The organism is Legionella bozemanae, from assembly GCF_900450575.1.
GTDB classification, from domain to species: Bacteria; Pseudomonadota; Gammaproteobacteria; order Legionellales; family Legionellaceae; genus Legionella; species Legionella bozemanae.
On record NZ_UGGY01000001.1, the window covers coordinates 3,242,501 to 3,357,843 of the forward strand.

Below are 115,343 nucleotides of genomic sequence, written 5' to 3' on the forward strand. Positions count from 1 at the left end.
GCTGCCTGGTTTAAAAGTTCAATAACATATACGGCATTTTGGGGATTAAGACAACCGCTCTGGACTGGATGAGGACAAGTTACTGAAAGTACGGTTAAATGATCATGTTTCGGTTTGATATCTTGTCCGCTTTGGTATGGAATAAAATTAATCGCGCAGTTTAATTCTTTTGCTCTAGCTTCTAGTACCGCCTGATCCCCTAATATCACCAAGGGGAAATCATATTTTGCGAGAGCCAGACATAAATCAGGACCAACTCCTGCTGGCTCTCCGCTGCTAACAAGAAGTGGCTTCACGCCAGTTCCTTATCAACAATATTAACATATGCATCTGAACGTATATGTTGCTGCCAATTTTGTACTGCTTCAGCAAACTTCCGTTGTTGTAAAAATTGTCGTACCTGCTGCTTTTTAAAAGCTTCTGAATCATCTTCTTTCTTACGGCCGAGCACTTGAATAATATGCCAACCAAATTGTGATTTTACAGGAGGACTAATTTCATTTACAGCCAGTTTATCCATAACTTTCTCGAAATCAGGAACTAACACTCCAGGTGAGACCCAACCCAAATCACCACCTTTAACAGCGCTGGCAGAATCCAAGGAATATTGTTTTGCCATGAGTGCAAAATCCTTACCCGCCTTTAATTGCAGATAAATATTGTTCACCTGTCTCTTTGAATCTTCAGGAAGCATGCTTGGATCAGGTTTTAAAAGAATATGACGAACATGAGTTTTAGTAATGACATGGTGTTGATTGTCACCGCCAATAGATACCAATTTAATTAACTGAAATCCATTGCCTGCACGTAGGGGGGCAGAGACTTGTCCCACTTTCATATTCACTACTTCCTTCGCAAATAATTCGGGTAACTCTGCTAAATGGCGGTCACCTAAATCACCGCCTTCTAATGCAAATTCACCACTGGAATTTTCTATAGCCAAACGACTAAAGTCCTCACCTTTTTTTATCTTTACTAATAAAGACTCTGCTTTGCTTTTCGCTTTTTTTACTTCTTCAGATGTAGGTTCTTCGCTTAGTGGAATAACTATATTTTGCAGATGATAGGTGAGCGCAGAACGATCGACTATCGCTCCTTCGGTTTTGAGGTATTGCTCAACTTGCTCATTCGTAACAGCCGCATCTCTTCCAACTGCTTTTTGTTGTAGGTTAGAAAGGAGCATCTCTTTACGAATATTTTCTCTGTATTCTTCCCAAGTCATTCCTTGTCTGACAATTTCTTCACGTAATTGAGTCAGAGTGGCATGGTTTACTGCTGCTATTTTTTCAATTGCCTGATTTAATTCGGTATCATCTACAGTAAGACCATGTTGTTTTGCCATTTGCAATTGCACATTCACATCAATTAAATGCTGCAGTACTTGCTTGCGTAATACCGAATCCGCTGGAACTTGCATTTTTTGTGCGATAATTTGTTTTTTTGTTAATTCGACCTGCTTGTTAAGTTCACTTGCGGTGATCACTCCATTATTAACGACCGCTACTACCTTATCCAATAATTGTTTTGCTTCTGCTCCCCCAATGGCAGCAAACAATATGCATACAAGGGTTATTTTTTTATACATGCCTTAATCCTTATTACTTTTTTCGAGCAATTTAGGTTATTTTTATCCAAAACACAAGCGACTTCGCTTCACTTTATACCATTATTTGGTTTAACGACGAAATGGATCTTCATATCCTGGAATATAAGTATTCAATACACTTCCAGGATCACTATTTGCTACTGATCCTAAGCCTTTTAATAAAATTTGCAAATAGATATTGTTATTATATTGAGGCGAGAATTCAGCATTTAAACTCTTAAAAGTTCTTCCTCCTAAAATTCGTGCTGCCCAACAACAACTATCATATTGTATCCCTAATAAAGACATCATACTGTAATCTTTACTAATGTTATGGCTGTATGCACCAATGGTGCTCCATCGATCACTTATTGGCCAAGAAACAGAAATTAATCCTTGGTGCAACGAATTATCTACTCCTGCATCATTCCTAACTTTTGTCACATCTCCATTAACTAAGTAGCTGTAACCCACATTAATAATTGCATTGGGTTTCGGTTGATAATGTAAATTCAAACCACCATTGTTTGTCCCAGAGGTGGCAGGATCCCATACATAATCACCCAGAATTTTCAAGGCAGGGTTGAAATGATAAACCGCTCGCGAAGCTATAGGTGAAACACCATAAAATGGAGACAATTGTCCGATTTCCAAAGGATTTGCAATACAAGAACCAGTTAAGCTACGACACAGCTGTACGTTTCTATTCGTAAAATATTTGATTTGACCAATAGAAAAACTGGCACGCTCAGCACCCGTTTCATTAGACAACCAACGAGAAGTCAATGCATAAGTTAATTGATTGGCATCACCAATTCGATCAAACCCTGAAAAACGATTGGTTCTAAAAAGTTGATCAAAATTAAAAATCATATTAGCAGTATCATAGATAGGCAACCGGCTTTGATCATAAAAAGGTACATACAAATAAAATAAGCTGGGCTCTAAAGTTTGTGTATACGAGCCTCCCTTCCAATTAAAATTACGATCGAAGAATAAACCAGCATGAGTGCTGAAACGCGGAATAAAGCGATTATATTCAGTGTGCGTATCATGCCAATCGTTTCGAACCTGATAATAGTTTTCTACAAATTCTGCTGATGGGGTAATAAATCCCCAATTAGTTCGCTGGGGTAAAGAAAGTACCGGATTAAAATGGAATCGGGGGCCTTGGGGCATTTCCACTCCCGGGATCACCCCTGGGAGCATTGCTATTATCGGATCCTGCAACGTTGATGTTGGCCAAAAAAACTGATCGTATTGCCCTGTTATATTTAAATTAGCCTCTGCGGGCAATTCATAATAGTAGCCATGAGCATACAATTGCGGCAAACGCTCATATTGATCAGCAATAGGTGTCTCATTAATTGGGTGTAAGGTTTGAAAACTTTGAGCCATGCCTCTAAAAGTCCAATGCTCTGTGGAATAGGTTAAATCTGCTTGACGCAATAATTGTCTTTGAGTAATCAGTGCCAAATTGGAACTAAAATCCTGGAAATAATAATCATCAGAAACTTGTTGAACATTCACATTTAATCGTAAATTGGGAGTAAATTGTGTCGTATTAAGAGCGCCATAAAGCCATCGATTTGTTGATTTATCTTTAAAGGAAGGAAATTGCTCCGCATGGCTGTTCAAAAAATTTCGATAAGCAGCATCATCCGGCAAAAAGTTTCCAACAATTATTCCGGCACTGTTCGCAGTTAAATACCGAAACTCACCACCTAACATCACATTACGCTTTGTATAAAGATGGGGAGTTAAAGTCAAATCATAGTTTGGTGCAATATTCCAATAATAAGGAAGTCCTAAATCAAAACCACCTACATTAGAGTATCCAGCTAAAGGCATTAAAAAGCCGGATTTACGTTCTTTGGTTGTAGGAAAACTCAAATAGGGCACATAAAGAACGGGGCGTTCGCGAATGCGCAACGTAACATTTCTGGCAACCCCCATTTTTTTCTTATTATCAATAACAATTGATTTAGCCTCAAGATCCCAGGCTTTATCTTGTGGAGCACAGGTGGTGTAAGTCGCCTGGCGCAACAAGTAATCCGAATTAGGAAAGCGCTGCATTAAACCAGCCCTTCCCCATGCAGGCAATACTGCAGTTCGTTTATTGGTATTAAACCGATAGATTACATCTTCAGTTTGACCCGATTTATTCTGAGGGTTAATCGTAGCCTTACGAGCAATCAATAACTTATCAGGTTCCAGATAACGCACATTACCTAGGAACTCAATTTTTGTAATTTGCTTGCTTTTGGGATCTCGATACACATATGCAGTTTGTGCATTGACTATTCTCTGGTTTTGCTGGATTTCTACATGTCCCTTCAACGATGACGGTTTGTCTTGATAAAAAGAAACACGATCAGCCATAATCCTTATTTCATCAGGGGAAGCCAGAGGCGCCACCGTGAGCGGTTGGTATGATCCAAGGCAAATAGGAGAAGTTTGATCTGCTTGCCATCCCAAACATTGGGCAAACTTTGCTCTTACATCATCCGTTAAATCAACATCACGTGCGATAACACACGCTTGAACTGGTTCATCAATCAAAGAGGCAGAGTAAGCCAACGCATGATAAATTACCATGAGCAAAATAAGTAGGGGGGTAACGATGCTCATCAAGAACCATTTGAATGAAATCTTGTTCACGGATAATAAAATGCCTTATTATGCACAAAAAAATATGTAACGAATTACTTTTGATCGCCATGCCCGCATGAGTTTGTTGCGATAAGGCTCATCCGCAACACTTCTTTATTCTCTCGGGGGAAGTGATCTTAGCTATTAAGTTACAACCAAAATAATGATGGGGAAGTATACCATGCATGCACGAGAAAACGCACTGAAAGAATGGTTAATTGATACACTAAAACTGCAAGATTTTCAGTTGGCTCCTTTGGCTGGAGATGCCAGTTTTAGGAAATATTTTCGTCTTCAATACAACGGACTCACTCGAGTTATCATGGATGCACCTCCTGGAAAAGAAGATCTCAATTCTTTTATACATATTGCGCAAATGCTGGAGAAAGCGGAGGTTCATACTCCCAAAATTCTCGCGATGAATTTAGAAAATGGATTCTTATTATTAAGTGATTTAGGGGATCAACTTCTTTTGAATGCGCTTCATTCTGAAACAGTGGATAATCATTATCATGATGCCATAAGAACTTTATTTAAAATTCAGACGTGCGCAATTAATGATCCGTTGCTCGCATCATTTGATAAAACCCATATGCTTAAAGAAATGAATTTATGTCTTGAATGGTTTTTTAATGCATATCTTGCCTTGAAACTCAATCAGAATGAATGCGATTTAGTCCAACACACTATGGAATGGATTGCCACAGAAGTAGCACAGCAGCCATTAACCTTTATTCACCGTGATTATCACTCTCGCAATCTGATGCTTGCACAAAACCAAACAGAATCCACTTTGGGAGTTATTGATTTTCAAGACGCAATGCGCGGCCCTCTCGCTTATGATTTGGTTTCTTTACTTAAAGATTGTTATATTTCCTGGCCACGGCATAAGATTTTGGAATGGGTTGAATTTTTTTATACTCAAAGTCCTTTAACTAAAGATTATTCTTTGGCTGAATTTATCCGTGCATTTGATCTGTGCGGCTTACAAAGACATTTAAAGGTTTTAGGAATTTTTTGTCGTTTGCATTTACGGGATAATAAACCGGCATATCTTAAAGATTTACCTTTGACCTTAAAATATGTACTTGAATGTACAGAAATTTATGAAGAATTACGCCCATTTTTCCAATTTCTGCAATTGAGAGTTTATCTGCCATGAAAACTGCAATGATATTAGCCGCCGGGCGCGGTGACCGCTTGAAGCCGCTTACCGAAGTCACACCAAAAGCTCTGTGTATGGTTAAAGAAAAGCCTTTAATAGAACATCATGTAATGAATTTGGCAAAAGCTGGCTTTGAACGATTAGTGGTTAATCATGCTTATCTTGGAGGCCAAATCCGCCAGCATTTAGGCAATGGGACACGTTGGGGAATTGAAATTTGTTACTCACCGGAACCTCCTGGAGGACTAGAAACAGGCGGCGGCATCGTAAACGCACTACCGCTGTTAGGGGGTAAACCCTTTATTACCGTCAATGCTGATATCTATACGGATTTTGATTTTTCGCAAATACACCTTGAACATGTTGATTCGATTCATGTGATTTTAGTAAATAAAAATCCTGCTCTTAATCATCATGGCGACTTTGGGCTAATCAATCACACACAATTAAGTAATACGAATCCAGAATATACTCTTGCAGGAATTTGCTGCTATCATCCAGAGGTATTTACCCACTGCATGCAAGGCCGCTATTCAGTCGCGCCTTTAATTCGCCAATATGCCGCACAAAATAAAGTAACCGCCAGTGTTTATGACGGCCTCTGGTTTGATATAGGAACTCTAGAGAGACTGCACGCCGTGAATAAAATTTAAATTGAGCAATGTATACATAGTGCAAGCGAAACCTTTAATGCCCAAGGCTAATTTTGCTTTCGCTGCACCAGGATAATGTATGCATCATTACATGTACTAAAAGCCGCTCGTGAAAAAATGCCGATTAACCAGGCCCAACATTTTGAGGTTGTTCTGGTTCTGGTCTTTCTTCTTCCCTTTCAGCTTCTTCAATTACCCTTTCTACAGCTTTCTGAGCAGCAGCTTTCTTGGTTTCTTCCAATCGATGTTCCCCTGGGTATTCGCGTTGTCGAGATACGAGTTCGGATTCAACCCCACTCTTCTTCAAATATTCCTTAAATTCTTTAGCGGAATCTGCCATTAACGCTTCTACTTCATCTCCAGTCAGTTTTCTTTCTACTCCCTTTTCATTCTTAAAGAAAAAACCGTCTCTAGTGATTACTTGATGATTATTAGCTAACCATGCGTTAAACAAGCGGTCTAAAGAATCAATTGTTTCATCTTCTAATGGAGGAGCCCCTTTCTCAGTCGGACCATATCCACGAACAAAATGCCCCTCTTTGCTGATCCCATAATCGAATCGGATACTTGGAACATTCTTTTCAGATAGCGTAGCACTGGCTTTTTCTGCAATTTTAGTCTGCATTTGATCGAAGGAAGATTTAGGCGGTTTACCAGACCAAGTTTGTGATTCTTGAGAAAATTTATATTCCACAAATTGAGTAAACTCATCTACTGCTTTTAGTACTTGTTGTGCAAGCGCTTGTGACTCTGGATTTTTATTCAAGAGTATTGAGTTTTCAACGATTTGATGAACTTGTTGCCTTAAATATCGTGCCGATTTCGCTGACTTTTCCGCAGTTTGCATTGCTTTTAAAAGATCTTCTCTCGGTGGCAACGCTTTTTTCTTATATTTTTCGGGAGATGCTACTCCAGTTTCATCGTATACTTCAGGTGAATGTTCTTCAGACATAAATTAATCTCTCTCACGAATTCGTCTTAATGTATTGACTTTATTATAGCAAACTGACGTTGTGTACGGGAAAACAGCTTTTTAGCTTACCCGTTAAAAGTTTGTAAAATACAAGAAAATAAACAAATTGTATCCTTTTGCTATCGCCCCTGAAAGACACCACACACTTCCAAGACTAAAAAACCTCCGCCATTATGGGAGTGCTTCTAAGAAGAAGCATCTCCATGCATAAATGGTGATTTAATCTCATCAATCACTGAGTTAAACGATTGCTTTTTCATGGACTCAAAAGTGAACTCATCAACTAAAATGGCATCCCATCGTGCAGCTTCCGTTGCAAGTAACGCATCCATTTCCTGTTGGGTTAATTCATTTTTTTCAACCTTCTCTTTTAATTTATCCTTTAATTTACCAAATTTAACGCGTCTTAAGTCACCTGTCTTTTTGATAAGATCGTCTGTTTGAATGATTTGCTGTAAGGCATGCTCCACTCTATCTATTGGTTGCTTGGGATCACCGCTTAGGTACACGATATCCTTCAACCGATTACGATATTGATTATTTGTGGTCATCAAACGCGCTAATTTTTGCTCTAACTTATCGGTGGGATAGCGCATAGTCTGCCCCAAAGGAAATGCCAATATACGGGCGAGCCCACCCAAAAATCTGGAGGGGAAGTTATAACACAATGCGATCATTGCTTTTTGTGCGTGATAAAAACAATAGGACACTGCCCATCGAGCATGTAATAAATCATCAGGATTTTCATTATTCAATTGCACATTACGTAAAACGGCCATTGCCATGTAAAGATAAGACATTCCATCAGCAAGACGTGCTGAGAGGCGTTCTTTGCGTTTTAAATCGCCTCCCAACACAATCAAAGATAAATCTGCAAGCCAGGCATAAGCGTGACTCAGGCGTGCCAGCCGTTTGTACTCACGTTTCATTTTTTGCTTGGGTGCACTAATAAATAGTCCACCAGTCCATCCAGAACAAATTGCTTTGGCAAAATTTTGCATGAAATATTGGATATGTTTCCAGATAACTTCTCTAAAAGCTGTTTTATCCTGGTTGGAAATAGCGTAAAACTCATGACGTATGTATGGGTGGCATGCCATCGAGCCTTGGCCAAAAATTAACAAGTTTCGTGACATTACATTTGCCCCTTCCACCGTAATGGAAATAGGAACCCCGTTATAAAAATTAGTTAAATAATTCCGTGGTCCCACTACTACAGCACGTCCTGCATGCACATCCATAGATGCATTAACCACTGATCGTGCCAGTTCAGTATTAAAATATTTAGCAATTGCAGAAGCTACGGAAGGCTTTTTATGCTCATTTACAGCAGCAACCGTCAGTAATCGATTTGCATTAATTAAATAATTTAAACCCGCGATCTCTGCAAGTTTTTCTTCAATTCCTTCAAATTGACCAATTTCTACATTAAATTGGCAGCGTGCACGCGCAAAAGCACTGGTTGCGAGATAGCAAGAAGAGGAAGAACCAGCGCCAAGTGCAGGTAAAGAAATCGAACGGCCAATGGAGAGGCATTCAACCAACATTTGCCATCCACTACCTATTCGTTTCTGACCACCAATCACTGTTGTTATGGGCACAAAAATATCTTTCCCACGAATAGTTCCATTCATAAACGGTTGATCAGAAGGTAAATGGCGGTTGCCAATTTCCAGATTTTTGGTATCGCGTGGAATCAACACACAAGTAATCCCTTCTTCGCCTTCCCCCTGCAATAAGCCATCGGGATCTTTCACATTGACTGCAAGACCAATCAACGTTGCTACTGGCGCTAAAGTAATCCAACGTTTGTCTAAAGTAATGTTCAATCCGAGTACCATTTTCCCATCAACTTTCTTCTTCATGACGATCGCAGTTGATTGAATGGAGGTTGCATCACTGCCTGCACCAGGTTCAGTTAAGGCAAAACAGGGAATATCAATGCCTTTTGCAAGACGGGGCAGATAATGATTTTTTTGTTCCTCTGTACCATAATAATTGATTAATTCACCAGGACCCAATGAATTAGGTACCATAACAGTTACTGCAGCAACACCTGAACGACTGGATATTTTCATGACTACATCAGAGTGTGCGCGCGCTGAAAATCCCTTACCCCCATATTCTTTAGGGATCACCAAACCAAAAAATCCATTTTCCTTCATGTACGTCCAAACCTGTTCAGGTAAATCACGTGTTTGGCTAATTTCCCACTCATCAATCATGCTGCATAAGGTATGGGTTTCATTCTTAAGAAATAATTGTTCTTCGCCAGTAAGCTCCGTATAGACGTTCGCTAATCGCTCCCAATCTGGTTTCCCGGTAAAAATATCTTGTTCTAACCAGGTATCACCTGCATTAAGCGCCTCTTCTTCGGTTTTTGACAACTTAGGGATCGACTTACCGGCTTTCTTATAAAGATAATCCGCAATCACTGTACGTAAGGGTTCGAGATACACTACGAGCAAGGCCGCAATAATCACAAGCCAGAGTAAAAAGCCAATAACCCAAGGTAAGCCAATAGCAAATGTAGCTACAATTAAATAAAAGACACTTCCCAATTCCCAAACTAATGGGTTCATTGCCCTATAAAGAACAATTAGGGTAAATATCAAATATACTAAAAAGAACAGAATAGCCATAATATCAATACCTTCCCTTGCTTTGCATAATAAAGCTGTAGTATATACTCTTTATTTTGTGAGTAGCAATTGAGTACGAACCAACGCCTAGCCTGGAATTTCGAATTTACCCCAAAAGCAAGCTTACCCTTAGCTGATTTGGTGGATAAAAAAGACGAACAATTAAAATGGGAGATTCGTTATTTTTGGTCGGATAATGAACCGATTATTTTAAATACAATTGATAATTCATTACTCGAATTAGCGAATTATAAACAGAAACATCGGGAAGACGATTATTATTTGCTGCTTAATCAAAACTACAACATCAAGAAACGCCGAGATCAGTTGCTTTATAAGCCATTACTCAAACAAACAAACCATGCTGTTGGTTATGGGCCCAAAATAATCCTTGAACGAACTCAAGACCAACCCACTCCTCCAGAGTTACAGGAGATAATGCAACAGGTTGAACAAGAAGGTATCGAAGTTTCCGTTAAAAAAGACGCACTTATCTATAAATGTCCAACAAAGCCCAAAGTGAAAATTGAGCTTGCCCGTCTTGAAGTACGCCAAAAAATTTATTTTAGCGTATGTATTGAAGGAAGGTCCCTGCGTCTCGTAGAGATGATTTCCAAGCACTTGCTGGATGAGCCCATTTCCTGCGAATATGTAACTTTCCTGAAAAATTTACTGCAATTATGATAAATACCCTGTTCGCGATTATTCTAAGCTTTGGAAAAATTGGTCTTATTTCCCTGGGAGGAGGTAATTCCATGTTAAAACTATTGGAATATGAGGCGGTTGAATATCGACAGTGGATTGGACAAGAAGAATTTATTGCCATGGTTGGTTCAACTTTTATTTTTCCAGGATTAACCGGAGTCAAATTATCTGCCCTTATAGGATATAAAGCCGCCGGAATGACTGGTTTGGTTCTTGCTGTTCTTAGTCTTAATTTACCAGGATTATTAATGGCCATAGCAGGTTATCAATGGCTGACCAGTCATAATGGACCTGGAATGCGAAAAATAATGATTGGCGTACAATATGGTGCATTGGCGTTACTTGCTGCAGCCAGTTATTCAGTTGCTCAAGGTGTCGTTGGTATGTATTTTTCTATTCCAATTGCATTGTGTTGTTTTGTATTTTTTCTCGCTTTAACTTTTTGGAATTTATCACCCTTTTATGGTTTTATAGGTTTTATAGCCGTGTGTTTTTTTCTGGTTCGTTAAGGTCTAAAATAGTAACATGCCCCCTACTATATAAAAAATAAATGGAGTTACTCCCTTGGAAACTGTGTTGGATAATCCAGAATATTATATCAATCGAGAATTTTCTATTATTGCATTTAACCAGAGAGTTCTTATGTTGGCTAATGATGAACGTGTGCCTTTACTAGAGAGAATGCGTTTTCTTAGTATCTGCAGCAGTAACCTTGATGAATTTTTTGAAATACGCGTTGCAGGGCTTAAAGAAAAAATTGCTCTCTCTTCAGGAAAATTAACGATTGATGGTTTACGTCCTGATGAAGCATTTAGTCAGATCAGCCAAAAAACACATAAGCTCATAGATCAACTGTACTCCATATTTAATAAACAACTTCTCCCGGCATTGGGTAAGGAAAATATTCACTTTCTTGATACCGACAAATGGACCGACGACATCCACTTATGGGCAAAGCACTATTTTAAACATGAGATTCAACCCGTCATTAGCCCAATTGCTCTTGATTTGGCGCATCCGTTACCGCAACTGATTAATAAAAGCTTAAACTTTATTATTTCTTTAAGTGGTAAAGATGCTTTTGATCGAAACATTAATTATGCAGTAGTACATGCGCCAAGATCGATTCCCAGGGTTATTCATTTGCCTTCAGAATTATGTGGCGATGCTCATTATTTTGTTCATCTCTCCTCAATTATTACTACCCATGTCAATAGTTTATTCCCGGGAATGGAGATTAGCGGCTGTTATTCTTTTCGTCTTACTCGAAATAGCGATCTGTTTTTGCGGGAAGAAGAAATTGATGATTTGGCCAAAGCCGTACAACGCGAGATTTTTTCCCGTCATTATGGTCATGTAGTTCGACTCGAAATTGAAAAGAATTGCCCAGAAAAAATTGTTGATTTTTTATTGCAAAAATACCATTTACGTCATGAAGATACTTATTATTGTGATGGACCAGTTAACATTCAACGCCATTTAACGGCGATTAACAGCATTGATCGACCGGATTTGAATTACCCACCTTTTATAGCGCAGTATCCCCACTTTCCCAAGTCAGAACGTAATTTATTTAATGTCATTGACGAACAAGATATTCTACTCCATCACCCTTATCAAAGCTTTGAAGTAGTTATTGATTTTGTAAGACAGGCTGCGAGTGATCCCAATGTCCTGGCGATTAGTCAAACTTTATATCGTACTCGCTCGCAATCAGTAATGGTTGACGCTTTAGTGGATGCTGCTCATTCAGGGAAAGAGGTTACTGCCGTTATTGAATTAAGGGCTCGTTTTGATGAAGAATCCAATCTGAAATTGGCAAATCGTTTGCATGCCGCAGGAATTCTAGTGCTGTATGGTGTTGTAGGGTATAAAACTCATGCCAAAATGACCCTGGTGGTCAGACGCGCTCACGGGAAACTAAAACGTTACGTACATTTAAGTACGGGAAACTATCATGAATACACCGCAAAACGTTACACTGATTTAGGTTTATTAACTTGTGAGCCTACTATCACCTCCGATATTCAAATCATTTTTCAACAGTTAACCGGCCTTGGCAAAGTAGTTAAACTCAAAGCGTTAAGCCACTCACCTTTTACGTTACAAAAAACGCTGTTGCAATATATTGAACAATGCACTGCTGCCGCATTAAAAAAAGGAGACACAGAAATTCTCCTCAAAGTAAATGGATTAGCTGATAAAACTATAATTCAAGCTTTATATAAAGCGTCACAAGCAGGAGTTAAAATAAATTTGCTTGTGCGTGGCGTATGTTGCCTCAAACCTGGAATACCTGGTATTTCAGAAAATATACGCGTGCTTTCCTATATTGGACGATTTCTAGAACATCATCGGGTATTCTACTTCCGCCTTCATGAAGAAGAATATTATTTTTGTTCTAGTGCTGATCTCATGGAAAGAAATTTGTACCATCGTATTGAAATTATGTTTCCAATTCTTGATGAAAATTGCAAAAAACGAATCAAACAAGAAATCATTAAAAACTATCTCAAAGACAACAGTAACACATGGGAAATGCAAAGTGATGGCAGCTATAAGCCTGTAACTCAAGGAAATAATTGTGCCCAGGAAAAACTTATTAAGCTCTATCAAGATGAGGAGCAGGTTATTTAGCGATTATCATCTTTTCAATTCATTTTGCCTCTTCATCCCCTAGCGAATATCACGAATTACTATGGGGACACACAGGAGCTGCTGCTATTTGACTCTATATACTGACACCGCAGACTCAGGTTTTCGAATGCTATTTAAACAGTCCAAGTGCCTCGTTATAGGTGCTATGTAAAAAGTGCCTCCTCGTTGAGTAATCTGTGTACCCATTAAAGCGACTAGCTGCGTTGTTCTTTCAGATAGATATCGACCAATATCCAATGAAGGGGGTTCTAATACGCTCTTAACTTCATTAATTGTATCAATAACCTGCTTATCAAATTCATTTAGAAAATTTTTATTCACGAATTGGCCATTTTTGTATGTATCGTAGAATTCTTGTAACAAGATTAAATTATTTTTTATCTGCTCACAGCATTTTGCCTGCTGATGTAATACTTGAGGTGAAAAGGAAATTCCAGAAATTCTCCTGGCCCATACATTAAACCACTCACCCATGCAATAAATAAATGATTGTCCTTTCGCTTGACTGAATTTCGTGTGGGCCAATAATTGTAGTCCACTGTTTAGAATGTAATCTCTATCTAAAAATTCAGCTAATCTTGCTTTTATCTGTTTTGAAGCTTCGGATATTTTTCCGAGTTTAACGTCTAATTTTTCTTCTGAAAGGAATGAGTTATCGGCATAAGAGCTTTTAATTAAAGTAAGTAGCTCACCTTTGATTGTTATTAGTTCTGATGGATTAAAATTAAATCGATCACAATCACTAATACATTGCCAAAAGTTTTTCTCAGCAATTAAAATTTCATTAAGTAATTTCAACCTAGGTATTTTTTTCTCAATTTCCAGAGAGTCGATCTCTTCAAGATTATGCAAAAATACTAATTGTTTTAGTTGACTCTTTAAAAAATTTAATACAGTGTTGTAAAATCCTGGACTATAGGAAATTAACTGGGTTTCTGTATAGATAAATAAATTTTGCACTACGCTTAAATAGTCTAGCAAAGAGGGAGTTCTCTCCCTAAGCACTTCTATTTTTATAGCAATATCGAGCAACAAAGCGAGCATACCAACATCAATTTCAGGAGTCGGCTCCACATAAGGCTTATCCCGAGTCGCCGCATAAAGAAAACACAAAAGTTGTCGCTCCACATCTGGCTCTTTCCACCATTCTTGCAGTTGTTTGGCAATTATTCCTAACCTTATTTTTGCCTCATATTGTTGAAGAGTTTGGGAAACAACAAAATAGGGATTATATTTTTTCAAATCTGCAAAAAGCGCGCGCTCGTCTGTATGGTTGCTTTTCGCAAGAACCAGAGCCTGCTGCTTGGACAAAGTGACACAGACGGCGTAGTCTTGCCAATTTCCTCCCAACAATACTTCACAATTATCGCGTGCATCTCCGGGTTTCAATGCTATGGACATTCCTTCAGTATTAAAAGTTTGTGGAATATATTGATGACGCATAGGGATATCCCAAGAAGTACCTATTACTTGGCGTGGATAAGCAATTTCGTCAATTTTCTCAAAACCGAAAGTCCCTCCTGTCAAATGAATTTCATCACAAAGAACCTCGGGTATAAAAATAAAATGAACTTTAGAAAAATTTAAATAAGAATTGGTAGCCTTAAGCCCTGTATTGCCATTAAATTCAAACGTACTTAAATAACCGGAATTAATAAAAGCATTTTTGGGAGGGTCAGAAACTATCAAATTCATATGAGAAGCAGGACTTGCATTATATCGCTCATAATGGCTTTGATATACAGATTCATTATTATCTGTTCTGACAAATACTCTCCATTTCATCCTTCCCATTACCTGAATAAACTTATCTGCACATTCTTCTGAGTTGGCTTGCATAGAATGAAGTACTTTCCCTCATAAATGAAAGTAATTTTAACATAGAGGCAAATTTATGATCAACAGAATATCAATGCCAGTCTGAGACTCAATCTACCATGAAAAATTCAGGATAAAAGTATCAGCGATGTATAAATAATTTTTAAAAAATCCTAAAATTTAAAAGTAATCTGAAAGAAGTAACCCAGTATAAGTCCATCGAACTCATACCGAACTACCTTCCTAGCGAAAGCAAGTTAATTGGGCATTCTCACCTAATTGTAAATGCACCTCCGTTCCAAAAGGAATAGGAAAATTAATGGATCCATGTCCTATTCCTGCGATTCTTAGTACTGGAATCGGGCTGTTTTCAGCAAAACGTTGTAAGACTGGCTCGATTAAAGAGGAACCATTAGGTTCATTTCCCTCGAGAAAATCCCCCAATATGATTGCAGCAGCATGTGAAAAGAGACCTGCTTGCTTTAGATGTTCCAGCATGCGATCAACACGGTATCCTCGCTCACCAATTTCTTCGAGCAAAATAATTTTGTCTCGACCATCCATTTGCCAACAGGTTCCCACTCCTGACTGAATTATTGCTAAGTTGCCACCAGTTACCTGGGATTTAATAAAGCCTTCTTTTTGCGCAGGCTTGTTCAATGGAATTAATCCGCTAAATTGAACCGGCGCATCCCCAAATAAAATTGACTTCATCGCAGCAATCGTCTCTTTAGAAAATTTATCAGGGGCAGCAGCACCATGAATTGTTGGCCAACCCCAATGTTGTTGTAAATAAAGATGAAGGCAAGTGACATCGCTTATGCCAATAAATATTTTGGCCTCATCCGGGGGATGAATTTCTGCTAATTTGGGGATTAAGCGCGTGGAGCCATAACCACCACGCACACAAATTACGGCTTTTGTTTTAGGATTCTGTAGAGCATTTTTAAGGTGGGCGAAACGCATTTCATCCGTATTCGCACATAATAAATCGGGAGCAAAAATATCCTTCTGAACAACGCAGTTTAATTCCCAAGACTCTAATAATTCTTTTAATCCAATCAATTGACTGTCTGAACTGCGTGACGCAGGTGCAATAATTTCAACTGAATCGCCCATGCTTAAGATAGGTAATTTTTTCATTCTTTACTCTTAAATTTTTTCCATGTTGGATAAACGCTATTTTACAGTAATTTTTTTACGAAAAAGAAAGTAAATGCAGTTCAAAGTATATCTAAATTAATAGGGTTTTACCTAATTGGCTCTTCACAAACTAAAAATGTTGTACCCGTAGTTAAAACATCATCAAAAATAGCAATTTTTCTAGTTTTAAGCTTATTAATAAGACTTTCATTAATCCCTAAATTTTTAAGTTTTTTGTATATTCCTTTCATTTGTTTTATGACTTTCTTCTACCGATTCTTTAACATATAGCGCATCAAAGTAAATAAATTCAGGAATTGCTGCTTTGACATGTATCAATACTAACCTATTATCGTAATTTTGATCCTCACAAGATTTAGATGGCGGAGCAGGAATCCATAAATACTGGGTTAATTCAGGATACCGTTTATTTATCTGGATCTTTACTCCCCCTCTTCCCTATTTTCGGCGATGCCAGCAATGCTAATATTTTTATGAAAAGTTATTTGTATCAAAAAAACATTCTTATTTTATCAATTGTGCAATTTTGCGTAGATCATTTAATACCAACCTAATCTTAATTGTTCAAAATTACACCAATATATTTGTAAATAGTTAAGGTGTAATTATGGCTTCTATTATCGAATTGATGGCTGAGTTAAATTTCCCAACCAATCAAGGGGGAGTTTGTGTGGGACTTGCCTTAATGGCAGAGAGAGCACGTCGATGTGGTCAGTATGAGAAATTTAAAGAAAGGATGGATTACCTTGAGAACCTGGGCTCAAATCAGCTCGCTTCTTTGCTAGATGCTGCAAAAAAACACGCTGCCTTATTAAGTTCAAAGCCTTTAAATAAGCCATCGTCCAGAGAAGAAGAGATTCTCTCAAAGACGCTATTGACTAAAGACGAAGAAATTCTCTTAACCATAGAGGCGTTCTTTTTCCAAGTATGGATGCACTATAAGCCTGATGAAATTCAGAATTTTTTAGAACTATATGGAGAAAAATTTCATCAAAAAGATACGCAAAAATTAGAATCTTTTATGTACGATATTGCTTCCAGCGATAAAGAAATTTCTCCACTCAATGAGCCTAAAAAATTCTTTCTTTCTGATACAACACTAAATAATGCGCCATCGCTGCAACAATTTTTAGAAAAAATACAATCAGCGAGTCAAAAAGAGCAGTTATCATTTGGTATAGTAATGGATTCCGGAACGCATGCCATTCATGTTTTTTATAATAATCAGACCAATACCTGGACATTAACTAATCATTCTGATCTAAGAACTTGCGATTCTATCCAGACTGCCGCAAGAAGGATAGCCAAAGCATTTACTGAAAATGAGATATTTCATTTGTCTCTGAGCGTTTTTACCGATGAGCCCGCCGAAAAACTTTCAGGTTTTTGGAAAGAATTAGAGGCTGTATCGACCGCCTCCTTCCTATCAATTATTGAAAATAAAAACGTCAATGCAACTGATTCTTTTAATAATACCCCTTTACTTGTTGCTGCAATGCGCGGCCATAAAGAAGTAGTACAAGAATTATTAAAGCAACCTGAAACTAATGTAAATAAAGCAAATAATCTATTGGACACCCCCTTATTATATGCAGCATGTCTTGGTTACCCCGAGATTGTGGCTGCATTCATGAATCATCCGCAAATAGCCCCAGAAAAAAGTTATCTTTGTTCACCCCTATTTGCTGCGGTAGCAAATGGCCATCTTGAGGTGGTGCAAGAATTATTAAAACATCCATCTAAAATCAATGTAAATCAAAATGGTACCTTAGCGCTTGCTGTAAAAATTGGGCGTAAAGACATTTTTCATGAACTACTTAAGTCGCCATTTATAGATATCAATACGTATAAATCCAATGCTCTTTTTGGTGGTAATGAACGCAAAACGGCATTGATTTTCGCTATAGAGAGAGGCGACTTTGATATCGTAGATGAGTTATTAAATCATAATAAAATTGATATCTCTAGACCAGGTAATTTTGATGATACGCCTTTAAAATCTGCAATTTGCTCTGGCCATCTAAATATCGTGAAAGAGTTATGTAAAAATGAAAATTTAGATGTAAATTTTAGTCATTCACCAGGCCTCATCCGTCGTAACACTGCGTTGATTCTCGCCATAAATTATAATCGTATCGACATGATACAGGAATTACTAAAACACCCTAAAATTGATGTGAATGAGAAGGGTGAATTGGAGCTACCACTTCATCAAGCTATAAAAGACGGCAAAATCGATGTGGTTAAAGAATTATTGAAACATCCAAAAATTGATTTGCTGAAAGTTGATAAATCTGGTCGTAACTCCCTGGTAATTGCGTTTGAACGTGGTGATGCTGCTATAATTTCAGCTTTGAGAGAAAAATTTTCAGAAATAGGGAATCAAGCTAAGACGAAGGATAGTTCGACTTTTTCTCAGATTGAATCATCAATGGAGCCTTCCGTTTCCGCAGCGTCCAGTAATTCAACGATTCCTCAGATTAATCCATCGTTGAGTTTTTTTACTGCCGCAGCGCCTAGTCATGCAACGGCTCCTCAGGATACCCCATCGCTGCGTTTTTTTGCTCCTGCAGTGCCCAATAATTCAACGGTTCCTCAGATTGCACCTCCGAACTCCTCCGATCCAGCAGTGAAAAATAGTTATACAATGGAGCCAATAATCAATTTTATAAAAATAACAATCGAACGATTAAATACTTGTGAAACTAGACTTGGAAAAACTGTTTATGTGGGAGCTACTTACTTAACATGGGAGTTCGAGCAATATCTTCAATCTGTAGAAAGGGAAGTTAATGGAGATATCTTAGATCCGGAAACGCTAGGAAGCTTAAAGCCGCTGGTAAATAAGGTGAGAAATTGTAAAGATCTGACTCCTATTTTTGTACAAGAAAGATGGCGATTTTTTCCTGAGTTCACTCTTGCAATGAAAGAAATGGAACGACGCTATAAAGCGATTACCGTAGATTCGCCTACTTGTGCAAACCCTATAGGATAGGCTAGCTGGATGCCGATACCTCGGCTATTGTCCTTATTGAGACATAGGTAACAAAATATTCCCGAAACATAGGATACACTCAAAGGTATTTCTGGAGCCAAAGGATTGTAGCAAGGCCGTGGATTGCTTATTTTCCCATGCTATTTTACAGTAATTTTTTTACGAAAAAGAAAGTAAATGCAGTTAAAAGTATATCTAAATTAATAGGGTTTTACTTAATTTTCCTGGCTCTTCACAAACTAAGCGTGGCAATAAGTATCCTGGTAAAAGATGTTGTAATTGCTGATAAATACTTTGTACTCTAGTGAAAGGCAAATCAAAATGCGCCGCTCCTTCTACTTTATCTAATCGATGTAAATAATAAGGTAGAACACCGTATGCAAATAAAGCTTGGCTTAAATCAGCCAGAATATGAGCATCATCATTTATTCCTGCTAATAAAACAGTTTGATTTAGCAAATGGCATCCTATTTGCCGTAAATCATTAAGTACCTGGCGCACCGAATCATCCAGCTCCTGTGCGTGATTGCAATGCAGCACAATCACCTTGTTCAATCGAGTTGTTTTTAATAATGAAAGTAAGCCCTGCTCAATCCTTTCGGGAAAAACCACAGGAATTCGTGTATGAATACGCAAAGTATGCAGATGAGAAATATCTTCCAATTGCTTGATGAGATCAGTGAGTACCAAATCAGATGCCAACAAGGGATCTCCACCGCTTAAAATCACCTCTGTGATACTGGTATCTTGCGCAAGATAATCACAAATTGCTTTAAAGCCATTACGGCCAGGATTATTATCTTGATAGGGAAAATGTCTACGAAAACAAAAACGACAGTTCACCGCACAAACACCGGTCAGGGTTAACAAAACACGACCGTAATACTTATGAATTAATCCTCGAATTGGATTAGTACTGCGCTCATCTAAGGGGTCAACACTGAATCCTTCCTTGACGTGTAATTCAGATTCAGTAGCTAAAACTTGCAGCAATAAAGGATCACGAGGATTTCCTTTTTGCATGCGCTTGGCAAATCCTAGAGGAATACGACTCGGAAATTGCTTTTCAGCATCTAAACTTCCAATAGAGGAAGGCAGTTCCAGAAAAGTTAACAGTTCAGTAACTGAAGCAAAACCTTGCGCCAAATTTTTTTGCCAACTTAAAGAGGTATCTCGCATTAATTACACAGACTTGATAAACTGTGCGAACTTTAACTAAAACAGAGCAAAATCTCAACTGTGGAGCACTAATGGCAACTTATGGCAGTAATGAATTAAAGAATGGCTTGAAAGTAATGGTTGATGACGCCCCATGTACTATTCTCGATTGTGAATTTGTAAAGCCCGGAAAAGGGCAAGCCTTTACTCGCATTAAAATTCGCAACTTAAAAACAGGTCGAGTGGTAGAGCGCACACTCAAATCAAATGAGACCATATCTTCTGCTGATGTGGTTGATATGGAAATGCAATATCTTTATAACGACGGCGAACACTGGCATTTTATGGTTCCCGATAATTTTGAACAATATGCGTTGACTAAAGAAGTACTTGCCGATGCAGCACAATGGCTAAAAGAGCAAGATATTTGTATCGTCACCCTTTGGAATAATGAGCCAATACAAGTTACACCACCGAATTTTGTGATTTTGGAAATTACCGAAACCGATCCTGGATTAAAAGGTGATACTTCTGGAGGCGGTGGAAAACCAGCCACTTTAGAAACCGGAGCTGTAGTGCGTGTGCCCTTATTCGTACAAACTGGCGAGCTAATTAAAGTAGATACTCGTAAAGGGGAATATGTCTCTCGCGCGAAAGAATAACACGATGAGTAATTCCTCAAGTTTAAGGAATTTTAATTTAGATTATTTTCAGATAACTCTGTAACTCAAAATTAAAAAATTATGTTCCTAGGGCAAATAATCGCCCAACCGTCTTAATGTTTACTCGAACGGTTGGGTTTGAGCGCAGGTTGTGCCAAATACAGCCGCTCCCTGATAGAAGCTGAGTACCTGCGGTTTATTGGATCCTCGCAGCCTCCCCACGAGGATCTTTCTATGAACCTGTTGAAAGCAGGTTTTTCAATTAATAAACCTGATACGTATTATACATACCCCAATAACCCACATTACCTAAATCGTCATAGCCATAATAATAAGCATCGCTATCATTGTAATAATCTATATCCCAATAAGGGCTGGTTTGATAGCCACTAACACTATAAACGTAAGCAGGAGTACTATAGGCTGGAGTATAATAAGTCTTAGAATACCCCGGGGTATAATAGGTCTTCACCGCAGGGTAATAGGTCTTCTTGGTCTTAGCAGGAGTGGTATAGTAAGTCTTGGTATAGGTTTTGGTAGTATAAACTGGAGTAGTATAGGTTGGAGTATAGTAAACTCGATCCCTAGCACATCCTGTTACTAATGATATGGTGCCTAACACCGTTACAGCAAGCATTAATCTGTTCATGATCTCTTCCTATTCATTGATACTTAATAGACTGAATCTTAAAAATTAGTAATAATGCCAGTGATGCCATCTGTGCCAGTGCGATCTGTTCCAATGATGCCACCTGTGCCCATGATGCCAATAAGCATAATTTGCTACTTTGGATAAATTATTGTTAGCGGACGAGACATCTGTCCTTAGAGCTGGATTCTCAAGAGCCAAAGGGAACGCCGCAAAAGCGGGCCAGGCAGTTAAGAAAAACGGAATACTTAATACTACGGAAATAATTAGTTTTTTCATAATAGCCTCCTGGCTCTTATTACAAATCTAATTGGGTAGATTAAGTATACAATATGATTATATTTTAATCAAAATGATTGTTTTTTATTAATTTCCTTGCTGAAATACAGGCAACGACTTCCCGTCCTCTGAGCCTGTTATATCATTCACTGTGGAGGTTTATGCAGAGCTTAAGGCTTCCCATCAACTGCACAGGCTTGCACACCACTCTCCAAAACAACCTCCCGATCTGAAGTTATTAAATGGTTCAGTCAGGAAGAGTCATTACCTATATATGTAAATAATAGACCATTGAGACCATGGGTGTGTATTTTTTGCGCAAACTTTACTTATTTCTTATTTCTAAATAAATGATTTGCAGAAGCTTGCACCGTAGGCATAATCGTCATTTCTTCGATATCCATATGTTGTGGACGAGTAATACAATATACAATGGCATCTGCTATATCCTCTGCCAATAAGGGTTGAAAATCCTGGTAAAACTCTTTTGCTTTTTGTTTATCATTCCAGCGTACTTCACTAAACTCAGTTTCTACTGCCCCTGGAGCGATTTCAGTAACACGAACCGGACTGCCCAACATATCCAGCCTCATCGATTTTGAAATAGCGTGTACTGCATGTTTTGTTGCACAATAAACGTTACCGTTTGGATAACATTCATGTCCCGCCACAGAACTGATATTCACTATATGACCACGGCCTCGTTCTAACATACCTGGAATCAAAGTACGACTTACATAAAGCAGCCCTTTAATATTGGTATCAATCATGACATCCCAATGTGCTTCAATTCCCTGTTGCAAAGGCAAAGTATCCAATGCCAATCCTGCATTATTAATTAAGATCTCTACAGAGCGCCATTGATTGGGTAACGAGCTTAATTGTTTCTTAACTTGTTCATGGTCGCATACGTCTAAAGGTAAAACGTAATGTTCTTCTCCATATTGTTGTCTCAACTCTTTTGCCAAAACCTCGAGGCGTTCACCACGTCGAGCACTGAGTATCAATCGAGCGCCATGCTTTGCACACAATCGTGCACAAGCCTGGCCAATTCCGCTGGAAGCCCCTGTAATTAAAATAATTTTATTGGTTAAATCATTCATCTCTTAGCCCCTTTTTTGCTACCTACGTTCTGCGACGTGTTCGCGAAATCCATGATCGATCTGGATTAATAATCAGACATTGCCGCCTTATTCTCCATGTCCTGGATCCCGCGAACACGTCGCGAAACGTAGACTATGGATGAATTGTTAATATACCCTACTTAAATTGAGAAGAAATACAATGAAATTAATGAAAAATATTTATCTCTGATTGAGGTGCAAACACGCTCCACCTTGCGGCATAAAATGTAGTTGCGCGTAAGATTATTCGTGTTGTTGTAATAATTGCATCACTTCTTCGTCTGTCGTTTGTGAAAAATCATTGTACCATAATCCTACAGCATAAAAATTTACCGGACGCATTGGGCAAATGATCTCATCAACTAATGGAGCAATTTCGTCGCAGGTCGAGCGTGCAGCAACTGGAATTGCGACAATAAGTTTTGCTGGTTTTTTTTGTTTCAACGCGGCAATTGCTGCTCGCATGGTATAACCGGTTGCAATGCCATCATCCACAAGAATTATGGTTTTCCCCGATAACTCAGGAAAGGGTTTCTTGCCACGATAAACCTGTTCACGCCGCAATAATTCTTCCTGTTCAGATTTTTGAATTGTATCAATCGATTCTGTAGATATATGCAATAAGTTAACTATTTCTTCATTTAAAACAGTTATCCCTCCAGAGGCAATAGCACCCATAGCTAACTCTTCATGGCCAGGAACACCGAGCTTGCGTACAATAAAAATATCAAGCGGGAGTGATAGTTTCTGCGCAATTTCATAGCCTACAGGGACACCTCCTCGAGGTAGTGCCAATACAATGACATCCGTGCGCTTTGCATAATTCTTTAGCAAATCCACTAGAACACGGCCTGCTTGATAGCGATCATCATAGTTCATTGCCATATTCCTCCAAAACGATCCTTCACATTGAAGTCTAGTCCATACTTCGTGATGTAACAAAGTATCCAGGGCTATCCTTAATCGTTATTCTGTGAATGAATTTATCCCACTATGCTATATTTTAACAATCAGGCTGTTCTCATGGAGGAAATAGCGATGAATGTTACTGAAAAGATTATCAAAGCACATCTTCTTGAAGGCGAAATGGAACCAGGAAAAGAGATTGCCTTAAAAATAGACCAAACTCTTTGTCAAGACGCGACAGGCACCCTGGTCATGCTTGAATTGGAAGCAATAGGTCTTGAACGAACTCAAGCTGAAATTTCCGTTCAATATGTAGACCACAACCTAATTCAAGAAGACAATAAAAATCCTGATGATCATCTCTTTCTTGCAAGTGCAGCAAGACGTTTTGGTCTTTATTTTAGCCGGCCTGGTAATGGCATCAGCCATGCGGTACATATGCAAAATTTTGGAAAACCAGGTAAAACACTAACCGGATCAGACAGTCATACCTGTGCTGCGGGTTCTCTGGGAATGATTGCTATTGGTTCTGGAGGGTTGGAAGTCGCAATGGCAATAGCAGGTTATCCATTGTATATAAAAATGCCCAAAGTTATGGGCATTCATCTAACCGGCTCGCTGCCCAAATGGGTAAGTGCAAAAGATGTTATTTTGGAAATGTTACGTCGTTATGATGTAAAAGGTGGTGTGGGCTACATTTTTGAATATTACGGGGAAGGTTTAAAACACTTAAGCGCTATGGATCGCCATGTGATTGCCAATATGGGCGCTGAGCTAGGAGCAACTACTACAGTATTTCCTTCAGATGAAATCACCAAGGAGTTCTTGCAAAGTCAAGGCCGCGAAAAAGACTGGATTGAATTAAAAGCAGACAAAAAAACAGCCTATGATGAACATGCAGAAATCAACTTATCCAATCTCATACCACTGATTGCGAAGCCTACGAGCCCAGGAAATGTGGTTCCAGTTGCCGAAATAGCAGGCCAAGAGGTTTATCAAACCTATATCGGCTCCTCAGCCAATCCTGGTTATCGAGACTTTGCGATTGCAGCCGAAATAGTAAAAGGACGAACGGTTCACCCCAACGTGTCATTTGATATTAATCCAACTTCCCGGACTATTTTAGAAGAATTAGTACGAGATGGTCATTTAGGAAGTTTGATTCACGCAGGTGCTCGCATTCATCAGGCAGGATGCAATGGATGCATTGGAATGGGGCAGGCCCCTGCAACAGAAAAAAACAGCTTACGCACCGTACCCAGAAATTTCCCCGGACGTTCAGGCACTGACGAAGACAAGGTTTTTCTTTGTAGCCCTGAAACTGCAGCAGCATCTGCATTAACAGGATTAATTACCGATCCTACAACTTTAGATATGCCTTATCCTAAAATAAAAATACCCAAAAAAAGGATCTTAAATCATGCCTGCTTTGAAGGCCCCCTGCCTTTAGATGAAGCAAAAAAAATAAAATTAGTGAAAGGACCAAATATCGTAACTTTACCTGAATTTGAACCATTGCCTTCTTCACTGAAAATACCCGTGTTACTCAAAGTAGAGGATAATATTTCAACGGATGAAATTTCCCCCGCTGGGGCTAAAGTTCTACCTTATCGGAGTAATATTCCTAAAATTAGTGAATTTACTTTTACTCATATCGATTCAGACTACGCTGAGCGTGCAAAAAAAAATAAAAAAGGCCATGTAATCATAGGTGGAGAAAATTATGGGCAAGGTTCTAGCCGAGAGCATGCAGCTTTAGCGCCCCGTTATTTGGGTCTACGAATAGTCATTGCTAAAAGTTTTGCCCGCATTCATTGGCAAAATCTGATCAATTTCGGCATTTTACCTTTAGTTTTTAAAAATCCTAAAGATTATGATGCAATTGACTTAAATGATATTGTCGAAATCAAGAAATTGCCTGACATTCTGGACAAAGAGACATTTAAAATAAAAATCAATGACAAAGAAGTGGAAGTACAACAAACCTTATCGAAACGTCAGATTGAATTGCTTCTTGAAGGTGGATTAATTAATTGGGTGAAAAAAGATCTTAAAAAGAAACATAAAAATAAATAAAACCCAACCAATGTAACCTGGTTGCCTGCACCCAGGTTTTTTAAATTCACTCATACAGATTCCTGACGATAAACAACTGTCTCTTGAGCACCTCTGCCTATACCTCGCGGACACCCCCGCGAACAAGTAATGAAGGCGGGGCGCCAGTATAAAATTGGCTGGCTTTTCTGAGATGTGTATAAGATTCAGCTGCCAGCAGCTTAGCTTACACTATGAGCTCTTAGATGGACTTTGATCAAAGTTCAGTTTTGGTCCTAAAGGTACGATTTGTGTTGGGTTTATGGTCTTATGACTAAAATAATAATGTTGTTTGATGTGTAAAAAGTTTACAGTTTCACTTATCCCTGGATGGTGATACAACCGTACTAAATAAGGTTGTAGCCCCTTATAATCACTTATTCGCTGCTGGTTTGTTTTGAAATGACTGTAATATACGGCATCAAAACGAATTAACGTCGTAAATAAGCGCCAGTCAGCCTCAGTTAATTGTTCCCCGAATAAATATTTTTGGTGGCGTAAGCGCACATCCAGTTCATAAAGCAAAAGAAATAATTGGATATACGCCTCTTCATAGGCTTGCTGAGTTGTCGCAAAGCCACAGCGATAAACCCCATTATTAATAGCATTATAAATTCGCTCATTCAACGCATCAATTTCTGCACGCAGCGGTTCTGGATAAAAATCTTGGTTATCTCCTGTTAAATGGTTAAATGCCTGATTAAACTGTTGAATAATTTCTGCTGATTCATTATTAACAATCGTTTTTTCTTTTTTATCCCACAGAACAGGTACAGTGACTCTACCACTGTATTTATTGTCTGCTTTAATATAAAGCTCATATAAATAGTGCAATTCATAAAGGGAATCTCCAGTAGCTCCCATCCCTTTTTTAAATTCCCAACCATACTCAAGCATATGAGGGTGCACAATAGAGACATCGATATAATCATCTAATTTTTTGAGTTTTCTGAAGATTAAAGTACGATGCGCCCACGGACAAGCAAGTGATACATACAAATGGTAACGGCCCTTTTCAGCAGGAAAACGCGTGTTGGGCTCATTACTAATTGCCGAGTGAAATTGTGTAGGTTCTCGTTTGAATGCCCCTCCTGTTTTAGAAGTATCATACCAAACATCATACCATTGACCATCAACTAATTGTCCCATGATTTATCCTTAGTTATATTTGATAAACTGCTTTTCTCACAAGCAATAGATTATGCTATATATTAAAAACGACTTCAGAAAAGAATAGCACATGAATAATTCCAATAATCCTTATTTATCAGGAAACTATGCTCCAGTTCACGATGAATTGAACGTGAATCAATTAGAAGTAATAGGTGAAATCCCTAAGGATTTAATGGGAATCTATATGCGTAATGGCCCAAATCCGGAATTCCCGCCTATTTCCTATACTTATCCATACGATGGCGACGGCATGATTCATGCTGTTTATATTGCAAATGGTAAAGCAGCGTACAGGAATCGATTTGTTGAAACCAAAGGGTTACTTAAAGAGCGAAAAGCGGGAAAAGCACTCTATGGCGGCGTTTTGCACCCGGCACCAATGGATCCTAAGTGGGCAGGCCCTGAAGATGAGCCCATTGCCATAAAAAATGGCGCATTTATTCATATTATTCGTTACCACGATATTTATCTGGCGCTCAGTGAATCGGCACCAGCATATCGCATGACATCACAGTTGGATACCCTTGGTGAATGGAAGCCTTATCAAGACCAACACGCCATAGAAGTTTGTGCTCATACTCGATTAGATCCACTAAATGGCGAGTTGTGGTTTGTCAATTACGCTTTAATTCCACCCTATTTAACGTTTTATCGATTGGATAAACATGGAAGAACTATGCAAAAATGGGATATTGAAAAACCCTATTGTTCTATGATTCATGATTTTATTTTAACAAAGAATTACGTTCTTGTTTTTGACTGTCCTGTGCTCTTTGATATACAACAGATAATGTCTGGCGGAGCTGTTTTGAGTTGGCGACCTGAGCTCGGTGTACGTATCGGTGTTATGCCGCGTTCAGGGGGACAAATAAAATGGTTTCACACCGAAGCGTTTTTTGTATTTCATTTTGCTAATGCTTATGAGCAAAACCATGAAATTGTTATTGACTACGTTAGGCATGAAAAAATTGTTCTTTTAACACAGGAAGAGAAGCAATCTGTCCCTCCTAGACTAAATCGAACTGTTCTTAATCTGGAAACAGGAATGATGAAACATGCTGTATTAGATGAGCGGCTGGTAGAATTTCCTCGTATTAGGGAAGAGCAAAACAGTCTATCCCATCAATTTATTTATACACCGACAAAAACGGCTGATCTTAATGCCAAGCAAGCCTTTAATGCGCTAATAAAATATGATGTAATGAATCAGCGCTCATGGATTTATGATTTTGGCCCTCATGCAGAAATAGGAGAGGCGGTTTTTGCACCAGCCGCAACCCATAAATCAGAAGATGACGGTTATTTACTGTTATTTGTATACGATAAGCGTTCAAACCAAAGCGAGCTCGTTTTATTAGATGCCCAAAATTTCGAGAATGATCCTATTGCTCGCATTAAGATGCCTCGCCGAATTCCCCACGGCTTGCATGGTTCATGGATGTCTGGAGTTTGGTAATTATGGGAATACAACAATAACCTTATAATATAAGCTATTTTTGATTTATTTTAATTTTTAGATCCATGCTATGATGCATTACTTAAATTATTTATTAATCTATTAATGAATAGAAAAGTAATTTGCATCGGTGGGATAACCGTTGATCGAAAACTAACATCGATTCATCAATTGCAATTGGGAACTTCCAATCCCGTGTCCTCCACGTATACCTTTGGCGGCGTTGCTCATAATGTAGCGCTTAATCTTGCCTTGCTGACGAATAATGTGCATTTCTACAGTGTGGTTGGGCAGGACAATTATGGATTACAGGCAATAGCCAATTTGAAAAGCATGGATGTCCAAATCCAAAATATTCTTACACTTCATGACAAATCTACTGCTCATTATGATGTTATTCTTGATAATGAAGGGGAGTTATTTCTTGCTTTAGCAGACATGGAAATTTTTGATCATGTTCCTTTCGCGCAGTTCACTCAATCTTGGAGTGAATGGAGTAATGAAGAAATTGTTTTTCTGGACACTAATTTGTCCCAAGAAATAATCGAATATGCGATTCAAATAGCACGCAGTCAAAATATTAAGCTATGTATTGATCCTGTTTCTGTAGTCAAAGCAAAAAAACTTCCAGCGAGTTTGGAACATATTTTTCTACTGAAACCCGATCGTTTTGAAGCAGAGGCATTGACTCATATTCGGATTCATTCAGTATCCGATTGCATCAAGGCAGGTCACGTGTTATTGGATAAAGGAGTTAGAAATTGCATTATCAGTTTGGGCAAATTCGGCTATGTGATTGTTAATGAAACCATTCAAAAACATTTCCCTGCACTGCTTAGCGAGCCAATTATTGATGTTAGCGGGGCAGGGGATGCTTTTATTGCTGGAATTCTTTATGAATTAAAACAAGAAAAACCAATCATTGATGCATGTCAAACCGGCGCTGCAATGGCTGCTTTAACCCTGCAATCGTGTCATACGGTCAATAAACAAATTCATTATGAAGCACTAAAAAATATTCAGCTTATTAAAATAAGAGAAACAGATGATGAAGCAATTTTTTGATTATTCTCCAGAAGTACAATCAGCTCTTGAAAATAAAAAACCTGTGTTGGCGTTAGAGTCCACGATTATTTCCCATGGCATGCCTTATCCTGATAATTATGAAACAGCCCAGGCAGTGGAACATATTGTTCGAGAATACGATGTCACTCCAGCTACAATTGCCGTGATTGATGGAAAAATAAAGATCGGTATAACAGAAAATGAATTACATCAATTTGCATGCAATAAAGAGGTTTTAAAAGCAAGCCGACGCGATTTGCCTTTTATAGTAGCCAACAAGTATTCTGCTGGAACCACGGTTGCTGCAACCTTATTTTGTGCTGCTAAAGCAGGTATTAAATTATTCGCTACAGGAGGAATTGGCGGTGTCCATCGAGGGGATGCTCAGGATATTTCTGCTGATTTAATTGAAATCTCAAGAACACCGATTGCAGTTATTTGTGCTGGTGCAAAAGCCATCCTTGACCTCCCCCGTACCTTAGAGTTTTTAGAAACAATGAGCGTCCCTGTTATTGGTTATCGCACGCAAGTATTACCTGCATTTTATACTGACTCGACTCAGTATTCGTTATCAACTTGGGTAGAAGACGTACCCACCCTTGCTAAAATAGTAACAGCTCATTGGGATATCGGCATGTCTTCAGGAGCCTTAATTACCAATCCAATTCCTGCGGAATTTAACATTCCGCTTGAAGTGATTGAACCAGTAATCATGAATGCCATACAAAAAGCGGAGCAAAATAATATTTCAGGAAAAGCATTAACGCCTTTTCTCTTGGCCGAAGTAGCCCAACTGACCCAAGGCAAAAGTTTGCTTGCCAATATCGCTTTAATTAAAAATAATGCACGTCTGGGGGCAGAGCTCGCACGTGCTGTTCTCGCTTTATGATGAGGTTTTTGTGCTCGCTCATGGTCGTCAAGCTAAGAATATTTAGTGTTTCATTTTACTTGTCATCCCCCGAGCAGGCGGATCCATTTTTATACTGGCATTATGCTCAATCATGAATGGATTTCTATCTTCGCAGGAGTGACAACATCCATTTTTTGCTAAAAGCCTCTAGCCATATAAGCGCCAATGGTATCGCTCATTCGCTCTTTAGCCACTAAAAAACCTGATTCAGCAGAACAGTGCACATCAAGAGGATTACAAATCATAGCTCGAATCAATCGAGGCCCCATTCCTGGCATCCCCGCATGCATTACTTTTTTATTATCAATGAGCAATATATCCCCTTTTTTCCACAAACAGGATGAATAATAGTGTCGCATGAGCTGAGCAAGCTCTTTAACTTCTTTATCATTAAAACAACTGCCTACTTTCACCATATGTGCGGAAGAGGAGGTACTTTTTCTGCTCGCTTTAAAATTGGAAAATTTTGTGCGTAAAATTTTATATGAGTTCTTTGGTGAATTAAAAAAAGAAATAAAAATAATTGCGAGTGATTCTATTGAATTAAAAATGGAAGTTGGCAATTTCCAAAAAAAAACGATGCCAAAACCAACTCGTTCCTTTATAGTCTTTCATAAAGCACTTTCTTAGCTCATAGTTAAGCGTAGGTAGCTCAAGCATATTGATTTGCAATGCTTTTTCTTTAGTAAAAGGGTGTTCCCAAACACTGGGCTTATACATATAAACAAACTGTTCCTCTTCCTCGCCTGCAAGCAGCAAATTGAATTTCTTACATATTTTTTTTACTGCATCCTGAGGAATTTGATATCGTTCTGCGATCTCGGCTACAGACCATTTACAAACAAAAAAAGCATTCTTTTCTAATTTTTGCTTCAGTTCATCTTGCAAATGAGCGTAGATTTTTTGCGTATTAATTAGACCTGTTTCACCACCTAATTCTGAGGGCTGAAAACAACAAAAACAAAGATAACTCGGGACATCAGCAGAATAATAATTTTCGGTATGAAATCCACCAAGATAAAGTGTTCCCCCAGTTTTATAAACGGAATTAGTATGTAAAACAAACTGGAGATTATCCACGTGAACTCGACCATTTTCAGACATAAAGGCTTCACTGATCCCGCGAAACTCTGGAATGCTCAAGATAATTTTTTCGAATTGCTCATCCGTACTGATATTAAAACCTCTTAAAAGGACCGCTCCATAATGGGCCATATCCTCAATAATCTGCTTGGAATTAGATGCAAGAAATTGTTGTAAAAACGCAACATCTGTGGAGCCTTCCGCCTCAATAACTCGTGGCATTTCCTTTTCTTCAGATAAAATGAGTCGTTCCTCTTGCCTAAGAAATCGTGTAACAACCCCTTGGTATTCCTTGTGCATTCAGCAAAACTTCCTTATAAAATTACCTTAAAAAACTATAGCATAAAAAAACAATTCTAATATAAATGCAGTATGTTTGAGAAAATTCTTTATTCGAAAATCAGTACCTTTCGAATGAAAAAATGATGTTCTAGGATCGAGTAACAATGTCCACACTAAAGCCCTAATTAAAAATATCAGGGCTTGCAATGGGTATCTGTATTATTTAATAGTAGCTTTGTGTTCCTGTTCATGGGATTCTGCTTCCGAGTCTTGCGCATGCGTTTTTCCCTGCCACCAATGTTTCAGTTGATGACAACCATGTACTGCTGCTCGATATAAATCAGGAAGGATGGATACAATGGCATCAAGAAAATCCATAACTCCACCCTTATTGAAACCATAAATGCAGCGGCTGAATTCGGCACCCTTTTTACTTAGTGCAATCGTATCGTCTTTTTTAGAGAAAAATCCATCTGGCTTGAAACCTACTTGAAATCTTTTTTCGTATTCGTGTAACTCTTGAGTAAATACCTCTTCGATATCATTTGCAATCAAGTGCCTTACTTGAGTTTCTGTAAGAACAGGATAAAGTACCGCCATCATCTCACGTATTGCCTTGTTCTCTGTTAAATTACGGATAACCTTGTCCCGACGTTCATCAGGACCTTCACCAAGGCTCCAATTACATGCACCTACTAAAAGCGTTAATGCTTCATGATACTCAGCATATGCAGTAGCACGTTGATTGATAAAGTATGCTGCGGCTGCCCAACCTAGCCAACCTATATAACCGATTACCGGAAGAAAAGACAAAGCAGTTGCTGTGACTCCAAAAACCACACTTCCTATAATTTTTTGATCAATGCTTTTTAGTTGCATTGATTTTTTTTTAACCAGCTCAGTACATTGTTTTAAAAATTCAGTGTGATCTGCATTGGTTGTTAGGAAATGCTGTTTCGCTGTAATGGCAAGTGTATTATCATCTGCCCGAGCAGCGCCACCAATAGTAAAATACGTTTGCGATTCCAATTGCAATTTATTTAATTCACTGTTGATACCCAATTGAGGAATAGGTGTATAAGTGGATTGTTTTTTTATTCCGATAGTCTCTAATACAGTCTCTAATACTGATGCCATTTTGATCACTCATAATAAAAATGAAAAGGCATTCTAAATTCTATTTTACATAATAACAATAAAGAAATATGCAACATGGTGCTTAGTTGAATAACTTAATTATACCTTTTATGAGGTCATGAGTACTCTTTTTAAAAAAGTAAGGAATAGAAGCCGCTTGGCAGGTTAAAGTGTGCAGGAGCGTTGATGCTTAATTTTTTTTCGCGATTAACTCTTTAATATCAATTGCAATTTCACGGATTGTTCTTTCCTTACCTATATCATTACGAATATCAAGATCAAATTCATCTTCCAAATCGAAGAAAAAATTAACTAAATCCAGAGAACTAGGAACAACTTGATCAATGGATTGATCCAAATCAATCTCTTCAGGCGCAATTTCCTGCGTTCTTGCAATTAAATGAATAACACGATGTTCTATTGTTTGCTCCATAAAAAATCCTTCTTCTCGATTCAAACAAAATAATTAATTCCTTTTTTAATTGAGTATACAGTCAGCGCGCATGCAACTCCATTAATATTTATCCATTAATCAATTTGATACCGAGAGCGAGAATTTTGTGCCCAATTTAATAGCCAAATCGTTTAAAGCATTGGGCTCCTAAAGATTTCATGGCGCTGCATTGAATTATTGTTGTTGTGCCTTCCGCATCATTTGCTATTTGAATCACGTAGGACTGGCCATTTGCGCATAAGATATTCCAATATGCTGCATCATTGCGATCGACTCCTTGATAAAAAGATTCAATAGGGGCACAGGCTCCACCTGCAGCATTGATAATACCGCTTAGTATTTGTGTTTTCTGCGCTGATGTTCTGCTCAATAAAATATCATTGGCAATATTGGCATAATTACAGGCAGTAAATACCAACAGGAAAAACATCATTATAGACTTACTCATAATGCATCCTTAAAATTGAGTCGCATTGCTGTAGCAAGATTTTGGTCTATATGATGTTATTGTAGAATATGGAATGGATTTCTCCATTTCAATTCATAAAATAGAATTTGTAAGGAATACGCTTTGCTATCCTACATACCGTGCATGAAGCCTGAGAGATAGACAAAAAAATTTGGTTTAAGGCATTGAAATATAGGAATAATGGTATTGAAAGTGCATGACGGATTATGATCCAATAGAGTTCCACAACAATAAGAGATCGACGTCATGCACCTGATGCAATTATTACACAAAACATTAGCAAAAGAATTACCTTTTATTCATAAATCACGCTTACACAATTTAATCATGGCTTCATCGACGTTAATTAAGGTAAATAAATTAACGCTGACATCGCTTGGCCGTCATTTGCCTCATACTAAAGTTAAGACTCGCAGCAATATAAAAAGGATAGACCGCTTATTAGGGAATACGCGATTACAAAAAGAAGCGATTGAATTTTATAGGACAATGAGTCATTATCTACTAGCAGCACAAAGACGCCCCTGGATTCATGTTGATTGGAGCTGTATATGTTCGCAGACTAAACTCTATTTATTGAGAGCCTCCTTGTCGATGCAAGGACGCTCGATTGTGATTTACGAAGAATGTCATCCACAGAAAAAACAAAATAACCATCAAACTCATAAAGAATTTTTAAATAATCTAAAAGCTATTTTACCGAGCTCTGTACAACCTATTATTGTTACCGATGCGGGATTTAGAGCGCCTTGGTTTTCCTATGTTCGAGCGCTTGATTGGGATTTTTTAGGCCGATTACGCCATAAGAATGCGATATATTTAGAGGCTACAGCAACTTGGCAATTAAGTCATATCTATTATGAACAAGCCACAGCCAAACCTAACTACTTGGGGCAGGGCCTTCTTACAGAGAAAGAACAAATCCCTGCTCACTTTATACTCTATAAAGGCCTCTCTAAAGGTCGTCATAGAGTGAATCAATACAAGAAAGGTAGGCGTGATGCAATGAGTAAACGATATACTAGAGCTCATCATGAGCCTTGGTTATTGGTCACTTCATTGACCTCAACAAACACCGCTGAATACGCTGTGAATATTTATCGGCAACGCATGCAAATAGAAGAAAATTTTCGTGATACAAAATGTACTCGTTATGGGTTTGGATTGAAAGAAAGTCTTTCTCGTTCTCCTCAAAGAATGAGCATATTACTGCTTATTGCTGCTATCTCTACTTTTGCTTGTTGGCTTGCTGGCATTTTTACCAAGCGTAAAGGATATGCATCTTCCTTTCAGGCTCACTCTTCAAAATTCACCAACATTTTATCCCTGGTCTATTTAGGGCGCGAAGCTCTCAAAAAAGGAATCTCTCTCAAAGTAAAACAGTTTCAAAATTTATTACCTCTACTCTCTGAGCTAAATGCCACAACACAGACCCCCACTACAGTCTTTCTTTGAATTTTGTGGGGATCGTACAGGCATGAAGCGCGATACATAGAAAAAGACTGGAGATTTCTTTCAGCGTTTCATCCTATGGATTCAGGTGCGAGCCTAGCGTTCATCACAGACAGTATAATATCCATGGCGAAAAGGATTACTGCGCGATCTAAACTTATAATCTCGACAACGTTGTCCATGATCATCAGTATATCGTCTGTCTAAACGGAATGAAAAATCACCAAAATTCATATCCTGCTGCCACTCTCGTTCCTGACGTGCTCTATCTTCTTCATCCATTTGTTTCAAAAATTTACTGAGTTTACTGGCATGCCCTACTGAGAAGAGGGAAGTAATAAGTAGAAGCAAGATTATTTTTTTCATAACTAGACAACAAAAAATACAAAAAGAGCGTTATTAAACCATAATTTTCCTAAATAGACAAAAATTTAAAGGAAAATAATAAAGAAAGTGTATACTCGGAATTATTAAGATCGTTGAATAATCAGGAAATTCTAATGCCAGGACAGCCATTCAAAATAACCATGCCATTCGTTTTGCTCAGCATGATACTTTATCTTTTGTTACTTTCCTTTATTCAGTATCCTTTGACCACGTTACTCAAACCTATTCCCATTGCTTTGCTAATGCTCTTTGTCTTGCAAGTCAATCCAGGAAAGCACATAAAACCCCTATTATTGCTTGCCTTAGGATTTTCACTTATTGGCGATGTTTTTTTGACTCTTCCCATAAAAATGGCAGTGCACGTAGGGATCTTGGCGTTTATGGCGACACATTGCAGCTATATCAGTTTATTTTTAAAGAGCCTGCAATTGCAAAGAAAGAATTTGTTTGCCTTTTTACCCATCTTATTATTTGTGCTCATAAGCTTTTACTTTTTATCCCCCTATCTGGGAGAAATGAAAATACCGGTAGCAGTTTATTTATGCCTGCTGACCTTAATGGTATTTTGTTCCTTTCAAGTCAAACAGCAATCGCTATTGCTGCGAACCGGAGCCTGCCTTTTTTTACTTTCTGACTTTGTTTTGTCATTAGACTTATTTATTCTATCGCACAATAAACCCATCACTGTTTTAATTATGTTGCTCTATTACATTGCCCAAACTCTATTAGTAATAGGAGTCACTCAAACCAAAGAAAAGGTCGTTCTCGAGTTACAGAGTATATTTCGCAGTGTCAAGCTGGCGTAGTTTTTTACTTTTTATTTATCGCTACGTAACAAGAGTAAATAATTTCAAGAGATACAATAAGTAGGAAGTCACGATAACAATTGTGATATTGACTACAAAACCAAGATGTTTTTTTCTTAAAATGAGGGCAGAAAGATATCTTCCCAATTCAGTAACAAAAAATAAAATCAAATAGGTGGCGCATATTGTGAAAAAAGCCCAATAGAAACATTCTGAATTAAAGTAAAAAGGAACAAACTCTGTAGTAATACCCGCGCCTTTTTTGTAACATAAACTAAAAAAATAATGCCTCTCGTAGATAACTAAAAAAATTATCGCGTACAATCGAAGAAAATTTATATTATATAACATGAACTCATTCTCCGATTTTCGTCCTCTATTTTTCTGCAAAGTCATCAATGTATTTTCATATACTATTTCATTGACATACTAAGTTTATTTGTTTTGATAAATTATAGGTGGTTCGTCCTGATTCGCAAATGAATATGCTTGTGATGTAACATGCTCAAAAGCATATGGAAACTTCTTCGCCAAACAGAAGAGAAAGTTTAGAAGCTGTCATAACCTATTTTAAAGCGAAGAAGAATGTCTTGATTAAATTTTCATGCAAAGCCTGAACAAATGCATACTATGGCCCAGGCTATTCTATGATTTATCCCATTTTTTTATAGGAATCATGACCAATAAAACGAGCTCCTGGTCCTTCATGAGCAATGTCGCTTGCCTGCTTATTGAGTATGGAAATGGTATCAATCGCTTGTTGATTTTTATCAAAATGCCCACTAATACTCAATACAGACTCACACATTGGATAAACTACGCTAAAAGATAGTGCATTTCCTACCATATAACCGGTAATCGGTCTTTTTTGATTTATGGCTTGTGGACACGTTTTGGAGGCAACAGCAGTGGTGAAATAGCCCTCAACTTTATTATCTGGCAAAATATCGAGTTCTAAAATTGATCCTCTTTCATTTTTATAAGTAACTGTTTTTTGCTCAGCAAAAACAGATTGAGCCAATAAAGAGGATGCTGCAATTGTGACACAAAAGAACGACTTAAAATTCATTAGATACTCCTTTGTTTTTAAAACAGGGGTTGATATCGGATTGTTGTTTAACATCTTACTCGAATAAGATCAAATAGTATCTTTAAAATTGTATAGGAAAAATACTCTTCTCATTAAGAATGCATCATTGAATAGAAGTCTAATAACTCTTTTGACACACAGGGTTCTTGAGCTTAATATACATAGCTTAATTGCTTCAATTGCATATCTGCTGTTCTTCCACAGTAAAATAATAAAGCTCAGGATGGGTTTGAAATGTATAAGTTGGTGATCGTTTGGTTGACTATTTTACTGCTCGCAGCCTGCGAAAAAGAAAATAGGTCTTTTAGTGGATATGTTGATGCCGATCTCGTCTATTTGTCTTCGGATTTTGGTGGACGCCTGGCTGATCTCGCCGTATTACGGGGACAGTCAGTCAAAAGCGAGCAATTCTTATTTAAACTCGAACAAACCAGTGAACTTTATAATGTACGAATGAGTGAGCTAAGCAAACAAAATCTGCTTGCTCAGCGCCAACAAATTTTGACCCAACTCAACTACAATGAAATCAATTATCGTCGTGTCCAGGGAATGCGACAACAAAATGCAGCAAGCCAAAGTGATCTGGATGCGGCACAAAGAGATTTAAAGATTTCCAAAGATCAACTTACTGACGTCGATGTTAAAATCCACAACAATCAGATTGAAACAAGCGATAAAAAATGGCAGGTAACCCGCAAAGAAAATTTTGCACCAGACCGGGGAATTATATTTGATACGTATCATAAACCAGGTGAGTTTGTCCAAGCAGGCTCCCCTGTTCTTTCATTGATTACCAGAAATAATATTAAAGCGGTATTTTTTGTTCCCGAGGTAGAACTTTCTAAACTGCGCCTTAATGAACACGTTAAGATTAAGACAGATAAAAATGAGAATTTTGCTACGGGGCATATTTTCTATATTTCAAATATTGCTGAATTTACTCCTCCTATCATTTATTCCCGTGAGGAACGTCAACGTCTTGTATTCCGAGTCGAAGCAAAAATTGATTCTCCTGATTTAGAAAAAACTCATCTTGGACTACCTGTCACATTGGAATTAGCTGATGAGTGATTTTGCAATTGATGTTAAAAAACTAACAAAAAAATTTGATGAAAAAGTCGCTGTGGATCATATTAGCCTACAAGTAGAAAAAGGCTCCATATTTGGCTTTCTTGGTTCGAACGGAAGCGGTAAAACGACTACCATTCGCATGATTTGCGGCCTTTTAACTCCCACCGATGGTGAGGGAAATTGCCTTGGATACGACATTAAAACTCAAAGTGATGAAATCAAAAAACATATAGGCTATATGCCCCAGAAATTCAGTTTTTATACGGGATTAACTGCTTATGAAAATCTGCGCTTTACTGCTGATATTTTTCAGGTAAAAAATCCAGCTCAAGCAATAAAAAACATCATCAAAGATCTTGGCTTAGAGGACTATCAAAAAATACAAGCAGGCAATTTATCAGGAGGATGGAAACAGCGCTTGGCCCTGGCATGTAGTTTACTTCATAAACCGCAATTATTATTCTTGGATGAACCAACTGCAGGTGTTGATCCCAAGGCACGTAAAGAATTTTGGGATTATTTACATAAAATATCCTCTCGCGATGGCACCACAATTTTAGTGACGACCCATTATATGGATGAAGCTGAGAAGTGCACTGATTTAGCATATATTAATCTAGGGAAATTATTGTATACAGGCAGCACAAAAGATTTAATTCCTCAATCAAAAGTCAAAGCGTATCTATTGGAAGTCGATAGAAAAGAGCAAAATTCATTAATGGAAAAAATACATGATGCACATCCCAAATTATTGGCTTCAATTGTAAATAATGAATTGCGCATTTCATCACGCGATGAGCAATTACTAAAAAAAGTGATTCAAGAAAACAGTGATCGTTCAAGTAAAGAAGTCACTCCTTCTTTTGAAGAGGTTTTTATCGGATTAATGCGATGAACTATAAAAATCTATCACAGGGAATATCTTTAGCTCGTCTTGGTGGTTTAATACGTAAAGAATTTATTCTTGTCAGCCGTGATCGCGGCACAATCGCGATGCTCGTTATCTTACCAATCATGTTACTGATCCTTTTTGGCTTTGCCATTGAATTCGATCCGAAACATCTGCCCACTACCATTATTAGTTATGATAATTCGCCATTAACCCGAAGCTATGTCAGCTCACTTGAAGCTTCAGGATATTTTAAAGTCATTCATGAAGGATTTGATGAAAATAAGAAGAATGAAGATTTCGCAAATGGAAAAATCAGCTTTGCTTTCACCATCCCTCCAAATTTTACCCGTAAATATATTCGTAATGAGAACCCCCAATTACTGGTTGAAATCGATGGCTCAGATCCGGGAAGCAGTGCGAGTGCGCTCAGCAATGCTCTGCCCATCCTGAATCAAACTCTGGATAGGTTTAATAAACAAGGTTTAGGTTTCTCATCCACAACGCATTCAAAAAGAAGCGTCGACCTCACCACCCACAGACTTTATAATGAATCGAATATAAGTTCTTATAATATCGTTCCTGGTTTAATTGGAGTATTACTTACTCTCACTTTAGTGATGCTGACCTCGACTGCCATCACTTCTGAAAAAGAAACCGGCACAATGGAAATGCTGTTAAGTACTCCATTAAAACCTTTAGAAATCATTCTTGGTAAAGTAATCCCCTACATTGTTTTAGGTTATTTGCAACTTACAAGTATTTTAATTTTTGGTAAGGTTTTAATTCATATTCCTACTGAAGGAAGTATTTTGTTGCTTTATATCGCCGTAGCCCCGTTTCTTATTGCTAATTTAATGGTAGGCATGATTTTTTCTACAATCGCACGTTTACCTATGCAAGCAATGCAACTTAGTGTCTTTTTTCAATTACCTTCAATGTTTTTATCAGGTTATATTTTTTCTTTCTATGGGATGCCTACTTGGGCGCAGTTCTTGGGATATTGCCTGCCAATGACCTATTTTACCCGGATTGCACGTGGAATATTACTGAAGGGCAATACATTTAGCCAAATTGTTCCTAATATTTTACCTATTTTATTGATTGCCTTTATTTTGATTATTTTGACAGGAAAAATATTTAGAACAAAGCTCGACTAGGATCTACTGATAATTCGTCAATAAGACCTAATAACTTTATTTTAAATGGCCAAATCATGAAACTGAAAATTATCTTGCTTAACCTATTTGCCATATTGCTTGGAGGATGTTGCAAAAACTGTATTATTCATGAAAAAGTAAATTATCCTAAAAGTACGCGCAGTGGAGTTAAATACATCAACAATAAAGCCGATTTAAGTCGCGTCGCATGGTGGAAAAAACTGAAGGATCCGCAGCTTAACGGGCTTATTTCTCAGGCTCTAGCATGTAATGATTCGATTAGGAGCTCCTATGCAACAATTGAGCAAGCACAAGCACAACTTAAAGCGGCTCAATATGCCTGGATCCCAACTCTTGATGCAACTGCTACCGGCTTTACAGGCGGCACTTGGAATACTCATATTTCTCCAAGAGGACAATTGGCGAATAATCCTTTCTTTTCAAACTTTTCCAATCCGAAGTTTAGAGGATATTATGCTGGATTTGTTCCGGGATACACATTGAACGTCTTAAATAATATTAACAATGTTAAAGCAGCCAAAGCTTCTTTAGCCATAGAGGAGGCACAAACTCAGTCAATAAAATTAGGGATTATTAGTCAAATGAGCGGGGCCTACTTTATGCTTTTAAGCCAACGAGAACAATTGGCAGTAGAAAAATCCCTAGCGAGCGACTTGCGGAAACTACGTCAACTCGAACGTGTTCGATTCCAAAAAGGTGCCAATGATATTGCTATAATCACCAATGTAGATCAACAAATTGCTGAAGAAGAAGCAAGGATTCCCCAAATTGAAAGTGTCATTGCGCAAAGTGAAAATACCATTCACCTCTTATTGAATCAAAATCCTGGACCCATTGCTACGCATCGTACCTTACTTTCATTAAACTTAAATCATCTCATTCCTAAATCGTTACCTTCATCGGTTTTAAAAAATCGTCCTGACATCATGGTTGCCTTAAATAATCTGAAAATGGCTCAAGCACAAATTGGCGTAGCTTATTCAGCTTTTTTCCCCACGATTGACTTGACTGGGTTGGTTGGAGGAGCTTCTGTTGATTTAACTAATCTTTTAAAATTAAGTACTAATATTTGGGTTGCGCAAGCCGCAGGTTCGACAAAAATTTTCAATGCCAGCTCCTATCAAAATATCAAATCTGCTAAAGCCGGATTCAAAGCAATCTATTATGACTATCTGGAAACCCTTCATTCTGTATTCGCAGATGTAGATGACTCGCTTACAAATGAGCAGAAAAATAACTTAGCGTATGTACAAACTCAAAAAGCGTATTTGGCAGCACAAAAAGCATATGATATTGCATTAGCTCAATATAAAGCTGGAGCAAAAGATTATCGCAATGTCATCAATGCCAAAATAAATCGGGATCGAAGCAAGTTGAGTTTAATCCAGGAAAAAGCGCAATTACTCGATAGTATTGTGCAAGTATATAACGCTGTTGCCGGGGGGTATGATACTGCCTAGCTGTCAATATGTAGCCTGGGTGCAGCGTAGCGGAACCCAGGAATATAATCGCATTTTAATCCCGGGTTCCGCTACGCTGCACCCAGGCTACATTTCTTATCCTTTTCTTTTAACTACGCTTTTTCGTCAAGTGCTTGTTCAACCACTTTAACTAGCCTCCCTGCTTCAGGGGATGTCGTTGAGTAGAAATAGTCAATAAGCTCGCCTTTTCGATTGATAAGGTACTTATGAAAATTCCATTTTGGTGCTGTGCCAAATCCTAATTCCTTTCTAGCCCATAAATAAAATGGATGGGCATTTTTTCCTGAAACTACTTCTTTAGCAGCCATGGGAAAAGTAACTCCGTAATTGACCTGGCAAAAATTTGCAATTTCTTGTTCAGTTCCTGGCTCCTGGCTCCCGAAATCATTTGAGGGGACGCCAAGTATGACTAAACCGCGATCTTTATATTTTTCATAAAGTTTTTCCAAACGAGCATACTGCGGAGTAAAACCACATTTTGAAGCCGTATTGACTACCATTAAAACTTTTCCCTGAAAGGAAGACAGAGGCAACGGCTCATGTCCACGTAAGGTGTGGAACGAATAATCATATGCATTGTCATGATGCTGAGTATCTGCTGCTGATAAATTAGAAGTCATGATAAGCCATCCTAGTATTATTATTGAGAGAAAATGCATGGTTATCCCTAATCTTATGAAAGCACAGAACCGAAAACAGTTTTGGGATTGATATCAATAATATACTATTGATCTTGTAAAGCAAGAATGGATTTATTTATCCAACTGGTGTCTGATTTTTTCTTGCACTTCACGCATGTGTTCTTCATCTTTATAATGAGTACGCGGCCAAAAAAAACCTTTGAGCCCATCTTGTTTATTCCTAGGAACAATATGGATATGAAGATGAGGAATGCTTTGACTAATTGTATTATTCATTGCAACAAAACTTCCTGCAGCTTCCATTGCTTTTTCAACAGCTTTCCCTATCCTTTGCGTGAGTAAAAAAAGAGGCAATACCATTGAATCAGGCACATCATAAAGTGTTTTAATATGCACTTTAGGAGCCAATAAGGTATGACCTGGAAAAAGAGGACGAGAATCCAAAAAAGAAATGAAATTCTCGTCTTCAAAAACAATAAACGATTTTTCTTTTTTTGCTGCAATTAAATCGATAATACATTCACTTGTCATTTTATATCCCTATCATTATTTTCAGATTTAAACTGCGAATCCGTTTTCTGTTGTATTATAGGTTTGACCTTTATGTTCCAACAAACTCTCTTTTTCCCCTTTGTTTTTTATCTTGAGAATGCGACTAAAAAAACCATCAGGAGAATGTGCAGAAGAGGTAAGCATCTGAGGAGGTTCTTCCGTTATTTCCTTAATTTTTTCCGCACGAATGCGATTGTGCCACCGGTAGACTAATCCTGGAATTGCAATAATCACTCCTCCCGTATAGCCTGCTGCCACACCATAAATTCCTAACTTGGTTTTAAGCCCAAGAAGCGCTGATCCTGTTATTCCCAAAGATAACGCTGAAACTGAAATAATAGTCGAACCTTTGAGATCCTTCAAAACTCTCAATTGTTGTAATAGATTATAACGTGCGGAATCCAGTATGACTCCAGTTGACATAATAGGGGCCAAATATTTAAGAATTTCTTTTACTTGGCTTGGTGCCTTTCCAATAATCAATACCCCCGGCATAACTGCAAAAAATAAAGGGACAGGAGTAGTGTAAATCAGTGTAGTTAATAATCCATATTTCCCCATTCGACTTGCATTTTCATATTTTTTAGCTCCAATCAAGCGATTAAGTTCTTGTGAATTACTTTGGCCAAATCCGGCTAACATTAAAAAATTAAAGAATATATATTGATTTAAATAAGTGATTGCGGCTTGCTCCTTTGTGCCAAGCATACCCGATAAAATACTTACTGACAGAGACATTGCCATTTCGCTTGCCACTGAAAGTGTAATTGAACTGCCTATTTGCAAAAGCTCGATAAATTGCTTGAACTGACCGGAAAACCTCTTAAAAATATTGAAGAATTCGTACTGACTAAAATCTTTATGCTTTGCTAAGTAAAGCGCATAGGATAAAGAGGTTAGATACGCTTCAATTACATAACCTATGGCAATTCCCGTGCCTCCTAATTTGGGTACTCCTAAACCACCAAATCCCAACCATGCACCAATTCCTGTTCCTACTGCAAGACTTGCCAATCCCAGAAGCATTGCCGGTTTCGCATGCCCGAAGCTAAACATCATTTGCTCTGAAGAGATTCGTGTCATCACTGCTGCTACTGCAGGCGAATAAATACGCAAAAAACTCTGAGTAATTTCTGCAACATGCTCACTTTGACCAAAAAGAGTGGTTAATAAAGGTTTGGAAAAGATCAATCCCATCATGACAGGAGGGGTAACTAATGCAGATAAAAAAAGGCCATTGCGATTTATGCCGGCAATGTATTCACGTTTCTCTTGTAAAACTATTTCATTTGTTTCACCGTTTGTTTCATCCTCGGTTAATTCACCAATTTTATTGCTTGCAATCACACTCATAGAAAATAAAGGAGCCATTCCAATGACTAAAAATGTATTTATCATTGTGGAAATTAATGTTGCTGAAGCAACTTCGTCTTCATTTTCACTAAGTGAATTAAGCAATACAACAATTAAAAAAATCTCGAAACTGAAAGTAAACGAAAGGGCCATAGGAAGGGATAGGGAACTTAACTCTTTAAAAGTCCTCCAAAATCCAAAATAATCGTCACCTTCAACTTCTTCATCATCTACAAAAGGGACTACCTCGCTATTTTCTAATGAAGCCCCCTCTAAATTGCTCTGCTTTTCAAGAGAAGCCGGAATCTTAATTATTACTTCATCGTCTTTTAAATCTTGAAGTGTGGTGTTAATACTTACATCATCTCTGGGATTGTATTCAAATTGATCATTTTTTTGTTGCATTTATAATTTCCCTTAAAAGACAGCCACTGCAAAACATGGGATTCCTACGAATTTAAACCGATATGCCAAATAATTAGTTTTGATGACAAAATTAGAGGCACAACTTAGGGGCGGGAATTATATAGCAACATTAAAAATTTTCATCTGAATTTTTATTTATAAAGAATGGAAATGCATCATTGCGGATAAAAAAATACTAAAATATTATTTGTTTTCTTATCTGGATGATTTCAACCATACTTTGATTATCCAATTTTTAAAATGAGACGAGCTGAGGTAAAAATAATGAAAAAATGTCCTCTATTTTTGTTCTTGATGATTTCTTTGTTTCACTACAATGCTTTTGCGAATAAGCTCACTATAGAAAGTCCAGCTTTTAAAATGAATTCCATGATTCCGGACGAATTTACATGTAACGGAGTAGATCAATCCCCCCCTTTAGCTTGGTACAATATCCCACCCAATACTCAGTCACTTGCGCTGGTTGTCGATGATCCAGATTCGCCGAATGGGGTCTGGACGCATTGGATTGTATTTAATATACCGCCAAAAGTAACCGAATTAGGGGCGGGAGCTCCAATCCCACCAGGAGCTGCAAATGCACAAAACAGTTGGGGCGGCTTAGGATATCGAGGACCTTGTCCCCCCGTTGGAATTGCTCATAGTTATCATTTTAAACTGTATGCCCTGGATACCGTATTAAACCTTGGGGATGGCACGATTCGAGATATCGTTTTGAATGCAATGACGGGACATGTTATCGGTGAAGCAGAGCTGGTTGGGATTTATCAAAATTTAAAAAGAAACGCTCCTGCTCAATGATATATTATAGTTCTTGCAACGCAGCGATATTGGGGTCTCAAATGAGATCGGGTTTCTCCGCTGCAGTCAAGATGCCGGATTCTGCACATAAAGCCTGAATGTTCCCCATATCCTGTCATCCCTGCGCAAGCAGGGGGATGACAGAGTGTGCCCACTTGACTGAAATTTTATAATTTATGAGGAGCACTCGGTCATAAAACGCAGAAGATAGGCCTTTTGATTTTTATCATGCTGTTCGAAGTATTTACCCTGTCACGCATTTTTTGTCTATTTGCTGTGCTTTATGCAGCAAATAGATTCTTTATACAAAAATTTCCTCGCAACTTCAGTCATTTATTTTGACAAAAAATAAACCAGAATAAATAATTAATTATCAATGATAAAAACCGTACACTTTTAAACCGGAAATAACATGCACGCTGAACTTTTTTATACGGTAGATAGCCCACATCCTGTCCCGCTTTACCTAATCTCCCAAAAACAATGGGAGAAGCAAAGTTCTATGTTAACTCCTATTGAACGTAATTATTTCATGCATGCTCAATTTAATGGAAAAATTGGCGAGCATTGCTTGCTTTATAATACGGACGGTTTATTAGAGAAAGCTTACGTAGGCACTGGCGATGAAAATCAGGCATTAGCAATGGCCCATGCAGCTTTATTATTACCAGCAAACAGCTACAAGCTGCAAGATCCCTGTTCCCAAGAGGCTGTCTTATTTTGGGCATTGGCACAATACCGTTTTGAAAAATACAAAAAAGATCGCATACCCCCCCGACTCTTAGTAATCGAGCAACACATGTTCGCTGATTTAATTCATTTAACCCAAGCTCATTTTTTAGTGCGTGATCTTATCAATCAACCAGCCAGTGAGATGGGACCTAAAGAAATGGCAGATACAGTGGCCAAATTAGCTGAAGAACATCATGCACAATTTAAGCAATGGGTTGGTGATGAGTTGTTACATGCTAATTTTCCTGCCATTCATGCCGTTGGTCGTGCAGCCAAATCAGAGCCACGTTTGCTCTCTTTAACCTGGGGTGATGAAACAAATCCTCGTGTCACTCTGGTAGGAAAAGGGGTTTGTTTTGATACAGGAGGTCTGAATATTAAATCACCTTATGGCATGCGAATAATGAAAAAAGACATGGGGGGTGCAGCCCATGTAATAGGCATTGCCCAATGGATTATGAGGCGAAACTTACCTATTCGTTTACATTTACTTATTCCTGCTGTAGAAAATGCGATTGGTCCCAATGCCTTTAAACCTGGTGATATTTTAATTATGCGTAATGGTTTTACTGTAGAAATCGATAATACTGATGCCGAAGGACGTTTGATTTTGGCTGATGCTTTAGTAAAAGCATGTGAGGAAGAACCTGATCTCCTGATTGATTTTGCCACCTTGTCCTCCGCGGCGCGCGTCTCTGTAGGGACTGAAATGTCGGCATTTTTTGCAAATGATGAATCTTTAGCAGCGGAAATAATCGACTCATCTTATAAAACCGTTGATCCAGTTTGGCGTTTGCCGTTATTTGCACCTTATGAAAAGTTTCTGCGCTCAACTATTGCTGATATGACAAATTGCAGTGATTATCCCTATGGCGGAGCTATTATTGCGGCATTATTTCTCCAGCGATACATTAACAAGTCAACTCCGTGGGTACATTTTGACATTATGGCATGGAGTGAACAAAGTAAACCCGGAAAACCTGAAGGCGGTGAAGCCATGGGTTTACGTGCTGTCATAGACTATTTATTACGTGTTTATGGCTAGGTATCAGAATCTTCGCATCACCCAATTATATCTTTGCTAATTTGAATTCTGCTAATGGATAGTAATTTTGGCCATCTTTTTCAGATCTACTTTCTATGAGATGGATCTTATTAACCATGATTGGAGGAATAACCTGCACCTTTATTGTTTCCAATAATTCATGGGGTATCCTGTGGCGAACTAATCGCCCCATAGTCAAGTGTCCTCGAAAGATGCGAGTTTCAACAGGAATATTTAAATCAACCGCAGTATGCCCTATTACTTTGGACAGCATCGCCAAATCCGCTTGCGGTAGAACGGACAGTGAAAGGATTTTAGGATGGCGCAAGGTTGGAAACCATTCCAAATGACCGAATTGAAGTTGAAATGACAGTATATTTTTTATGGCGACTTGTACATTTTCAATCAAAAGAATTAACTGTTCCTGCGGTAAATTTCCTAAAAATTGCAAGGTAATATGCATTTTTTCTACATGAACCCAGCGAATGTAATCTGACAGTATGGTGTTTTGTAGCGTTTTTAAACTTCTGGCTAGACAAACCTGGGTTGCCTTGGGAAAGATAATTGCGAAAAAAACGCGTAACGTATGCATCATTTCCTCATAAAATTAGGATATAAGAATTCTAATCTATGAAACATTTTTAAACCCCTTTATCAAAAGAACTTGGATTATATACTATAATAGTATCAAAATTGTCCAAATAAAATTGGGATTTTGACAATGCATAGAGAAGACACATGGATAGTGGAGGATTATGATGATCCTTAAAACCCTACGGGAAAAAACTGAATTCTTGGAAGAATGTCTTTTTCATATTGATCATATTCTCAAACATATTACAAATAACAAAAATTCACCAAACGTCACCTTGCATCAAAAAAGCAAAAGCGATAACCAAGAAAAATGTATTTCAACCAACGCAAAACTTCCAAATTCCATAATAATCAAAGGAGACTTACCGGATAAAAATTTTGATGCAGGCAAATTAATAGTGCTTACGTCGCTGTACAATCATATTGCAGTACAAATTAAAAATAAAAATATTATTGATCTGGGAGTAGAGTTTAATAGAGTAAAGCAGAAACTGCATTTCACATTATTAAAAAAAGGTCTTCCGAGTGCTGATATTTTAATGAAAAAGCACAGGAATCATTTTTTAAGAGAAAGCATTCTGGGATATATTTTAAGTTTTATTTGGACATCACCTTCATCAGAGTTTCTTAATAAATATGAATTTTTCACCAAAGCATCTGATTCGGAAGATAATTTCAATTTTTGCTATGAACTGGCAGAAAACTGTCAATTCGATGTCAATCTTATTTCCAAAATCGAACCTATTGGCAAAGGATTAGGTTATATCATTAAAGCAAAATCAACTAAAGAAGCCTCTATCATTATGCATGCGATACGAAAACAGTTACGCGAAAAAAAACTCGAGGATTCGATTCGTTATATCGATACCTTAAATAGGTCCACTCAAGATGAAAGTTCATCAACCATTGAAATATGGGGTCAAGCTGTAGATATGCTCAATAACCTGAAAGATGAAAACATACGTAAATTTTGATTCCGCATAGATAAACGTTAACCAAGATGTTAGGATTCAACTTTTTATTCGAGAGTGAATGGAATATCGTCCTGATATTGATGGACTTAGAGCCATAGCGATTATATTGATTTTAATTTATCACGGAGAATTCTCCTTTTTTCCCGCGGGATTTATCGGAGTTGATGTATTTTTTGTGATTTCTGGCTTTCTCATTACTTGCACCATCCACGAATCACTCAAGGTTGGTTCTTTTTCCTTTTTGGATTTTTATAATCGAAGATTATGGCGTTTGCAACCTGTCTTTGTTTGCCTGCTCTTTTTAACAACAGCTCTAACTTTGTTGTTTTTTTTACCCGACGATTTAATTCAGTACAGCAGAAGTGCGCGCAAAACATCCTTGTTTTTATCCAACTTGTTTTTTGATAAAACAACAACAGGTTATTTTTCACCGGACACACACCAAATTCCCTTACTTCATACCTGGTCTCTTTCAATAGAATGGCAGTGCTATTTACTTTTACCCTGTATAATCTATTGCCTGCATCGTTTCTCACCTGATAAATATTTAATTCCACTTGTTGCTGGATTGACCTGTATCGCTTTTCTAGGGTCACTATACAATGCAAAAAACCAACCCTCACACACCTACTACTTATTTTCCAGCAGGATTTTTGAATTTTTAATGGGTTCCTGCATCGCATTCATTCCAAGGACTTTTTTTTCAGCCAATAAATATCTCTTAAATCTAATGGGTAGTTCGGCATTAATAACCTTGTTGTATCTTGCCAGTTTCAATCCAGTTGTAACAGGTTATCCTAATCAATATGCATTTATTGTTTGTATGGCAACAGGATTTCTCATTGCCATAGGAAGCTGTTCTCCCAAAAACATCTGGAGCCAATTACTTTCCAGTAAGCCGTTGGTTTTCATAGGACTGTTGTCTTATTCGCTTTACATTTGGCATTGGGTTATTTTCACAATTTTAAGATACCAAAGCATCGTGGAAACCCCTCTTGTTTTATTTGCTGTCTTTGGACTTACTTTTGTTTTAGCTTATCTCTCTTGGCACTTTATTGAAAAACCCTCAAGACGCTGGAAACAAATACAATTCCGTTACTCCTTTGCGTTTCTGTTATTGGCTCCCATTCTCGTTTTTCATCTCGCTGACTATGTAATAAAAAAAAATCAGGGATTTCCTCAGCGTTTTAATAATGAACTATTGACCGTTTATCAACAATTAGAGCAATATAAAAGCCCAAAAAGAGCGTTGTGTGTTACCGACTCTCAGCCTGAAATCAATACACAATGCCTTGTTGGCTCAAAAAAATCGGATAGTAAACACGCATTAATGATCGGTGATTCATTTGCCAATCATTACTGGGGTTTTGTAGATGTGTTAGGACAAGCAGCAAAAGTCTCCATTTTATCGCAAACAATATCTTCCTGCCTCACCTTGCCTGACATATATCTTTATGACTGGTGGCACTTTAAAAACCAAGTCTATTCACTCTGTCATGAACTTACCCAAAAATATTATCAAATGATTCAAAATAATCATTATGATTATGTAATTATTGGTCAGGTATGGTCTAATTATTTGTCAGCAAACATCATAAATAACATCGATGATCCGCATTCTTTACTTTTAACTCAAGAACGATTGGCACAAGCTCTAGATAAAGCGCTTTCAATCATCATCAATTCGGGAGCAAAACCCGTATTAATTCAGTCAACAGCACTAATGCAAAATAATTTTCACGATTGTTTTTATAAACATATAAAATTAAGAACATCTTATAATTCTCATGAATGCGAGTTTACCTATTATGAAGATCAATGGTTTAATCAATTACTTAGTAAAATGAAAAGCAAATACCCGCAATTAATTCTTATCGACCCTAAAAAAATACAATGTAAACAAAATAATTGTAAAGTGGACATTAATGGAGTTCCAATATATCGTGACGTAGGCCATATTACGGACTATGCCTCATATCAAATGGGGATGCTTTATCTACAAAAATTTCCAAACCCTTTGGGATAATCTTTCCTCCATACTCTAAGGAATTCTTTTATTGACGAGTGATGTTATTCGTCATATAAAAGATTTTCCTCTATCCTTTATAAATAAAAATTACACTTGACCTTAAAGTCATTAGAAGCAGTGATGCAAATTTGCGTGAGACTCCATTTGACTCTCATTGGGGATGGAAAACCTGCCTGGTACACAGGTTACAACTATGAGTTATTTATGAAAACAACAGTGACGCATTCTTCTGATATCCTTTTAGAGCTCGCAAACCATAAGGACTTACAAGGTGAATTAACGTATCAGCACATTTTACAAGTACTGGGCGAGCGGGCATTTGGAATTGTATTGTTGTTTTTTGCTTTACCCAGTGCCTTGCCTTTTTCTACAGTTCCAGGCGTTTCTGTTGTGTTTAGTGTGCCTATAGCACTTTTTGCATGCCAAATGATATTTGGCAGACAAACATTGTGGTTACCAAAAATCATTGCCACACGTACCATTCATCAAAAGACTATTTCCAAGGTAATCCATACTACGGTACCTTATTTGACTAAAATTGAATACTTTTTGAAGCCACGCTGGTTTTTTATGAGCTATCGCTTGCTGGAAATAATTACTGGCATCATGATTTTTTGTTTAGCCATCCTTCTCATGTTACCTATCCCATTAAGTAATTTTATATTTGCACTGCTACTTATTATTTTCAGTCTGGGATTGATAGAAAAAGATGGGGTACTTCTTATTGTAGGGTATATTGGTACTATTGTTTATATCAGTTTCATGTTTGTATTTATTGAAGGAATAATCAAATATTTTTCTCATTAAAAGCTATTGCTAATTTGACTGGGGAGACATTGAAATAATCTGTAGCAGATACTGATGCAAATTACTTAATCCCATCATAACTCACGGTAATGATGGGAACACATCTTAAATTCTATTTCATAAATGTGGAAATAATTGAGTGAATTCCAAGGAGTATTACCACTGTTCCTGCCAGCAACATAATGATTCGCGGTTGAATATATCGCACAATATAAGCAGCAAAAGGAGAAGCAATAGCCCCACCTACAATCAATCCGAGAATAATAAACCAATTGGCAATCCCAATTGTAAAAAAGAACGTTGCAGAAACACTAAGAGTGATTAAAAATTCAGTCAAATTCACTGAACCTATAGTGTAATGAGGGGTCGTTCCCTGTACTAGTAAAGTGGCGTTAACAATAGATCCCCAACCCCCTCCACCCGCAGCATCAAAAAAACCACCAAAAAATCCAAGAGGTATTAACCCGCGTGCATGATTCGAAGGCAATGCACGTCTCCTTTGACGCTTGATCATAAAATTTTTTATGAGCTGCTTGATTCTTCCACCTTGGAATGCTCGGTATAAAATAAAGCAACCCATAATAATCAAATAAATTGCAATAAAAGGCCTTGCGATTTTCTCTGATGCTTTTGTTAAAAGAAACGCACCAAGAATACTTCCTATAATACCTGGAATAGCCAATCGTCTAAATAATGCATAATCTATATTTTTAAACATCGCATGCGACAAACCAGAAATACCGGTTGTGACAATCTCAGAAGTATGTACCGCAGCACTGGCCATTGCTGGAGGAATACCATAAGTAACCAAAACACCGGTAATAATTACCCCATAAGCCATACCTAACGCACCATCAACTATTTGTGCCATGAAGCCGACCAGTACAAAAATTAAAAATTGCTCCATAAATATCCTTTTTTTTCAAATGATAAACCAAAACTCAAATCATATGAGAAGAGTAAATTAATTATTTCTTATTGTTCCATAATTTGCTTGCTGCCATCGCGCAGCTTAGCGACAAAATAATTATTGAAAGAGTCACTACGATAGGAATATCAACCAGATCATGCAGCATCATTTTTATTCCAATGAAACCTAAAATGAAGGCTAACCCATAGTTAAGATAGCGAAATTTATTTTCTATATGTGCCAAAATGAAATACATGGCTCTTAACCCCAGTATTGCAAAAGCGTTTGATGAACACGCAATAAATGGATCTTGAGTGATACCTAATACGGCAGGAATGCTGTCAATGGCAAAAATCAAATCACTCACTTCAATAAAAATAAGAACAACAAAGAGAGGAGTTACAAAATACGATTTATTTTTCTTAACAATAAAATGATCGCCTGAGATTTCTTTTGTTATTGGGAAAAATTTTCTTAATGTTTTCAGGATGAAATTATTAGTAACAAATTGTTCGTCTTTAAACAAAGTGAAGAATTTGGTCGCAGAATAAATGAGTAGTATGCCAAATAGATATAAAATCCACTTAAATTTATTAATGAGCCAGATCCCAAATACAATGAGTATTATTCTCATAGAGATTGCGCCTAACACACCAAATAAGAGCAGGCGGCGCTGATACTTCAAGGGAATAGAAAAATATTTAAATATCATGATAAATACGAAAATATTATCCATTGATAATGATTCTTCAATCAGATAAGCAGCAAAAAATTCAAGGGCTTTTTGATTCGCTATATTGCTTGTATCGCCTTGTGATAGATAAATCCATAAGAAGACATTAAAAAGTAAAGCCAAGACAACCCAAACAGTAACCCATATGCAAGATGCCTTTAGGGTAGGCTCCCTTTTACTTCTGGTCAAAAGAAAAATATCGATACTTAATACAATCAGTATCAAAACAATAAAAATTACCCATAACCACCATGTACCTATAGACTCCATTTATCTTCCTGAAATTAAATGGCACTCCCTAAAAATAGGGGCGTTTTCTTAATGACTCAATCTTTGACCTCATTACACTTATAATGTATTTAGCCAAGCATGAATTTTTGCACTAAATAATCGTGGTGCAAGTGGCTGGCAATGGCCGCCGGTACCTTCTTCATCATTAAAAAGAATATATTGTTTTTTACATTGTAATTGGTCATACAGTTTTTTTGCCTGACCTAATGTGATGTATTCTAGAGTATTATCACAAATCAGCATGGGACATTGAATCTTTTCTACTAAGCCAGCCAACGTGTAAGCACGCGTTTTATCGAGCATTTCTTCAATTGTTTGAACGCCAAATCGCCATTTTCGACTTTCTAACATAAATCGTAAATTTTCATCTGTTTTCATTAGGTGTACTAAGGCTTGCTCTATAGGAGCATTGTGTAAATCAGGAAACTTCGTCATAAACGAATTAAATTTAGCTTCGAAATTACCACTTGCATCAAATATTCCTGGATCAACAATGCATGCAGCAATACGTCTTTCTCTTGTTACAGCCCGAGCAGCAAGATAACCACCAAAACTGCGCCCCATTAAGAAGATCTTATTCTGATCAATTTCGGGACGGTTGCTGATAAAATCGACAACTTTTTCTATCACTCGTTCCCAATCGGGGATAAAAGGCATTTTATTTAGACGCAGCATACTGCCTTGACCAGGACCTTCAAAATTTAAACAATGAAAGCCTCGCTTTAACGCTTCAGCTGCTGAACTAAAATATAATTCTTCCTTAGTGCTATCGCCCCCACCAGTATCAATTAAAATAGGTTTAGGATGATTTGAAAAAGAATTATTCAGATAAAGATAACCTGGCAACGTTGTTTCCTCAAAGGGAACTTCTACTTTTTCCACAGGAGTTTCAAAAAATTCGAGTGCTTGATGAAAAGCTCGAATGCTGTATTGCAATGCTTGTTCGATCCTTGGATCAGCAGGTTCATCTTCCAGGAAAAAAAAAGCTGTTCGATAATAAGTACAAGCGCGCAGAAAAGCCAATTTGGCATCAAAATGAAAACCTTGACTTCGATACGTTTCTGCCATGCTGAAATTGCTATCAGCAAAAGCGGTCCACCGTGCATACCAACTTTCTTTATTGCCAGGTTCTATTTGGTTCGCTATAGCAAGACATTCCCCGACTTCAGACCCTTGATATGTAGCACATCCTAAGCTTCTTATTAATTGCGCATTAAAAAGTGCTGGCTTGACTAACTCTTGCATGATAAAAATCTCCGTTTTTTACTTAGAAGAATTCTTGTGTTTTTGTTCCAACATGATTCGAACTTTTTAATATCTCCGAATATAAACCATTTATTACTTAATAAATAGTTAGTACAAAACATAGCCCTCTTCTATTTAAGATAAATATAGTCTATGGATAAAATAAAATCGTTATTGAGATCAATTTAAATGATATGTATAATTTTGTTTCTTTTTGCTTCATTGAAGAATTAAAATGTTCAACAAATTTGAAAGTCTAATTGATTTATTTGAAAAAAAATGGGATGCGGAACTGGTCCCTACCTATGAAAAATTAAAACAACGTATCTCTCAGAGTAGAGTATTATCAAAGCAGGAAACACAAGAAATCATTAATGAGTTAACCATTCATTACCGTTTATTTTTTGCAACGGTAACAAATACATTTGCACCTTACCAAGACCAGCTTAATGAAACCGAACATCTTAAACTAAAAAAATTTCTTGATGATGTGAATGAAAGTTTTCAAACAGATGTGAATGAATTTAAGAACATTCATAATCAAAAAATGGCCCTATTAAGAAATTATTTTTTCCAAAAACAAGCTGCACAATTGCCTTTGCCTACCTTTGAAGAACAATACCTGACAGGACAAATTTTTCCTAGCGATCCTCCTGAAGCGTACCCTCAATATTATACTTATGATTTTAAATAGCAGAAATTATGACTTCCTTTCTCTCCGGAGAAAGGTTGGATGAGGATCTTTTCATTTAGACATTGAGTAAACAATCCAAGGTTCACCTCTTCCAATTTTATCATAGAGTATTTGGGCGACCCGATTATCTGGCTCAGTGATCCAATATACTCTACTCCATTGACGTAACTTATTGAGTTGTTTTAATTCATCCATGAGCATCTTCGCTACTCCTGCTTTTCGATGTTCTGGTTTTATATATAAATCATATAAATAGCATTCGGGATTGATATTCCAAGTGCTTAAATGCACGATAAAAGTTAGAAATCCAACTGCTGTATTTTGAGAGTCACAAGCAATGAGGCATCCTGTATTTTGATTCTCGGAAAGGAGCATGTTCAACGTATTATTTACTACTTCTTGAGGTAGTGACGTTTGATAAAATCTCATATATTCCTGCCACATTGTTAACCAGTTTTCTTTATCAATAGGCTGTAACCATCTAACCTTATAGTTCATCATTACAATGCTCGCCCCAAAGAACAGTATACACAGCTTCCACTACCGTACCCTACCAATAAATAGAGCAAATAAGAAGTGGCTCATGCATAAGATTACGAATTTGATGTTTTTTAAATGAAGCAAAGTAAAAAATATCGTGCATATTAAGTCGATGAACAGTTTCCTCATAAGTTAAAACTCCACTGCCATTTAATACAATCCAAATTTCTTCTTCTTGATGATAATCCATAGGAGTTTCACTCAGGGGCAACACTTGAAAATATGTTGTTTGAAAAGGGGGATATGCCTGCTTTTGTACAAAATCAACAGGGTTTACTACAACTCCCGAAGCAATGTGCTCCGGATTAGAAAAAACCAACCGTGGATTTGCAAAAACAATAGGCTCAAGCAATTGAGGCATAGTGTTGCTCCTTAGAAAACAATTCGTGCTCCCAATCCAAGACGGTACTTTCCTGCTCCAGCTCATAGATTGATGATTGCGCAAGGCTATTAATTATTTTTGCACTTCGCCATGCCATAACATTTAAATTAGGCTCTGCGATTCCATAAGCATTGCGCGCTGCATTTTGGACATAAATACGATGTTGTTTTGGTCCCTCCCATACAATAGAAAAATCCTGATTGACACAAAATGTCCCATTATTTAAAGGTATTTTTGCAGACAACGGGGCAAGATAATCCGGGAACTTCCACTGGTATCCTGTACACAAAATAACAATGTCTGCAGCAATGACTCTTCTGCTCATGGTATTAAGCTCAGTCAGTACTAACTGATATCTACCTAATCCGCCATTCATATGTGTTAATTCATGACATGGTAAAAACTTAAAAAACTTATTTTTATTTTCCAAAAACTCGAGGCTATAAAGTTTTTGATAGATTGCTTGGAGTAAATGGAACGAAATACCATCACTTGCCAAAAGCTGCTCTTGCAATAAAGAGGCTTTTTCTTTCTCGGGCATATGGAAAAAGAATTCAGTATACTTAGGCGTGAAAAATTCACTGACAAATGGAGAGGTATCCATTGGTAATAGCTGAGATCTCTTTGAAATCCAATTTAACTCTGAAGGCAATTGCTCACTCGATAAAATATGCTGCACAATTTCGGCACCACTTTGGCCTCCACCAATAATAGCCACTCTTTTTCCCTGCCAATTTATTGGATTGAGTAAAAAATTCTTATTATGTAATACATTTTTACCCAAATAAGGTTTAACGCAAGTAGGGACTTTTACAGTTAAACCGTTGCCTAAAATAAGATGTTTTCCTTTGATTTTTCTCTGAGATGTTTGCATAACAAAATGAGATTTATCAAAAAAAATTTCCTCAACTTTTTCGTTGAACAATAAATTAGGTAATGAACGGCTCACCCAATTTAAATAATGGCTAAATTCAGTACGTAATACATGCTTAAATTGTGCATTAATAAAACGATATAATCGTTTGTGTTTTGCAAGATAGGCAATAAAGGAATAAGAATTGGTAGGGTCAACAAGCGTAACCAAATCATTTAAATAGCTGACCTGAATTTCAGCATTGGGAAATAACATTCCTGGATGCCAAATCACTTCCTTATTTTGTTCAAAAAACACGCTTGAAATCTCTTTGACTGAGGACAAAAGAGCAGCAACACTCAAATTAAATGGTCCAACACCAACTCCAAGTACATCAGAAATTGCATCATGATTCGTTTTGTTCATAACTCACTTCCTCTATGTGCATCTCAAATTCCGTTGTAATTCGTTTTAGGGTTAATTGTATTTTTCTCTGCAAGAGCCATGTGGGCTTACCAAAAAAATCAGCGTGAGTGGGTAACTGTTTATATCCCAGAGCATTCCAAATTGTTTCACCAAGCTTTGGCATGTAGGGATAAATGACCAAAGCAAATCCTTTTAACCACCAGAAATAATCCTCTGGAGATCGACTTAAGTTTTGTCCCAGAACAAGCCAGTCATTTAGAGATTGCACCCCAATATGAGGAGAAAAGTGCTCTGGTTGCAATGCATGTTCCTGAATTGCAAACAAATCGCCTAATTGATGTTGAAGCTGTTGATTGCAAGGCTGTCTCACCTTATCAGGTATGTTTTGTATCCCTTGGATAATATAGTGTTCAAGCCAATCTATAGTTTTGTTGTAATAATGGATAAAATCATCAACGGCAAAATTGCCTATTTGATTACGCACATCAATTGAAGCAAGATAAAGCCGAATAATATCACTGGAAAGCCCTTTTTGCTTGATCGCCTCATCTACTCCAATCATATGCTGTCGGCTTGTAGAGAATTTACACCCATCAAGGTAATAAAAATAATTAACCAGATAATAATCAAATGACTTGTATTGAGGACATCCAGAACTAATTCCCAATGCACTGCTTAAAAAAGGTAATGAATTATCGAGCCCAAAACTGGAAATAGTAATCACATCAGAATCTGCTGCAAATGCATTTTTGTTGAGGCCCATGAGTTTCCCCGCGATTTCTCCAAACATTAGAAAATAAGCAAAAACAAAACCATAACTAAATAAAGTTCTTGCATAAGCAGGATCAGTATTATCTGCTAAACCCCAATCACACTGTGTAGTAAGCCTGAATCGATTATTTTGTAACACCCGATAACGTTGAAAAAGCGTCACTATTTTTTGAGGAATTCCCCGCGAACTCAGGTTAACATCATCAGGGAGTTGTAAAAAGATATTTTCTACCACTTTTTGCTCTAAATGCTCTTCGCGAATCATTTCTTCCGGGCGAAAATGTGCACCACAATGTTCACAAAAATAACTTGCAGTGTTTTTATAACACACAGGACAATTCCCTTGCAGCCAATATCCAGTCAGGTAACGCTTATTCTTATCATCCCAGGGTATATTCTCTTTTAATAAGACTGTAGCCTTATTATTCAATAATTGTTGCAAGATCTGCTCATGCCATTCTTGATAGGATGTGCTCCATTGCGCATCAAGTGGATTAATAAATTGATCACATTTAATACTCATTGACTTTAAATCATCGGCAATTAATGCATGATAATGATGACCTATTTCTCTGGGGCTTAAATGCTCTTCCTCTGCTTTCCCTGCCGCATACGATTCATAACTGTCGGTTCCTGAAATTATCCAAGCGGAATGCCCACAAAGTTTTAGATATCTTGCAAGTATGTCCACACTTAAAAACGGCCCACCAATATGGCCTAAATGCAATCGACCATTTGGGGTGGGTACCGAAGGAATGAGTAAATAATTTTTTTTATTTTCAGTCATCGCTTATTCCCTAGCTTTTTTTATTCTTTAAACTATCCGCCATCATTTTAATCGAGCTATCCCATCCACTTTGAGAGATCTGAATCGCTTTTTCTTTATTTCTCGCCAATACTGCAGTAACTAACTGCTCATTTTCTTGTTTAAATTCCATTAATACTTTTTCATCATTATGATGCCGATCCAGACATAAAAAACGATACCGTGATGAATGGTCATACAACATATCTTGAATTTTAAGTAACCAAGGAGATTGGCACGCCTTAATCAGCGTGAAAGTAAATTCTCTTTGAAACATATTCCATTCAATGGGATCCAGCGGTTTATTTTGTGGTGGGGTAAGGTATTTTGCATAACGATGCCAGCACGCAATGACATCTGCCTCCCAATACTCATCTCCATGTTGCATGGATAATTCCAAAGCACGTGTTTCAATCTGTATTCTGACTGCATAGAGATCATATAACTCTTCTAAAGATAAAGACGGTACTGAAAAACCACACAAATCTTCAAAATTAACTAAACCATGGCTTACCAGACGAGACAAAGCTTCACGCAAGGGACTGTATCCTACCTCGTATCGTTCTTTTAATTGCTCCATTTGTAATTTTTGGCCAGGATCAAAGTAACCACTTACGAGATCACGACGTAATTTCTCTAATACGGTGCTTGTCTTTGATTGTTTTATTTTAATTTGGGACATAGCAAGTACACTTCATTTCAATCATGCAAACAGTATTAATTATTTTCGAAAATTAGTAAATAATCGAAAATAAAATAATTAAAAATTATTTGAATTGATTGTATTAGAGCATGGAGTGTTGAGAGAATGGATTTGGTATACGCTCTAACGAGTAGTCCAAATAGAGTAAACCAACCACGCCACAATCGACCAATTTATGTGTTTGTGAACACTAAATTTTCGCTTTCTTTTAATGCATAACTACTAAACGCTTTTTCAGCAAACCATTGTGCATACACATTGATATCTGGAGTCAAAAACGCTTTAAAATCCCATCCCAACTCATGATGATTAAAAGGTCCTAATTCAATACTTTTTGCTTCTGCAAGCCCTCTTACCATCCATTCAACAATTGCCGAATTTCCTCGACCTACAGGTTGTAAGCGAGCAAGACTGTATGCAAGTTTTCCTGCATTAACTAAAAAATCGTTGATATCCTGTGTAGGCTCCCAATTAAAACACGCTTGAAAATAAGGGTCGATTAATTCAAATTGCACCTGAAAATAACTGGACTTGTCCCGATAATCCTCTGCAAAAGGGGTGAAACGATGATCAATTACAATGGATGTTCTACTGTCGTCCTTACCATAATCGTTAAAAGTAATCGTGAGCACCACATCATCTTCAATAAATGGAAGCTCAGAAGCCGCGTTTTTTTTATGGGCTAATTCGCGTTCTTCGTCAGTCATTTTAATTTTAATTGTGTATTTTGTTCCTTCACCTGATTTATCTGGGTGTCCTTGCACCTCAACGTGTCCCCAGCGTTGATGAATTAAATCGGATAGATGCGCATAGATCAGATTTTTTTGGGTGGGTAAATCTCGAGATAAATTAAAATCATCTGTAGATACAAAACCTGCTTTATTAATTAATCCGAATTGATGCCTCAATGGCCCTTGTTTCAATGCTTTGGCTACCTCACGCCGCTTATCAGCCAACCAAGCATAAGTACAACCGACTTGAGAGCGCAACATATCTGGAGGGCAGTTAATATCTTTACGAACTTCTGGCGGTACTTTTGGAAAAGAGGATGCTCGTTCACCTAGTTCTTGAATCACTGTCTTGCTGAATTCAAGCCATGCATCCTGCTTTTTTGCATCAAAATCTTTTAGACGGTCTTTAGAAGAAGCGGTATTCGTATCTTTAGTATTTGAAAATAAAGTATTACGATGAACTCCTATTGGCTGCTCAATTTTTTTATCGGTCATAATAATCTCAATCTGCTTAATTTATTTTAATTATAGTTGCAGAAAATACACTCCGCGCTTAATGAGCTTCACTGGCTTATTTGAAAATTTGACATCTCACTTCTATATTTATTTTTTTACCCTTCTTTTTCTTTAATGTTAAGAATCGCATTTAGAAGTTCATTGTTTTTGAGGCGCAATAAATAAAAATAAAAATGGAGCTTGCTTATGGATACAAATGAACACACGGAACTTGGTGATGCATTGCGATTTCAAGAATGGGATGTCTTAAGAGGCAATCCATACATTGATATTGAAAAGGGCACCTTGCATTTGCACTTGCAAGGAATTAATGAGATTGGCCTTCCTGAACCCATTGGATTAAAAGTATCCGCTGGAGTTATTATCGCCATGTCTGGTGATTACTTTGGAGGCAAAGAAGTATCATTTAAGTTGCCAAGCATTTGTGAATTTAAAGAAAATCCAAAAGCTTTTGATAATACAGGGAAATGCAACACTTTAGGAAAATATTTAATAAAAAAACCCGTTACCGGGAACGAGGAAGAAAAACTAATTAGCTCTTATCAACGATTAGCAAACACTAACGTAAAACAAAGCGATATTGATACGATTTATACGATTAACAATGCCAATTACATTCCGTTTTCAAGCACATTAAATTTCTATGTGCAACAACTCATGTTTGCGCTTAGAGTAAAAAACTACAGTGACATTTTAAATAGGAATATAGCGCATTTTACTCCATGGTCAGTCCGTGTTTATACTATAGGCCATTGTATCGCATTGAAATATGCACGTATTTATTATGAGTTACAACAATTTCTGGCTCATGCAGATTATCAATCAGAAAATAGTGATTTCAATGCATTACTCCAAATACTCGCACAAATCCCTAAAGGCCTTGATCGTGAAACATTAGAGGATTTAGCCCATCGCTATCAGGCATTGTCTTTGGGAATGGAGTTTTTTTGTTTTCACTATTATACCGATCATTTTGCTGCAGGCCATGTTTCATTTATGGGTGATTTACGTGCCTTACTTCCACAGCGCTTTGGCGTTTGGGGTAGCATTTTAGTCAATAATTTGCATGATGAATTAAATAGGATAATGGTCTATACCAAACGCATTTACGATCCGACACCCGATAAAAGCGAGCCACCAGTTACTGCGGGTGGTGATGGTGATTTTGATGTGGCAAATAATTATTTCAACAAACAAGCCTGTCTTGCAGGAATGACTTCCTCACTGAACGATTTACATCATGTATTTAATGGAAGCAAATTGCCTGAGCAGTCACAATATGGCGGGCTGGAACAAATGCCAGATATTGACTATCAATACCGCCAACCACAGCCATTGCTGTTATTAGGTCAAGACAAGAAAATTTATTATCGTACGGATCTCAATACGATTGACACCTTATCTCCATCCCAATTACAAGCAACATATAATGATCCACTACATCATGGGTATACTGAATTAAGTAATAAATTCGCAGCATTTTCTTTGGTATTCAAACTTCGAGTACTTCCCTTTATTTATAACAGTCAACTCAAAACACTTACTACCGAGCAACTTAAATTATTGGAAGCAGAAGAACTTGAGCTTAACCCAGGAAGAAGACCAATACCCCAACCACCTATTGTGCTTGGGCAAAAACCAATTGCCATACCGGTTTGGCAACAACCTGCAACAAATCATACTGTAACGCAGGCTCTGTTAAAGAACGGCATACTGGCTACTTCTGGGAAAAACCGTTCATTGAAAGAAGAGGTTTTGCAGGTAGAAGATACATTGAGTATGCATACACTCTAAATAAAATGCCTAAAGAGCGATCATCCCTCTGCGCAGGGATGACCGTTTTTTAGATCTCGCTGTAGCCTGTAGGACTTATTTCCCTATTTAAATTTTGTGAGATCGTCTAGCATAAAGTGCAGTACGTCAAACGATTTAAATTAACCTCCGACATCGCAATCTACATAGAATTCGCAGTATCAAGAATAGATCTTTTTTCTAAACCAGGAAGATGCCCTGTAGATGCTGATCTAAAAAATGCGTGGTGTTGACGCGGTGACAACTCATTATCATCTCTAGAAATAGGGATGGGCCGAGCAACTTTTATAGTGTCTGAAACAACAGGATTCTCATGTTTTGCAGTCTCAACAGTTGGTTTGGTTTGTTGTGCTTTTATTTTTTCTAACTCTGCATTTAAGCGAGCTACTTCAAGTTCTGCTTTTTCTGCTTTCAAAAGGGCAGCATTTTTTTCTAATTCCACAGCAGACAATCTCTCTTTCAGGCTCTTGATTTCTAACTGGTCTTCTTCGTGTTGTTTCAGTGAGCCAATCTTAAAATTAATGCCTGCAATTAATTCTTCCAGTTCCTCTGTTTCTTTTTTAACCACATCTTCTTTACATAATTTATCCATTTTCTTTTTATCCAATCCCCTCCAGCGGCTAATCAGATTTTCAATCCCTGGACGTTCAACAAACCAGTAAACACTTAGTGCGGCTAAACCAACAGCAATACCAGCAACAACAATTGGCCACGCCGTTGCAGCCATGCCAGTAACAAATAAACCTGCGATGGCCAAAGCTACAGTTTGTCCCGCAAAAAAACCACCACTAAAAAATAAAATCCCTGCAACCCCTGCTGTGATGTACTTAGCCGCTTGTAAATAAGGATTATTTGAAGCCGAGGTTAGATCGTCTCGAATTTGTTTTAAGTCCTTATATCTTTGCAGTAACATTGTTGCAACCTGAAGATCCTCTTCAAGTTCTTCCTTACTCTTCTTGACAGTTTTGGCAAGACGCATGCGGATGGCTTCTATTTGTTTCACTTCGTCAAGTAAAACATCCAGTAATTTTTTTGTATCTGTGGATTTGATCCCCAGGTTTTTGGAAATTTCAACCAAATCAAAACTATAAAATACAACCATGGAAAGAACTGAAAATAATGTTCCTGCCACAAATAAAGCAATGGTAGGGATAGAGGAAAAAGCACCGAGCATTGCAGTAATACCATCAAACCCTTCGCAACCAAAATAAACAGTTCCGGCAAGAGCTAATAGTGCATATTTAGTTTTTGCAGTCATTCCGCCTTTTTGAGTTTCTTCTTCTACCTGCCCAGGATTTAACGATTTATGGAGATCTTTTAATAAAGAGGCCCGCAATGATGTAATTAAAAAAAATGCTTTGTTGCTGCTTTCAATTTTTGAGGTGGATTCCAGCCAAGCTAATAGAGCTTTTTTATCTATTTTCGTTGAGTTTGTGAATGTCTGATGGAAACTTGGATCTATTGCACATAATTGTGCAATTAATTCTTGGCTTGTTAAATTCAGATCAATTGTCATATCGCTCCCCTAAATTACGGACTTATTTGCTGCTCTGAAGCAAAACAAGGGAATACCTCATATGATACTGATTATTTATTAAACAAATATTAAATTAAAGGGATAAACTGTAAATAAATACCATTGTTTTGTTAAATAAGAGTAAAACTATCTCCATTTGACACATTAAAAGCAAAATGCATGATATTTTTTCGCTGAGAGCAAATTCCGAATCGACTCTTAATGATCCGCAAACAACACCTTCCTTTTTTCAATGTTACAAACCAGAAAGAACGCATATTCATTTCTTCCAATACCGTACTTTCTGTGTCGAGTTGCGTCATTCGTATTGGCCAATCTTTATAAGTTAGGCTATTTTAGTAATTGAAATTTATATAAAAAGAGGGAGTTTTTAATGATAATTTTATTTTCTTATCCAGAGCTTTTTGGTCTTCCAGATAATAACCCTTTTGGCCTGAAAGTAGACACTTTTCTTAGATTAACCCAAATAGAATACCAACATGAACATATCATTAATACCCAGAATGCACCGCGAGGGCAGTTGCCTTATCTAAGTGATGAGGGAAAAATCATTACTGATAGTAATATTATTATTCAATATCTGTCGCAAAAATATGTTGATTTGGACGATGACTTAACAGAAGAACAAAAAAACACTCATTTTTTGACTGTACGAATGTTAGATAATCATATGTATTGGGTTATGTCCTATTCGCGTTGGCAAGACGAACAATTCTGGCCTATGTTCAAAGCGGAGTTCTTAAAACAATTTTCCGAATTATCCGAAGCCACTCTTGAACAGGTAAGAAAATATAATATTGAAAAATATCATTACCAGGGTATTGGCAGATATCCCGCCAAAGACATATATCAATCAGGTATTGATGATTTGCAAGCAATTCTTTTCATTTTAGGAGATAAAGATTATTTATTTGGAGATAAAGTACATGCTCTAGATGCCTGTTGTTATGGTTTTTTAGCCAATATTCTCTATTTTGAGATTGAAACGCCATTGAAGGATTTTATCGTGCAAACTCCACTACGAAATTATACCAATCGCATCAGAAGCTTATTGGGATATTAATCAACAATCTACTTAATTTTTATTCCAAATGGCTTCAAGCGCCTTCAGCTCAATTTCGCTTAAAAGTTCATATTTATTAACCGCCTGAGGGGTATGATGTGGATAATGTTCAAGACATTTTTTAATCAGCTTTAATAAATCCTTCTCATTTATTGGCTTGGTAATAAAATCAATTGCTCCAGCTTTTATCGCTCGAACAGCCATCGGTATATCACCATAAGCTGTAATAATAATTACTTTGAGCAGGCTATTTTGCCCTTTTAATTTTTCGAGTAATTCAAGACCATCTATATCAGGCATTCGAACATCAGTAATCAGACACCCTATATGCTTGGGATTATATTGCTGCAGGAACTCTGTTGCATTCAAGTAAGTTTTCACTTCAAAACTCAGCGAGTCAAAAAGCCATTTTAAAGCACGCAATACGTTCTCATCGTCGTCAACAATATAAATTGTCTTATTCATTGTGAGACTCCAAAAGTTGATTAGGTAATCTAAAAGAACTTACAGTACCCTCCCCAGAAGTATTTCTTTCTATTTTGATGTTCCCACCATGTGCTTCAATAATTTTTTTACAAATACTTAAGCCAATACCCAAGCCGTATTCTTTGGTGCTATAACATGAAGTAAATAGATTATCGAGTACATTTTGCGATACTCCAGGCCCATTATCCACAATACTAACCAATACGTCCGCTTCATAGTTTTTTATCTTGATAAGCAAAATAGGATTCATCGTTTTTGCATCAAACATCGCCTCAAAGGCATTATTAATAAGGTTTAAAAAAACCTGTCGCATTTGATTTCGATCCAAATAAACTTCAGTTAAATCCTCATCAAACTCATACTCAACTGTTCCGGAAAAATGGGAATAAAATTTTGACAAAATGACCGACTGTTTTGCCAGAGAAGTTAAATTAACGCGCTCAAAATGTAATTCTCCATGAGTAACAAAACGCTTCATTCGTTTAATAATAGTACTTATCAATTCAACTTGCTCTAATGCTTTCTGAAGAACGCTTATAAATTCATTTGATCCTTTATCCTCTTGCTGTAAACGCAAAATACTACCTAGCAAGTAGGAATTCAGTGCCAATAATGGTTGCGAGATTTCATGAGATAATGAAGATGCGGCTTCCCCTGAGAAATAACATCTTGATATACGCTCAAGCGTCGTTTGTTGTAACTTAATCAATTCCTGATTATGTTTCTGTTCCGTAATAAAATGCCAGGTACCAATCATTTTAATTGGATTATTCTTTGCATCACGAATGTAACGTCCCCGAGCCGATACCCATTCATAATGACCTTTGGTAGAGAGAATACGAAAATCGGCATAATAATTCTCAAAATGAATTAAAGAATTGATTAAGGCATTGGCAATTTCCTCACGATCATCTGGATGAAGTCGTGTTATAAAATGCTCTATATGCCCTACTTCACTGTGTTCATTTAAAACAGACAAAGATTCAGAATAACCAAAATCAATGATTTCATTGGTACCCAGATCCCACTGCCAAACATTTAATTTACCAACATCTAACAATTCCATTAAGTAATCATGAGAGATTTCATAGGTGAGGTTATTCGAAAATAGATCTTCGGGGCATTTCTTTTTTAAATCCAATGATAACTTGGAGTTTATCATCATGTCCTCTATTCGCTACAGTTGCTGTCAAACAAAAACTGTTCTTTGGCTTTTGAGCATAATACCACAGTATTTTATACTTGCTAACAATATTAAATCACAGGTTAACTTTATGATTTTCATATAAATTTTATTTTGAGACGTATAAAAGACAATGAAGGAAGCCTTATGGGCTAAGTAGCCTGAGAGATCGTCCATTTTCATTTAAATTTCTCTACGTACAGCGCTTTATGCGCGATACGCAGACGAAAAGTTAAGCTTAATCAGCAAGTAGGTAAGGCTTGTATACTGGATCCCATATATTATTAGCGAGCTCATCCTCAAATCCTGATTCATTAACCCCGGCAAGACCTTCTGATATCGCCTGTTTCCCTACAGCTTTTGCAACAGCAAGACTAATTAAGCGAAGGTCTGCAAGCGGGGGTAGAAGGTTGGCTGATTTATTTTCCCGAGCAGGAGAGCATGCTGCAAGAGCAAGTGCAGCAGCCTTGATCATCCCATCAGAAACTCGTTTTGCTTTAGAGGAGATAATACCTAAAGCTAAGCCTGGAAAAATGTATGAATTATTTGTCTGATCGATATGATACTCTTTTCCATTGAATTGTACGGGATCAAAAGGGCTTCCTGTTCCGATTAAAGCTCTGCCTTCCGTCCAATTGAGAAGATCTTTAGGGATTGCTTCACTGTGAGAAGTTGGATTGGAAAGTGGAAAAATAACTGGGCGTTCCGTGTATTTCGCCATAGTGCGGACTACTTCTTCGGTAAATGCCCCTTGTTGTGTAGAAACACCAATCAATGCCGTAGGTTTGACATTACGAACCACATCGAGCAATCCAATTTCCTCGGAATTGGTAACCTGCCATCCCGCCACTTCAGAACGTTTGCGAGCAAAGACGGCCTGATCAGCAGTCAATCCTTTACTCCCTTCTACAAGAAGTCCATATCTGTCTACAGCATAGATACGATCGCCAGCTTCCTGATCACTTAATCCAGCATCTCTAAGCGCACCCCGCATCAATTGAGCAATTCCATAACCCGTACCACCGAAGCCTAGAAAAACAATTTTTTGCTCTTTTAGTGGAATTCCAGTCACATTAATGGCAGAAAGTAGAGTCCCTGTCGCCATAGCAGCAGTTCCCTGTATGTCATCATTAAAGGTGCACAGTTGGTCTCGATAACGCTCCAACAACCGTGCTGCATTCACACCTGCAAAATCTTCCCACTGCAGAAGAACGTTTGGCCAACGACGTTTCACCGCGGATACAAATGTATCCACAAATTCGTCATACTCTGCACCACGAATACGATTATGCCGCCAACCAATATAAAGAGGATCGGCCAATCGCTCCTCATTGTCTGTTCCCACATCCAGCAAAATAGGCAAACAATATTGTGGAGGAATACCGGCCAAAGCAGTATAAAGCGCCATTTTACCTATTGGGATTCCCATTCCACCCGCTCCTTGATCACCAAGACCAAGAATGCGCTCACCGTCACTCACAACAATACACTTAATTAAGTCATAACGTGGATGGGCAAAGATTTGATCAATCAAATTCTTGTTGGGATAACTAAGAAATAGGCCTCGAGGCTTGCGGAATACTTCACTGAATTTTTGGCATCCCTCCCCAACAACAGGAGTATAAACAATGGGCAGCATTTCCTCGATATTATTAATGATCAACGAGTAAAAAAGGGTTTCATTGTTATCCTGGAGATCGCGTAAGAAACTATATTTTTCTAAAGTGGTTGGCAATGCGACCAAGCCATCGTAGCGGCGTTTTTGCTGATCATGCAATGTACTCACCTGGGGTGGTAACAAACCGTGAAGAGAAAAGGCATCTCTTTCGCTATTAGTAAATGCAGTGCCTTTGTTCAATCTGGAATTATTCAGTAGATTATAACCTGTCAATATGGTTTTGATGCTGCCATCTTTGAGATATTGAGTTTCCTGATCTGATTTTTTCATTTTCAAGGTCCTTTTTAATGAATATCGCTTATAAGACATCTCCGTAAACGGCTTAATCTGGCAAAGGAATAAATTCATGTTCATCGCCAGGTATTTTTCCAAACTTCCCTTCTATCCAATCCAATTTGGCCTGCTCAATTCTTTCTTTCGAACTGGCTACAAAATTCCACCAAAGATATCGCCGTTGTTCAAGAGCAGGTCCTCCCAAAATAATCATATGTACATCGGAGATCGCCGTTACTTTGATTTCAGCCCCTGTTTTAAGAATGAGCATTGTTGAGCCATCATATTGAGTCGCATCAATTGTTATCTTACCATGCAGAATATGAATTGCCCGCTCTTCTACTGTTGATGGAATGATCAGATTGGCATGGGCCTTCAGTTTATATTCAACAAAAAGTGCCTCATTTTGCGTGATAACCGATGATTTTAACCCCATCCATTCTCCGGCAATGACTCGCAAACTCATATTTTTATCATCATTGTGCATAGGAATAGCACTTTTATCATAATGGGTAAATGAAGGGTTGGTTTCCTCTTTATTGAGGGGTAATGCTAACCAACATTGGATACCAAAAAAATGCTGTGGATAAAGGCGATCCTGATGCGGTGTACGTTCGGAATGAGCAATCCCTCTGCCGGCAGTCATCAAATTTACTTCACCTGGGACAATAATTTGATGGCTGCCAAGCGTATCCCGATGTACCAGTTTTCCGGAAAATAAATAAGTCATGGTTGATAAACCAATATGAGGGTGCGGGAGCACATCAATGCCTTGACCCATAAGCAGTTCGCTTGGCCCTGCTAGATCCCAAAAAACAAAGGGGCCTACAGTTCTTTTTTCTCTGGATGGTAAAATGCGCTCTACTTGAAACCCGCCAAGATCAACTGATCGTGGAATAAGCGCTATGCTAACTCGCTGGGGACATCCTTGAGTCTCGCATATTGGGTCCTTTGCATTAAAATAACTCATTTTTGGCATTCTCCCTGGATTACTCAAGAACACAATATTGCGCTGGCATATTTGAAATAAGCATAGCTCAAATTCGGAATTAAGGAGAGTACTGCAACATTATAAAAAGAGGACGCCTAGCCAATAAATTCTCCTGGCAACCAGAGCACTATTGTGACGATACTCTAAAGTCAACGTCCATCTTAGACATAAGAGCCTTATAGGGTTGATTAGAAATCGTAATCAAGCCAGATAAAGGATGGCTTAAGATGATAATTGCAGTGAGATAAAATGACAGAAAGATACAGAGCATCACGTGAATACAAATTTCCACAAAAATCCCTTCCAGCAAAAAAATTGAAACAAAAATAATCGTAAAAGTGCCAATTAAGATCATAAGGTACCATGCTGTTGGGATAATGACATGAAGCATATTGATACGTTGGTTTCTTGCCTCAGTTGCTGCATTTAAAGAGGAAATAGCTCGATTATAAAAGGATTGGATATAAGAATCTGAAGGGTGATATTTCAAAAATTCTGAATATAGAGCATTACTTGCATCTTGAGTTATTGATGATGCTTTCCCCTTTTTCATTGAAGGCCATTCATCGTTGAGAATCGATAAAACATAAGCATGAAGCAATTTATCAATATTTTGAAAAATAGAAGATGGAAACCCTCTACTATTCTCCCAAGTGGTATATATTTGGGTTGTCTCTTGTGCGACCAGACCTGTTGCTTCTTTATAATTGGTCCATGAGATAAAGGTCACAAATCCTAGAAAAATACTAAAAAGACCTCCTATGATACTTACAACCAATCGTGTACCGTGCATCTCGGCAGTAATATGCATGGTCTTGCGTTTATAAGAGAAAAGCACCTTAGTAAGAATCAAGAAGAAAGTTATCCAAAATAAGAAAATGAATGGTGGATAAATATGAGCAACAAGAGTACGTAGCACGCAATTCTCCTTTTATAGATGGATTGTAGCAGCGTAAAAACTCATTTTAATTTTTCTTACATGTTTGCTTAAATTTTGCTGCAAGCTCATCGAGCATATTTTGCTTTAACTTGGTTTTACCCGCAGTAACATAAGAAGTGATTAATTGATTAAAACACGACTGCAGCGCCCCCTGATCGGGCATTTCTTTAGTTTCTTCAATAGTTCCTAAATCAACATAACTCAATTTCAACTGCGCATTTGAGTTCACTTCATAATATGCTTTAGCAACACAGCAAATGGCACATGCCGCTAAATCATCATACGCTTTAACTGTAGGGTTTAGATTCTTGGATAATGCAATCAGATCATAGGCAGTAAGATTCTGGCTAAAATTTAAGTGGTTATTGATTTCAGCTACATCGTGCAGGCCGCCATTACAACGGTCACCATCCGCTAGAGTTTCAACCTCTACCGTATCCGTATTTTTTCTTTTCACTCGATGTATGGCAGTAAACTCACCAGTACCTCCGCCGCTATTAATTGTATAAAGCCAATATAGGCTTTCTCCAGCATTAAAAAATTTATAATAGCTATACCCTTCAGTTGAGTCTGGAAACTGAGGATCTTGCCAATTATAACCAATATAGCCTTTTGCGATGAGCTGGGAATTATGTCCTTTGACAACGTATTTCTCTTTTTCCACCCCACATTGTTCCAGATCAATTGTTTTTCCTTCGATATTAAAAAAACATAAGGGATCTATGGGTTTATCATGAAACATTAAATCCGCAGGAGCAGCCGCATTAATTTTTGCTGCAAATAAATAGGAAAACAAAATAAACCAGAATATTCTCATCTGCATTTTAAAATCATTCCTCAATAACTTAAATCGTCGCTCCAGCATGCAATAAAATCCATTATATCGTGAACTCTGGAATTTTACTCAACAGAATAAACCATACCCGTTTGAGCTCCTTCGATACTTTTACTGTAAGCCAAAGCAACTCGATTGACAGGCACCGGTTCAAAACCACGAAAAAAAGGTGCATAGCGACTCATTGCTTCTGATATAACTGTAGGACTTACTGCATTGATACGAAGATGATGCGGTAATTCAATCGCTGCGCTTTTTACAAAAGAATCGATGGCTCCATTGACCATAGACGCAGATGTTCCCGTAAGGATTGGATCATGGCTTAAAACACCGCTTGTTAAAGTAAATGAACCTCCTTTATTGATGTATTTGAGGCCAATTAATACGAGCCTGACTTGCCCCATCAACTTACTATTCAAACCAATAGTATATTGTTCCTCAGTAAAAGCCGTTAATGTTTCAAAATACACTTCACCCGTTACAGCAACAACTGCATCGAACGAACCTATTGATTTATATAGTAATTCAATTGAACGGGCGTCTCTAATGTCAACTTGAAAATCACCATTAGTATGTCCCACTGTAATCACTGTGTGCCGTTGTTTCAACTCTTTACATACTGCGTCACCTATTAATCCAGTTCCACCAACCACAATAATTTTCATTTGTATTTCCTTTTTTAGAGACTTAGTTATCCTATCCAGGGTAAACACATCTAATTTTTGAACATAAAATAGCCTTTTTGTGTCTACTTGCCCTGCTTGATGCACAACATTCAATCGATCCTCCATGAAAACCCGCAACTGGATTCCGCGCATAAAGCGCAGAACGTAGGCATTTGACTTTTATATCATACTATTCGATGCATTTACTCTATAACATATTTTTTACCCACTTGCCGTGCTTTATGCCTGAGAGATAGACAAAAAAATTTGGTTTAAGGCATTGAAATATAGGAATAATGGTATTGAAAGTGCATGACGGATTATGATCCAATAGAGTTCCACAACAATAAAAGATCGACGTCATGCACCTGATGCAATTATTACACAAAACATTAGCAAAAGAATTACCTTTTATTCATAAATCACGCTTACACAATTTAATCATGGCTTCATCGACGTTAATTAAGGTAAATAAATTAACGCTGACATCGCTTGGCCGTCATTTGCCTCATACTAAAGTTAAGACTCGCAGCAATATAAAAAGGATAGACCGCTTATTAGGGAATACGCGATTACAAAAAGAAGCGATTGAATTTTATAGGACAATGAGTCATTATCTACTAGCAGCACAAAGACGCCCCTGGATTCATGTTGATTGGAGCTGTATATGTTCGCAGACTAAACTCTATTTATTGAGAGCCTCCTTGTCGATGCAAGGACGCTCGATTGTGATTTACGAAGAATGTCATCCACAGAAAAAACAAAATAACCATCAAACTCATAAAGAATTTTTAAATAATCTAAAAGCTATTTTACCGAGCTCTGTACAACCTATTATTGTTACCGATGCGGGATTTAGAGCGCCTTGGTTTTCCTATGTTCGAGCGCTTGATTGGGATTTTTTAGGCCGATTACGCCATAAGAATGCGATATATTTAGAGGCTACAGCAACTTGGCAATTAAGTCATATCTATTATGAACAAGCCACAGCCAAACCTAACTACTTGGGGCAGGGCCTTCTTACAGAGAAAGAACAAATCCCTGCTCACTTTATACTCTATAAAGGCCTCTCTAAAGGTCGTCATAGAGTGAATACAAGAAAGGTAGGCGTGATGCAATGAGTAAACGATATGCTAGAGCTCATCGTGAGCCTTGGTTATTGGTCACTTCATTGACCTCAACAAACACCGCTGAATACGCTGTGAATATTTATCGGCAACGCATGCAAATAGAAGAAAATTTTCGTGATACAAAATGTACTCGTTATGGGTTTGGATTGAAAGAAAGTCTTTCTCGTTCTCCTCAAAGAATGAGCATATTACTGCTTATTGCTGCTATCTCTACTTTTGCTTGTTGGCTTGCTGGCATTTTTACCAAGCGTAAAGGATATGCATCTTCCTTTCAGGCTCACTCTTCAAAATTCACCAACATTTTATCCCTGGTCTATTTAGGGCGCGAAGCTCTCAAAAAAGGAATCTCTCTCAAAGTAAAACAGTTTCAAAATTTATTACCTCTACTCTCTGAGCTAAATGCCACAACACAGACCCCCACTACAGTCTTTCTTTGAATTTTGTGGGGATCGTACAGGCTTTATGCACGGCATCCAGTGAATCGTGCATGTAACGCTGGATTTCGCGCATAGCGTGGAATGTAAATATTTTGATTTTATCTAGTGCTATTCAATTTACCTTATCATTCCATCATCTTATATTAATGCCATTTTTCTCATTGGTTCTATTCGAACCCATATATTTGTTCCAGGATGTCATCGATACCTTTTTGGGCTGCATAAATTCCTGAGGCAGTTTTACAATTCATTTGATTCGCATCATGCAATAATCTGTAAGAACGATATAGATTGGTTCTGGCATTAAACCAGTATTCTTTTAAGATAAATCTTCCGCTATGAGCTACTAATTTTGCAGATTCTTGTATTATGGATGAGCAAGAATTGGTTTGATTAACATTTAATTCCCCAATTTTTTGTGACAGTTCATCGCATTGATTCGCAAGATAGGCTTTTTCTTCATCAGGCATACTGTGTGCTGCAAGTGAAAACAAGAAAAAAGAAGCACAAATAAGAAGTTTTTTAAGCATTTAATCATCCCTAATAAATTTGAGTCCAAAATTTTCACACGAAAATTTTACATGGGATTTCTAACTTTTCAATCCTCATTAATTAATTTACAAATCGACTCATAAATTCATTTGATGTACAATTAAAATCCATGATGTTTTATAAGATTAACTTTATGTATTCCCATATATACCCATCAACAGTACAAGCAACGGATAAGGAAGATTTACGCAAAAGGTTAAATGGAGCACATATTGACCCTAAAAGAAGCGATCATCCGCTACTTACCCCAGCTGCTGAGTTAGCATTAAAAGGACAATTTAAGCAAGTAGAATGGTTACGGGAACTTGGTGCAAGCGTTGATTCCATTGCCTATGCTTATGCAATAGCCGGAAAACATGATAAAGTCGATGACTACCGCAGACTGTATAAAGCAAACATTGACATTATTGCTCAAGGCTATGCTGTAGCTGGAAATACCCTGATGGTTGGAGAATATCAGGCGAAATATAAAGCAAGCGTCCATGCAATCGCCCAAGGATACGCTTTTGCAAAAAATGATGACCAGGTTGAACACTATAGAAAAAAATTTAAAGCCAGTGTTCATGCAATTGCGGAAGGCTATGCTTGTGCGGGCAATCATGAGCAAGTGCTGTATTACTGGGAGCACTATAAAGCAAACATTAATGCCATTGCTAAAGGTTATGCTTTAACGGGACAACATACAAAAGTCAAAAACTATCAGACCTCAGCAAGTGTGCGGGCGATTGCCCAAGGCTACGCAATTACAGGGTATCACACTAACGTTGAACAATATCGTAGGAAACATAAAGAATGCATCGATGCAATTGCTCAGGGCTATGCAATCACTGGAAATCACACGAAAGTTGAAGAATATCGGACGCGATATAAAGCAAGCGTTCATGCAATTGCCGAAGGTTATGCGCGAGCGGGAAATGATATAAAAGTTGAAGAATATCGGAGCAAGCATGGTGCAAAGCCACTAATGATTGCCAAGGGCTATGCTCTAGCGGGAAATCATGCAAAAGTTCAAGAATACCGTACGACACATCATATAAGCTTGTTTGCAATTGCCAAGTATTATGCTTTAGCAGGAAATTATAACCAAGTTGAATACTATCAACATCTCGCCGATACACGCCTTGATCAAAACTTCCGTAATCAAATGATCACCGCAATTGTTCAAGGTTATGCTTTAGCTGAGAATTATGAGAAGGTTGAAGAGTATCGGAAGGACTATAAAGCAAACGTTTATGTGATTGCTCAAAGCTATGCTATGGTTGAAAATCATGACCAGGTTAAAAAATATTTTACCGAATATCCAGCAACTGTTCATGTGATAGCCCAAGGCTATGCTTCAGCCGGAAATCATGACAAAGTTGAAGAATACCGAATAAAATTCAAGGCAGATGTTAATGCGATTGTTGAGGGGTACGCTTTAGCAGGCAATCATGAAAAAGTTGAAGAATATCGAACCAAGCATGGAGCAAGCATTAAAGCGATTATCAATGGCTACACTTTAGCTGGCGATAAGGAAAAAATTAGAGAATATGACATTAATAAACTCTTATCAGGCTATCTCAAAGATAGAGAAAAAAAAGTTGATTCTTCGGGAAAAACTAAAGAATATTTCTATACTTTTTTTACCTGTATTCAGAAAAGCTTGACACAAAAACGCAATGCAGTTAAAGCGGTACAACGTGCATTGCAAGGCGAGAAAGTTGTTTTCTCCGAAGAGAATATTGCCACATTGAGAAATGGCAATTTAGGCAAAGAATTAAGGGCATTCGTTAAAACCGGTAAAGCAGATGAACTCTTTAGTCAGAAAGTGCATACAGTAAGAGAGTTTTTGGATGCGCTTCAGAATAATTTTTCTACTCAGCTAAGAACCTAATTGCTTCATGACTAGACTTGATAAGGCACAACTTATCCTAATCGCACCTACTTTTGGGGTATCCGCTCATCCTCATTAACTATGATGCAAAATATAGATTTTTTCCTCGAAACAAATTATTTTAATTATGCTTTTGGTGAAATGAAAACAAAAATATCGTGCAACATCCACTGGCGCTAAAGCTCTGATTACTGATTTGGGAACTCATGCAGTGAAAGCACTATGTGATTAGACTATTCTGGCTTGGGCCAGACAAACCAGCCCCAGATCTAATCCATTCGTTCTCGCTCATCTTGTATTAAAGAGTCATATTGACTGCTTTGTTCTTCCAGGACTACGATGTCGTTGTTGCAAATATATGGCTGCAAGCGATTAAATTTTTCTTCGGGCCACGAATAGATATCCAGATTGATGATGCGTTGAATCACATGTTCTGCAAATCGTTTTTTAACAATTCGAGCTGGGCTACCGGCAACAATACTGTACGGTTCAACTTCTCGTGTTACCACGCTATTGGCAGCGATGATTGCTCCTTCACCAATGGTAATACCTGGCATAATCATCGAACGCATACCAAGCCAAACGCCATCTTTAATGCATGTATCGCCCTTACCTTGATAAGCTTGGACATAATTGTCTGCAAAAGGATACAAACAAAACCAATCAGCTCGATGATTATGATTTCCTCCTAACATAATAATTGCCTCAGCGGCAATACAAACATAATCCCCTATATAAAGCTGATCAATTTCCCATTGCGACTGCCAATTTTTTAAACTGAATTCATCTCCATAGAGGTACCTGACTACTGTTTCTTCGAAACTGCCTGTCCACGCATCACTGTAATAGCTATGTGTCCCTTTTATGTGAATGTTGGGATTCTTTACATTCTCGTGAAGATACTCTACTCGAGACCAATGTTTTTCTACTGTTTTTATCATGATTATCGTTTTTCTTTTAAAAAAATAATTTTAGCTAAAATGAGATAAAAACTAAATTTTTAAAAAGTTATAGATTACCTGCTCGACATTGACTATGCTCAATGTTGAGACAGTGCTATTTACAATCAAAGGAGTGACATATTATGAACCGGTCTTTTTTAAAAAGGATCAGTATTTTTGCTCTTACAATGCTGTTTTCCTTATTAGTTAATGCAGATGCTGCAGGAGACTTTCAAACTCGTTGTACTGAGGGCTGGATGAAACATGCAGATGAAGCAAAAGACAAAGTAGATTTTAAGAATTTTGGTGAAAAATTTTGTGGTTGCGCTGCAAAACAACCATTAGACGATAAAGAAAAAGCAGCTAAGGTATGTATGTCAAGAACTTTGCTTCATGACGCGATGGACTCTATAGAAGATGACATCGGCTTAAGCAAAGTAAAAGACAGTGATGTTGCTGATTATTGTCAGGACCGATGGGATCTTGTTCTCCCCAAACCAACTGACGAAGATAAAAAATTAATTACTGCCTATTGCGAATGCGCTAAACCTAAATTAGTCGAACTGCTCAAAAAATCAAATGATATGACCGATAAACAATATTACGATGAAATTGATAGTGTTGCTGATGCGTGTGCTGATAGCGCCGTCGCATCAAAACCTTCATCACCAAATTAAAAAATTCGCTCCTCTCCTGCTCATAAGAGAGGGGTTTGTTTTCCATGCCCAATTCAAAAATTTCTCAGCCAAGCATTCATACAATCACGTAGGATCGGATATATGAATCGAAACATTTTCCAAGAATAATAAGGGTCTTTTTAGTGAATTAGCCAATTTCCTACCCCAGCATATTTTACAGGGAATGAATCTTTTAATACATGCAATTTTTTCTCTAGTGATATGAATCATACAGATCCGAAACGCAATATGATATTCCAAACCCGCACCAATTTTCATTGCTATAGCATCACAGTTAGGTTCGATAATCTGCGTTGCTAATGCTTCCGTAGCAAGGAGTGATACTTCAGGCGTTAAATTACTATAAAGCTGACTAAATTCCCTATCATAAAAAACCATCTCTTTTTCCAAACAATAAGCATATCTCTCTCGAGTCAGTGTGAATTGACATTTACCGCTGTATCTAAGATAGGTTGCAGTTGCATGTACCTGAACCGAAATTAAAAAAAGACATAAGAAAACACTATGATATGTTTTTTTCACAATACACTCCCTGTTTCAATAGTTCAGCTTCATACTTATTTCGAGTAAATGAATGGGTACCTAATCCACTATAAATGTTAATGCAGCATTAATTCAACTAATCGATATGCTAAGCAGAGCGAATTAAATACCTAGCGTTTTATTTGCCAAGCTGATGCTCAGATTTCAATTTTGTGATTGAAGAAAAATGTGCGCATAGCTATTCTATGTAAGCATTTTTCTGATTGAGTAAAATTGAAAGGTGAGTGTCAGATTGGATGAAGAAAAAGCTAGGTATTTAATTCGCTCTGCTTATGATAAATACCCGCGAAAAAGAGGTAGTACACTGCATGAAATACACTAAATATGGTTATAGGATAAACCAACTTACTGAAAGCCATGGATTTTCCTGGTTATTTTTGCCCGGTGGTCCAGGATTGGGATCGGAGTACCTGGCTGATTTGTGTCATAAATTGTATTTGCCTGGGTCTATTTTTCTTTTAGATTTTCCTCAGGATGGGACCAATACCCAGGGCGAACTGAGCATCAAATATTGGCAAGAAGGTTTAATCGATTTGTTAAAATCCTTTCACCAACCAGTATTGGTCACTCACAGTTTTGCAGGAATGTTTGCATTAAATTTACCCGAATTAAAAAACTATTTAACAGGACTGGTATTAATGAATACCACGACCAAAAACAGTTTTTTCGAACATGTAAGCGCCATGCAACAGCAACATCATTTACCTGATTTGCTTCCTGCAGCCACTCAATATCATTTAAGCCCTTCAGATGAAACATACAAAGAATTTTGGAACACTTATAAATATTACTGTTTCACTGCCGATGAATTAACGGAAGGGGAAAAAATCCTCCCTCTTTTTGCTTTTAATAACACAGCTTATTATCATGCCATTGAACATTTTTATCCCGATTATTCCTGCAAATGGTTTCCCGAATCCATACCCACAATGACCATTGCCAGCGAAAATGACTTTATTTGCCCACCCAAAATCTTCCTGGAAAATAAAGGGTTCCAAGGGAAAAACACTATCAATAAAATCATTGCTCAAGCAGGCCATGTTCCTTGGTTAATGGCTTTTAACCAAGTTCAGCAGTGCTTTAATGATTTTATAATCGAACTGAATTCGGCAACAATGAATAGAGCTCTTGCATAATCTACGCCTTGTTACTTTATTGCTGCGATGCAAACATAAAGTTGTCTTAGGCAGAAATGTATCAAGCAAAGGATACCTCCATTGGTATTCCTTGTTTGCTCTAACGAAACAAACAGGTTTCTTGCGATTCGCGACAGGTCCAGTTTCCTGGGTAACTGCCTTGCTCCCAATTACTGCCTGTGCGGATGTATTGAGTGGATTTAATTTGTATCAAACCAATCTGGTTCAGTTTATTATCAAATAAACCGTAGTTACATCCTGCGATTCCCAGACGAGCAGAAGTAAACGCATAGTTCCAACGTACATCATCAGCTTGTTCATTATTAGTGCACGATTTGCCATTAACACTTTCACCCATAAGTACCCAATGCGCCCCATTAGGAACAATCATGACTTGCCATGCTCCATTAACACAGATCGCATTGATATCTAAACCAGGACATGTTGTATTCGCGTAAGCCAATGAATTCATCAGACTAAGACCCCATAAAGCAAACCATACATTTTTTTTAAGCTTCCCATGATGTGCACTAACTCGCGATAATCCATTCATGTAATATTATCCTTATTCAGAGTAATTTAAGAAAATCATATTATTAAATAAATTTCCCAAGAAAAGTAGTCCAGCTTATAAGCGAGAAATATCGGAAATGAAATGTCATAAACTCATTTATGATGTGAAATTCTGAATCACTGCCTCAAGCTCAGACACTAATTGTTGCTTGCGTTGTGCGGTACAAAAACTTGCCTGAATGCTATTTCGTACTAACTGAACTAATTCCTGATTGGTTAATTGGAAGGTGTCTGCTACAGCACTATAGTTTTCTTCTATGTAGCCGGAGAAATAAGCAGGATCATCCGAATTAATCGTAACAGCCAGCCCCATATTGAGCATTTTTTTAATAGGATGTTCTTTCATGGTCTTAAAAACACACAGTTTAATATTGGATAAGGGGCATACTGTAAGCGGTATTTGGTGTTTTTGTAAGCGCGCTACAAGTTCCATATCCTCTAAACAGCGCACGCCGTGATCAATACGAGATACCTTTAAAAGATCTAAAGCTTCAGTAATATAAGCTGCCGGGCCTTCTTCGCCTGCATGAGCAACAGTTAACAAACCATGAGCTCTTGCTTTAGCAAATACCGCAACAAAATCTCTGGGGGGATGAGCACGCTCAGCAGAATCCAAGCCCACAGCAATAAATTTATCTTGATACGTCAATGCACTTTCTAAAGTACGCAAAGCATCTTCTTCAGGCAAATCTCTCAAAAAACATAAAATCATCTCTGAGCTTATGTTGAACTGCCTTTTTGCCTCTTCCAGTGCTTTATGAATGCCATGAATCACTACTCCAATATCAATACCTCGAGCAGTATGTGTTTGCGGATCAAAAAAAATTTCCGTATGTCGTACATTTTGCTGCTGTATTTTTTGCATGTAGGCCCAGGTTAGATCATAAAAATCTTCTTCAGTTTGCAAAACATTGGTTCCTGCATAATAAAGATTTAAAAAGGATTGCAGATCAGTAAATTGATAGGCAGCATGAAGTTCCTCAGGATTTTTGTAGGGCAATACCATGTTATTTCGTTTTGCTAATAAAAACATTAAATCAGGTTCAAGCGTCCCTTCTATATGAATGTGAAGTTCAATCTTAGGCAACGCCATAATTAATTTATTCATTTTATTTTTCCTGTTTTAGCTGACGCACATCCGATTCAAAATTAAAGCGCATAATGATTTATTATAGATCGGAGTATAACCTCTTATTTGATATTTGGGGTTGGATCAATTACTTTCTTCTAAATAAAAAATTTTCTTATATGTGGGTTAATGGATGACCAATCATCTTATAAATAAAAATGTTGATATTTATAAATATCCAAGTGAATTCGAACATAGTTTAGGCTCGATCACGCTCGGTGATTTACATGGCAACCCAATCAAACTCATCCACTTTCTCTTTCGTCAGCAAATCATGCGCTTTAAAGATGAGGTGAAAGATATTGAGGAAGCTTATCAGCAATTTGTGTCACTCTATGAACAGTATGGTGAGATCCTTCAAGAGTATCTGGAAAACCGTACTCTTTTGCAACTTACACAGGTAAAAATCGATAATACAAAAGAACGTCTTGCAAATCTGGATAAACAATTAATTGAAGGAAACAAAGAAACGCAACAATATCAAACTTTGGTCCAATTGCGGCAACAAACACTGGAAAAGCTCCATACAGCTGAAGAAGAACAAAAAAAATTAAACCAAAAATTAAGCGAACCTAAAAATAAGCTGCCTGACTGTGTTGCCCAATTTAATCACTTCATGGCGCAATTAGAAGTCTGTGATAATCAAACGCTGGTTCGTCTTCTTGGTGATGAGGTTGCTGATCGCGGAAATTGTGATTATTTCACATTAAGAATTCTAAATTTGCTTCATCGCAATCATTGCCCATTAACTCTTCTTGTTTCAAACCATGGCAGTGAGTTTATTTATGCATATGAGCAACTCATCGCAGGACATCTGTTTGTGCCTCAGGGTTATATCGGTGATTTTCAAATCCCTTCGTTTTGGGGGCTTAAGCTTTTACTTGATCACGAAATTATTCCTCATTCCGAGTTAATCCATTTGGTTAATGAAAGTTATAAACCCACCTTAAAGATTCTGGATTACACTATAAGTGAAAAAGGGATCACATTATTTAGTCATGCTCCCATCCGCTTTGATGCCCTGAAATTGATGGCTAAAAGGCTTGGGGTGAACTATGACGACTCCACGCTTCGAGCCTTAGCAACAACGATTGATCAAATAAATCACCAATTTCAATCTCATATTGAGAACAATACCATTCATTCCCTTTTTCATACTGATGCGATTCACGACAGAACCAACATATCAGAAGAAGAACGAGCCGCATGGCCTTTGGTTTATCTTTTATGGAATCGCTGGGATGAAACGAAGGAAACTGAAACCGCAAGACCTGCAACACACAATGGATACACTATTAATTATGTCCATGGACATGATGGATTTCAGAGTATCCTGCCCCATATTTATAACCTAGACACACCTTCCGGCAAGGATCCTCGAAAAACTGAAGATCAACAAATCGAGCAGGCGTTTCGTTATCTCATTGAGAATCGCAATAAAGTTGCAGATAAAACACCATCAGAAATCTATCTTCGCAATGTTTTAAGATATAAAGTTCTTAATTCAGATGAATACCGCTTAGAACCCAATGAACGAAAGAAACAGGAACTTCTTAAAACGTCCCTGAATAATGAGCTCGATGGCAGCATAAAAAAATTAGGTCTCCTGGGAAAGCCCGTTGTACAGCCCTCAACATCACTCATTGAGTTGCCAACAGCCAAATCAAGTCCAAGAGAATTGATCATCGCGTCCGAGGAACAAGAAGACAAAGTAGTATTTTTTCCTCTTTGAATTTAATCAACTAAGACCAGGGGGATTATTCACGAAAGGAATTTCTCTTTCCCTACGTCCTGCGATTTGCTCCTGAGAGCTCCTTACAAAATTAACCACAAAAAACTGTCATCCCTGCGCAGGCAGGATGACAGCTTTTTAGACATAACTGAAATTGTACTAGGTATAAGCATGATTATCGTTGATGTTGGAAAAATAGTTTCTGATCACCATAATTTGAGGCTAATAAAGGGCTTTCCAGCATTAATGTTCCTATATGATACTCTGTACCCTGATATTCCCCGTATATTTCATAGAGGGAGCCCATAGGTACTTGCAAAAGAGAAACTCTAAAATCTTCACGTGAATTTTCTGGAATCAAATTTTTGACTAAGTCAGTCGGCCTGAAATAGATTCTCTCAGGAAATATTGGAATCCCTTTGTATTTACCCTCACTCGTCCAAGCAGCTAAATGCCACAGAGGCAAATTATTTGCGGGATCCCGGGTGAATTCAAATATTTTCTCAATTGCAGTCAACGTCCAACTTGTAGGATGAGGGATTTTATTTGAAAAATCTTTTGCAAAATAATTCCAATTATCTTTTTGTCCCTCAAGTAAATTCATTATGTGCAAGTTTAAAGATGGATGTTTGGAAACTAAAATTTTAACAGCCATTCCAGGAATATAATTATCTTCAGCAGGAGGAGTCGCCAAAGAAAGACGTGCTACACCAATTCCACCGGACTGATAAATACCGGTAAAAGGATGACCCGCTGCAGGAATTAAAGTAATTTTTCCTACGGAACCATTAGCATGAATAATTTTTACTCGGCCTTCTGGTATTTCATCACTGGCATGATCAAATGTAGGTTTTAAATGAAACAATCCTTTTATTTTTTCAAGTACTTCATTATAACTATTGCCAGTTAGTGGGGGCAAAGGTTCTTCCGCATTGCTTAAGGTAATTTCATTCCATAATAAAGCTTGTTTTTCTGCAGCAGATAAATCCTGATAATCGCAGGGTAATTGGGCGTATAAACCAAAGCTCATGCAAAAATAGATCAATCCATTAATAATCAAAGTCGAACAACGGCCCATCAAAACCTCCTTGTTATTAAAGTTTATTTTTGTGACAGAGTATACGAAATAGGAAAGCTTTTCTAATATTTTTTGAGTACATGCGTGTAGCTTGGGTTCGATTCACCCAAGCTACTTTTGATGAGCTGTCATGATGACTTCATAAAATGATCATAAATAGCACGGCTAGCTAAGGCTATGGCACGACTGCGTGGATAATCACTGGCCGATTTTGATTTGACATATACTGCAATCGCAATATGTCCTTTATTATGAGGCAAGGTAATAATTCCAACATCACTAACAAAACGATATAGTTTTTTAGAGCCAGGATATCTTAAATAGTCTCGTTCATAGATTGACCAGGTTCCTGTTTTATGTGCCACTTTCACATTGGCAGGTAATAATCCTTTTATTCTGCTGCGTCCTGTGCGGCATTGCTCCATAATCTTCATCAGAAGCTCAGTACTTGATTCTGAAAGCGCTTGTTTTTTATATAACTTTACGAGCAACTTTGCCATATCATTCGGTGTCGTAGTGTCGCGTATGTCTTTTTCAAAGCGCTGCCAAGCTTGCTGTTTTTCTTTAAGAGGAACACGATTAGATATTTTTTGCCAGGAATACACTGGTTGGCGTTTTTGTAAAAAAGAACGATCCACATGATTTGTATCTATAAACATTTCCATAATGGAACGATTAATGAAAATATTTTTGAATCCTAATGCATTCATTCGTTTTGCTACATATCGAGGCCCATTTGCTGCCTGCAATAATGCATCACTTGCACTATTATCGCTATTTTTAAGGGTATGCATCAGTATTTGTTTTAAGGAAATATTCAGTTTTTTCTTTTCAAATAAATAATGTAGCGCTCCAGAGCCAGGAACCGAATACCGTGAATCCATTTTAATCACTCGATTTAATGAGTCTTTTTTCTCATCAACACGATGTAAAAAAGCCATTGCAATGGGCAACTTGATGGTACTTGCCATGAAAAAACGTTGGTTACTGTTATGCGCGATTACTTTATTTTTCTCTATATAAATGGCAGTAATTCCCATCACTGTATTTGATTTTTTTTCAATATCTTTTATTTTTTTAATCAATTCTGTATCACTTTGGCTCGCAAAACCATTCACTGAAAATACAATACTAAAAAGCCAACACAGTAAGGTACTTTTTTTCCTTAAAACATGAGCACACTGCGCCAGTAATTTTATTTTCATAAAGTATTTGATCCCTTCTTCATTAGAGTTTTTGCATAATCTGTGAATTTTTTTTGCTTTAGCGCAAGGCACAGGCTATGCAGCTCTATTATTTTTATTCAATTCATTAGCTCAAATAATAGACAATATATGCATTTTTAAACGTGATCGAAAAAATTTATGCCAAAAATGTCCCTATCAGCATGTAACAGTCCATAGTTTAAGAAGGTTTGTGATGAGATAAGGGATTAAATCTTCTTTGTACTGCATTTTTGCCTGATTTTCACTGTCTGTGCAATAAACGAGACAAAGCATTAAGCAAATTTTTATTCTATTTTTAGATTAATTACAACCTCTTGCGCATTTTCAGAGCCAGTATGCTTGTTATTTAGACGAATAGTGCATTGCTATTCTTCTTTTTAGTAAGCATCCTCAGCTCAATGCCCTATCCATTAGGCCAACAAAACCAATCATTGAATTCAGTAATAAAAACGCGTCTATAGACTTCCGCTATCTTCAAAATATGTCTTCTTTTTCAGTTTTTGTCTGCTTGAGGGGTGCACCATTAAAAATCCTAAAAATAACAAACTTTGGGCGCAAATTATGCATAAAACGAAAAAGTCATCAAGAATTATTTGATTTAAATATTATACTTATTTTGAATGCCTTGAATCACATTTTAGAACTCACATTAAGATAAGAATTTTCCATATAAGCCAGTAGTTCGTCCTTATTCACTGGCAATTGAGTTAAACCCACGTATTTATCTGGCCGAATCAGTACTGCAGTAGGTTCATTGATTTTGAAGTGTTGATGCATTTTTTGATTGTCATCAATTAATACTGAAATTTCTTCGGCAAACGGTATTATTTCAGAGGTGGACAATACAATGTGCGTTTTGATTGATTCTTTAAATTGTTGTTGGACCATTGCGGCAATTTCAGACAAGACAGACAATTGACTGTTTGCAAGTCCAGAAAACAAAAATAAATGGTGCTGTGTTCCTTGAGTAATGTACTGTAACTCTTTTTTCTCTTTATTTTTAACATCAACAAAAGAAAAATTAATGAGAAACTCGCCTATTTTGAAATGTGTTTTTTTACCCAATATTTTCACTATGGGACTCTTAGCATAGCTTACTGCCAGTTCAGCAAGATCATAAAGGATAATATTTTTAATCGAATCGAAGGACATGACTGTTTGTAAAATAAAATTACGCAAATTAATCAACCATGGGTTAGTCATCATAATCAGATTCGTCATTATCCCTGTCTTTTTTAATACTTTTGCAGCGATAGGATGACGCTCAATATGATAACTATCAAGTAAAGAATTTTTTGCTAGTCCTTTATGTACGAGTGCCAGTTTCCAAGCCAGATTATAAATATCTTGGATGCCCGTATTCATACCCTGCCCACCCATAGGGCTATGCACATGCGCCGCATCGCCAGCAAAAAAGACACGCCCATAACGGTATTTTTGAATTTGTTTGTGATCAATCCCAAATTGACTAATCCAAAGAGGGTCTCGAAGGGTCGCTTTATCCGAACAGCGTGCTTTAAAGGTTTGTTCTATATTTTTCATTGTTGGTTCTTGATGCATGATTTTTTCGGGTGCAGTCATTACCAAGCGATAGCGTTTATTCCCCATGGGAAAACAGGCAACTGGTCCTTTATCGCTCACATAAAGAACCATTTTATTTTCTGGAAGTTTCCAATCAATCAGCAAATCAGCAAGCCACCAAGTTTGTGTGTAGTAGGAACCAACAAACTCAGCATGAACCAACTTTCTTAACGTGCTGTGTGAACCATCGCAAGCAATAATCCAACTTGCCTGAACTTTTTCTAGAGTGCCATCAACATGTTTTACAGTGGATACAATATGATCTGATGCTTGCTCTATTTCCGTAAGTTCCGTTTGCCATTCAACATGAAGCCCCCTATCGATTAGCTCGTTACATAAAATATGTTCTGTTTTGTCTTGAGGAAGATCAATAATATAATGACGATTGGCTTCAAGGTGAGTATAAGTCGCATGAATCAGTTCTTTTCCCTTAGATTTAAACAAGAGGCCGTCTACTTTATGCCCCTCAATAAGTATTTCATCAAGAAAACCGCAGTCCTGAAGAAGATCAAGCGTTCGAATATGGAGGGCGAGCGCCTTGGATTTATCACTAAGTGTTGATTTTTTATCAATGATCCGACAACTTAAACCTTGACGATTAAGTTCATTTGCACAAAATAAGCCGACAGGTCCTGCTCCAACTACCAATACATCCAATAACTTATCAGACATATGTGCTCCCAGCATGAGATAAAATTCATAAGAAATTCATTTATTATTTATTGTAGCAACTTTATCTGTCTTTAATTTGCTTTATTCTTCTTTTCTGTAACCGTCTTTAAAAAGCTGGTTCAATCCCTCACGGTAAGATGGGTACTCTAGATTTACTTTGAGCTCTTCTTTAATTTTTGCATTAGATACCCGACGATTACTTGCATAAAACTGCTTTTCCATAGAGGACATCGTTGCTGTTTCGTAGGATATAAGTGGCAAGGCAGGAAATCCGAGTAATGATGCAGCGTACGCATCAACAATATGGACTGGTGTGGGTTCATCATCAGCAACATTATAAACTGAATATGGCTGAGGATTTTTTAGCGATGAGAGAATAACCGAGGTAATATCCGCAACATGTACTCTGGAAAAATACTGTCCTTCCTTATAAATACTGGCTTTTTTTCCAGCAATAATACGTTCGATTGCATTTCTATGCGGACCATAAATTCCTGCCAATCGAAAAATATGCAGCGGAATTCCGTGTTGTCTGGCAAAAGACATCCATTTATTTTCAGTTATTAACCTTAATTTACCCTGTATTCCTGCTGCTATGGAACTGGACTCTTCAGTTACCCAAGCACCTTGATGATCTCCATAAACACTGGTAGAAGACAGATAACCCAGCCATCGGATATGTGATGTGTTTTGACTGATTAAATCACTAAAACACGAAAGAACAGGGTCTCCTATTTTTTCTGCAGGTGGAATACATACTAAAATATGGGTTGCCTCGCTTAAATAAGGCTCTATTTCATCCCCGCAATAATCAATAAGTTTGTAATGTTCTTGAGTGCTATTTAAGATTTTATTCTTATCTCGAGTTGTGCCAATCACTTTGAAATTTAATTTAAGCAGCTCTCTGGCTAAAAATTCGGCGGTATAACCAAAACCAAAGATAAAAAAACAAGAAGATACAGAATGATTTTTCATAGTGAACAAACCCATAAATTTTTTCTCGAATTAAGAGTCCTTGTAGCCTGGGTGCAGCGCAGCAGAACCTGGAACATGAATAAACTCCTTATAATCCCGGGTTTCGCTGCGCTGCACCCAGGCTACATTTTAATTCGTTTGATAAGTCGAGAAGTTCTGCCCGCGTGGGATATTCTTACTACTACGCACTAATTTCATAACTCGATTAACAAAATCTGGCCCTGGATCGTCTTTATCCGTTTGATAATTTGGATCCCGCTCAAGCCAAAGGGGAGTATTCTTAAAATTTAAATACTCATTATGGCCAATAACATATTTTATTTCCGGATATTTCTTTTTAAGATAACACACTAAAAATGCATTTGCCTTTGTTTGTGCTTCTGTTAGATCATCCTTACTGTCTATTCCTCCTATATTCTCAATACCAATCGCATAATGATTCAATCCAATAACATGTCTTGCCATCCAGTTGTCGGGCATGAGTTGATAAATCGTTCCGTCACGATCCACTAAAAAATGACTTGATACATTCAAGTTACCAGGTAATTCTTTTATGCGTGGGGAATTTTGAGGGAATGTAGGTGGATTAAAAACACGAAAGGTTGCCTTAAGAGTGGGAATACAAGTCCAATGCAATACGATCATTTTTGGTTCAATTTCAATTGACTTAGAATCAATTCCATAATGAGTTAATTGATACTGTCGTGTTAAAGCAATGCGCTTTTCATCAAATTGAATTGGAGCCTTATGAATTTCTTGCCTATCGTAGCAAGAAAATGCATGTACCAGAGAACTTATAAAAAATGAACAATACAGGAAAATTTTCATATTATTTTTTTAGTACCATAAAATAAGCAGTCACATAATCGGGTAAATGACGAGTTGCTTGCGAGAAGGCTTTGCTCCCTGCATAACTACCTGCGAGAAAATCAACTTGATACAAATTATTCTGGAATGCACCACCAGTGTCAGCAAAAATACCCATGCGTGTCACCATTTTTCCCTTCTGACCTGGATACTGTACCATCAAAAGTTTTCCTAAACCAAACTGTTCGAGATCGGCGGCAAAAGTGACTTCAGTATTTACCGTAATTTTATGATCCGCATCTTTTCCATAACCTTTGATACCCGTTACCGGTTTAAAATACCAATAACGTTCTTGTTGATAAGGATTTTTGGCTTTGTCATAGGGAATATTGTTGCATCGATGAACATTAAAGATTTTTGTTTGATGATTCGGGTAATCGGCAATAATGGTTCCTTGCATTAAGGCTGCCTCCAAGTCGTCTCGATTAAAATAGGCGAGCGGGGGAACATTTTTATTTGCCAATGCGCCTTTTAATATTGCTTGTTTCCCATATTGGAAACGTGTCAGTTCAGATTTTGCATCTGCTTCTTCAAGTGTCAGTTGCTCTTCATCTCTAGGGAGTCCATAAAGAGCAAAAGGATAAACAACACTGCATTTCGTTGATGCTTTTGCACGATGTACATAATACTTAGTCATTAAAATTTTATCTGAGGGCAAATGAGCAATGAGTGATTTTTTCTCCCTTAATGGTTTGGCTTGCTCCAGATCAGGATACCAGCGAACAAAATCAAAGTGCTTTTTAATAAAAGCAGGATTATTCAATTCATTTTGGTGGCGGCAAATAAAGATTAAAGTTTTTTTGATGCGTGAAAGAGGTATAGCAAACGCTTTACCTTCGTGAATGACACGAGGGTCATAGTGGCTGCCTTTATTTAAATAAGCCAAAGTTTCTTTGGCTGTCGCACATAATGCAGGCCCATTGATTTCATACTGGGTGGCAGAAGAAGGCTCTGCAGGTACAAAATGGGGAGCAGCAAAAGCTTGCATTGTCACTAACACGCCATAAAAGAAGCTTTTTATTTTCATAGGTTCCAATCAGTATGTGTTAAAACAGAATAATACCATATGTGAGCATAGCAGTGCAGAAAATCAGAACAGTTTGGCCAAGATAGTAGAAACTTAGGTCTGTTTCCATTTCGCTAGCTTGAGTCAAAATGCCCTGGTTTTCGAGTACCGAAGCGCAGCATACACGGAGTATGTGAGCATCAGAGCGCAGAAAATCAGGGCAGTTTTGGCCAAGATAGTAGAAATAGAAACGGACCTAAGCTGCTTCCGCTCCGTCCAGCTCTGAGTCATTCGATTCAGCTGTTAAACGATTAAAATGCCAGGAACTGTAAAGTGCTCCAAGCCCACAAGCAATTAACCCTAAAGGCAACGCATTGAGCGTTTGCATGAGCAGATATGCACTTAAGATAGTTAAAAGGGATGAACCAAACATACGTACGGTATGAATTATGGCCAGTGCAAGGCCAGTGTTTTCCTTATAATCTGCAAGCATGATCGACATGGTAGCTGGTGCAGTTAAACTGATCCCTAAATTACAAATTAATGCAAAAGATAGGGAATACAAATTGAATTCATAAAGAGTTGCGCACAATAACATCGCAAAACCACCGATAATAATGAACCAACTGCCAAGATAAATGGTTGCAGCCATGCTGAAATATTTACGAAGCCAAATGCCTAAATAGTTTCCAACGATAATATTTAATCCATTGATAATAAAAATAATACCATACACTAAGGGCGAAAAACCAAATTGATCGATAATGATATAGGATGAATTAATCACTGAAAGCATTACTGCCGCAAAACTAAACATCATAATAAGCGAACCACTCCATAAAGAAGGCGATGGAATGATCTCTTGATACGCTTTGATTATTTTTTTTACGATAAAAGGTTCTTTGGGTTGGCTCCAAAATGGCGATTCAAATAATCCTTTGCGCGACTGAAGCAAGAGCACGATACCGATCGCAGCCATTAACATAAAGTTAGCTTGCCAGCCATAATAGGTAAAAATAAGCGAGCCAAGCACAGGAGCAAGGATGGGTGATATTGAAACAATCATAGAAACATAGGATAAAACCTTGGCTCGCTCTGCAGTATCTTCAAAATCTCGCGAAATTGAAAAAGCAACCAAATTAGCGCAGCATAATGCAAATCCCTGTAAAGCCCTACCGAGAATGAGTACCCAAATATTAGGCGCAAGAGCACATAGGATACTGGCAAGCACGGCAACCACTAAACTGCCTGGCAATAAACGACGTCGGCCAAAATGATCGATTAACGGCCCCCAAATTAATTGGGTCACGCCAAAAACAACCAAATAAATACTTAAGGTTAGTTGGCTTAGACTATGCGTTGTACTAAAAAAATGGGTGATATAGGGCAAGGAAGGTTGATAGAGATCAAAGGTAAGCAAAGAAAAAGCTGATAATAATCCAACAAGCAAAATAGAGGTTCTAGATTGAGACATAATATTCGTTTTATAAAAAGTAGCGAAGCATTATAGTAAAATCTCTTTGCTTTTGCTCTAGATCCAAGAAAAAATTTGCAATGACGGACTAAAATTGAGCTTGTAGCCTGGGTGCAGCGCAGCGTAACCCGGGATTGAACCATTCACTCCTGATACCCGGGTTACGCTGCGCTGCACCCAGACTACTCCAATTAACCTTTGCGAATCAAATAATTACTGCCCGCATGAATTACTTTTTTCATCCGATTATCCTCATCCGGATTAGGCTGACATGCTTTAAAAGCATCTTTTACTGATGCAACACTAATAGGTAAAACAGGTCGGCTGTCGGTTTCTAAGTAACCCTCTTTATTCTTGAAAATAGTAAAATGATCGGAAGCAAATTCCTGGCATTCAGTTAAAGTTTCATCCTGGCAAATCGAAAATTTAATGGTTCGCTCCACATGATATGAATCACCCACTTCATCAGCGAAAACGATATCACCATATACTACGCTATGGCGAGTTCCACAAAAATAATAGCCAAATTTATATTGACCATTTTCAACAACATCGGTGCGGATATATCGTCCATCGCCTTGAGTCACGCCATTGAGCGTCACAATATGGCGCACCTCTTCTTTGGGGGCACTTTCCGCAATTGCCAAACCAGTTAGAGCCAATCCCATGATTAACAAAGTAATTTTTCTCATTTTTTATTCCTTATCTGAAAAAACATCCTCAAGGAACGTGTCTTTAAGGATCAATAAACCTACTCTAACGTCAATTCGGAGGGAAAATTTTTACCAAACTGACATCGCAGCCCCATTATCCTAAGAAAAAAACCATTTGAACAGATAAAAAAATATAACTCTTTGACCAGAAAAAGAACAAATAAATTGGGAATATCTCCCTAATAAAAACAAACGTGCTGGACAAGATCAGTGGCAGTGACGATAATTATGGCTTTTTCATCTAACATTGCACATGACAACACCACTCATTGAAATTAGAAATGTTTACAAATCATACGGCAATACTCCCATTTTGAATGATGTGTCCTTAAGCGTTAATCATGGTGAATTTTTAACGTTGCTGGGCCCTTCAGGTTGTGGGAAAACCACATTGCTACGTCTTATTTCGGGTTTTGAATACCCCACACAAGGCGAAATCTATATCAATGGCCAATGTGTTAGCCAATTACCACCACAAAAAAGGGACGTGCATACGGTATTTCAAAGTTATGCTCTTTTCCCCCATTTATCCGTTTATGAGAATGTTGCTTTTGCTTTACGGTGTAAAAAAGTCCCTGCTCAAGAAATTAAAGAACGTGTTTTTGATGCATTAAAACTGGTGCAACTCGAAGGTTTTTCAGAGCGAAATATAAAGCAATTGAGTGGAGGACAACAACAACGAGTAGCTATTGCACGTGCAATTATCAATAGACCGCAAGTACTGTTGTTGGATGAACCATTAAGCTCTCTCGATTACAGACTTAGAAAAGCCATGCAATCCGAATTAAAACAATTGCAGAAAACCCTGAATATGACTTTTGTTTTTGTCACTCATGATCAAGAAGAAGCCTTATCCATGTCGGATCGTATTGTAGTCTTCAATCACGGACACATTGAACAGATAGGAACGCCTAAATGTGTTTATGAAACACCTGCAAATCTCTACGTCGCAATGTTTATTGGTGAGGCTAATATATTTGATGTACACGTTCATTCCTTGCACGATCGCGATCTGACGACCTTTATCGAGGAAATCCCTTTACTTTGTAAAAATAACGGCAATTATCACATTGGCGATAGGCTGCATTTGATAGTACGCCCAGAAGATATCAGGGTCTGGAGTTTATCCGAAGTTGAGAACCCAGAAGGAATGCTTCCTGGTCGAATTATAGATATTATTTATAAAGGCTCAACCGTTGATCTCAAAGTTGCACTTTCTTCAGGAAAAATAATTAACGCCTCAGAATTTTTTGATGAGGACGATGATAAATTGGAATATACACTTTCTGAGGACGTGTGGGTGCAGTGGTTGCCAGGCTGGGAGGTTTTACTACCTTATGAAGGCTAAATCTTTTGCATTATACATCTTATATTTTTGGTTAGTTGTTTTTGGTCTTATTCCTTTATGCATGATGTTTGTCGCCAGTTTTCTTTCTAAAGACAGCACGCATCTTGTTGCCTTGCCTTTTACCCTGGAAAATTACGCAACTCTATTTACTCCAGTCTTTGCAAAAATTTATTTTCGCTCTTTATTTATTGCATCGATTGCAACACTGCTGTGTTTGTTCATTGCCTATCCATTTAGCTATTTAATGATTAAATCAAAACATCAATCTATCTTCTTGTTGTTGATTATCATCCCCTTTTGGACAAGTTCCTTAATAAGAACTTACTCTTTAATTGCCATCCTAAAGTATAAGGGCGTTTTAAACGCACTCTTACTCAAATTACATTTAATTAATGAACCCCTCTCATTACTTTATACCAATTTTGCTGTGATTATTGGTTTGGTATACAATCTATTTCCCTTTATGGTGCTGCCTATATTCACGAATATGGAACGTTTTGATTTCCGATTATTTGAAGCAGCTAAAGATTTGGGAGCAAACAAGTGGTCTGTCTTTGCTCGAGTGTTCTTACCAAATACAGCACCAGGCATTTTATCAGGCTGTTTGTTAGTTCTATTACCAGCAATGACTTTATTCTACATTCCTAATGTTTTAGGTGGAGCACGTTCCATTTTACTGGGTAATTTAATTCAAAATCAGTTTCTCGTCTTAAGTGACTGGCCTCAAGGTTCTGCCACCAGTGTGGTGCTCACCATATTACTTCTTTTATTATTTCTTATTTTTCGACGTCAAAAGAAGAGGAGTGTTCAATGAACTCCTTAATGAAACGCCTTTTTCTTTTTTTTGTTTATGCCTCGCTTTATATTCCAATCGCGGTATTGGTTTTATATTCATTTAACGATGCAAAATTTTCACTCCAATGGCATGGCTTTTCTTTAAAATGGTATTACGAATTATTTCACGATCGCGGCTTGTGGACTGCCTTTTTTAATTCCATTATTTTGGGCCTTATCTCCGCATTGATTGCAACCACCATAGGTTTGTTGGCATCCATCCATTTATTTTTATTTGGCTCGAAACATCGCCAGATTTTATATGCCGTTTTACTGTCACTGATTATTATTCCTGATTTGGTTCTTGGTGTTGCCTTATTAATTTTCTTTAATATCACCAAAGTACCCATGGGCTTTTTAAGTTTATTAATTGCTCATGTTACTTTCTGTATTCCTTTTGTTATTGTCACGATTAATGTGCGGATTAATACACTAAATCCCAATATTTATTTTGGCGCATTAGATTTGGGAGCAAGCCATTATATTGCGTTAACGCGAATTTTACTGCCTTTATTATGGCCGGCAGTATTAAGTGTTTTTCTTTTAAGTTTTACTTTATCTTTTGATGACGTCATCATCAGTTATTTTGTAGCAGGACCTGATTTTTCCATTCTCCCTTTAACTATCTATTCATTAGTACGTGCCGGGGTTACTCCTGAGCTTAACGCGTTATGTTCTATTACCTTTGTTTTATCCATGATTTTGGTGATCATTTCTCATCGTCTCTCCGGGAAGCAAGTATGAATTATTTTTTATTCGTGTTGGTTTTTTTGGCTTTTAAAGCATTTTCTGCCCCTGTTGTTAATGTGTATGCATGGGGAGGAGAAATTCCCAAAAAGTTGATTCAACAATTTGAACATGATTCTGGAATTAAAGTTAATTTTTCTACCTATGACAGTAATGAGACTATGTATGCCAAATTAAAGGCAAGTCAGCACACTGTATATGATGTGATTCTTCCCTCTGCCTATTTTGTTGAACGTATGAAACGACAAGGGATGTTGGAACCACTGGATCACCAGCAACTGCCCAATATGAATAATCTGGATGAACGCTTCATGAATAATAATTATGATCGCGGTAACCGCTACAGTATGCCGATTATATGGGGAGCAACCGGTATCTTTTTTAATCATGGCACGGTATCCAACCCACCTAAAAGCTGGAAGGAGTTGTGGGCTCCCAAATGGCATAATCAGCTGATGCTTTTGGATGACTCCCGCGAAATTTTTGCAATTGCCTTAATGAGCCTTGGCTTTGATCCTAATGATACAAATCCAGAGCATATTAAAAAAGCCTATGAACATTTATTGCACCTTGTACCTAATATTAAATTATTTGTGAGCGATAGTATTCAGGCAATGATGATCGATGAAGATGCAGCAATTGGTTCTGCATGGAATGGCGATGCATTTAAAGCACATGAAGAGAATAAAGCAATTGAGTTTGTCTATCCTGAAGATGGTTTTGTTATCTGGGTTGATTGTTTGGCTATTCCTAAAAATCCGCCTCATCTGAAAGAGGCCCTGCAATTTATTAATTTCATTCTTAAAGCAGAATCCAGTGCGCAAATCGCTTTAAAAGAAGGACATGGAATTACTAATGCAAAAGGAAGAGCCTTACTGCCCGCTTCCATTAAAGATAATCCTATGATTTACCCACCCAGAGCAATCATGGAAAAAGGTCAATTCCAGCATGATGTAGGAGAAGAAACCCTACTGCTCTATAACCAATACTGGGAGCACTTAAAGCTGGCTTTTTAACTGTCTTTATCCCTTGGCTTTGTTGCAGGGCATGTGACCTCCATTCCGTACAAAAAGTGATACAATAGAAGTGCTCATTTCAAACTCATCGATGTTGAATTACCTATTTGGACAAATCCAACATCGATGATACTGTTTAGTTAAGAGTAGTGTACAGATTGTTCGCTGCTCTTCATATGAGAATGACAATCATTGATAAATAATAAAACGCCACTATCCGGAGCACAATCTTTGGGACTATGACTCGATTTATCAGGAATATCCACAGATGCACCTGCTTCTATAAGCAGTTTAATCATTGGCTTATCCCCATTTTGTACCGCCTTGTGCAACGGGGTTTGTCCTTCTTTGTCCTGAAGATCTAAGGAGGCACCTGCTTTTACCAATGCGCGAGCACAATCAAAATTTTTGCTCGAAACAGCCCAATGCAGTGCTGAACGTCCATAAGTAGGATCTGCTTTATCCAGATCTGACACTGACATCGATTTAATCAATACCTTGAGTTCAAATAAACGTCCCCAGGTAGCAGCTCTTCTTAACGCTTGATCATGCACCGGGCTACCCATTTCACCCGATTTACGCAATGAAGCACAAACTGTAGCAAGTTGTACTGGATCTTTCGTTTTTCGTGTGTCACCGATAAAAGTAAGAAGTTTTGGTGCGATTTTTCCGCTTGCCCGATCCATAATAGTCTGGTTCGCACTCACTAATCTTGAGTTTACAGAATCCAGTTTTAACAAACTATCGGTACGTTCCATATCCTTACGGCTTAGTGGTTTATTAGCAAAAAGCAAGTCTGACAATTCAATAATCATGTCGGGTAATGCTCCGAATAAGGAGGTATCACTCGAAACTAATGACTTCACTGCAATTAAATAAGCCGCAACAAATTGCGTATTATTATCCATATCTTGATAATAAGGCAGCTTTTTGTCTCGCATTGCTTCCAGAGTACTGGTGACGCCAGTTGATAAAACCAATGAGCTTGTTGAATGAGCAACCGTTTGCCGCATCACCCCGCTTGGTAATGATTGATGGTATTCAATTGTCGGCAGAGGCTTGGAAGTAGTCAAAGTCAAATCATGTTCATAAGCATATCTAATTTCAGACTTTTTACTCCCGAACTCCCCAACAAGAATGTACTTGTCTTGATCACTTAACTTAATGTACTGTGCGATTAATTTATAATCCTTAGAAGAATCTACTGCGGCAAGATACATAAATCCATAATTACCTGTAGGAACTTTTGCCTGGTCGGAGCTTGATAATGCAGGTAAATCTTCTGCTTTGGTAATCGAGGGTATGCCTAACCTATCTGATCCAAGACCAGCGCTCCCAATCAACATATCGCGATCATCAAAAGAATCATAGAGTCCTGATTGATCCATCTTGGCTTGCATGCGATAAAGGGATTGCGTGAACATATCTGCAAAAGCCATCTGGTTTACATTCCCTACAAATAAGAATTTACTGTCAGGAGAAAGAACTCGTTTGATAATATCTCCTGGAGCATGCTTACAACGGTTGGCATCGATAAAAGCTACAACTGTATTGTCAACTGCATCAAACGTCTCTAAAGAAGACAGTCCAACACTAGTCCCTTCGATGGATACGCGACCATCCACGGGAGCGCCATACATACTTGTAAATCGAGGGATACCATCAAGTGTACTGACTAAAACAACGTCAATATCCGGTATATTCTGTTTGGCAAGTTCGCGGACCATGTCCTTTGCCATATTACCTGCAAAAGCAAAATCACCTTTTGCAGTAGGATTTTTACAATTAGCATGAATAAGAATTACTTTACCCATAATTTACCCTTAATTGTTTAATTTATGGGCAAAATTTTATAACTTTAACCTTAACAAAATATTAACAATATGTTTTTTTTATTTAATTTTAGATGAGATCGCAATCATTTATTAATAAAATCAACTACATCGGTTTAAAATCAAATTTGATGGTTTAATAAAATCATCAAATCGATTCATCTAAGCAGAAGAAGGCGTCAGAAAAGAAAAAACAGTACTTCATTTCTAAATTTACTTTTGGCGTGAAACACTTTCATGGTAGAATAATATTTGTACATTGGGGGTGCCAATTACGGCTGAGAGGATAAACCAACCCTTTGAACCTGATCTCATTCGTCTGAGCGGAGGAAAATGTGTCTATTGTTTTGTTTTCGGGTATTGTTGCTTTTATTACTTCTTTTATTGGTTTGTTACCGCAAATTATCAAATCCTTAAAAACGAAGTCAACCCAAGATCTCTCCATGATCATGTTGATTAATTACCTTGTTTGTTCTGTAGCATGGATTATTTATGGGAGTAGTACCGATTCCTTTTTTGTGCTCAGTGCAAATGTAGTGGGTTTACTTGTCAGTCTGCTACTTATTCTCTTAAAAAGACATTATGATGCACGATGTAATTAATTTAACAGGATATCAGTCCATTTTATGCCTCAATGGAGAGTTGCCTGAATCCTCTTTTTTTAATCGGATGAACTTACCTATCATTGCCGCTGATGGAGCCGCAAACAGTTTATTAGAACGTGGAATCCGCCCTCAATTAATTACTGGAGATTTGGATTCTGTCCACCCAATGATTCTGGAAAACCATCCTTTTCTTCATTCGCCAAATCAAAATCAAAGTGATTACCAAAAAGCAATGTATTATTTAAAAGATAATGATTTACTACCTGCCATTATTGTTGGCATAAATGGTGGCTATTTGGATCACATACTAAATAACATGAATATCTTCATGGAAACAAACTGCCTTTTATACGCTCCCCCCCTAAGAGGTTTTGTTCTTCATGAACAATCCAAGATGAATTGTTTGTTACCTACTCAGACAAAAATTTCATTAATGGGAATACCTAAAGCAACTCTATCTTCAAAAGGGTTACAATGGGAACTCAATAACACGCCACTTTCCTTTCCAGGAAAGACATCATGTTTTAATCGAACTCAATTGCCTGAAATCGTTTTGGAAGTTCATCAAGGTTCCGTTCTGGTTTTGATTTACGAACAAATGATTGAAGATGCAGGGTTAGCCGCCCGATAAAGAACTCTTGCAAGCCTCCTGTAAAATGACTGCTAATTTGAGCTCCTATTTAATTTACTACAATGGAGCACTGATCACCTACCATCACTAAAGTCACCGTACTGTCTTTAGTTAGCACTTTAGAACCACACAAAACATCGGGGCCAAATGCGGAATTTTTTCTATACCCAAATATGTATTCCCTATTTACTGGTCCTTTGCCCGAATGGATTTTGCCCCGAGACCCGGATCGTTTACCATCCACAGTAAAACCCAAGGCAGCCGCTGTTTTCTCTTTGGTTTTTACATCAACTCGAATCGTATCATGAGCAAAAGCTTGCATTGAAAAAGAAAGCAGGACTAGGACGTTCAAATTTTTAAGAGATTTTTTTATCATAATAAAACACTCCTTGTTCTATGTACTTTTAATATAATCCATTTAATGAATTAGGGAAAATCATTAGGGATAAAATGTAATTTACTTGATCTATAAGATCATTTTTTAGTGCATTCAGCGCTTTTATAGGACACCATGTTTCTATTTTTCTCTGGAGCTCTTAAAACCGGACTGAATACTGCCCATGCACTGTTCTTAGGTCCATCAAAAACACTGAATGAAATGCGTTCCGCCCAAGAAAGTCGCTATCAGGCGTTCTCAGCCATGATGACCTCCTTAATTATCATGAGCAACAAATTGGTGCGAGAAGACAGTATTGGTGCGCCCAAAACCTACTTCCTGGCCTGATTATTTAAAGCTTATGCAAAACCATTCGCGGAAAGAATAGTACAGTCGCCTGTTTCTGTTGCCTCCCCTAGAGCATTGCTTGCAATGATAAAGCAATTAATCATTGCTTTAGATAATAAGATAATACAGAAAATGTAACCCAATTTTTGCACCTGCTTGCACGAGACTCGAATACGGTCATCTCAACTAAACTAAAATCAAGCCCCACAAGCCATCCCTCCATTCGGGAATCCGCTTATGTGATGGAGACGTCATTCAATTAATAAAAGAATTGAATGCCAACAGTACTGTGGTAGTTACAAACAATGCGGCAAATTCGCGGTTTGTTCCTGAGCGATCCACGCGAAATTTAATCCCCTACCTACCGCGCTTTATGCCTGAGAGATAGACAAAAAAATTTGGTTTAAGGCATTGAAATATAGGAATAATGGTATTGAAAGTGCATGACGGATTATGATCCAATAGAGTTCCACAACAATAAGAGATCGACGTCATGCACCTGATGCAATTATTACACAAAACATTAGCAAAAGAATTACCTTTTATTCATAAATCACGCTTACACAATTTAATCATGGCTTCATCGACGTTAATTAAGGTAAATAAATTAACGCTGACATCGCTTGGCCGTCATTTGCCTCATACTAAAGTTAAGACTCGCAGCAATATAAAAAGGATAGACCGCTTATTAGGGAATACGCGATTACAAAAAGAAGCGATTGAATTTTATAGGACAATGAGTCATTATCTACTAGCAGCACAAAGACGCCCCTGGATTCATGTTGATTGGAGCTGTATATGTTCGCAGACTAAACTCTATTTATTGAGAGCCTCCTTGTCGATGCAAGGACGCTCGATTGTGATTTACGAAGAATGTCATCCACAGAAAAAACAAAATAACCATCAAACTCATAAAGAATTTTTAAATAATCTAAAAGCTATTTTACCGAGCTCTGTACAACCTATTATTGTTACCGATGCGGGATTTAGAGCGCCTTGGTTTTCCTATGTTCGAGCGCTTGATTGGGATTTTTTAGGCCGATTACGCCATAAGAATGCGATATATTTAGAGGCTACAGCAACTTGGCAATTAAGTCATATCTATTATGAACAAGCCACAGCCAAACCTAACTACTTGGGGCAGGGCCTTCTTACAGAGAAAGAACAAATCCCTGCTCACTTTATACTCTATAAAGGCCTCTCTAAAGGTCGTCATAGAGTGAATCAATACAAGAAAGGTAGGCGTGATGCAATGAGTAAACGATATACTAGAGCTCATCATGAGCCTTGGTTATTGGTCACTTCATTGACCTCAACAAACACCGCTGAATACGCTGTGAATATTTATCGGCAACGCATGCAAATAGAAGAAAATTTTCGTGATACAAAATGTACTCGTTATGGGTTTGGATTGAAAGAAAGTCTTTCTCGTTCTCCTCAAAGAATGAGCATATTACTGCTTATTGCTGCTATCTCTACTTTTGCTTGTTGGCTTGCTGGCATTTTTACCAAGCGTAAAGGATATGCATCTTCCTTTCAGGCTCACTCTTCAAAATTCACCAACATTTTATCCCTGGTCTATTTAGGGCGCGAAGCTCTCAAAAAAGGAATCTCTCTCAAAGTAAAACAGTTTCAAAATTTATTACCTCTACTCTCTGAGCTAAATGCCACAACACAGACCCCCACTACAGTCTTTCTTTGAATTTTGTGGGGATCGTACAGGCTTTATGCGCGGTATCCAGAGGATGTATATTGTGGCACAAAAGGTTCTGATTAGGATGGGCCATTGTGCTGGATATCGCGCATAAAACGCGGTACGTAGAAAGCTGAGTATATTTCATTTAAAAACATTAAAGTGACATTCAAGTTTCGCATGGTTCTTTCAGGGTTCATTCGCCAGGGCGATGAAAAAAGATAATGTCAGCTTATCTGAAGATTTCATGCCTTATTATTATTCACCAAAACAATAAATTAGAGCTTAGCAAAAAAAACGGTAACTTCTGGATGCCCCTATAGGAAAACAACATAGGTCACAGCCAAAACTAAATTGCATTCTTTTGATATTGAAAACTGTATCTTGCCCAATTAATAAATAATCAAATATTTTCATCTTTCAACAACTAAAAATCAGGTACTTGGATATGCTCTTGAATTCTCATTTATATACACTATGATAAAAATATATGCTAAATGACTTATTTTAAGCAAACATTTGCATGTATTTCTGAGGAGACATCCATGAGAGCTAAAGCTTCAAAACTATTACCGGGATTTGCACAAACGGTATATCACGATATATATCCACACGCATCCAGATATACTTTTAAACATGCTTTGAAGATGGATACCACTTATCTCCAATACCAAGCCCAACAAAGAACTCAAAGGATACAGCTGCTTCGAGATAGCATTCCGACTAGCCCTAATCTGATATATCGGGGTTCAGAGGGTATGGATGAGGTCCTCAGTACAATGAAGACAAATCGCGTGGGTAGAAAACCTGCAGAAAGCAAGAAGTCAACCTCGTTTGATATTGTAGGCTATATTCGAGATAATGACAGCAGGTATTTTCTCTCTTTTACACCCTGCAAAGAAACAGTAAAACCTTATACTGTGGGTTTATCATTAATTCCCAAAAAAGGCTATATTTTTGTTACTGGCCTTCCAATGGTATATACGACCCCACAAAAACTTCTTCTTTTAAATGAAAAGATGTTTAAGCGCTACGATCAAAGAATGATTGATGCGATGCCCCAAGACGATGTCCGAGGATATCAAAGCATTGTAACGATGACTCAAAATAATAATGAAATTACCGGAATTATCGGTGGTTCAGCAAAAGATGATTGGCGATCTGAAGTTAACAAGCGCATGCATAGCGTCATTGAAGTTTGTGGCCCTGGACGTATTGCATCATCTGTTATGAGCTCTGCTGAGCCTGCCCATGTGAGGCATTGGCAAAATCCAGATTTTTCTCCTGAACTTGTGGCAGTGGATGTTGTTTTCTTTGATACTCCTGAAGAGTATGAAGAAATGAATGAGAAAGCCAGAGATATGAGACTTATATGCAAAGGCGAACGATTACCTACTCTTTCCGATGTTCAAGCTCTCATCAAGCAATTAAACGACTGGGGAGATATTTATAGAACCAGTGAAACGATGAAAGTCACTGCATTTCCCAGTCAAATTAAGCCTGGGCATAAGGAAGGTCTTGTTGAGCATTTGGATGCGCAAATTAAAGCAAATTCATCCATAACCCCATTAGAAGAACTAAGAGCGCCTCAAATATTATAATGATTTGAGACAGGCAGATAAGGATAAGCTCATTATCCTATCTATTTTGGCACGCAAAATGGATTGAGGTGACGTATTCTAACCAGGTAACACTAATGGTGCATCAGTGATTCAACACCATGTAGACGCCACGCAAAATAGGTTAAGGATTTAAATTATGTTAGCTAGGTTAAGGTTTTTTGCAAGAAAAATTCCTTCAAGTGAAGCATATTCAGCAATTCACGATGTTTATGCATCACATAAACCCAATCTCATTAGAGGGAGCCTGACTGGTGAACGTTGGCGTTATCAGAGTATGGGGCAAACTTTAAAAATGATTACTCATGTCGAAAAATATAAAGAATTGCAACAACAAGCAATCACTAATTTAAATCTTTGGTCAAAAACAAAATCGGAGATTCCGTGGATAGTTGAAGTCGCATATAAAGATTGGGGTGTTGCAGCTTTTGAAGCAACTAAAAAACGTGGAGTAATATATACCGTATTGAATATGGCAAATTCGCTCTATCCTGGAGGCGGTGCATTGGAAGGTGGAAGTGCCCAAGAAGAAAATATGTGGCATCGCAGTTCTTGCGTCCTTTCATTAGCAGATAAATTGGTCAAATTAGACAAGGATACTAATACGTTTGTATATACTAAAGAAGGAACAGAACTGGTAGAAGCCAGAAAAAAAATGACAGGCAAAGAACGTGATATTTTAAGGGAACGTTGTCCTATGCTGTTTTCACCCGAAGTCTATAAAACCTTCCATAGCGACGTGCCAAGAATATGTTTTAGAGGCCCAGAAATATTACTGCCAGCAACAGTGGATGACTATCCACCAAGTGGATATATTGCAAGCCCTGAGATGAGTTATGCATTTCTTTCTCCAGCAAGTATTTTTTCTTTCTATGAATTAAGATCGGCTGCTCCTGAACATTTTGCGGAATCACAATCAAAAGACCCTAGCATATTAAAAGCACACAGAGAAGATTTGCGCCGACGAATTGCAGCGCAACTGGATACATTAATTCTTATTGGGCAACCTAATGTGATTTTGGGTGCTTGGGGTTGTGGCGAATTTAAAAATGAACCCAAATTAGTCGCAGAAATTTATGCTGAAGAAATTGGAAAAAGAGCTCATTTTTTTCAACATATTATGTTTGCTATAATTAATACCAAATCAAATTCCAATAATTTCGAAATATTTGAGAGAACGCTTACCGGCTTGCAACTTGGTGATACCAGCATCCCCAGAATCACCCTGTAGCTTAAAATTCAGTATTTCTTTAGACTATTTTAGTGAAATACGCTGACTTCCCTCCACCTATTTTTTTCTGGATATTAGGAGTTTTTATTTTTTATTTTATCTAACTGCATTTCCTCATTGCCTAAATCCTCTTCTTGCTCACTCACTTCCCCCTTTTCCTCATCGTTTTCAACTGGGCTTTTAATTATGCCTTTAAGCATATGGCGAGCAACTGTATTTGTCGTTGAAGTTGGAGTAGGATCCTTTGAAACTTCACTGCCTCCCCATGAAACGAGAAGTAGCGCACTGTAGAGCAGTTGAAACAAGTACATGACTTGGGCGACCACCCCTTCATCATGAAACATAAGGCTTATTGCTAATCCTAATATAGTTGCCGAAAAAATAGCCTGGAGTCCTTGAATCACTTTTTCATTAAGATGGGTATCTGCCCGACATACCGCATAACCGGAATTCAGTACCTGGGCAAAAGATATAGGTATTAACGGAATAGGGCTTGTCGTGTTAGCAATTTGCAATCCTGCTTGTACTGTTAATTGGGTCACAGCTAGGCCGGCATTACCTCGTTGGGCATTTCTATGGGCAGGTGAAGACTGGGGCGCACGCGCTTGAAGACGATCCAATACACTAGAATAAGTTGTTCCTGAGGGCATTTTTTAAAATCCTTTTAAAAGTAAATTAAGATTTATCGTTAACTGATTTCAACCACTGAAATTCCGTGCATTTTTCAATTAAGGTTTTCCAGAAGCAAGTCATTATTTTAACTCGTTTTTTTTCAACTTCAATGTATGGGAGGGCATATTTAATTATTAATCAAAAATATTTTAAATGACGCAGCCATCTTTTCTTCAAAGGCAATAGATACATTGCGATCGCTGTACTTTATAGTTTATCGTTATACTTCTGATGCCAACTGATTTATCTCCGATGAAATTTTTAGAACCAAATACAAGCAAAAGCATACCTCCTCAGCACCATATAATCGCAGCAAATTTGTGGAAAAAAGATCATTATCGCCTGATCACAGTAATTCATAATACCCCTTGGTATCAGTCAACTGGCAGAAATTCGGGGTATGCAGGAACCTGGTTCTTTTTTGGGGGTGTGTTAGAAAAGAAAAACGATCGACATGCTTCAGGTTGGATGATCAAGCCCAAAGCATTGCTTGAAGCGCGTTATAGCAAAACTCAATTTTTTGGTAAAGATACCGCTCATTACATACGCAAACACTCTATGCAAAAACTTATTAGTTTTTCACGGTTTGGAGATATTAAAAAAATTTGTATTTCGGCATCCCTTGATGGTGGGTTTTGGTTATCAGACAAAGGAAAAAAGCTGAAAAAATACCTTCGAAAAAATTATCCTGAATATTTTCTAACAGATGAATTAATAAAAGAAATACAGGCATCGGCAAAACGTACTGATTTACCTATTTATACTCATCGTAAAAAGGTAAATCGTTGGTTGTCTGAGCAAGGGGTTGCCTCTGTGGGGGTACTACATAATGAGATGCTGTTATTCAAACCTTAGTTGCAATGAATTATTACCACTGCGATAAAGAATAACCCGAGGCGCATGTTTGCACTCAGGCCATTCTCGATTTATCCTAGTGTGTTATTTTTCCTTTGTCATCGCCACACAACCAATCCATACTTACCTCAAGCTCATCGGCAATTTTTTGCATGGAATTGGAATCCAAAGCGACACCATATAACAGCGCTTCAATTTTAAATTTAGGTAATTGGAATAATTTAGAGCACACTTGCACGCGTTCTGTCATTAAGGCAGGAACACCAAGCTCATCGAGCTCTTGATGCAAACGTTCAGTTAGTTTTTTGTTTGACATGGTAATCTCCTTTCGACTTTTTATCAGTGTAAAACAGAGAAGCTTAAGGATTGATTAACAAAACACATTTTGAAGGAAAAAAATTAAACTGTTTTTCTTGCATTGGAAAGTGTAGCAGTTATGAGTTAGATATTCAGGGGCGGCACTTATTACACCAGATGAGGTATCATCACCTTTTTTGAACCATTTATCGGTTTTTTAATGGGCATATTGTTATATACATTATCATTCTCGCGCAGGCGGGAATGACAGGAATTTAAATTAAAATATATCATTACCATTAATATTGATTATTAAAAATTCTTGCGTATAAAAAAGTGACATTTCATCAAGTCTCGCATCCATAGATTGAACACCAGACAATGATGCATTTTCGTATTTATCTTTTAAGAGTTTTCAATTGAAGAATTCCCACTGGAATTAAATAAAAATATTAAGTACTTTATATAATAAAACACTATTTAGAATCTTAATCATGGGAAAAATAAATTTAGATGATTATCTTAAAAAAATAAAAATTATTGTTCCTTCGCTAACTGATGCCTCGCGCGAAGATAAAATTGCTTTTTTAAGAAAAATCTATTTTGCTCATGTCCAAACTTTTCCCTATTCAAATATTGAATTACGAAAAATTTCCAAACAGCATCTTTTCCAAAGAAATTCATTGTCTTTTTTTAGTTATAAAGATTTGCTTTCTTCCCAAAATGGAGGATATTGCTTTCAAACGGCTAGTTTATTATTCGATGCCTTATCACAACTGGGATACGTCGTTTCATTTTGTGCTGCGCGAGTGCTTCTAGGAGCCAAGCCTAATGCATCTGAAATACTTCAGTTTCCTCCTACTCATCTTATATTAACAGTTCAAATTGATGAGCAAAAATTTCTTCTGGATCCCGGATTAGGCTCTTCCGCTCCGCGTTTCCCCATACTCATTACGGGAAAAAATGAGTCGATTGCTCAAAACGAAGATGAGTTTAAGTTTTATCCTATTGATGACATCCATGTTCTTGAGAAAAAAACAAGAAAAGGATGGTTTCTCTTAATGCAAACTGATTTGACTCCTATAAGTCAGGAAAAAGTAGCAATGAATTTACTCAAACTGGAACGGCATCCGGAAAAACTTGCAATACGCGATGCCAAAACAGTTGTTGGAATAATTACCGAGCATGGTCGAAAATCATTGGTTTGGGATGCACAATCAAAACAGTTAAAATATTCAGCAAGTGAGGGTACAAGATACACTGAAAAAATTTTGACCAACTTTGAAGAAGGTAGCCAAGTACTTGTTGATGAATTTGGTATTGATATTTCAGCTAAAACATTAAAAACTCACTGCACGGATACTTTACCCCTGCCAATAAAACCTTGGACAATCCATTTCCCTATTGATCACTTTGAATTGAAAGAAATGGAAAAAAATTTAAGGATTACTCTGTGACCTCTTTTGAGTTCACAAAGTTTATTTTGTAGATCACACTATCCGTACGAAATCGCAACCGTTCACTTAAGCTATTAGCTACACTTAAGTAATGCTGGTTATTCACCGTAAAAACTGCAGCATTAACTCCCCCATATGTTGTGATGTTTTGTATTACCTGAAATTTACCATCGATCCATTGATATAACTGGGATAATAATTTCGTTCTCGGGTTCGTTCTGGATCCCGTAATAAAGTTAATCCGAAACAAATAATGTTTGCCATGATTTGAGAAAAATACAAAATTTCGACCTCCTAAACCTTTTAATACTTGAAACTCTTGAAATTGCTTACCATTCCACTGATAAATAATTGACGAGTTAAGAAGATTAGCGTATGCCAAGTAAAATTTTCCATCTATAGTAAAATGAGTAAATGCTCGTCCACCGGCTTTTGCAATGCTTTGGAATAAAATAAATTTCGCTCCATTCCAACGATAAATAGTCGAAGCATTCACATGATCCGTGAGTGCTAGGTAATAAAAACCATCTAACGAAAAAAAATCCCATCCATAGCCCCACTTTGTAGGAAGAGTTTGAAAAGGAACAAATTTTTTTCCATTCCATTCATAAATAATTGAATCGGTATTGTTTGTTATTTTACTGTTAGGTAAAACAACTCCATTAGCAAATGCCAAGAAATGTCGTTTTTCAATAGAAAAAGCATAAGCACTTTTAGATGCATAGGTAAAAAATTGCTGAATTGGGTAAAAATAATGGCCATCCCAGCGATATAATTTTGCATAGGTATTCAAGTTATACGGCGCTTTAGCACCTGAGTGTATTGAAGATGTAGCAAGATAAGCTTGATTTTCGATTTTGAAAAAGGCAGTGCCTTCATTACCATGTCCTGGGATTTTTTGATGCAGCATCAACTTGTGATCATTCCACTTGTAAATAAGCACATCGACATCTGCATTACCACCATTCATATTTGCTGGAGTATTTGGCACATCCTGGGCTAATTGGGGCACGGCGATATATTGAGAACCGCCAATTGTAAACGGCGTCATGTCTCTTGCACCAGATGTCTTTAAGTATTGATAGGGGGAAAGTATCGCCTCTTTTGCTTGTCCCCAAACTGGAAATACTAAAAAAAAGGTCATGCTTCTCAATAATTTTTTAATCACTATTGAATCCTTGGATTTTCCTGCGGATAAGCGGATATGCCTTGGGGAAATCCAGTAGTAATGCCAGGAATACTTATTTTATTGTAATCCCAGTTCTTTGCAGCAAGCTCTCCTGCCATCCAAAAACCAACCGTATTGGACAGCATTTGTGTTGGTTCAGCTAATGAAAATTTTAGGCGCATTAAAAAATCTTCAATCTCAGGTTGTTTTGAATAAGTATAATCACCGGGTATGGCAGGACGACCAGGTAAAAAGATACTGGGAATATTGGTAAAGACTTTATTAGCGATAATTGTGCGATTGTGCCTCGATGTCCATATATTATTGTAATAATCATAATCAGCACGAGGTAATTGTTTTTCACCTAATGAAGATTTAACCGCTGCATAAGGCGCTATATAAATTCTATCGGATGGCAAGGTGTTATTGGAGAGTGCCTCAACAAAGGGAACCAACCAATTATTGCCTTTAGTCACACCTGCCGAAACATTTGCTCCAGCAACAAAGCGAATAATTACTTTTGCATTTGGCCAATCAATATTTAATTGGGCTATTTTACGATGAAGCTCATCCATGCTTTGTAAGGCGGTTAACATAAACGTGCCTACCATTACATTATTAAAAGGAATTGGGTATGTGTTATTCCCATCAAGGAAATTATTTTGTAAGGAGCTCATGTCAAATGTTTGTTTCCCGCGAAGAACCTCACTCATATAATTGCCTGCCATGGAACAAGCATAATCAATCATATTATGAATTAAAGTTAAATGCGGCTTCCATGCAGGTGCGTTCACTTGCTCCAACCAGTTGTTGTCTGTTTGCGCATTTATTTCTTTTACTGCTTTAACATCTTTGAGCAAGTTTTCCATTTGCGACGTCCAATTGCTATCGCCATTTTCCTTTATTTTTGCAAGATACATTAGCGCAGAACCAATATGTGATACTGCAGTCATTTCTGTGAAGCCCGAGTTCGGGGCAGTACGCATCAATTGCTCCAGCTCTAACTGCTGGTCGCTGTTATAAATATACAATGTTGAATTAATAAATAGGATCAATGAACCATTATCTTGTTGTGTTAAGTTACTGTTTTTTTTCAGTTCTGACTGCAATAAAGTTTGAGAAATATTAATTTTTTCCTTAGGGTACTGCGCATCTCCATTTCCAGTAAAATCATAATATAAATTCCAGAACGCTTGGGGTGTTGCATAACCATTATTTGCTGTGTTGCCGCCTTCATTTTGGTTCGTCACAACCATGGGACTATAAACATTTTTATGATGCAAATCAGTGCGTGCAAGAACTAGGTCATTCAAACCAAAGACAAATAACATGACATGGAAAATTCTGATGCGGGATAATTTCATAACAAGAATCCTTCTGTTATTCACAGCAATGTAGCGCTTATATATTTACCTATCAGTAGATAGGCTCCCTAGATATCATGTCGCTTTAGTGCGATTGTTGCAAGTATATCCACGTCAGTTCTAATATTACCATTTGATTTAAATGACTTTATCTTATATAAAAATTATTCCTCATGGATTAGAAAAGTTCCATTGCTTATCTCTTTCAAGATTGAGAAATTTCTTACACGAATATGAGCTAAAAAGGCGATGATAATTTAGAACATTTTGTTATGCTTAACACAACGAGGAATGACAATGGATGTCTTAAAAGGAAATTTATAGCATCATGGAAGACGCTATACCACAGGGAGGTGGTTATCCTCCTCGTCTTAGTCTGCTTATAAGTCTGATTATGCGCCCATTAATCAGACTTAATTTATTTGGTTCATTTTCAAATCACTTCACACATGTAATCGAATCACTAAAAACCACGTTATCTCTAGGAAAATTGTTCTTAGTTCATCATGAAATCGCTTTGAAGTACTCCATATTTGCTAATATGGATTTAGTAGAGCGTTCGATTAACACGTATTGATAATCAATGATTTTTTTTAATTCTTTTTTGCCATAATCCTCTTTTAATTTGTTTTATTTTTAACTTGTTAATGTTTTTTTTCATAAAAACTGCATTTAAATATCACTAAGATCAAATTGAAATCTCAAAGTATAAATAATATCTTGACTCAAGATCATTTGTGGTACATCTTACCCTTATGTTATCCTGTCGGAACAAAAGATGATCATTAGTGACTTGTTTAACTGGTTTCAAGGAGATGAAGAATCATTTCATCTTGTCAATCAACACCTATCGCAAGACCTTCTCAAATTGGAACAATCTCAAGCAAAAAAAATAAACCGCATGCTTCTAAGTGAGGTACGGCTTGCCAAATTAAGCGGCCTTGAACCAGGAGATGCTCAAAGCAAGTTAGAAAAACACATCCTATTTATGGATTATCTTGAGTTTTGCAGGCAGCAATTCGCGGAGGATCCCAAAAGTTCTTTATTTTTAGTCACCTTAAAATATCTGCTGCCTAAAACACCAAAAGAAGACCTCCGTCAAAATGCCAAATTGAATGAATTATTTGCGGCTTTATTGCATCAAGACAAGGAAAGTGCCCTTTCTTTTTATCAACAAAACGAAATATTATTTAAAAATCATCCTGAAATTCAAAAACGAGCTGAGTTTGAGTTATGTGAGCAAAAACATGAGGAAGCAGTAAAACGAGTTGAAGACCATTTAGGTTATTTAAGCAAACAGTTATCCAATCAAAAAAATCCCCTTGGAATCATTGGATTATGTAGGGAGTGGCTTAGTGACACAGAACAGTTTGCGGCATTAATACTCTGGCTATTGCAGCGTCATGTCAGTACAAAACAAATTCTCCAAACTTATCTACTTCATGATTTTCTTAAATATCACTTATTTACCTTGAGCTCAGAAGACAACGAAGTTTTTCATTTATATGCTTTGCTTAGTCGCTTTCCCGAGGCTAAACTACTTGTAGAAACAGCCCAGAAAACAGGTAGCGATGAACGAGGATTTCAACACTATGCACTCAATGGAATTCTGAGCGAGAAAGAACTTCAGAGTATCTCACCAAAACCGCCATCTTTAGAGTTTTCATTAACAACAGCTAATTTTTTGGCTTTACATGAGCTTTTTGGTGCGACTTTTCTAACTGCAGCGGTAATTACTTCAGTAGAACATAAAAATTTAACCTGGTTGGAAGCATTAAGACAAACCTTGAATCAGCCAGAAATTGTAACCAAAGAAATTCCCAGGCTTATTAATAATATTGCCCAAGCATCCTCTCCTCAAGTCCTGGAGAATTTAGCTGCTTTAATCGATGATCATACAGCACAACACTTACTATCCAAGAATGAAGGCGCTGTATTTTACCTATTGCCTTATAAACCGAAGCTTTTTGAATACATCAATGAAAAAAATATTACCGAGTTTATCCATCAAATTACCGTGAAACATATTTCTGAGCCAGAAATTATTTTTCAATTAATGGCATTATTCTCGATGCTTCCGAAGAAAAAAAATCCGCTAACGCAGCTCGTATTCCAAGCAGTTATCGATAATCTGGTGCACCATCCACTTCTGTTAGAAGATGAAAAACTATTGCGTCAATTAAGGAAATACCCAGATTGCAAACGGATACTTACCCAATACAGTGAAAAAATAAAAAAACAAGTCAATGATTGTATTATTGAACAAGCCACTGAACCTTCATTCAGCAGCCACAATTATCATATTATCGAAGATATTTGGGTTGATGCGACTCGGAAACTTGCTGTATTTGATCTTATTTCACCCCAAGCTAAATTCAATCTCAATCATAAATATGCTCTGCAGGCAAAAATTGCCGAAATTACTTTTTTTTCTCATGGAGAGTTTTTTGATCTGGATGCCTTTATCGAATCATTGTCCCTGCCTCCTGTTGTCAAAGAAAATGGAGTAAGCGAATACGAACGTATTCTTATTGAAATTCTTGCAGTCATTGATAATGAATCGATTAGGGAACAAATTATTAGAAAACTGGAAAGTTATCCAGTACATCGGCTTGATTGGGTAGAAAAAGAATATGCAGGAAAAACAATTTTCCTTAAGGCCGCAAAACATGGCAATCTAGGACTACTTTCTCTATTGAAAGATCACATTGCGCCAGAAACTTTTAACAAGGCACTAATTACAGCAGCAAAAGCAAATCAATGGGCATTTGTAGAAAGGCTCTGCCAAAATAAGAACGTGCAATTGAGTGAAGAAGAAATTGAAACGCTTATACTCCAAGCAGCAGAGCACGGCCAGATTAAAATTATAAAATACCTTTTAGATACTTACGATTATGAACCATCCACTGCCGAAGTGATTCAAATCCTTAATCAAGCAATTAAGCATAACAAGTTCAATGTTGTTGAATATTTCTACAAGTTTTCTAATAAAATGCCCGCTCAATCCGTGATTAATAAATTATTTAAGTTGGCAGTCGAATTGGAGTTTTGGGATATTGCCTTATTTATTGCAGACTCAGAAAAACATCCTCCCTCGCTGTTAACGATTGAAAAGACATTTACTCATGCAGCAACCACAATGCAGCTGGAGGCAATGCAACGGTTTTGTACTTTATCAACAAACATTCCACGGCCCAACGTGATCCAGCGAGCTTTTGTAAAAGCCTGTCAGTTAGGTCATTTACCCATAGTTCAATGCCTTCACGATTTACCTGAAAAATTACCGCGAGCAATTATTGAAAAAGCAGTGGAACAGGCAATCCTTAATGGACATAAGGAAATTATTAGCTATTTATATAACTCATCCATTTATCCGCCCAATCAATCTTTGGTAAATCAAGGGATTATGACTGCTGTAAAAACAGGAAAGGTAGCTTTAGTTGAGTTTTTTTGCTCCATGGCAATTAAAAACAAACCGGCTCAGCATGTTATCAATCAAGCAATGTATTGGGCCGCCAAGCACGGGCAAGCGGAACTATTTAGTGCCCTCTGTCGTTGGGAACAAAATTCCCCAGGCAAATCGGTTGTAAAACACACTTTTCTTCTTGGTGTGAAAAATGGAGAGCTGG

General features: G+C 37.5%; 105 protein-coding genes and 1 riboswitch (2 of these 106 running past the window's edge). Of the genes, 45 read left to right on the forward strand and 60 right to left on the reverse strand.

Annotation, left to right across the window (positions count from 1 at the left end):
- The 3 genes from pdxA to DY223_RS14435 all read right to left on the reverse strand — a co-directional run.
- Positions 1 to 296, reverse strand: partial view of a 4-hydroxythreonine-4-phosphate dehydrogenase PdxA gene (pdxA, locus tag DY223_RS14425; RefSeq protein ID WP_058458567.1) — the beginning only. It extends 679 nt beyond the left edge of the window; only the first 296 of its 975 coding nucleotides appear in the window; its start codon is at positions 294 to 296; the stop codon falls past the left edge of the window.
- On the reverse strand, positions 293 to 1,585 hold the full coding sequence (locus DY223_RS14430) for a peptidylprolyl isomerase (RefSeq protein WP_058458568.1): 1,293 nt from the start codon (positions 1,583 to 1,585) through the stop codon (positions 293 to 295). The genes pdxA and DY223_RS14430 overlap by 4 nt, the downstream gene beginning before the upstream one ends.
- 90 nt (positions 1,586 to 1,675) lie before the next feature.
- On the reverse strand, positions 1,676 to 4,216 hold the full coding sequence (locus DY223_RS14435) for an LPS-assembly protein LptD (RefSeq protein WP_058458569.1): 2,541 nt from the start codon (positions 4,214 to 4,216) through the stop codon (positions 1,676 to 1,678).
- Positions 4,217 to 4,418: 202 nt separating this feature from the next.
- Between DY223_RS14435 and DY223_RS14440 the strand changes: the two genes are divergently transcribed.
- Positions 4,419 to 5,399, forward strand: a complete 981-nt coding sequence (locus tag DY223_RS14440) for an aminoglycoside phosphotransferase family protein (RefSeq protein ID WP_058458570.1) — start codon at positions 4,419 to 4,421, stop codon at positions 5,397 to 5,399.
- A complete protein-coding gene (gene murU / locus DY223_RS14445; RefSeq protein ID WP_058458571.1) occupies positions 5,396 to 6,055 on the forward strand; it encodes an N-acetylmuramate alpha-1-phosphate uridylyltransferase MurU in 660 nt (219 codons plus the stop codon). The genes DY223_RS14440 and murU overlap by 4 nt, the downstream gene beginning before the upstream one ends.
- Positions 6,056 to 6,179: 124 nt before the next feature.
- On the opposite strand, the gene DY223_RS14450 is transcribed toward murU, so the two are convergent.
- Positions 6,180 to 7,007 carry a hypothetical protein gene (locus DY223_RS14450; protein ID WP_058458572.1) on the reverse strand — a complete coding sequence of 276 codons (828 nt, stop codon included), beginning with the start codon at positions 7,005 to 7,007 and terminating at the stop codon, positions 6,180 to 6,182.
- Positions 7,008 to 7,213: 206 nt separating this feature from the next.
- Positions 7,214 to 9,670 (reverse strand): acyl-CoA dehydrogenase, encoded by a 2,457-nt coding sequence (locus tag DY223_RS14455; protein ID WP_058458573.1) that lies wholly within the window; start codon positions 9,668 to 9,670, stop codon positions 7,214 to 7,216.
- A gap of 69 nt (positions 9,671 to 9,739) precedes the next feature.
- Between DY223_RS14455 and DY223_RS14460 the strand changes: the two genes are divergently transcribed.
- From DY223_RS14460 to ppk1, 3 genes are read left to right on the forward strand one after another with little or no spacing between them, the layout of a single operon-like run.
- Positions 9,740 to 10,354: a hypothetical protein gene (locus tag DY223_RS14460; protein WP_058458574.1), complete on the forward strand. Its 615-nt coding sequence runs from the start codon at positions 9,740 to 9,742 to the stop codon at positions 10,352 to 10,354.
- On the forward strand, positions 10,351 to 10,884 hold the full coding sequence (locus DY223_RS14465) for a chromate transporter (RefSeq protein WP_058458575.1): 534 nt from the start codon (positions 10,351 to 10,353) through the stop codon (positions 10,882 to 10,884). Before DY223_RS14460 ends, DY223_RS14465 begins: the two co-directional genes overlap by 4 nt.
- Positions 10,885 to 10,939: 55 nt before the next feature.
- Positions 10,940 to 13,012 (forward strand): polyphosphate kinase 1, encoded by a 2,073-nt coding sequence (gene ppk1 / locus DY223_RS14470; RefSeq protein ID WP_058458576.1) that lies wholly within the window; start codon positions 10,940 to 10,942, stop codon positions 13,010 to 13,012.
- 84 nt (positions 13,013 to 13,096) lie between these two features.
- Here ppk1 and DY223_RS14475 read toward each other — a convergent pair whose 3' ends face one another.
- The 3 genes from DY223_RS14475 to DY223_RS19130 form a co-directional block, all read right to left on the reverse strand.
- Positions 13,097 to 14,872, reverse strand: a complete 1,776-nt coding sequence (locus DY223_RS14475; protein ID WP_058458577.1) for a hypothetical protein — start codon at positions 14,870 to 14,872, stop codon at positions 13,097 to 13,099.
- Positions 14,873 to 15,094: 222 nt separating this feature from the next.
- A complete protein-coding gene (locus DY223_RS14480) occupies positions 15,095 to 15,994 on the reverse strand; it encodes a S66 peptidase family protein (RefSeq protein WP_058458578.1) in 900 nt (299 codons plus the stop codon).
- A 107-nt stretch (positions 15,995 to 16,101) separates the two neighbouring features.
- The gene (locus DY223_RS19130) at positions 16,102 to 16,245 is read right to left on the reverse strand and encodes a hypothetical protein (RefSeq protein ID WP_160116287.1); all 144 of its coding nucleotides are present in this window, start codon (positions 16,243 to 16,245) and stop codon (positions 16,102 to 16,104) included.
- Positions 16,246 to 16,622: 377 nt separating this feature from the next.
- Here DY223_RS19130 and DY223_RS14490 point away from each other — a divergent pair, with 377 nt between their 5' ends.
- Entirely contained in the window at positions 16,623 to 19,010 is a 2,388-nt protein-coding gene (locus tag DY223_RS14490) for an ankyrin repeat domain-containing protein (RefSeq protein ID WP_058458580.1), read from the forward strand.
- Positions 19,011 to 19,205: 195 nt separating this feature from the next.
- On the opposite strand, the gene epmB is transcribed toward DY223_RS14490, so the two are convergent.
- Positions 19,206 to 20,189 (reverse strand): EF-P beta-lysylation protein EpmB, encoded by a 984-nt coding sequence (gene epmB / locus DY223_RS14495; RefSeq protein ID WP_058458581.1) that lies wholly within the window; start codon positions 20,187 to 20,189, stop codon positions 19,206 to 19,208.
- Between the two features lie 71 nt (positions 20,190 to 20,260).
- On the opposite strand from epmB, the gene efp reads away from it, so the two are divergent.
- Complete coding sequence (gene efp, locus DY223_RS14500; protein WP_058458582.1) at positions 20,261 to 20,830, forward strand: elongation factor P; 570 nt, start codon at positions 20,261 to 20,263, stop codon at positions 20,828 to 20,830.
- A gap of 262 nt (positions 20,831 to 21,092) precedes the next feature.
- On the opposite strand, the gene DY223_RS19535 is transcribed toward efp, so the two are convergent.
- The 3 genes from DY223_RS19535 to DY223_RS14515 form a co-directional block, all read right to left on the reverse strand.
- The gene (locus tag DY223_RS19535; protein WP_058458583.1) at positions 21,093 to 21,479 is read right to left on the reverse strand and encodes a hypothetical protein; all 387 of its coding nucleotides are present in this window, start codon (positions 21,477 to 21,479) and stop codon (positions 21,093 to 21,095) included.
- Between the two features lie 608 nt (positions 21,480 to 22,087).
- On the reverse strand, positions 22,088 to 22,861 hold the full coding sequence (locus DY223_RS14510; RefSeq protein WP_058458584.1) for an SDR family NAD(P)-dependent oxidoreductase: 774 nt from the start codon (positions 22,859 to 22,861) through the stop codon (positions 22,088 to 22,090).
- 264 nt (positions 22,862 to 23,125) lie between these two features.
- Complete coding sequence (locus DY223_RS14515) at positions 23,126 to 23,761, reverse strand: phosphoribosyltransferase (protein ID WP_058458592.1); 636 nt, start codon at positions 23,759 to 23,761, stop codon at positions 23,126 to 23,128.
- A 159-nt stretch (positions 23,762 to 23,920) separates the two neighbouring features.
- Here DY223_RS14515 and DY223_RS14520 point away from each other — a divergent pair, with 159 nt between their 5' ends.
- Positions 23,921 to 25,864 (forward strand): aconitate hydratase, encoded by a 1,944-nt coding sequence (locus tag DY223_RS14520; protein ID WP_058458585.1) that lies wholly within the window; start codon positions 23,921 to 23,923, stop codon positions 25,862 to 25,864.
- 210 nt (positions 25,865 to 26,074) lie between these two features.
- On the opposite strand, the gene DY223_RS14525 is transcribed toward DY223_RS14520, so the two are convergent.
- Positions 26,075 to 27,031: a glutathione S-transferase family protein gene (locus tag DY223_RS14525; protein WP_058458586.1), complete on the reverse strand. Its 957-nt coding sequence runs from the start codon at positions 27,029 to 27,031 to the stop codon at positions 26,075 to 26,077.
- 91 nt (positions 27,032 to 27,122) lie between these two features.
- Between DY223_RS14525 and DY223_RS14530 the strand changes: the two genes are divergently transcribed.
- From DY223_RS14530 to DY223_RS14540, 3 genes are all read left to right on the forward strand, one after another.
- Positions 27,123 to 28,511: a carotenoid oxygenase family protein gene (locus tag DY223_RS14530; RefSeq protein ID WP_058458587.1), complete on the forward strand. Its 1,389-nt coding sequence runs from the start codon at positions 27,123 to 27,125 to the stop codon at positions 28,509 to 28,511.
- 105 nt (positions 28,512 to 28,616) lie between these two features.
- A complete protein-coding gene (locus tag DY223_RS14535) occupies positions 28,617 to 29,576 on the forward strand; it encodes a carbohydrate kinase family protein (protein ID WP_058458588.1) in 960 nt (319 codons plus the stop codon).
- The gene (locus tag DY223_RS14540) at positions 29,557 to 30,465 is read left to right on the forward strand and encodes a pseudouridine-5'-phosphate glycosidase (protein ID WP_276330987.1); all 909 of its coding nucleotides are present in this window, start codon (positions 29,557 to 29,559) and stop codon (positions 30,463 to 30,465) included. The genes DY223_RS14535 and DY223_RS14540 overlap by 20 nt, the downstream gene beginning before the upstream one ends.
- A gap of 158 nt (positions 30,466 to 30,623) precedes the next feature.
- Here the strand turns inward: DY223_RS14540 and DY223_RS19540 are convergent, their stop codons facing one another.
- From DY223_RS19540 to DY223_RS14560, 5 genes are all read right to left on the reverse strand, one after another.
- Positions 30,624 to 30,902 carry a TauD/TfdA family dioxygenase gene (locus DY223_RS19540; RefSeq protein WP_244944212.1) on the reverse strand — a complete coding sequence of 93 codons (279 nt, stop codon included), beginning with the start codon at positions 30,900 to 30,902 and terminating at the stop codon, positions 30,624 to 30,626.
- Between the two features lie 127 nt (positions 30,903 to 31,029).
- A complete protein-coding gene (locus tag DY223_RS14545; protein WP_235810475.1) occupies positions 31,030 to 31,869 on the reverse strand; it encodes a TauD/TfdA family dioxygenase in 840 nt (279 codons plus the stop codon).
- A gap of 201 nt (positions 31,870 to 32,070) precedes the next feature.
- A complete protein-coding gene (locus tag DY223_RS14550) occupies positions 32,071 to 32,988 on the reverse strand; it encodes a hypothetical protein (protein ID WP_058458589.1) in 918 nt (305 codons plus the stop codon).
- A gap of 190 nt (positions 32,989 to 33,178) precedes the next feature.
- On the reverse strand, positions 33,179 to 33,421 hold the full coding sequence (locus tag DY223_RS14555; RefSeq protein ID WP_058458590.1) for an acyl carrier protein: 243 nt from the start codon (positions 33,419 to 33,421) through the stop codon (positions 33,179 to 33,181).
- Between the two features lie 136 nt (positions 33,422 to 33,557).
- Positions 33,558 to 33,890 carry a hypothetical protein gene (locus tag DY223_RS14560; protein ID WP_058458591.1) on the reverse strand — a complete coding sequence of 111 codons (333 nt, stop codon included), beginning with the start codon at positions 33,888 to 33,890 and terminating at the stop codon, positions 33,558 to 33,560.
- A 276-nt stretch (positions 33,891 to 34,166) separates the two neighbouring features.
- Here DY223_RS14560 and DY223_RS14565 point away from each other — a divergent pair, with 276 nt between their 5' ends.
- The gene (locus DY223_RS14565; protein ID WP_160116288.1) at positions 34,167 to 35,366 is read left to right on the forward strand and encodes an IS4 family transposase; all 1,200 of its coding nucleotides are present in this window, start codon (positions 34,167 to 34,169) and stop codon (positions 35,364 to 35,366) included.
- A gap of 93 nt (positions 35,367 to 35,459) precedes the next feature.
- Here the strand turns inward: DY223_RS14565 and DY223_RS14570 are convergent, their stop codons facing one another.
- The gene (locus DY223_RS14570; protein ID WP_058458486.1) at positions 35,460 to 35,729 is read right to left on the reverse strand and encodes a hypothetical protein; all 270 of its coding nucleotides are present in this window, start codon (positions 35,727 to 35,729) and stop codon (positions 35,460 to 35,462) included.
- A 134-nt stretch (positions 35,730 to 35,863) separates the two neighbouring features.
- On the opposite strand from DY223_RS14570, the gene DY223_RS14575 reads away from it, so the two are divergent.
- Entirely contained in the window at positions 35,864 to 36,556 is a 693-nt protein-coding gene (locus tag DY223_RS14575; RefSeq protein WP_058458485.1) for a lysoplasmalogenase, read from the forward strand.
- Between the two features lie 652 nt (positions 36,557 to 37,208).
- Here DY223_RS14575 and DY223_RS14585 read toward each other — a convergent pair.
- Positions 37,209 to 37,625, reverse strand: coding sequence for an avidin/streptavidin family protein (locus tag DY223_RS14585; RefSeq protein ID WP_082642404.1), 417 nt, complete (start codon positions 37,623 to 37,625; stop codon positions 37,209 to 37,211).
- A 255-nt stretch (positions 37,626 to 37,880) separates the two neighbouring features.
- Between DY223_RS14585 and DY223_RS14590 the strand changes: the two genes are divergently transcribed.
- From DY223_RS14590 to DY223_RS14605, 4 genes are read left to right on the forward strand one after another with little or no spacing between them, the layout of a single operon-like run.
- Entirely contained in the window at positions 37,881 to 38,717 is an 837-nt protein-coding gene (locus DY223_RS14590) for an HlyD family secretion protein (protein WP_058458483.1), read from the forward strand.
- Positions 38,710 to 39,612 carry an ABC transporter ATP-binding protein gene (locus DY223_RS14595; RefSeq protein ID WP_058458482.1) on the forward strand — a complete coding sequence of 301 codons (903 nt, stop codon included), beginning with the start codon at positions 38,710 to 38,712 and terminating at the stop codon, positions 39,610 to 39,612. Before DY223_RS14590 ends, DY223_RS14595 begins: the two co-directional genes overlap by 8 nt.
- Positions 39,609 to 40,766, forward strand: coding sequence for an ABC transporter permease (locus DY223_RS14600; protein WP_058458481.1), 1,158 nt, complete (start codon positions 39,609 to 39,611; stop codon positions 40,764 to 40,766). The genes DY223_RS14595 and DY223_RS14600 overlap by 4 nt, the downstream gene beginning before the upstream one ends.
- A gap of 56 nt (positions 40,767 to 40,822) precedes the next feature.
- Complete coding sequence (locus DY223_RS14605; protein ID WP_174223919.1) at positions 40,823 to 42,247, forward strand: TolC family protein; 1,425 nt, start codon at positions 40,823 to 40,825, stop codon at positions 42,245 to 42,247.
- A 113-nt stretch (positions 42,248 to 42,360) separates the two neighbouring features.
- On the opposite strand, the gene DY223_RS14610 is transcribed toward DY223_RS14605, so the two are convergent.
- From DY223_RS14610 to DY223_RS14620, 3 genes are all read right to left on the reverse strand, one after another.
- Positions 42,361 to 42,888 carry a glutathione peroxidase gene (locus tag DY223_RS14610; protein WP_058458479.1) on the reverse strand — a complete coding sequence of 176 codons (528 nt, stop codon included), beginning with the start codon at positions 42,886 to 42,888 and terminating at the stop codon, positions 42,361 to 42,363.
- A 132-nt stretch (positions 42,889 to 43,020) separates the two neighbouring features.
- On the reverse strand, positions 43,021 to 43,440 hold the full coding sequence (locus DY223_RS14615) for an HIT family protein (protein ID WP_058458478.1): 420 nt from the start codon (positions 43,438 to 43,440) through the stop codon (positions 43,021 to 43,023).
- Positions 43,441 to 43,467: 27 nt separating this feature from the next.
- The gene (locus DY223_RS14620; protein WP_058458477.1) at positions 43,468 to 45,219 is read right to left on the reverse strand and encodes an MATE family efflux transporter; all 1,752 of its coding nucleotides are present in this window, start codon (positions 45,217 to 45,219) and stop codon (positions 43,468 to 43,470) included.
- Between the two features lie 285 nt (positions 45,220 to 45,504).
- Here DY223_RS14620 and DY223_RS14625 point away from each other — a divergent pair, with 285 nt between their 5' ends.
- Together DY223_RS14625 and DY223_RS14630 are read left to right on the forward strand one after the other, a co-directional pair.
- A complete protein-coding gene (locus tag DY223_RS14625; protein WP_058458476.1) occupies positions 45,505 to 46,041 on the forward strand; it encodes a YbhB/YbcL family Raf kinase inhibitor-like protein in 537 nt (178 codons plus the stop codon).
- A gap of 412 nt (positions 46,042 to 46,453) precedes the next feature.
- On the forward strand, positions 46,454 to 47,818 hold the full coding sequence (locus DY223_RS14630; protein WP_058458475.1) for a leucyl aminopeptidase family protein: 1,365 nt from the start codon (positions 46,454 to 46,456) through the stop codon (positions 47,816 to 47,818).
- Between the two features lie 25 nt (positions 47,819 to 47,843).
- On the opposite strand, the gene thpR is transcribed toward DY223_RS14630, so the two are convergent.
- On the reverse strand, positions 47,844 to 48,413 hold the full coding sequence (thpR, locus tag DY223_RS14635) for an RNA 2',3'-cyclic phosphodiesterase (RefSeq protein ID WP_235810472.1): 570 nt from the start codon (positions 48,411 to 48,413) through the stop codon (positions 47,844 to 47,846).
- A 160-nt stretch (positions 48,414 to 48,573) separates the two neighbouring features.
- Here thpR and DY223_RS14640 point away from each other — a divergent pair, with 160 nt between their 5' ends.
- From DY223_RS14640 to DY223_RS14650, 3 genes are all read left to right on the forward strand, one after another.
- Entirely contained in the window at positions 48,574 to 49,386 is an 813-nt protein-coding gene (locus DY223_RS14640) for a hypothetical protein (RefSeq protein WP_235810471.1), read from the forward strand.
- Positions 49,387 to 49,444: 58 nt separating this feature from the next.
- Positions 49,445 to 51,412 (forward strand): acyltransferase family protein, encoded by a 1,968-nt coding sequence (locus DY223_RS14645; protein WP_058458472.1) that lies wholly within the window; start codon positions 49,445 to 49,447, stop codon positions 51,410 to 51,412.
- Positions 51,413 to 51,619: 207 nt separating this feature from the next.
- Positions 51,620 to 52,222 (forward strand): exopolysaccharide biosynthesis protein, encoded by a 603-nt coding sequence (locus DY223_RS14650; RefSeq protein ID WP_058458489.1) that lies wholly within the window; start codon positions 51,620 to 51,622, stop codon positions 52,220 to 52,222.
- Positions 52,223 to 52,334: 112 nt separating this feature from the next.
- Here the strand turns inward: DY223_RS14650 and DY223_RS14655 are convergent, their stop codons facing one another.
- The 3 genes from DY223_RS14655 to DY223_RS14665 all read right to left on the reverse strand — a co-directional run bounded on the left by DY223_RS14655 (position 52,335) and on the right by DY223_RS14665 (position 55,401).
- Positions 52,335 to 53,129, reverse strand: coding sequence for a sulfite exporter TauE/SafE family protein (locus DY223_RS14655; RefSeq protein WP_058458471.1), 795 nt, complete (start codon positions 53,127 to 53,129; stop codon positions 52,335 to 52,337).
- Positions 53,130 to 53,190: 61 nt separating this feature from the next.
- On the reverse strand, positions 53,191 to 54,135 hold the full coding sequence (locus tag DY223_RS14660; RefSeq protein ID WP_058458470.1) for a TerC/Alx family metal homeostasis membrane protein: 945 nt from the start codon (positions 54,133 to 54,135) through the stop codon (positions 53,191 to 53,193).
- 78 nt (positions 54,136 to 54,213) lie between these two features.
- Positions 54,214 to 55,401 (reverse strand): alpha/beta hydrolase family protein, encoded by a 1,188-nt coding sequence (locus tag DY223_RS14665; protein ID WP_058458469.1) that lies wholly within the window; start codon positions 55,399 to 55,401, stop codon positions 54,214 to 54,216.
- Positions 55,402 to 55,636: 235 nt separating this feature from the next.
- Between DY223_RS14665 and DY223_RS14670 the strand changes: the two genes are divergently transcribed.
- The gene (locus DY223_RS14670; RefSeq protein WP_058458468.1) at positions 55,637 to 56,095 is read left to right on the forward strand and encodes a hypothetical protein; all 459 of its coding nucleotides are present in this window, start codon (positions 55,637 to 55,639) and stop codon (positions 56,093 to 56,095) included.
- Between the two features lie 51 nt (positions 56,096 to 56,146).
- Here the strand turns inward: DY223_RS14670 and DY223_RS14675 are convergent, their stop codons facing one another.
- The 6 genes from DY223_RS14675 to DY223_RS14700 form a co-directional block, all read right to left on the reverse strand.
- The gene (locus DY223_RS14675; protein ID WP_058458467.1) at positions 56,147 to 56,596 is read right to left on the reverse strand and encodes a GNAT family N-acetyltransferase; all 450 of its coding nucleotides are present in this window, start codon (positions 56,594 to 56,596) and stop codon (positions 56,147 to 56,149) included.
- A gap of 49 nt (positions 56,597 to 56,645) precedes the next feature.
- A complete protein-coding gene (locus DY223_RS14680) occupies positions 56,646 to 56,996 on the reverse strand; it encodes a cupin domain-containing protein (protein WP_058458466.1) in 351 nt (116 codons plus the stop codon).
- Entirely contained in the window at positions 56,980 to 58,296 is a 1,317-nt protein-coding gene (locus DY223_RS14685) for a lysine N(6)-hydroxylase/L-ornithine N(5)-oxygenase family protein (protein ID WP_058458465.1), read from the reverse strand. The genes DY223_RS14680 and DY223_RS14685 overlap by 17 nt, the downstream gene beginning before the upstream one ends.
- Positions 58,277 to 59,854: a methionine--tRNA ligase gene (locus DY223_RS14690; RefSeq protein WP_058458464.1), complete on the reverse strand. Its 1,578-nt coding sequence runs from the start codon at positions 59,852 to 59,854 to the stop codon at positions 58,277 to 58,279. The genes DY223_RS14685 and DY223_RS14690 overlap by 20 nt, the downstream gene beginning before the upstream one ends.
- 10 nt (positions 59,855 to 59,864) lie before the next feature.
- Positions 59,865 to 60,554 carry a GntR family transcriptional regulator gene (locus DY223_RS14695; RefSeq protein WP_058458463.1) on the reverse strand — a complete coding sequence of 230 codons (690 nt, stop codon included), beginning with the start codon at positions 60,552 to 60,554 and terminating at the stop codon, positions 59,865 to 59,867.
- Positions 60,555 to 60,748: 194 nt separating this feature from the next.
- Positions 60,749 to 61,801, reverse strand: coding sequence for a hypothetical protein (locus tag DY223_RS14700; protein WP_058458462.1), 1,053 nt, complete (start codon positions 61,799 to 61,801; stop codon positions 60,749 to 60,751).
- A 207-nt stretch (positions 61,802 to 62,008) separates the two neighbouring features.
- Here DY223_RS14700 and DY223_RS14705 point away from each other — a divergent pair, with 207 nt between their 5' ends.
- Positions 62,009 to 63,616, forward strand: coding sequence for a hypothetical protein (locus tag DY223_RS14705; protein ID WP_058458461.1), 1,608 nt, complete (start codon positions 62,009 to 62,011; stop codon positions 63,614 to 63,616).
- A gap of 160 nt (positions 63,617 to 63,776) precedes the next feature.
- Here DY223_RS14705 and DY223_RS14710 read toward each other — a convergent pair whose 3' ends face one another.
- Entirely contained in the window at positions 63,777 to 65,150 is a 1,374-nt protein-coding gene (locus DY223_RS14710; RefSeq protein ID WP_058458460.1) for an AAA family ATPase, read from the reverse strand.
- A 394-nt stretch (positions 65,151 to 65,544) separates the two neighbouring features.
- Here DY223_RS14710 and DY223_RS14715 point away from each other — a divergent pair, with 394 nt between their 5' ends.
- A complete protein-coding gene (locus tag DY223_RS14715; RefSeq protein ID WP_058458459.1) occupies positions 65,545 to 66,234 on the forward strand; it encodes a glutathione S-transferase family protein in 690 nt (229 codons plus the stop codon).
- Between the two features lie 12 nt (positions 66,235 to 66,246).
- Here DY223_RS14715 and DY223_RS14720 read toward each other — a convergent pair whose 3' ends face one another.
- From DY223_RS14720 to DY223_RS14750, 7 genes are all read right to left on the reverse strand, one after another.
- On the reverse strand, positions 66,247 to 66,699 hold the full coding sequence (locus tag DY223_RS14720; RefSeq protein ID WP_058458458.1) for a response regulator transcription factor: 453 nt from the start codon (positions 66,697 to 66,699) through the stop codon (positions 66,247 to 66,249).
- Positions 66,692 to 67,885 carry a sensor histidine kinase gene (locus DY223_RS14725; RefSeq protein WP_259293207.1) on the reverse strand — a complete coding sequence of 398 codons (1,194 nt, stop codon included), beginning with the start codon at positions 67,883 to 67,885 and terminating at the stop codon, positions 66,692 to 66,694. The genes DY223_RS14720 and DY223_RS14725 overlap by 8 nt, the downstream gene beginning before the upstream one ends.
- A 256-nt stretch (positions 67,886 to 68,141) precedes the next feature.
- The gene (locus DY223_RS14730) at positions 68,142 to 69,851 is read right to left on the reverse strand and encodes an NAD-dependent malic enzyme (protein WP_058458456.1); all 1,710 of its coding nucleotides are present in this window, start codon (positions 69,849 to 69,851) and stop codon (positions 68,142 to 68,144) included.
- A 52-nt stretch (positions 69,852 to 69,903) separates the two neighbouring features.
- Positions 69,904 to 70,824, reverse strand: coding sequence for a pirin family protein (locus tag DY223_RS14735; protein WP_058458455.1), 921 nt, complete (start codon positions 70,822 to 70,824; stop codon positions 69,904 to 69,906).
- Positions 70,825 to 70,972: 148 nt separating this feature from the next.
- On the reverse strand, positions 70,973 to 71,764 hold the full coding sequence (locus tag DY223_RS14740) for a bestrophin-like domain (protein WP_058458454.1): 792 nt from the start codon (positions 71,762 to 71,764) through the stop codon (positions 70,973 to 70,975).
- Between the two features lie 46 nt (positions 71,765 to 71,810).
- The gene (locus tag DY223_RS14745; RefSeq protein WP_058458488.1) at positions 71,811 to 72,608 is read right to left on the reverse strand and encodes a hypothetical protein; all 798 of its coding nucleotides are present in this window, start codon (positions 72,606 to 72,608) and stop codon (positions 71,811 to 71,813) included.
- Positions 72,609 to 72,685: 77 nt separating this feature from the next.
- Positions 72,686 to 73,285: a short chain dehydrogenase gene (locus DY223_RS14750; protein WP_058458487.1), complete on the reverse strand. Its 600-nt coding sequence runs from the start codon at positions 73,283 to 73,285 to the stop codon at positions 72,686 to 72,688.
- A 371-nt stretch (positions 73,286 to 73,656) separates the two neighbouring features.
- On the opposite strand from DY223_RS14750, the gene DY223_RS14755 reads away from it, so the two are divergent.
- Positions 73,657 to 74,406 carry an IS4 family transposase gene (locus tag DY223_RS14755; protein ID WP_160116276.1) on the forward strand — a complete coding sequence of 250 codons (750 nt, stop codon included), beginning with the start codon at positions 73,657 to 73,659 and terminating at the stop codon, positions 74,404 to 74,406.
- The gene (locus DY223_RS14760; RefSeq protein ID WP_058460248.1) at positions 74,403 to 74,852 is read left to right on the forward strand and encodes a hypothetical protein; all 450 of its coding nucleotides are present in this window, start codon (positions 74,403 to 74,405) and stop codon (positions 74,850 to 74,852) included. Before DY223_RS14755 ends, DY223_RS14760 begins: the two co-directional genes overlap by 4 nt.
- Positions 74,853 to 75,019: 167 nt before the next feature.
- Here the strand turns inward: DY223_RS14760 and DY223_RS14765 are convergent, their stop codons facing one another.
- The gene (locus tag DY223_RS14765; RefSeq protein WP_058459374.1) at positions 75,020 to 75,382 is read right to left on the reverse strand and encodes a hypothetical protein; all 363 of its coding nucleotides are present in this window, start codon (positions 75,380 to 75,382) and stop codon (positions 75,020 to 75,022) included.
- A gap of 131 nt (positions 75,383 to 75,513) precedes the next feature.
- On the opposite strand from DY223_RS14765, the gene DY223_RS14770 reads away from it, so the two are divergent.
- Positions 75,514 to 77,277 (forward strand): hypothetical protein, encoded by a 1,764-nt coding sequence (locus DY223_RS14770; protein ID WP_160116289.1) that lies wholly within the window; start codon positions 75,514 to 75,516, stop codon positions 77,275 to 77,277.
- 269 nt (positions 77,278 to 77,546) lie between these two features.
- Here DY223_RS14770 and DY223_RS14775 read toward each other — a convergent pair whose 3' ends face one another.
- Positions 77,547 to 78,218: a CatB-related O-acetyltransferase gene (locus tag DY223_RS14775; RefSeq protein ID WP_058459376.1), complete on the reverse strand. Its 672-nt coding sequence runs from the start codon at positions 78,216 to 78,218 to the stop codon at positions 77,547 to 77,549.
- A gap of 143 nt (positions 78,219 to 78,361) precedes the next feature.
- Here DY223_RS14775 and DY223_RS14780 point away from each other — a divergent pair, with 143 nt between their 5' ends.
- Positions 78,362 to 78,895 (forward strand): hypothetical protein, encoded by a 534-nt coding sequence (locus DY223_RS14780; RefSeq protein WP_058459377.1) that lies wholly within the window; start codon positions 78,362 to 78,364, stop codon positions 78,893 to 78,895.
- 84 nt (positions 78,896 to 78,979) lie between these two features.
- Here DY223_RS14780 and DY223_RS14785 read toward each other — a convergent pair whose 3' ends face one another.
- On the reverse strand, positions 78,980 to 79,438 hold the full coding sequence (locus DY223_RS14785; protein ID WP_235810512.1) for a lysozyme inhibitor LprI family protein: 459 nt from the start codon (positions 79,436 to 79,438) through the stop codon (positions 78,980 to 78,982).
- Positions 79,439 to 79,767: 329 nt separating this feature from the next.
- Here DY223_RS14785 and DY223_RS14790 point away from each other — a divergent pair, with 329 nt between their 5' ends.
- Positions 79,768 to 80,595 (forward strand): alpha/beta hydrolase, encoded by an 828-nt coding sequence (locus tag DY223_RS14790; protein ID WP_058459379.1) that lies wholly within the window; start codon positions 79,768 to 79,770, stop codon positions 80,593 to 80,595.
- A 100-nt stretch (positions 80,596 to 80,695) separates the two neighbouring features.
- Here the strand turns inward: DY223_RS14790 and DY223_RS14795 are convergent, their stop codons facing one another.
- A complete protein-coding gene (locus DY223_RS14795; protein WP_058459380.1) occupies positions 80,696 to 81,148 on the reverse strand; it encodes a hypothetical protein in 453 nt (150 codons plus the stop codon).
- A 117-nt stretch (positions 81,149 to 81,265) separates the two neighbouring features.
- Positions 81,266 to 82,276, reverse strand: coding sequence for an adenosine deaminase (locus tag DY223_RS14800; protein ID WP_058459381.1), 1,011 nt, complete (start codon positions 82,274 to 82,276; stop codon positions 81,266 to 81,268).
- Between the two features lie 154 nt (positions 82,277 to 82,430).
- Between DY223_RS14800 and wip the strand changes: the two genes are divergently transcribed.
- A complete protein-coding gene (gene wip / locus DY223_RS14805; RefSeq protein ID WP_058459382.1) occupies positions 82,431 to 84,029 on the forward strand; it encodes a Dot/Icm T4SS effector Wip in 1,599 nt (532 codons plus the stop codon).
- A gap of 175 nt (positions 84,030 to 84,204) precedes the next feature.
- Here the strand turns inward: wip and DY223_RS14810 are convergent, their stop codons facing one another.
- From DY223_RS14810 to DY223_RS14845, 8 genes are all read right to left on the reverse strand, one after another.
- Entirely contained in the window at positions 84,205 to 85,107 is a 903-nt protein-coding gene (locus DY223_RS14810) for a hypothetical protein (RefSeq protein ID WP_058459383.1), read from the reverse strand.
- Between the two features lie 128 nt (positions 85,108 to 85,235).
- A complete protein-coding gene (bla, locus tag DY223_RS14815; RefSeq protein WP_058459399.1) occupies positions 85,236 to 86,312 on the reverse strand; it encodes a class A beta-lactamase in 1,077 nt (358 codons plus the stop codon).
- A gap of 651 nt (positions 86,313 to 86,963) precedes the next feature.
- A complete protein-coding gene (locus tag DY223_RS14820; protein ID WP_058459384.1) occupies positions 86,964 to 88,586 on the reverse strand; it encodes an FAD-dependent monooxygenase in 1,623 nt (540 codons plus the stop codon).
- 81 nt (positions 88,587 to 88,667) lie between these two features.
- Complete coding sequence (locus tag DY223_RS14825) at positions 88,668 to 89,561, reverse strand: SDR family oxidoreductase (RefSeq protein ID WP_058459385.1); 894 nt, start codon at positions 89,559 to 89,561, stop codon at positions 88,668 to 88,670.
- Positions 89,562 to 89,690: 129 nt separating this feature from the next.
- Entirely contained in the window at positions 89,691 to 90,389 is a 699-nt protein-coding gene (locus DY223_RS14830; protein ID WP_058459386.1) for a peptidoglycan recognition protein family protein, read from the reverse strand.
- 1 nt (position 90,390) lies between these two features.
- Positions 90,391 to 91,455, reverse strand: coding sequence for a hypothetical protein (locus tag DY223_RS14835; protein ID WP_058459387.1), 1,065 nt, complete (start codon positions 91,453 to 91,455; stop codon positions 90,391 to 90,393).
- A gap of 235 nt (positions 91,456 to 91,690) precedes the next feature.
- A complete protein-coding gene (locus DY223_RS14840; RefSeq protein WP_058459388.1) occupies positions 91,691 to 92,908 on the reverse strand; it encodes a multidrug effflux MFS transporter in 1,218 nt (405 codons plus the stop codon).
- Positions 92,909 to 93,099: 191 nt separating this feature from the next.
- Positions 93,100 to 93,600, reverse strand: coding sequence for a hypothetical protein (locus tag DY223_RS14845; RefSeq protein ID WP_058459389.1), 501 nt, complete (start codon positions 93,598 to 93,600; stop codon positions 93,100 to 93,102).
- A 274-nt stretch (positions 93,601 to 93,874) separates the two neighbouring features.
- Between DY223_RS14845 and potA the strand changes: the two genes are divergently transcribed.
- From potA to DY223_RS14865, 4 genes are read left to right on the forward strand one after another with little or no spacing between them, the layout of a single operon-like run.
- Positions 93,875 to 94,969: a spermidine/putrescine ABC transporter ATP-binding protein PotA gene (potA, locus tag DY223_RS14850; protein WP_058459390.1), complete on the forward strand. Its 1,095-nt coding sequence runs from the start codon at positions 93,875 to 93,877 to the stop codon at positions 94,967 to 94,969.
- A complete protein-coding gene (locus DY223_RS14855; protein ID WP_058459391.1) occupies positions 94,959 to 95,783 on the forward strand; it encodes an ABC transporter permease in 825 nt (274 codons plus the stop codon). The genes potA and DY223_RS14855 overlap by 11 nt, the downstream gene beginning before the upstream one ends.
- Positions 95,780 to 96,547, forward strand: coding sequence for an ABC transporter permease subunit (locus tag DY223_RS14860; protein WP_058459392.1), 768 nt, complete (start codon positions 95,780 to 95,782; stop codon positions 96,545 to 96,547). The genes DY223_RS14855 and DY223_RS14860 overlap by 4 nt, the downstream gene beginning before the upstream one ends.
- The gene (locus DY223_RS14865) at positions 96,544 to 97,566 is read left to right on the forward strand and encodes an ABC transporter substrate-binding protein (RefSeq protein ID WP_058459393.1); all 1,023 of its coding nucleotides are present in this window, start codon (positions 96,544 to 96,546) and stop codon (positions 97,564 to 97,566) included. The genes DY223_RS14860 and DY223_RS14865 overlap by 4 nt, the downstream gene beginning before the upstream one ends.
- A gap of 140 nt (positions 97,567 to 97,706) precedes the next feature.
- Here the strand turns inward: DY223_RS14865 and ankY are convergent, their stop codons facing one another.
- Positions 97,707 to 99,380 carry a Dot/Icm T4SS effector AnkY/LegA9 gene (ankY, locus tag DY223_RS14870; protein WP_058459394.1) on the reverse strand — a complete coding sequence of 558 codons (1,674 nt, stop codon included), beginning with the start codon at positions 99,378 to 99,380 and terminating at the stop codon, positions 97,707 to 97,709.
- A 269-nt stretch (positions 99,381 to 99,649) separates the two neighbouring features.
- Positions 99,650 to 99,747: riboswitch (TPP riboswitch) on the forward strand.
- Between ankY and DY223_RS14875 the strand changes: the two genes are divergently transcribed.
- Both DY223_RS14875 and DY223_RS14880 read left to right on the forward strand, forming a co-directional pair.
- Entirely contained in the window at positions 99,734 to 100,000 is a 267-nt protein-coding gene (locus DY223_RS14875) for a SemiSWEET family sugar transporter (RefSeq protein ID WP_058459395.1), read from the forward strand. (Overlaps the previous riboswitch by 14 nt.)
- Positions 99,984 to 100,634: a thiamine diphosphokinase gene (locus DY223_RS14880; RefSeq protein WP_058459396.1), complete on the forward strand. Its 651-nt coding sequence runs from the start codon at positions 99,984 to 99,986 to the stop codon at positions 100,632 to 100,634. The genes DY223_RS14875 and DY223_RS14880 overlap by 17 nt, the downstream gene beginning before the upstream one ends.
- 49 nt (positions 100,635 to 100,683) lie before the next feature.
- Here DY223_RS14880 and DY223_RS14885 read toward each other — a convergent pair whose 3' ends face one another.
- Complete coding sequence (locus DY223_RS14885; protein WP_058459397.1) at positions 100,684 to 101,010, reverse strand: hypothetical protein; 327 nt, start codon at positions 101,008 to 101,010, stop codon at positions 100,684 to 100,686.
- Positions 101,011 to 101,145: 135 nt separating this feature from the next.
- On the opposite strand from DY223_RS14885, the gene DY223_RS14890 reads away from it, so the two are divergent.
- The 4 genes from DY223_RS14890 (at position 101,146) to DY223_RS14905 (ending at position 105,901) form a co-directional block, all read left to right on the forward strand.
- A complete protein-coding gene (locus tag DY223_RS14890) occupies positions 101,146 to 101,358 on the forward strand; it encodes a hypothetical protein (protein WP_058459398.1) in 213 nt (70 codons plus the stop codon).
- A 502-nt stretch (positions 101,359 to 101,860) separates the two neighbouring features.
- Positions 101,861 to 103,060 carry an IS4 family transposase gene (locus DY223_RS14895; protein WP_160116288.1) on the forward strand — a complete coding sequence of 400 codons (1,200 nt, stop codon included), beginning with the start codon at positions 101,861 to 101,863 and terminating at the stop codon, positions 103,058 to 103,060.
- A gap of 536 nt (positions 103,061 to 103,596) precedes the next feature.
- The gene (locus tag DY223_RS14900) at positions 103,597 to 104,652 is read left to right on the forward strand and encodes a hypothetical protein (protein ID WP_058458192.1); all 1,056 of its coding nucleotides are present in this window, start codon (positions 103,597 to 103,599) and stop codon (positions 104,650 to 104,652) included.
- A 157-nt stretch (positions 104,653 to 104,809) separates the two neighbouring features.
- Positions 104,810 to 105,901, forward strand: coding sequence for a poly(ADP-ribose) glycohydrolase domain-containing protein (locus tag DY223_RS14905; protein ID WP_058458193.1), 1,092 nt, complete (start codon positions 104,810 to 104,812; stop codon positions 105,899 to 105,901).
- Between the two features lie 74 nt (positions 105,902 to 105,975).
- Here DY223_RS14905 and DY223_RS14910 read toward each other — a convergent pair whose 3' ends face one another.
- Positions 105,976 to 106,551 (reverse strand): hypothetical protein, encoded by a 576-nt coding sequence (locus DY223_RS14910; protein ID WP_058458194.1) that lies wholly within the window; start codon positions 106,549 to 106,551, stop codon positions 105,976 to 105,978.
- A 274-nt stretch (positions 106,552 to 106,825) separates the two neighbouring features.
- On the opposite strand from DY223_RS14910, the gene DY223_RS14915 reads away from it, so the two are divergent.
- On the forward strand, positions 106,826 to 107,428 hold the full coding sequence (locus DY223_RS14915; protein WP_235810462.1) for a hypothetical protein: 603 nt from the start codon (positions 106,826 to 106,828) through the stop codon (positions 107,426 to 107,428).
- Between the two features lie 76 nt (positions 107,429 to 107,504).
- Here the strand turns inward: DY223_RS14915 and DY223_RS14920 are convergent, their stop codons facing one another.
- Entirely contained in the window at positions 107,505 to 107,744 is a 240-nt protein-coding gene (locus tag DY223_RS14920; protein ID WP_058458195.1) for a hypothetical protein, read from the reverse strand.
- 475 nt (positions 107,745 to 108,219) lie between these two features.
- Here DY223_RS14920 and DY223_RS14925 point away from each other — a divergent pair, with 475 nt between their 5' ends.
- A complete protein-coding gene (locus tag DY223_RS14925) occupies positions 108,220 to 109,182 on the forward strand; it encodes an arylamine N-acetyltransferase family protein (protein ID WP_058458196.1) in 963 nt (320 codons plus the stop codon).
- On the opposite strand, the gene DY223_RS14930 is transcribed toward DY223_RS14925, so the two are convergent.
- Positions 109,172 to 110,350: a hypothetical protein gene (locus tag DY223_RS14930; protein ID WP_058458197.1), complete on the reverse strand. Its 1,179-nt coding sequence runs from the start codon at positions 110,348 to 110,350 to the stop codon at positions 109,172 to 109,174. The genes DY223_RS14925 and DY223_RS14930 overlap by 11 nt on opposite strands.
- Positions 110,350 to 111,714 (reverse strand): DUF5624 domain-containing protein, encoded by a 1,365-nt coding sequence (locus DY223_RS14935; RefSeq protein WP_058458198.1) that lies wholly within the window; start codon positions 111,712 to 111,714, stop codon positions 110,350 to 110,352. Before DY223_RS14935 ends, DY223_RS14930 begins: the two co-directional genes overlap by 1 nt.
- Before the next feature lie 328 nt (positions 111,715 to 112,042).
- Here DY223_RS14935 and DY223_RS14940 point away from each other — a divergent pair, with 328 nt between their 5' ends.
- A complete protein-coding gene (locus tag DY223_RS14940; RefSeq protein WP_058458199.1) occupies positions 112,043 to 112,291 on the forward strand; it encodes a hypothetical protein in 249 nt (82 codons plus the stop codon).
- Positions 112,292 to 112,492: 201 nt separating this feature from the next.
- Positions 112,493 to 115,343 carry the 5' portion of an ankyrin repeat domain-containing protein gene (locus tag DY223_RS14945; protein ID WP_058458200.1) on the forward strand. The gene runs 536 nt beyond the window's last position, so only the first 2,851 of its 3,387 coding nucleotides appear in the window; it begins with the start codon at positions 112,493 to 112,495; its stop codon lies off the right edge, out of view.

Excerpts from the sequence above, each read along its gene's own strand:
- DY223_RS14430 (WP_058458568.1), bottom strand. The coding sequence starts at position 1,585 with ATGTATAAAAAAATAACCCTTGTATGCATATTGTTTGCTGCCATTGGG.
- DY223_RS14435 (WP_058458569.1), bottom strand. The coding sequence starts at position 4,216 with ATGAGCATCGTTACCCCCCTACTTATTTTGCTCATGGTAATTTATCAT.
- DY223_RS14440 (WP_058458570.1), top strand. The coding sequence starts at position 4,419 with ATGCATGCACGAGAAAACGCACTGAAAGAATGGTTAATTGATACACTA.
- murU (WP_058458571.1), top strand. The coding sequence starts at position 5,396 with ATGAAAACTGCAATGATATTAGCCGCCGGGCGCGGTGACCGCTTGAAG.
- DY223_RS14450 (WP_058458572.1), bottom strand. The coding sequence starts at position 7,007 with ATGTCTGAAGAACATTCACCTGAAGTATACGATGAAACTGGAGTAGCA.
- DY223_RS14455 (WP_058458573.1), bottom strand. The coding sequence starts at position 9,670 with ATGGCTATTCTGTTCTTTTTAGTATATTTGATATTTACCCTAATTGTT.
- DY223_RS14465 (WP_058458575.1), top strand. The coding sequence starts at position 10,351 with ATGATAAATACCCTGTTCGCGATTATTCTAAGCTTTGGAAAAATTGGT.
- DY223_RS14475 (WP_058458577.1), bottom strand. The coding sequence starts at position 14,872 with ATGCAAGCCAACTCAGAAGAATGTGCAGATAAGTTTATTCAGGTAATG.
- DY223_RS14480 (WP_058458578.1), bottom strand. The coding sequence starts at position 15,994 with ATGAAAAAATTACCTATCTTAAGCATGGGCGATTCAGTTGAAATTATT.
- DY223_RS19130 (WP_160116287.1), bottom strand. The coding sequence starts at position 16,245 with ATGAAAGGAATATACAAAAAACTTAAAAATTTAGGGATTAATGAAAGT.
- DY223_RS14490 (WP_058458580.1), top strand. The coding sequence starts at position 16,623 with ATGGCTTCTATTATCGAATTGATGGCTGAGTTAAATTTCCCAACCAAT.
- epmB (WP_058458581.1), bottom strand. The coding sequence starts at position 20,189 with ATGCGAGATACCTCTTTAAGTTGGCAAAAAAATTTGGCGCAAGGTTTT.
- efp (WP_058458582.1), top strand. The coding sequence starts at position 20,261 with ATGGCAACTTATGGCAGTAATGAATTAAAGAATGGCTTGAAAGTAATG.
- DY223_RS19535 (WP_058458583.1), bottom strand. The coding sequence starts at position 21,479 with ATGAACAGATTAATGCTTGCTGTAACGGTGTTAGGCACCATATCATTA.
- DY223_RS14510 (WP_058458584.1), bottom strand. The coding sequence starts at position 22,861 with ATGAATGATTTAACCAATAAAATTATTTTAATTACAGGGGCTTCCAGC.
- DY223_RS14515 (WP_058458592.1), bottom strand. The coding sequence starts at position 23,761 with ATGAACTATGATGATCGCTATCAAGCAGGCCGTGTTCTAGTGGATTTG.
- DY223_RS14520 (WP_058458585.1), top strand. The coding sequence starts at position 23,921 with ATGAATGTTACTGAAAAGATTATCAAAGCACATCTTCTTGAAGGCGAA.
- DY223_RS14525 (WP_058458586.1), bottom strand. The coding sequence starts at position 27,031 with ATGGGACAATTAGTTGATGGTCAATGGTATGATGTTTGGTATGATACT.
- DY223_RS14530 (WP_058458587.1), top strand. The coding sequence starts at position 27,123 with ATGAATAATTCCAATAATCCTTATTTATCAGGAAACTATGCTCCAGTT.
- DY223_RS14535 (WP_058458588.1), top strand. The coding sequence starts at position 28,617 with ATGAATAGAAAAGTAATTTGCATCGGTGGGATAACCGTTGATCGAAAA.
- DY223_RS14540 (WP_276330987.1), top strand. The coding sequence starts at position 29,557 with ATGATGAAGCAATTTTTTGATTATTCTCCAGAAGTACAATCAGCTCTT.
- DY223_RS19540 (WP_244944212.1), bottom strand. The coding sequence starts at position 30,902 with ATGGTGAAAGTAGGCAGTTGTTTTAATGATAAAGAAGTTAAAGAGCTT.
- DY223_RS14545 (WP_235810475.1), bottom strand. The coding sequence starts at position 31,869 with ATGCACAAGGAATACCAAGGGGTTGTTACACGATTTCTTAGGCAAGAG.
- DY223_RS14550 (WP_058458589.1), bottom strand. The coding sequence starts at position 32,988 with ATGGCATCAGTATTAGAGACTGTATTAGAGACTATCGGAATAAAAAAA.
- DY223_RS14555 (WP_058458590.1), bottom strand. The coding sequence starts at position 33,421 with ATGGAGCAAACAATAGAACATCGTGTTATTCATTTAATTGCAAGAACG.
- DY223_RS14560 (WP_058458591.1), bottom strand. The coding sequence starts at position 33,890 with ATGAGTAAGTCTATAATGATGTTTTTCCTGTTGGTATTTACTGCCTGT.
- DY223_RS14565 (WP_160116288.1), top strand. The coding sequence starts at position 34,167 with ATGCAATTATTACACAAAACATTAGCAAAAGAATTACCTTTTATTCAT.
- DY223_RS14570 (WP_058458486.1), bottom strand. The coding sequence starts at position 35,729 with ATGAAAAAAATAATCTTGCTTCTACTTATTACTTCCCTCTTCTCAGTA.
- DY223_RS14575 (WP_058458485.1), top strand. The coding sequence starts at position 35,864 with ATGCCAGGACAGCCATTCAAAATAACCATGCCATTCGTTTTGCTCAGC.
- DY223_RS14585 (WP_082642404.1), bottom strand. The coding sequence starts at position 37,625 with ATGAATTTTAAGTCGTTCTTTTGTGTCACAATTGCAGCATCCTCTTTA.
- DY223_RS14590 (WP_058458483.1), top strand. The coding sequence starts at position 37,881 with ATGTATAAGTTGGTGATCGTTTGGTTGACTATTTTACTGCTCGCAGCC.
- DY223_RS14595 (WP_058458482.1), top strand. The coding sequence starts at position 38,710 with ATGAGTGATTTTGCAATTGATGTTAAAAAACTAACAAAAAAATTTGAT.
- DY223_RS14600 (WP_058458481.1), top strand. The coding sequence starts at position 39,609 with ATGAACTATAAAAATCTATCACAGGGAATATCTTTAGCTCGTCTTGGT.
- DY223_RS14605 (WP_174223919.1), top strand. The coding sequence starts at position 40,823 with ATGAAACTGAAAATTATCTTGCTTAACCTATTTGCCATATTGCTTGGA.
- DY223_RS14610 (WP_058458479.1), bottom strand. The coding sequence starts at position 42,888 with ATGACTTCTAATTTATCAGCAGCAGATACTCAGCATCATGACAATGCA.
- DY223_RS14615 (WP_058458478.1), bottom strand. The coding sequence starts at position 43,440 with ATGACAAGTGAATGTATTATCGATTTAATTGCAGCAAAAAAAGAAAAA.
- DY223_RS14620 (WP_058458477.1), bottom strand. The coding sequence starts at position 45,219 with ATGCAACAAAAAAATGATCAATTTGAATACAATCCCAGAGATGATGTA.
- DY223_RS14625 (WP_058458476.1), top strand. The coding sequence starts at position 45,505 with ATGAAAAAATGTCCTCTATTTTTGTTCTTGATGATTTCTTTGTTTCAC.
- DY223_RS14630 (WP_058458475.1), top strand. The coding sequence starts at position 46,454 with ATGCACGCTGAACTTTTTTATACGGTAGATAGCCCACATCCTGTCCCG.
- thpR (WP_235810472.1), bottom strand. The coding sequence starts at position 48,413 with ATGATGCATACGTTACGCGTTTTTTTCGCAATTATCTTTCCCAAGGCA.
- DY223_RS14640 (WP_235810471.1), top strand. The coding sequence starts at position 48,574 with ATGATGATCCTTAAAACCCTACGGGAAAAAACTGAATTCTTGGAAGAA.
- DY223_RS14645 (WP_058458472.1), top strand. The coding sequence starts at position 49,445 with ATGGAATATCGTCCTGATATTGATGGACTTAGAGCCATAGCGATTATA.
- DY223_RS14650 (WP_058458489.1), top strand. The coding sequence starts at position 51,620 with ATGAAAACAACAGTGACGCATTCTTCTGATATCCTTTTAGAGCTCGCA.
- DY223_RS14655 (WP_058458471.1), bottom strand. The coding sequence starts at position 53,129 with ATGGAGCAATTTTTAATTTTTGTACTGGTCGGCTTCATGGCACAAATA.
- DY223_RS14660 (WP_058458470.1), bottom strand. The coding sequence starts at position 54,135 with ATGGAGTCTATAGGTACATGGTGGTTATGGGTAATTTTTATTGTTTTG.
- DY223_RS14665 (WP_058458469.1), bottom strand. The coding sequence starts at position 55,401 with ATGCAAGAGTTAGTCAAGCCAGCACTTTTTAATGCGCAATTAATAAGA.
- DY223_RS14670 (WP_058458468.1), top strand. The coding sequence starts at position 55,637 with ATGTTCAACAAATTTGAAAGTCTAATTGATTTATTTGAAAAAAAATGG.
- DY223_RS14675 (WP_058458467.1), bottom strand. The coding sequence starts at position 56,596 with ATGATGAACTATAAGGTTAGATGGTTACAGCCTATTGATAAAGAAAAC.
- DY223_RS14680 (WP_058458466.1), bottom strand. The coding sequence starts at position 56,996 with ATGCCTCAATTGCTTGAGCCTATTGTTTTTGCAAATCCACGGTTGGTT.
- DY223_RS14685 (WP_058458465.1), bottom strand. The coding sequence starts at position 58,296 with ATGAACAAAACGAATCATGATGCAATTTCTGATGTACTTGGAGTTGGT.
- DY223_RS14690 (WP_058458464.1), bottom strand. The coding sequence starts at position 59,854 with ATGACTGAAAATAAAAAAAATTATTTACTCATTCCTTCGGTACCCACC.
- DY223_RS14695 (WP_058458463.1), bottom strand. The coding sequence starts at position 60,554 with ATGTCCCAAATTAAAATAAAACAATCAAAGACAAGCACCGTATTAGAG.
- DY223_RS14700 (WP_058458462.1), bottom strand. The coding sequence starts at position 61,801 with ATGACCGATAAAAAAATTGAGCAGCCAATAGGAGTTCATCGTAATACT.
- DY223_RS14705 (WP_058458461.1), top strand. The coding sequence starts at position 62,009 with ATGGATACAAATGAACACACGGAACTTGGTGATGCATTGCGATTTCAA.
- DY223_RS14710 (WP_058458460.1), bottom strand. The coding sequence starts at position 65,150 with ATGACAATTGATCTGAATTTAACAAGCCAAGAATTAATTGCACAATTA.
- DY223_RS14715 (WP_058458459.1), top strand. The coding sequence starts at position 65,545 with ATGATAATTTTATTTTCTTATCCAGAGCTTTTTGGTCTTCCAGATAAT.
- DY223_RS14720 (WP_058458458.1), bottom strand. The coding sequence starts at position 66,699 with ATGAATAAGACAATTTATATTGTTGACGACGATGAGAACGTATTGCGT.
- DY223_RS14725 (WP_259293207.1), bottom strand. The coding sequence starts at position 67,885 with ATGATGATAAACTCCAAGTTATCATTGGATTTAAAAAAGAAATGCCCC.
- DY223_RS14730 (WP_058458456.1), bottom strand. The coding sequence starts at position 69,851 with ATGAAAAAATCAGATCAGGAAACTCAATATCTCAAAGATGGCAGCATC.
- DY223_RS14735 (WP_058458455.1), bottom strand. The coding sequence starts at position 70,824 with ATGAGTTATTTTAATGCAAAGGACCCAATATGCGAGACTCAAGGATGT.
- DY223_RS14745 (WP_058458488.1), bottom strand. The coding sequence starts at position 72,608 with ATGCAGATGAGAATATTCTGGTTTATTTTGTTTTCCTATTTATTTGCA.
- DY223_RS14750 (WP_058458487.1), bottom strand. The coding sequence starts at position 73,285 with ATGAAAATTATTGTGGTTGGTGGAACTGGATTAATAGGTGACGCAGTA.
- DY223_RS14755 (WP_160116276.1), top strand. The coding sequence starts at position 73,657 with ATGCAATTATTACACAAAACATTAGCAAAAGAATTACCTTTTATTCAT.
- DY223_RS14760 (WP_058460248.1), top strand. The coding sequence starts at position 74,403 with ATGAGTAAACGATATGCTAGAGCTCATCGTGAGCCTTGGTTATTGGTC.
- DY223_RS14765 (WP_058459374.1), bottom strand. The coding sequence starts at position 75,382 with ATGCTTAAAAAACTTCTTATTTGTGCTTCTTTTTTCTTGTTTTCACTT.
- DY223_RS14770 (WP_160116289.1), top strand. The coding sequence starts at position 75,514 with ATGATGTTTTATAAGATTAACTTTATGTATTCCCATATATACCCATCA.
- DY223_RS14775 (WP_058459376.1), bottom strand. The coding sequence starts at position 78,218 with ATGATAAAAACAGTAGAAAAACATTGGTCTCGAGTAGAGTATCTTCAC.
- DY223_RS14780 (WP_058459377.1), top strand. The coding sequence starts at position 78,362 with ATGAACCGGTCTTTTTTAAAAAGGATCAGTATTTTTGCTCTTACAATG.
- DY223_RS14790 (WP_058459379.1), top strand. The coding sequence starts at position 79,768 with ATGAAATACACTAAATATGGTTATAGGATAAACCAACTTACTGAAAGC.
- DY223_RS14795 (WP_058459380.1), bottom strand. The coding sequence starts at position 81,148 with ATGAATGGATTATCGCGAGTTAGTGCACATCATGGGAAGCTTAAAAAA.
- DY223_RS14800 (WP_058459381.1), bottom strand. The coding sequence starts at position 82,276 with ATGAATAAATTAATTATGGCGTTGCCTAAGATTGAACTTCACATTCAT.
- wip (WP_058459382.1), top strand. The coding sequence starts at position 82,431 with ATGACCAATCATCTTATAAATAAAAATGTTGATATTTATAAATATCCA.
- DY223_RS14810 (WP_058459383.1), bottom strand. The coding sequence starts at position 85,107 with ATGGGCCGTTGTTCGACTTTGATTATTAATGGATTGATCTATTTTTGC.
- bla (WP_058459399.1), bottom strand. The coding sequence starts at position 86,312 with ATGAAAATAAAATTACTGGCGCAGTGTGCTCATGTTTTAAGGAAAAAA.
- DY223_RS14820 (WP_058459384.1), bottom strand. The coding sequence starts at position 88,586 with ATGTCTGATAAGTTATTGGATGTATTGGTAGTTGGAGCAGGACCTGTC.
- DY223_RS14825 (WP_058459385.1), bottom strand. The coding sequence starts at position 89,561 with ATGAAAAATCATTCTGTATCTTCTTGTTTTTTTATCTTTGGTTTTGGT.
- DY223_RS14830 (WP_058459386.1), bottom strand. The coding sequence starts at position 90,389 with ATGAAAATTTTCCTGTATTGTTCATTTTTTATAAGTTCTCTGGTACAT.
- DY223_RS14835 (WP_058459387.1), bottom strand. The coding sequence starts at position 91,455 with ATGAAAATAAAAAGCTTCTTTTATGGCGTGTTAGTGACAATGCAAGCT.
- DY223_RS14840 (WP_058459388.1), bottom strand. The coding sequence starts at position 92,908 with ATGTCTCAATCTAGAACCTCTATTTTGCTTGTTGGATTATTATCAGCT.
- DY223_RS14845 (WP_058459389.1), bottom strand. The coding sequence starts at position 93,600 with ATGAGAAAAATTACTTTGTTAATCATGGGATTGGCTCTAACTGGTTTG.
- potA (WP_058459390.1), top strand. The coding sequence starts at position 93,875 with ATGACAACACCACTCATTGAAATTAGAAATGTTTACAAATCATACGGC.
- DY223_RS14855 (WP_058459391.1), top strand. The coding sequence starts at position 94,959 with ATGAAGGCTAAATCTTTTGCATTATACATCTTATATTTTTGGTTAGTT.
- DY223_RS14860 (WP_058459392.1), top strand. The coding sequence starts at position 95,780 with ATGAACTCCTTAATGAAACGCCTTTTTCTTTTTTTTGTTTATGCCTCG.
- DY223_RS14865 (WP_058459393.1), top strand. The coding sequence starts at position 96,544 with ATGAATTATTTTTTATTCGTGTTGGTTTTTTTGGCTTTTAAAGCATTT.
- ankY (WP_058459394.1), bottom strand. The coding sequence starts at position 99,380 with ATGGGTAAAGTAATTCTTATTCATGCTAATTGTAAAAATCCTACTGCA.
- DY223_RS14880 (WP_058459396.1), top strand. The coding sequence starts at position 99,984 with ATGCACGATGTAATTAATTTAACAGGATATCAGTCCATTTTATGCCTC.
- DY223_RS14885 (WP_058459397.1), bottom strand. The coding sequence starts at position 101,010 with ATGATAAAAAAATCTCTTAAAAATTTGAACGTCCTAGTCCTGCTTTCT.
- DY223_RS14890 (WP_058459398.1), top strand. The coding sequence starts at position 101,146 with ATGTTTCTATTTTTCTCTGGAGCTCTTAAAACCGGACTGAATACTGCC.
- DY223_RS14895 (WP_160116288.1), top strand. The coding sequence starts at position 101,861 with ATGCAATTATTACACAAAACATTAGCAAAAGAATTACCTTTTATTCAT.
- DY223_RS14900 (WP_058458192.1), top strand. The coding sequence starts at position 103,597 with ATGAGAGCTAAAGCTTCAAAACTATTACCGGGATTTGCACAAACGGTA.
- DY223_RS14905 (WP_058458193.1), top strand. The coding sequence starts at position 104,810 with ATGTTAGCTAGGTTAAGGTTTTTTGCAAGAAAAATTCCTTCAAGTGAA.
- DY223_RS14910 (WP_058458194.1), bottom strand. The coding sequence starts at position 106,551 with ATGCCCTCAGGAACAACTTATTCTAGTGTATTGGATCGTCTTCAAGCG.
- DY223_RS14915 (WP_235810462.1), top strand. The coding sequence starts at position 106,826 with ATGAAATTTTTAGAACCAAATACAAGCAAAAGCATACCTCCTCAGCAC.
- DY223_RS14920 (WP_058458195.1), bottom strand. The coding sequence starts at position 107,744 with ATGTCAAACAAAAAACTAACTGAACGTTTGCATCAAGAGCTCGATGAG.
- DY223_RS14925 (WP_058458196.1), top strand. The coding sequence starts at position 108,220 with ATGGGAAAAATAAATTTAGATGATTATCTTAAAAAAATAAAAATTATT.
- DY223_RS14935 (WP_058458198.1), bottom strand. The coding sequence starts at position 111,714 with ATGAAATTATCCCGCATCAGAATTTTCCATGTCATGTTATTTGTCTTT.
- DY223_RS14940 (WP_058458199.1), top strand. The coding sequence starts at position 112,043 with ATGGAAGACGCTATACCACAGGGAGGTGGTTATCCTCCTCGTCTTAGT.